Here is a 113,800-nt window from a genome sequence, read left to right on the forward strand (position 1 = left end):
GAGATCGAGCACCGCGTCAACACCCCGACCGACCCGCAAAGCGGCCAACCCTCCGGCCAGCGCGTGCACAAGCCCTTCACCTTCACCAGCGCGCTCAACAAGGCCACGCCCTTGATGTACCAGGCCCTGGCCGCCGGCGAAATGCTGCCCAAGGTGGAAGTGAAGTGGTACCGCACGTCCATCGACGGCAAGCAGGAACACTTCTTCACGACCGAACTCGAAGACGCCACGATCGTGGACATCACCAGCGTCCTGCCGCACGCGCAAGACCCCAGCAAGGCGGACTACACGCAGTTGATCAAGGTGGCCATGGCCTACCGCAAGATCACCTGGACGCACGCGATCGCGGGCACGGAAGCCTCGGACGACTGGCGCAAGCCGCTGGAAAGCTGAGCCGGCTCCGGCTTGGCCCGCGAGATCGACTTAAGCAAGGCAGTGGGGCCGCCCTGACCGGCGGCCTGTGCCTCTTCCTACTCGTCTGCAGCCGGAACGCTTCGTGTCGCGTTTCGGTTGTTGAGAACGCCAGAGGCGGATCCCGCATTCGCCACACAAAACTTAAATCCCATCCAGATGAGAGCCTCCACGATGACGACCGAATCGCATACGCCCCCATTGGAAGAGGAATACACCGAGGCCGAGTATGCGGAGGCCGAAGCCGAGAACGACGGCATCGAATGGAGCGACGAAGATCTCGACGGTCCGCAGGGTGTGGTCGCGCCGCTGAACACGATTGCGCCCGAAGATGTCGAGGCGGGCCAGAACGCGTTCGATCAATGGCTGCGCCGGAACAGCGACAACTGGATCACGCTGCCGCGCATCAAGGCGGCGGCCGAGGCTGTGCCGGTGCTTGGCAACATCATGGCGCTGGTCGATGCGATCGGCGACATCGTCACGCTGGTCGAGAGCGATCCCAGAAAATTCATGGACTGGGTGAGCCTGGGAATCAATCTGTTCGGGGTGGTACCGGTGCCGGGCACGGCGGCGGCTCGCATGAGTTTGCGGCCGGCCCTGTTCCTGGTGCAAAAGGAGGTCGCGCGCCAGGCTAAGGCGGGATTGGGCAACGCCATCATTATGGTGCTGGCTGCGCACTTGAGCGAGAACATCGCCGGAGACATCGAGGACTTCGCGCAGAAGGCGCAGGCCAGGCTTGAGCAGTTGCTTGATGACGCGGGCGCCAAGGCCGAAGAGATCATCACCGCCCTGGCCGGAGTGCTGATCAGCCTGACCGTGCCCGCGAACGCCGATGCGTCTTTCGAGAAGGCCGGTAACCAGCTTTCGGCTGCATGGGACACCAAATGGGACGATCCCCAGGCCGCGGGGAGAAACCTGTGGGACGGCCTGGTAAATGGCCTGAAAGGCAGCAAGCAGTCCGTGGGCAACGCCGCCAAGGACTTGCTGCCGACCCTGGCCAGGGATCTGATGCTGAAAAGCGCCAAGCGGTTGAACAGCATGGCACCAGACGTCAACCAGAGTATGCAGTCGCTGGGGAACGCGGACAATGTGCACAGCATCGCGTCGTTGTTGACACAGCTCTCGGTGGCAGTGGTCTTGTGGCGCCAGCGCAAAGGCCATGCCATCGGTGCGAACATACGCCCCGCGGTGGCGAACAAGGCGAGGCAGATCTCGCGCTCGATGCGGCTCGCTCGCATCCGCCGGCAACGCAAAGCCCGCCAGAATGCCAACAGAGACAAGAACTGTGCGTGCATGGCCACCGGCAACAGCATCAGTTTCGCGATGGGCACGGAGAGCTTCTCGCACACGGACTTCTCGCTGCCCGGGCCCTTCCCGCTGCACTGGTCACGCACTTACTGTTCCAACTTGGCGGCCTACGACAAAGGCGTCCTGGGCGCCCGTTGGATCAACGAATTCACGACCCGCTTCGATATCAAGAAGGCAGGGGCGGACCGCGAGGAACTGCGCTTTCACGCCGCCGACGGACGGACCCACGAGTATCCCTTGCCGCAGATCGGCAAGTTCCACTATGACCCGATTGAAAACCTGACGCTCGTGCGCGTCTCGGAGACCGAGCTGACCTTGGCCCAAGGCTACGAGCGGCGCGCGACCTATCAACGGGACGGAAGGCGTTTTCGCCTGGCCGACATCCGCTTGCGCGGCGGCGCGCGGGTGNTTGACGCTCGTGCGCGTCTCGGAGACCGAGCTGACCTTGGCCCAAGGCTACGAGCGGCGCGCGACCTATCAACGGGACGGAAGGCGTTTTCGCCTGGCCGACATCCGCTTGCGCGGCGGCGCGCGGGTGGCCTTGCACTATCAACATAGGGTGGGCGGGCGCAGCGTCTTGTCGGATCTGATCACCTATCAGGACGAGGACCTCCACACGCACGTGGGCACGCAGTTGGACGCCCACGGACGAATCGCCGCGCTCTGGCTGACCGCGGGCGATGAACTGCAACGCCAGTTGGCGCATTACCAATACGACGAGCTGGGAGACCAGGTGCAGGCCCAAGACGAACACCAGGGCCAGTGGAACTATCAATACCAGCACCATCTGATCACCCGCTACACCGATCGCACCGGCCGTGGCATGAACCTGGAGTGGAACGGCACCGGACCCATGGCGCGCGCCATCCGGGAATGGGCGGACGATGGCAGTTTCGATACCCGCTTGCGCTGGCACCCCGAGATTCGGCTGACCTACGTCACCGACGCCTTGGGGCAGGTCACCGAGCATTACTACGACATCCTGGGCTACACCTATCGCATCGTGCATCCCGACGGCTTGTCGGAATGGTTCTATCGGGACGACGCCAAGAATATCGTCACGCATATCCACACCGACGGCAACACCGACAGCTACGCCTCGCGCCCCGACGGCACGAGCGTGCACTACGCCTACGACGACCGCGATCAGCTCTTCAAGATCCGCGACGCCGAGGGCGGCCTGTGGCAACGCGACTACAACCCGCGCGGCTATCTGACCGAGACCATCGACCCGCTGGGCAACAAGACCGAATATGCCTACGACACCGCAGGCAACCCTGTCGCGATCCAGGATGCCCGGGGCGGCCAGAAGCAACTGGCCTACAACGCGGCGGGCCAGATCACGCAGTACACGGATTGCTCTGGCAAGACGAGCGTTTGGGCGTACGACGGGCTGGGGCAACTAGCCGAGTTCACCGACGCGGCGGGTAACACCACGCGCTACGCCTACGAGGCGGGGCAACTGGCCTGCATCACCCACCCCGATCAGACCGAGGAGCACTTCGAGCGCGACGCCGAAGGGCGGCTGCTGGCCCACACCGATGCGCTGGGGCGCCGCACGCAGTGGACCTATACCGCGGCGGGGCTGATCGCGCAACGCCAGGACGCCGCAGGCCGTACGTTGCACTATCAATGGGACAAGCTGGGTCAACTGACGGCGCTGGCCAACGAGAATGACCGGCAGGCGCGCTTTGTGTACGACCCGGTCGGCCGATTGCTGGAACAGCGCGGCTTTGACGATCAGGCCACGCGCTACCACTATGACCCGGCCAGCGGCACGCTGCNGCGCGCTTTGTGTACGACCCGGTCGGCCGATTGCTGGAACAGCGCGGCTTTGACGATCAGGCCACGCGCTACCACTATGACCCGGCCAGCGGCACGCTGATGTCCACGCAGGACGGCGACCGTGTCATCGAGCTGAAGTTCGATGCGATGGGACGCGTGGCGCAGCGTCATGCGCGACTCTATGCCCCCAGCGCGCGCGTGCCGGCCGGAGCGAGTGCGCCAACCGGCGCGGGTGCGTCTGCCGGAGCCGGTGCGCCTGGCAAAGCTGTTGTGCCTGCCAGCACGGAAGCGCCCGCCAACGCTGGTTCGCTGGCCGAAGCGGTCGGATCGCAGACCGAACGCTACGCCTACGACGGTAACGGCCGCCTGATCCTGGCGGGGAACCCGGCCAGCCGCCTGCAATGGTTCTACGATGCTGCCGGCAACCTGACGCGTGAGCATCAGCACTACTCAAGCCTGCCGTCACCGGTTACGGCCGTCTGGAAGCACGAGTACAACGAACTGAACCAGCGCATCGCCACGCTGCGCCCGGACGGCCATCGCGTGAGTTGGCTGACCTATGGCTCGGGCCACGTGCACGGCATGATGTTCGACGAACACGAACTCGCCAGCTTCGAACGCGACGACCTGCATCGGGAGGTCGAGCGCCATCAGGGCAATCGACTGGTGCAGACGCAATCGTGGGATGCGATGGGCCGGCTACGAGAACAGAGCGTGGGACGCATGCCGGGCAAGTTTGATAGTTCAGGCATGGACGGACTGCCGGGCACGCCAGGAATGGTGGCGGGTGTTGCCAATGCCGGACGCCCGCAACGCCTGCTGCAGCGGGGCTATCGCTACGACGCCGTCGGCCAGTTGGAAGCGATCCAGGACAGCCGGCGCGGGCCCTTGGCCTATCGCTACGATCCCGTGGGCCGATTGCTGGAAGCCACCAGCAGCCTTGGCCGCGAAACCTTCGCGTTCGACCCGGCCAGCAACCTGCTCGATCCCACGAGCGTCGACGCGACCGAGAGCACGTTGAGCATGGCAGGCCCTGTTTACACCTACCGTCACCGCTCGGCGCGCCTGGACAACCTGCTGCGCGAGTACGCGGGCACGCACTACCAATACGATGCGCGCGGCAACCTGATCGATAAGCTGCACAACGGCAAGCGCTCGCGCTTCGAGTGGGATCTGTTCAACCGCCTGACGGGCTATAGCAACGACGCGCTGCGTGTGAGCTATCAATACGACGCCCTGGGCCGCCGCCTGATGAAGCAATCGGAAGCCCACTGGCAGGAACGTCCCGGCATGACGCACGCGCAGCGCCAGGAAGAGGGGCCGCCGCCTGATGAAGCAATCGGAAGCCCACTGGCAGGAACGTCCCGGCATGACGCACGCGCAGCGCCAGGAAGAGAAAGCCCGCCTGAATCGCGCGCTCGGCTGCGGGGCAACGCTGTACGGCTGGGACGGCGACACCCTGGCCTGGGAAGGCCGCGACGACCAGACGACGCACTATCTTTATGAACCGGGAAGCTTTGTGCCCCTGGCACAGGCGATCAGCACGAAGCCAGTGCTGCTGCATCAGCAGCCGGTTTACGCGGGCGGTTATGACGTCGATCAGGACCCGCTATGGACGACGTCGCCCGAACCGGATGGCGTGGATGCGCTCGCGTGGTATCAGTGCGATCACCTGGGGACGCCGCAGGAACTGACCGACGCGGACGGTGAGATCGTCTGGAGCGCACAGTACAAGGCNCGTGGATGCGCTCGCGTGGTATCAGTGCGATCACCTGGGGACGCCGCAGGAACTGACCGACGCGGACGGTGAGATCGTCTGGAGCGCACAGTACAAGGCATGGGGCGTCGCGAAAGAGGCGATCTCAAGCGCGGCTCGGTCCGCGGGGATACGTAATCCGATCCGATTCCAGGGGCAATATCTGGACCATGAGACCGGACTGCATTACAACCGGCACCGGTACTATGATCCGGAGATCGGAAGATTTATTGCGAAGGATCCGATCGGGTTTGCGGGCGGGTTGAATGTTTATCAGTATGCGGATAACCCGGTGGGGTGGGTGGATCCGTTGGGGCTTAACAAGGCTTGTTGTTCGTGCCTCTATCGTGGGGTTAGTGCTAGACATCCAGCACTTGAGGATGCGAAACGAGGAACCGTCAAACCATCGAACCCGAACGCAACAATTTCGCCGGAGCAACATGCCGCGGGAGGCATGACAGGGGATAGCCAATACGTCTCATGGACTCCGGACAAGAATTTGGCGCTAAGCCATGCAAATAAGCAGGGGCCGGGAGGGGTTCTCCTGGAAGTGTCCACAGGTGCGGCGCCTGAGGGCGGATCCTGGCAGTGGGGATGGACGCATATTAATGATTGGGGAGAGCCAGAAATGCTGCAAACCGGTACTCGCACCGATGCTCGTGTTTCTAGAGAGGGGTGCAAATGACGTCAAATTTGGAATATCTTCGTTCTCTTACCATGCAAGCAATGGCCGACGAACCTGGAGACTGGCCGCGTCGCCTGCTTGCGGTGGTTGAATCATCAGACGTTGAGGAGCTACCAAACAATCCGCAGATTTACAAAGTGTCATTCGTAAGGGAGCGCGCCAAACAACGCCAAAAGACCTCATCAGACCTGGGGTTGAGTACTTTTGATATTCCAATGCTGCTAACCAAGATTAAATCTATGGCTGGAAATGAAGACATCAAACTATTTTCGATCAGAAATTCCTTATACGTCGGTACCTGCTTCGTCTACAAGAATCGACTAATTGGATGTGAATTCGTTATGCGCGGGAAGGCAGTCACCAAACCCGGTCTATGGTTGGATTTCGAAACCCCTAGTTAGAATCGAGTCTTGGGCTGAACTTCTGCATGCAAATGATTTTCTGTCCTTACCGTAGTGAGGATTCAGTGGGCATTAAATATGACGTGGTTGCCGCCTATGATGCTTGATTCGGCTACGGCGATGAGATGCATTTGCCCAAGCTGGATGATGCACGTCTCATTGGTTGTTTCTCGGAGTGCGATGCTTGCAAGGCGGATATGGCAGATGCATGTGTCGCTAAAAAACTCATCATGCCAAATGGTTGGGGGTGGAACGGAAAGGTAAAAATGGCGCGCATCAACCCTGGAGGAAAACAGGGTCCTAAAATTGAATAAATATCTGATCAGTTTCAAAAGAGATATGAAGATCAGCACGCCGATCGCGTCGTATTAATAGAAGAGCGGGCGCGGCCACTTCGTCCGGTGGTGATGGTCGATTCAATGCCTGCGACGCCACAACCGTCCGATGCATGCCCTACGAAAGCTATGCTCTTCTGCGCTACTGCGCCGGCCCATTCTTCGGAAAATGCGGCACCATGCGGTCCACGTGATGCCATGAAGGCGCGGAATCCGTCCACAGGCTGGCCTTGGCGTGGAACGCTTCCGGGTCGTCCAGGGACCCCGCGCGCACGACTTCATAGCCCATGCCTTCGGAGCCGCCGAACAGCGGCGTGCCACAGGCGACGCAGAAGCTGCGCATCACGGTGTGGCCGGAATCCCCCTTGTAGCGGTGTTCCTTGGCCTGCCCGCGCAGCAGCGTGACCGCGCCCGCCGGGAAGATCAGGGCGTGGGCGGGGGCGCCGCCGCTGGAATACTGGCAGTCCCGGCAATGACAGGTGGCGGCCGTGAGTGGTTCGTCGGTGACGGCGTAACGGATGGCGCCGCATTGGCAGCCGCCGGTCATGTGCACTTGCGCGTCGGCGTGGGACACGCGTTTGGGGGAAGCATCCTGCATACGACTCTGTCTCCGGGCAGTGGGTCTGCGCCGTGACGCCCGGGGGCGGCCGGCGCGAATAGGGGTTGGGAAACAGAGCCTAACCCGGCCCCTCGCGCCCGGCAAGACAGACTTATTTGCAGTAATCTATGCGCTTTGCAGGGGCCGCGTTCCGGCGCCGCCCTCGCGCAGTGTCCGATTTCGTTCTACTTCCCGCCCTGGCGCCTGCCCGCGGCGGGAATCTTCATTTTTGCCATAGGCCATTCCCGTGACTTCTGCTTTGCATGAATCCAGCATCAAGTCCTTGCCGCTGCTGGGCCGCGGTAAGGTGCGCGATATGTACGCGGTGGGCGACGACAAGTTGCTGATCGTCGCGTCGGATCGTATCTCCGCCTTCGACGTGATCCTTGACGACCCGATCCCCGGCAAGGGGCAGGTGCTGACCGAACTGACCGAATTCTGGTTGCAGAAGCTGGCCCACATCCTGCCGAACCACTCCACGGGCGTGAAGCCCGAAGACGTGGTGGCGCCGGACGAAGTGGACCAGGTGCGCGGCCGCGCTGTCGTGGTCAAGCGCCTGAAGCCCATCCTGGTGGAAGCGGTTGCCCGCGGCTACCTGATCGGTTCCGGCTGGAAGGACTACCAGGCCACCGGCGCCGTCTGCGGCATCCGGCTTCCCGCCGGGCTGCAGCAGGCCAGCCAGTTGCCCGAGCCCATCTTCACGCCCGCCGCCAAGGCCGAATTTGGCATGCACGACGAAAACGTGGACTTCGCGCACGTCGTCAAGGAAGTCGGCCAGGAAATGGCGGAGCGTATCCGCGACGTCACGCTCAAGCTGTACGCCGAGGCCGCCCGGTTCGCGGCCACCAAGGGCATCATCATCGCCGACACGAAGTTCGAATTCGGCCTGGACGATGCCGGCACGCTGCACCTCATGGACGAAGTGCTGACGCCGGACTCCTCGCGCTTCTGGCCCGCCGACGGCTACCGCGTGGGCATCAGCCCCCCATCGTTCGACAAGCAGTTCGTGCGGGACTGGCTGGAAACCCAGACCTGGGACAAGACCCCGCCCGCGCCCCGCCTGCCCCAGGATGTGCTGGACAAGACGGCTGCCAAATACCGCGAGGCGCTGGATCGCCTGATCGCCTGATCGCCTGATCGCCTTTCGCGCAAAAAAACCCGCTCATGCCGAGCGGGTTTTTTTTCGGCTGAGGATCCGTCCGAGAAACAAAAAGTCAGGGCTTTCGATAATAATTATTTCGGATTGTTACGTTATACTCGTCCGCTGCTTTATCCGGGACGCAAGTCGAGAGGAGATCCGCATGGTAATGATGTTGCCCTTCCTGACCGGAATGGTCGCAGTGTGGTTCGGGATGCTGGGAAGGCGCCGCCCCTGCGTGACCTTCTGGCTGCTCACCCTCGCGATATTCGCCGCCTGGTGCCAACATCACATGACCAGTCCGCTGGCCCTGTCGTTGTAAAGCGCGGCGATGATCTTCTCCCGCAACCCCGCGCGCGGTTCGCGCATCCTGAACGGCCTGGCCTTGCTGGGCGTCAGCATCGTCCTCTGCATGGCCTTCGTCTGGCAGTTCGCCTATGACGAACTGCCGTGCCCCTTGTGCCTGCTCCAGCGCGTCGCGTTCATCCTGGCCGGGGTGGGCTTTCTGCTGAACATGCGGCTGGGGCCGTCCCCGATGCACTATGCGATGAGCATCGCGGCCTCGCTGGGCGGCATGTTGGCGTCCGGCCGCCAGGTGCTGCTGCACATCGCGCCGGGCGATCCGGGCTACGGCGCGCCGCTGCTGGGCCTGCATTTCTATACCTGGGCGTTTATCGCCTTTTCGGCCATCATCGTGTTTTGCGTGTTGATGCTGTCGGTCGACCGCAAGTGGGGCGACAGCATGCTGAAAAAGCCGGTCTCGGCGCTGGGCGTCATGGTCATGGCCCTGTTTTTCATCGCCACGCTGGCCAATGTCGGCAGCACCACGCTGGAATGCGGTTTCGGGCCTTGCCCGGACGACCCCGAGAGCTATCTTTTGCTTGGCGCCCCGGCCGCGCCGTAGCCGGTCGCCCGCGCCGGGTAAAATACCGGGTTTCGCGGCCTGGTGCCGCGGTCCTTCGACATTGCCGCGGCCCTTGCGCCGTGGTCTCAACTCTTTGACACCGGTTATGACAGCCAAGACTTCCGCAGCGGCACAGGCCACCCCCGTGGTGGGCGTGATTATGGGTTCTTCCAGCGATTGGGAGGTCATGAAGCACGCGGTGGCCATGCTGGAAGACTTCGGCGTGGCGCATGAGGCGCTCGTGATCTCGGCGCACCGCATGCCGCAGGACATGGCCGAATACGGGGCGGCGGCGCACGGCCGCGGCCTGCGCGGCATCATCGCCGGCGCCGGCGGCGCGGCGCATCTGCCGGGCATGATGGCGGCCCTGACCGAAGTGCCGGTGTTCGGCGTGCCGGTCCCCTCCAAATACCTGCGCGGCGAAGACTCGCTGCTGTCCATCGTGCAGATGCCCAAGGGCGTGCCGGTGGCCACCTTCGCCATCGGCGAAGCGGGCGCGGCCAACGCCGCCCTGCACGTCATCGCCACCCTGGCGGGCACCGACGCCGGCCTGCACCAGAAGCTGGTGGCGTTTCGCGCGCGCCAGACGCAGGCCGCGCGCGACATGAAGGTTCCGCCCGAGGCCTGATCCGAATGACACAATCCACTGCTTTCACGATTGCTCCCGGCGGCTGGCTGGGTTTGTTGGGCGGCGGCCAGTTGGGCCGCATGTTCTGCCACGCGGCGCAAAGCCTGGGGTACAGGGTCGCGGTGCTGGATCCGGCCGCGGAGTGCCCGGCTGGCGTGGTCGCGGACCTGCACATCCAGGCCGCCTATGACGACGAGGCCGGCCTCGCCCGCCTGGCCCAGACCTGTCAGGCCGTCACCACCGAATTCGAAAACGTCCCCGCCGACAGCTTGCGTACGCTGGCGACCCGTTGCCGGGTCAGCCCCGCCGCGGACGCCGTGGCGATCGTGCAGGACCGCATCGCCGAAAAGACCTTCATCGCCTCGCAAGGCATTCCGGTCGCGCCGCACGCCGCCATCCGCAGCGAGGCCGATCTGCGCGCCGCGCCGGACGCGCTGTTCCCCGGCATCCTGAAAGTCGCCCGCCTGGGCTACGACGGCAAGGGCCAGGCCCGCATCGGCACGCGCGAAGAAGCGCTGGCCGCGTTCGCCGAGTTCGGCGGCGTGGCCTGCGTGCTCGAAGCCCTGATGCCGCTGGACTATGAAATCTCGGTGGTCATCGCGCGCGGCTTCGATGGCGCGACCGTGGTGTTCCCGGTGGCGCGCAACGTGCATCGCGACGGCATCCTGGCGGTGTCCACCGCCGCGCCCGTGCTGCAGGACGCGGCGCATGCCGAACGCCAGGCCCGCGCGACCGAGGCGGCGCAAGCCATTGCGCAGGGCCTGGGCTATCACGGCGTGCTGTGCGTGGAATTCTTCGTGCTGCAGGACGGCGGCCTGATCGTCAACGAGATCGCGCCGCGTCCGCACAACAGCGGCCACTACACGATGGACGCGTGCGTCACCAGCCAGTTCGAGCAGCAGGCGCGCGCCATGGCGGGCCTGCCCCTGGGCAGCGCGGACCTGCTGGCGCCCGCCGTCATGCTGAACATCCTGGGCGACATCTGGTACGCGTCCGATGCCGACACCACCCAGCGCGAGCCCGACTGGGCGGCCGCCCTGGCGGTGCCCACGGCCAAGCTGCATCTGTACGGCAAGCGTGAGGCGCGCCGTGGCCGCAAGATGGGCCACGTCACGATCGTGGCGTTTACCTTGCAGCAGGCCCGCGCCGATGCCGCCCGGGTGGCGGCGGCGCTGGGCATGCAGGCGCCCGAATAACCCGCGACGATCCGATGTCCCTGCCCCTGTCTGATTCCGCCAGCGCCGCGCAGATCGCCCGCGCTGCGCAGCGCATGCTGGATGGCGAACTGGCCGCGTTTCCCACCGAGACCGTCTACGGCCTGGGCGCGGACGCGGAAAACCCGCAAGCGGTGGCCAAGATCTATGCGGCCAAGGGCCGGCCTTCGAACCACCCGGTCATCGTGCACATCGCGCCGCAAGGCGACGTGTCGTACTGGGCGGCGCAAGTGCCGCCCGAGGCGCGCCTGCTGATCGACGCGTTCTGGCCCGGCCCGCTCACCTTGATCCTGAAGCGCGCGCCGCACATCGTCGATACGGTCAGCGGCGGCCAGGACAGCATCGGCATCCGCTGCCCCTCGCATCCGGTCGCGCAGGCGCTGCTGGCCGCGTTCGCGGCGGGCAAGCCGAACGGGCAGGGCGGCGTGGCCGCCCCGTCGGCCAACAAATTCGGCCAGGTGTCGCCCACGCGCGCCGAACATGTCCGCAGCGAGTTTCCCGACGAAGTCGCGGCCGGCATGCCGGTGCTGGAAGGCGGCGCCTCGGAAGTCGGCATCGAATCCACCATTCTGGACCTGTCGCGCCTGGACCGTGGCGCGGGGCCCGTGCTGCTGCGCCCAGGCCACATCAGCGCCGCGCAGATCGAGGCCGTGCTGGGCGTGCAGGTGTTTGCGCCCGACGCCGCCGCGCCGCGCGCCTCGGGCACGCTGAAGGCGCACTACGCGCCGCGCACGCCGCTCGAGCTTGCGTCCGACGCGCGCCTGCAAGACGTCGTGCAAGGGCGCAACCTGCCCGAGGGCAAGGTGGTGGTGGTGGCCTACGGTGTTCAGCCCGCCACGGCCGATGCCCGCGTGCAATGGCAGCCGGTGCCGGCGGATCCGGCGCGTTATGCGCAGGCCCTGTACGGCCTGCTGCGCGATCTGGACGGGCAGGGCTATGCGCGCATCATCGTGCAGGCGCCGCCCGCCACCGACGACTGGCACGCGGTCAACGACCGCATCGGCCGTGCCGCCGCGGCCTTCACGCTGGATACGACGGACCTGTAGCCTGGCCGTTCAGGCGGCCAGGAATTCCCCGATTCTTTCCACGGCCTGCCGCAAGGGCGGCAGGAATTCGTCCGTCAGGCGATTCAGGGGCACGCGCGCGGCCTTCACGCTGACGTTCACCGCGCCGCAGGCCTTGCCGCTGGCCGAGCGCACGGGCACGGAGATCGCGCGTACGTTCAATTCCAGTTCCTGGTCGACCACCGCGTAGTCCTGTTCGCGGATGCGGATCAGCTCCGCGCGCAGCTTCGCTTCGGTGGTCAGCGTGAATTCGGTGTAGGGCTGCAGGTCCGTGGCGGCGAAGTAGCGCGCCAGCGCGGGCTCGGGCAGTTGCGCCAGCAGCACGCGGCCGATCGACGTGCAGTACGCCGGCAGCCTGCTGCCCAGTCCCATCGAGGTGGCCAGCAGGCGGTTCACTTCCGAGCGCGCCAGGTACAGCATCTCGTGGCCTTCCATGATGGCCAGCGCGCAGGTCTCGTTCACCGTCGCGCTCAATTCTTCCAGCACGGGCTGCGCCAGGGAGACGAAGGGCGTGGAGGAAAAATACGCGTAACCCAGCCCCAGGATGCGCGGCGTCAGCACATAGAGACGGTCGTGCTGTTCGGCGATGCCCAGCAGGATCAGGGTATGCAGGCAGCGCTGCACGACGGCACGGGGCAGGCCCGCGCGCCGGCTCAGTTCCGCGGCGGTCTGCGGATGGCGGCGCGTGCCGAAGGCGCGGATCACGTGCAGGCCGCGCGCCAGTGTCAGCATGTAGTCCGGATCGCCGCGCAACTGATCGGGATGGTCTTCCGCCGCGAGCGGCGCGGCATAGCCGGGAGGAGGAAGATTGGGCGGCATCAGCCTGCGCGCAAGGGCGCGCCGGTGCGCGCCTGCAGTTCGTTCAGAGTCATGCCGTCGATCATATCCCGAACCACCAGCCCGTCCAGCGTGACGTCGATGACGGCCAGGTCGGTGTAGATGCGGTCCACGACGCCGGCGCCCGTGAGCGGATAGGTGCAGCGCTGGACGATCTTGGGATCGCCGTTCTTACTGTTGTGTTCCATCATGATGAACACGCTGCGCGCGCCCACCGCCAGGTCCATCGCGCCGCCCACGGCCGGCGCTTCGCCGGGTTTGTTGAGCGACCAGTTGGCCAGGTCGCCGTTGGCGGCGACCTGCATGCCGCCCATGACGCAGATGTCCAGGTGGCCGCCGCGCATCATCGCGAACGAATCGGCGTGATGGAAGTAGGAGCCGCCCTCCAGCAAGGTCACGGGCTGCTTGCCGGCGTTGATCAGGTCCAGGTTGATGTCGGCCTCGGCCGGCGGCGGGCCCATGCCGAGTATGCCGTTTTCGCTGTGCAGCACGATCTCGCGGCCAGCGGGCAGATGGGCCGCCACCAGCACGGGCATGCCGATGCCCAGGTTCACGTAGCTGCCGTCGGGAATGTCCAGGGCCAGGCGGCGCGCCATGGCCTCGCGGTTCAGGGGATGGAACATGCGGATTCCTTCAGCTTGAGAAGGCGGCGTTGGCCACCTCGGTGACGCGCTTGACGAAGATGCCGGGGGTGACGACGGCTTCGGGCGGCAGCTCGCCCAGCGCCACCTTGGCGCGCACCTGCACGATGGCGGTCTTGGCCGCCATGCACATGATGGGACCGAAGTTGCGCGCGCTCTTGTGGTAGGTGAGGTTGCCCCAGCGGTCTCCCTGATCCGCCTTGACCAGCGCGAAGTCGCCATGCAAGGGCGTTTCGAACACATGGCCGCGCCCCGCTATCATGCGGGTCTCCTTGCCCGCCGCGAGCTCGGTGCCGTAGGCCGTAGGGGTGTAAAAGCCGCCCAGGCCGGCGCCGGCCGCGCGCAGCCGCTCGGCGATGGTTCCCTGCGGCACGCATTCGAGTTCGATGCGGCCCTGGCGATAGAGGTCGTCGAAGACCCAGGAATGCGAGGCCTTGGGAAACGAGCAGATGACCTTGCGCACTCGCCCGGCCTTGATCAGCGCGGCAAGGCCGGTTTCCCGGTTGCCCGCGTTGTTGCTGACGACGGTCAGGTCGCGCGCGCCCTGGGCGATCAGCGCGTGGATCAGTTCGGTGGGCATGCCCGCGCCGCCGAATCCGCTGATGAGCACCGTGGCGCCGTCGTGGATGTCCGCGACGGCGGCCTCGGGGGTGTCTATGAATTTGTCGATCATGAAAGGCTCCGTTCGGCGCGGGCGCGCGCGGCGCCCGGCCGCGTTCAGTCCACGGTGATGCGTGCCTGCTTGATGATTTCGGCGTAGCGCGCCGAATCTTTCTTCATCAGGTCCGCGAACTGCGCGGGGGTGCCGCCGACGGGCAGGAAGCCCGCGTCCACGAACTTCTGCTTCACGTCCGGTTCCTTGACGATTTCACTGATCTCGCGCGCCATGCGTTCGATGATCGGCTTGGGCGTATTGGCCGGGGCCATCAGCCCGGCCCAGGAGCCGGTGACGAAACCGGGCAGGCCGGCTTCTTCCATGGTGGGAATGTTGGGTTCGGTCGGCCAGCGCTCTTTGCCGGTGAACGCCAGCGCCTTCAGGCGGTTCTGCTTCACGTACTGCATCGGCACCAGGATGGGATCGAACACCATGGACACGCGGTTGCCCAGCAGGTCGGTGAGGATGGGCGCGCTGCCCTTGTAGGCCACGTGCGTCATGGTGATCTTGCTTTGAAGCGCGAAGTCGGCGCCCGTCAGGTGCGCGCTGGACCCGTTGCCGCTGGAGGCGTAGGTGAGCTTGTCGGGATTCTTGCGGCCGTAGGCGACCAGGTCCGCCACCGTCTTGACCGGCAACTCTTCCGACACGAACAGGAACAGCGGCAGGTCCGCCATCTGGACCACCGGCGTCAGGTCGGCCGGCGTGTAGTTGAGCTTGTACAGATGGAAGTTGATGATGAAAGCGGGCAGCATCGACAGGAACGTATAGCCGTCGGGCTCGGCCTTCGCGGCCATGGCCGAGCCGACGCTGCTGTTGGCCCCCGGCCGGTTCTCCACGATGATGGTCTGCTTCAGGCGCGGCCCCAGCTTTTCCATCACGATGCGGGTGACGATGTCGGTGGAGCCGCCGGGCGTGTACGGCACGATGATCTTGATGGGCTTGCTGGGCCAGTCGTCCGCCGCGTGGGCGGGGCCTGCGGCCAGGCCCGCCGCCGCCAGGGCGGCGAACAACAGGGTCCTGCAGGCGTGGCGGCGATCGGTTGTTGCGGTGCGGCGGGGCTGCGACTTGCTTGCTTGTGCCATGGACTTGTCTCCTCCATGAATCGGCCGAATTTCGATGCGCGTCTGGTTTTTTATTGACGCGACCGGCTTTTTTAAAGGGCTGCGGCTTTGCTGGCTATCGGACAAAGGCGCAAAAAAAGTATGGCACGCACCGGCGGGGCCGGCGGGCTGCGACGGACTCGATAAAGTTCGATCACCGGACAAAGGGGGAAACCCCGTTCCAGGGCACCGTTCCTCGGGTTTTCACTAGGAAGCACTGCATGGTTCACGCTGTGGACATCGCTTAATCTGGCGGCCCGGGCCCCGTAAAGCAGAGCCTGTTTCCCGCCGTGGGACGGCCACAAGCCGCGCACGGACACCCATCTCAGGAGAGCCAAAATGAAGCGGACTATCATGGTTGCAGCCGGCGCGATCGCCCTGGCGTGCGCGTCCCAGGCGGCGCTGGCGGGCCCCACGCTGGATGCGGTGAAAAAGAAGGGTTTCGTGCAGTGCGGCCTGACCGACGGCGTGTCCGGTTTCTCCGCGACCAATAGCAAGGGCGAATGGGAAGGCATGGACGTGGACATCTGCCGCGCCGTCGCGGCGGCCGTGTTCGGCGACCCGACCAAATTCAAGGGCACGGCGCTTTCCACGCAGCAGCGCTTCACCGCGCTGCAATCGGGCGAGGTCGATGTGCTGCTGCGCACCGTCACCCTGACCCAGACGCGAGACACCTCGCTGGGCCTGGCGGCCGTGGCGGCCAGTTTCTACGACGGCCAGGGCATCCTGGTGAGCAAGAAGCTGGGCGTCAAGAGCGCCAAGGAACTCAACGGCGCCACGGTCTGCGTGCAGCCCGGCACCACCACCGAGCTGAACCTGGCCGACTGGTTCCGCGCGAACAACATCGAGTTCAAGCCCGTCGTGATCGACAAGGTCACGGAAGTCGTGCGGGCCTTCGAATCCGGCCGTTGCGACGCCTTCACGGATGACTCCTCGCAATTGGCCGCCGTGCGCGCGACGCAAGTGGCCAATCCGAACGACTACGAGATCCTGCCGGAACGCTTCTCCAAGGAACCGCTGGGGCCGATGGTCCGGCAGGGCGACGAGAACTGGCTGGGCATCGTGCGGTGGACCTTGTTCGCGCTGATGGAGGCCGAGGAATACGGCATCACGCAGAAGAACGTGGACGAGATGCTCAAGAGCAAGAACCCCAACATCCTGCGCATCCTGGGCGTCACGCCCGGCGCCGGCAAGAATATGGGCGTGGACGAGAAGTGGGCCTACAACGCCATCAAGGCCGTGGGCAACTACAGCGAAGTATTCGAGCGCAACGTCGGCAAGGACAGCAAGTTGGGCCTGCAGCGCGGCACGAATGCCCTGTGGAACCAGGGCGGCGCCATGTATCCGTGGCCGATCCGCTGACGCGGGCAGGCTGACGCAAGGCGGCCCGCGATGCGGGCCGCCTTCTTTCTGTCTTGCATACTGGTAATCGCAGAGCGATATATGTGAACCGTTCTGCGGTACGCTATGCGCTTTTCCTCAGCACCGTCAGGCGCCATGACCCAGACTCCAAATCCCGAGGACTCCCCGTTGTTCATCGCCGCGCTGGCGCGCGGCGTTTCCGTGTTGCGGGCGTTCAGCGAAGGGCAACCCGCGATGACCCTGCCCGAACTGGCCGAGGTCACGGGCCTGAGCAAGAGTTCGGTGCAGCGCTTTACCCATACCCTCTGGACGCTGGGCTATCTGCGCAAGGATCCGGCCAGCAAGAAATTCTCGCTGGCGCCCTGGTCGCTGGAACTGGGCATGAAGTATGTGCAGACCAGTCCGCTGGTGCTGGGCGGCAACCCCTTCCTGCACACCTTGAACCGCAACAGCCAGGAAACCTGCAGCCTGGCCGAACCCGACGGGCTGGACATGGTCTATGTGGCGCGCTTCGCCACGCACAAGGAAATGTTCGTGAACATGCCGGTAGGCATGCGCCTGCCCCTGTATTGCACGGCCGCCGGCCGGGCGGTGCTGGCCAAGCTGGACCCCGCCGTGGCGCGTGGCCTGCTGGAACGCTGCGACCGCAAGCCGTACACCGGCGACACCATCACGGATATCGACGCCTTGCTGGCCGAACTGGATTTCGCGCGCCGGCACGGCTATGCGCGCTCCAACGGCGAGTTCTACCCCGGCGACATCACGGTCAGCGCGGCGGTGCTGGATGCCGGTGGCACGCCGCTGGGCGCGGTGAACGTCTCGGTGCCGTCCAGCCGCTGGACCTTTGAACAGGCCCAGGCGGTGTTCGGCCCGCAGGTGGTGGAAACCGCGCATGCCATCAGCGCATCGCGCACGTTGGGGCGTTCGCATCCCTTCTACGACATGGAACCGCCCGGCGGCGCCTTGCGCGGCGCCATGCCCCTGGCCGGCGACGAGGCCTGATGCGCTTTTGCTGCATGCCGGTGCGCCGCCGGTGCACCGCGATGGCGCGCGCACGGCGGAATTCCATACTTAATTAGTCGGATATAAAAATCGCCTCTAGGGGGAACTCCCTAATTGGCTGCATGGCTGCTTGCTTGCTAATCTATTTATGACACGATCGTATCGCATAGCGATTTGACCAAATCTAAATTGAGGTTCCGGCGCAGCCCTTGCGCACGGAGCCTGACCCCAGGAGCCGCGTTGTGCCGCAGTCAGCCGAAGTCTGTTTCCATCCCGTAGCGGGATTCATGGGCCTGCCGTCGATCCGTGACGCAAGCGCGGGCCAAGCCCGCGCCTGCGTGGTGGGCATCCCGTTCGATTGCGGCACGCATCCGTTCCGCGTGGGATCGCGCCAGGGGCCGGACGCCATCCGCGAGCAATCCCGATTGCTGCGTCCCGTCGACATCTTCCGCCGCAACGGCATCGACAATCCGCCCGATTTTCTGCGTGCGATCGACGTGGGCAACGTTGCCTGCCATCCCGGCGATCCGGATGCGTCCTATCCGCTGATCGAGGCCGGCATCGGCGCCATCCTGGAAGCGGGCGCGATCCCGATCTCGATGGGCGGCGACGGCGCGGTAACGCTGCCGCAATTGCGCGCGGTGGCGCGGCGCCATCCGGATTTCGTGGTGCTGCATTTCGACTCGCACACCGACACCTATCCCATCCCCGGCTACAACACCGCCACAACCTTCACGCGCGCCGCGGAAGAAGGCCTGCTGGACGTGGCCTCCAGTTTCCACGTGGGAACGCGGGGCAGTTCCTTCATGCCGGGGGTGCTGGAATTCGGGCGCGAGGTCGGCTACACGATCGTGCCCTACGACGACTTCGACCGGGATCAGCAGGCCGCGCTCGCGGACATCAAGCGCCGCATCGGCGAGCGTCCTGTCTACCTGTGCTTTGACATGGACATCTTCGATCCGTCCTGCGCGCCGGGCGTATGCACGCCGGAATGGGGCGGGCTGTCGGCCAAGGAAGGGCTGGCGCTGCTGCGCCAGTTGGCCGGCCTGAACTTCGTGGCGTTCGACGTCAACACCGTGTCGCCGCCGCAAGACGTGCAGGGTGCGACCGCCTTTTTGGCCGCCACCGTCATGCAGGAGTTCTTCGCATTGGCGGCGGTGGCGGTGCAGCAGTACCCGCAAGGGCGTCCGGCCTGAGCCGCGGGTCCGGGGCGTACGCCACGGTCATTCATTCATCCAAGGGGAAAACGATGAAACTCAACTCCATCCTGATGGGCGTGGCCGTGGCCAGCCTGCTTATCCATTCCGGCGCGCATGCGCGCAAGCTGGACGAGGTGCGCGCCGATAAGAGCCTGGCCATCGTCACCACCGCGTCCGCGCCGCCGCACGGGTTCAAGAATCCGAAGTCGAACCGGTTGGAGGGCATCATGGTGGATGTGGCCGCGGGCGTGGCCAAGCATCTGCAGGTGTCCGACAAGCTTTCCGACGTGCCGTTTTCCGGCCTGATCCCCACGCTGACATCCGGCCGCGCCGATGTCATGTCTGCGCCGCTCTTCATCACCGAGGAACGCGCGAAGGCCATCGACTTTTCCGCGCCCGTCTACGAATGGGGCGAGGGCATCGTGGTCAGCGACAAGGCGACCCGCAAGTACGCCAAGTTCGAAGACATGCAGGGGCAGCGCGTCGGCGTGCTGGTGGACTCCGTCCAGTTCAACATGATCAAGGACATGCCCGGCACCAAGGTCACCACCTACCAGGACTACTCGACCTTGCTGGCGGACGTGCGCGCCGGCCGCATCGATCTGGGCATTGTGGATCCGCCCAGCATCATCTACCAGATCCAGACCAAGAACATTCCGGGCGTGAAGCTGGACACGGGCTATCAGCCGCAGCGCAAGTGGCAGGTGGGCATGGCCGTGCAGAAGGGCAACGCCGCGCTGCTGGAAGCCGTCAACGGCGCATTGGCCGAGATGAGAAAGAGCGGCGAAATGGCCGCCATCGGCCAGAAGTGGGGCGTGTCCGACCTCATCAGCAAGTAAAGCCGCACCGGCACGGATAAGGAGCACGACTTGGATTTCGCTACCCTGCGCATGTACCTGGCCCCTCTGGCCGAGGGCACGGTCTGGACCCTGGCCCTGTTTTTCTGTTCGGCATTCCTGGCGGTGGCGCTGGGCCTGGTCGTCTGCCTGTGCCGCCTGTCGCCCTCGCGGCTGCTGAGCCGCGGCGCGCGCTTCTACATCGAGGTGATACGGGGCACGCCGCTGCTCCTGCAACTGTTCTACATCTATTACGGCCTGCCCGAGATGGGCGTGGTGATCAACGGCTTCGTCGCTGGCGTGCTGGGCCTGACGCTGAACTTCGGCGCCTACCTTGCCGAGCTGTTCAGAAGCGGCATCCAGTCCGTGGACACCGGGCAGTACGAGGCCGCGCGCGCGCTGGGCCTGGGCAAGGTCCAGCGGCTGCGCCGCATCGTGCTGCCGCAGGCGTTGCGCACGGTGTTCCCGGCGCTGGGCAACTATGCGCTGGTGCTGATCAAGGAGACGTCGCTGGTCGCCGTCATCAGCGTGTACGAGCTGATGCGGGCGGGCGAGATGCTGGCGGGCGCCACCTTCCAGGCGCTGACCGTCTACACGATGGTGGGCGTCATCTATTTCGCCATGTGCAGCGTGCTGTCGTATGCGTTCCGGCGTTCCGAAAAACGCCTGACCGTGCCGGGCTACTGGAGCGGCGCCGGCGAAAACCATGACATTTCCAAGGCCTGAACGATGGACGCACTGAACGACTCCGCCCCGATCATCACCATGCAGGGCGTATCCAAGTGGTATGGCGAATTCCAGGTGCTGGACGATCTGGCGCTGGAGGTGTCGCCCGGGGAAAAGCTGATCCTCTGCGGTCCGTCCGGTTCGGGCAAGTCCACGACGATACGGTTGCTGAACCGGCTGGAGGAACACCAGAAGGGCCGTATCGTGGTCGACGGCATCGAACTCAATGAAGACGTGAAGAACATCGAGCGCATCCGTGCCGAGGTGGGCATGGTGTTCCAGCACTTCAACCTGTTCCCGCACCTGACCGTGCTGGAGAACTGCACGCTGGCGCCCATGCTGGTCAAGGGCGTGCCGCCCGGCGAAGCCCGGTCGCGCGCGATGGAATACCTGGAGCGCGTGCGGATCCCGCAGCATGCGGACAAGTATCCCGGCCAGTTGTCCGGCGGCCAGAAGCAGCGCGTGGCGATCGCGCGCGCGCTGTGCATGCAGCCCAAGATCATGCTGTTCGACGAACCCACCTCGGCACTGGACCCCGAGATGGTCAAGGAAGTGCTGGACACCATGGTCGCGCTGGCCAGGGACGGCATGACCATGGTCTGCGTGACGCATGAAATGGGCTTTGCGCGAGAGGTGGGCGACCGCGTCGTGTTCATGGACCAGGGGGCCATCGTCGAGGCCGACACGCCGGACAATTTCTTTTCGGCGCCCCGTTCGGAGCGCGCGCGGGCCTTTCTGGGGCAGATACTGGGCTGAGGCGCCCCGGGGCGGTTATGCTAATTCCGGTTGGCGGAACACTGTGGGAATGGTTCCATGCGCACAAGCTGAAATGGCTCTATGCCGTTGCTCCCGCGCTCCCTATCATGTCCGTCAGCCGGGCGCGGATGCGCCCCTCGATGCCATTGATAACGATTAGGGAAACACGATGAACGGCGCTGACAGCCTTTGCGATACCTTGCTTGCCAATGATGTGGATGTTTGCTTTGCAAACCCCGGCACCTCGGAAATGCACTTTGTCGCGGCACTGGATCGCAAGCCGAAGATGCGCTGCGTGCTGGGCCTGTTCGAAGGCGTGGTGACGGGCGCGGCCGACGGCTACGCGCGCATGGCCGACAAACCCGCGGCGACCCTGCTGCACCTGGGACCGGGCCTGGGCAACGGCCTGGCCAACCTGCACAACGCCAAGCGCGCGCGCACCCCGATGGTCAACATCGTCGGCGACCACGCCACCTATCATGTCCAGTACGACGCGCCGCTGACCAGCGACGTCGAAGGCGTGGCGCGGCCCATGTCGCACTGGGTCAAGCGCACCATGACGGCGGCGGGCCTGTCCGCGGACGCCGCCGAAGCCATCGGCGTGGCGCGCCGCGCGCCGGGCAATATCGCCACCCTGATCCTTCCCGCCGACACCGCCTGGACCGAACTGCCGGACAATTCCCCCGCGCCCGTGCAGGTCAAGGACGCGGCCCTGGCCCAGACCTCCGCAGAGGCCGTGCGCGCAGCGGCTGCCGCCATCCGCTCCGGCGAAACGACCGTACTGATGCTGGGCGGCGCCGCGCTACGCGAGCGCGCGCTGAACGCCGCCGGCCGCATTGCGCGCGCTACCGGCGTGCGCCTGGTCTCGGAAACGTCGAACCGCCGCATCGAACGCGGCGGCTCGCGCACGCCGGTCGACCGCCTGCCGTATCCGATCGACCTGGCCGTGGCCAAGCTGAAGGACGTGAAACACCTGGTGCTGGCCGGCGCCAAGTCGCCCGTCGGCTTTTTCGCCTATCCCGGCAAACCCAGCCTGCTGGCCCCGCCGGACAGCAATCAGGTGGTGTTGGGCACTGCCGAACAGGATCTGGCCCACGCGCTGGAATGGCTGGCCGACGAACTGGGCATCGCCGCCGACGCGCCGCGCCTGGCCGCGCCCGCCGCCAGTTACGAAGTGCCCCAGTCGGGCAAGCTGACGGGCGCCGCCGTGAACATCCTGGTCGCGCACACCTTGCCCGAACAGGCCATCGTGTGCGATGAGTCCATCACGCAAGGCCGCGAATTCCCGATCTACAGCGCCAGCAGCGCGCCGCACGACTGGCTCATGCTGACGGGGGGCGCCATCGGCATCGGCCTGCCGATGGCGACGGGCGCCGCCGTGGCCTGCCCGGACCGCAAGGTCATCACGCTGCAGGCCGACGGCAGCGGCATGTACACCTTGCAGGCGCTGTGGACGCAGGCGCGCGAGAATCTGAACTGCCTGACCGTGATCCTGGCAAACCGCTCCTACGCCACGCTGCACGGCGAGATGAAGAACGTGGGCGTGCAGGAACCGGGCCGCAACGCCCGCCGCATGCTGGACCTGGAAGAGCCCTATCTGGACTGGACGCACCTGGCCCGCGGCATGGGCGTGGAAGCGGTCAGCGTGGATACGGTGGAAGGCTTCGCGCGTGCCCTGGCCGACGGCCTGAAGCGCCGCGGCCCCTTCCTGATCGAAGCGGTTATCTAAGGCGCGCGGCGCTGCTATTGGCGTCCGCCCGCCCTACACCCCCAGATAGCGCGTCAGTTGCTCGGGTTGCCGGGCCAGCGACGCGCTGTCGCCGTCCTGCACGATCAGCCCCTTTTCCATGACCAGGCAGCGGTCGGTGTGTTCCAGCACCGCCCGGTAGTTGCGGTCCACGATCAGCGTGGACATGCCGGTGGCGCGGATCTGGCGGATGATCTTCCAGATTTCCGCGACGATCAGCGGCGCCAGGCCCTCGGTGGCTTCGTCCAGGATCAGCAGGTCGGGATTGGTCATCAGGGCACGGCCGATGGCCAGCATCTGCTGTTCGCCGCCGGACAGTTGCTGCCCGCCATGCGCCAGGCGTTCGCGCAGGCGCGGGAAGGTGTCCAGCACCCGCGAGTAGGTCCAGTCCTGGCCGGCGCGTTTGCCGGGGCGAGCGGCCACCTGCAGGTTTTCGCGCACGTTCAGGTTGGGGAAGATGCCGCGTCCCTCGGGCACGTAGGCCACGCCCATCCGCGCGATGGCGTGCGGCTGGGCGTGCGTGCAGTCGCTGCCTCGCACCCGCACATTGCCCTGCGCGCTTTTCACATGGCCCATCAGGCTGCGGATCAACGTGGTCTTGCCCATGCCGTTGCGGCCCACCAGGCCCACGGATTCACCCGGCGCGATGTGCATGTCCACGCCGCGCAGCACATGGCTGGCGCCGTAGTAGACGTGCAGGCCGCCCGCTTCGATCAGCGCGCTCATTGGCGGCCTCCGGGTTCGTCTTCGCCCAGGTAGGCCGTGCGGACCTCGGGATTCGCGCGGATGTCCGCGGGCGTGCCGCTGGCGATGGCGGCGCCGTTGACCATGACGGTGATGGTTTCGGCGATGCGGAAGACGGCGTCCATGTCGTGTTCGACCAGCAGGATCGCGTGGCCCGCCTTCAGCGACTGCAGCAGGTCCAGGATGCGGTCCGTTTCTTCCGCGCCCATGCCGGCGAGCGGTTCGTCGAGCAACAGCACCTGCGGTTCGCCCGCCAGGCACATGGCGATTTCAAGCTGGCGCTTGCGGCCGTGCGGCAGCAGGCCCGCCGCGCGCGCGGCATCGCCCGCCAGACCGGTGCGGTCCAGCGCGTCGCCGGCCAGTTCAGCGCTGCGGCGGCAGGCCGATGCGTCGCGCCACCAGTGCCAGAAGCGCTGACGGCCCGCCTGCGCGGCCAGGCGGCAGTTTTCGAATACGCTCAGTTCGGGAAAGATGGTGGACCGCTGATAGCTGCGGCCCAGCCCGGCGCGGGCCCGCTCGGGCTGGCGCCACGCGGTGATGTCGCGGCCGTCCAGCATGACCTGGCCGCTGCTGGGCGCAAGCTCGCCCGACAGGATGTTGATCAGCGTGGATTTCCCCGCGCCATTGGTGCCGATCACGGCGTGAACCTGTCCGCGGCGCAGTTGCAGCGACACGCCGTTGACCGCGGTCAGGCCGCCGAAGCGGCGGGTGACCGCGGTGGCGGCCAGCAAGAGATCAGACATGGGGTTCCCCCTGAATGGGCAGCCGCGCCGGCGTGCCCGCGCCATCCTTGCGGACCGGCGTGCTGGCATCGTTTCTTGTGGCCGCGGCTCGCGCCTCGCGGCGCGCGCGCCATTGGGCCGGCAGCCCGGCAAGCCCGTTGGGCAACAGCGCCACCAGCGCGATGATGGCGATGCCCAGGGGCAGATGCCAGTGGCGGGCATAGTCGCCAAACAATTCCTGCGACTGGAACAGCTCTTGCAGCAGCACCAGCGCCACGGTGCCCAGCACGGCGCCGCCCAGGCTGCCCATGCCGCCCAGGATCACCATCAGCAGCACCATGCCCGATTGTTCCCAGGCCAGCAGCTCCGGCGTGACGAAGCCGTCCTTCAGGGCGAACAGAAATCCCGCCAGGCTGGCCAGCGTGGCGCCGACGACGTAGGCGGCAAGCTTGTAGGGATAGGTTGAATAGCCCGCCGCCCGCATGCGCTGTTCGTTGATGCGGATGCCGGTGAGCGCCGCGCCGAATGGCGAGCGCCGCAGCAGCGCCAGGAAACCCCAGCTCAGCGCCAGGCAGGCCAGCACGAAGAAGTAGAACGTGGACGCGTTGCCCAGGTCGAAGGGCATCCAGCCGCCCAGGGACAGCTCGGGCCGGAAGTACAGGTAGATGCCGTCGCTGCCGCCGCCTATCTTGGTGTCATGGAATACGTAATAGGCCATCTGCGAAAACGCCAGTGTGACCATGATGAAGTACACGCCGCGCGTGCGCAGCGCCAGCGCGCCGGTCACGGCGGCATACGCGGCGGCGGCCAGCAGGGCCGCGGGCAGCAGCCACCACAGGCTGGCCGCTTCCGACTCGGGCGACAGCAAGGCCGCCACATACGCCCCGATGCCGAAGAAGGCGGCATGCCCCAGGCTGACCATCCCCGCGCCGCCCACCAGCAACTGCAGGCTGAGCGCGAAGATCGCGTAGATCATGATCTTGACCGCAAGGCCGGTGTAGTAGTCGCTGCCGCTCCAGGAAAAGGCGGCCAGCGCCAGCAGCGCCACGATGGGCAGGAATCGGTTCAACATCGCTAGCCCTGTTTGAACAGCCCTTCGGGCTTGCAAAGCAGAATGAAGGCCATCAGCAGGTACACCAGCACGCCCGCCGCGGAAGGAAACAGCACTTGGCCGAAGGTTTCGGCAAATCCCACCAGCATCGCGGCCAGAAAGGCGCCGCGGATCGACCCGATGCCGCCGATCACGACCACCACGAAGCAGATGATGAGCACGCCGTTGCCCATGCCGGGGTACACGGACGACACGGGCGCCGCGATGCTGCCGGCCAGCGCCGCCAGCGCCACGCCCGCCGCGAACACCAGCCGGTAGAGCTTGTTGATGTCGATGCCGAGCGAGCCGATCATTTCGCGATTGCTGGCGCCAGCGCGCAGCATCATGCCCAGCCGCGTGCGCGAGATGACCCAGTACAGCAGCAGGGCGACCGCGATGCCCACCGCCGAGATGAACAGCCGATAGACGGGGTACGTCATGATGCCGCCCAGCGGGATGCTGCCTTGCAGCCAGGCGGGCAAGGGCACACCATGCACGTCATTGCCCACCAGGATGCTGCGCAGTTCCTCGAACACCAGGATCAGGCCATAGGTCATCAGCACCTGCTGCAGGTGGTTGCGCTTGTACAGATAGCTGAAGAACGCGGCTTCCAGCAGATAGCCCAGCACGCCGGCCGCCAGCACGCAGACCGCCAGCGTCATCAGGAACCCGCCGCCCAGCCACCGGTCGACCAGCGGGCCCAGCGCGAACGCCATGTAGGCGCCGATCATGTAAAAACTGCCGTGGGCAAGATTGATGATGCCCATGATGCCGAAGATCAGCGTGAGTCCGCTGGCCACCAGGAACAGCAGCAAGCCATACTGGAAAGCGTTCAGGCTCTGGATGAGCAGGATGCCGATGTCCATGGGGCCTCCCGTGGTGGACGCGGTTAGGGGCGGGGCCTAGAGCTTGCAGCCGCGGGCGGGGTCGGCCAGCTTCTTCACGGCGACCTCGACGACCTTGTTCTCCAGGCCGTCCACCTGGCGCAGGTAGATGTCCTGCACCGGGTTGCCCGCCGCGGACAGCGTGAACGGTCCGCGCGGGCTGTCCACCGTGGTGCCGCGCATCGCGCGGCGGAAGTCTTCCTTCTTGGCGAAGTCGCCCTTCACGGCGGTCAGGCCCGACTGCATCAGTTGCGCGGCGTCGTAGCCCTGCACCGCGTACACGTCCGGCTGCGCCTTGTAGGCCTTGGCGTAATCGGCGCGGAAGGCGTTGTCGCGCGGGGTGTTCAGGCCGTCGGCATAGTGCAGCGTGGTCAGCAGGCCTTGCGCCGATGCGCCCTGGGCTTGCAGGGTGCCGTCGGTCAGGAAGCCGGAGCCGTACAGCGGTATCGTCTTGTCCAGCCCGGCCGCGTGGTAGTCCTGCACGAACTTCACCGCGCCGCCGCCGGCGAAGAACGTGAAGACCATGTCGGGCTTGAGCGCCGCGATCTCGGTCAGCAGCGATTGGAATTCCACATTGGGAAACGGCAGGCTCAATTCGCGCACGACCTTGCCGCCGGCCTTCTCGAAGCCTTCCTTGAAGCCGCCGATGGCCTCGTCGCCCGCCGCGTACTTCCAGGTGATGGTGACGGCCGTCTGATGGCCCTTGGCGCGCGCCACCGGGCCCATCGCGTACGCGGGCTGCCAGTTGGTGAACGACGTGCGGAAGATGCCGGGTCCGCACAGCGGACCGGTGATCGCGTTGGCGCCCGCATTGGTCACGATCAGAGTGGTGTCGGCATCCTTGGCGGCCTTGGCCAGCGCCATCGCCACGCCCGAATGCACCGTGCCGATCAGCACGTCGACCTGGTCGCGCTTGATCAGGCGATTGGCGTTTTCCGCGGCCTTGGCCGGATTGGACTCGTCGTCCACCTTGAAGTATTCGATCTCGCGGCCGCCCAGCTTGCCGCCCTGTTCGGCGACATACAGCTTGAAGCCATTCTCGATGGCGTTGCCTAGCGCCGCGAAGGTGCCGCTGTAAGGCAGCATGAAACCGACTTTGAGCTTGTCGGCGGCCTGTGCGCCACCGGCGGCGAGCGTCAGGGCTGCGGCCAGCGCAGCCCGGGTCAGGACGTGGTTCATGGTATGTCTCCGTACTTGTTATGGGCTTGGATCAGCCGGGTTTGCCCTGCGCGCCGACAAAGTTGGCGACGGCCTGGATAACGGTGGCGGATTGGTCCTTGTGCGGCGAATGGCCACAGTCCGGAATCTCCAGCAGTTCGGTTTGGGGCGCGCGCCGCCGGATGCCGCGCACCTGCTCCAGCGTGCCGTATTCATCGTCCACGCCCTGGATGGCAAGCACGGGGCAGGCGATGCGGGGCAGATATTCCTCGATGTTCCAGCGGCGGAATTCCGGCGTGAGCCAGATGTCGTTCCAGCCCCAGAAGGCCGAATCCGCGTCCTGGTGATGGCGGCTCAGCCTGGCGCGCAGGTCCGCTTCCAGATAGGCGCGCCGCGCCAGCGCGATGTTCGACACGGAGACATCCTCGACGAAGATATGGGGCGCGGCCACCACGATCCCGGCCACCGCGTCCGGATGCATCGCCGCGTAGAGCAGCGCGATGGAGCCGCCGTCGCTATGGCCGAATAGCACCGGCTTGTCCCTGGCGGGGTCGATGCCCAGCGCGGTGAACAACGCGGGCAGCACCTCGCGCGCCTCTTGGTGCATGAAATCCACGGGCCATTTTTCCTGCGGCGGGCGCGCCGTCGACTGCCCGTACCCATAACGGGAATACACCAGTCCGCGGCAGGCTGCCGCGTCGCATACGCGCCGGGGCCAGTCTTTCCACATGGACACCGATCCCAACCCTTCATGCAGGAACACCAGCAGCGGTGCCTGGCGCCGGCCGGGTTCGATCCACTGGCATTCCAGCCGCATGTCGCGTCCGCGCGCATGGATGCCGGCAAAGACGGTGTCGGCCACGGCGGTCGCGGTCATAGCGCCGTCTCTTCCAGTTGGCGCAGACGGAAGCGCTGTATCTTGCCCGTGGCGGTCTTGGGCAGCTCATCCAGAAAATTGATCTGGCGGGGATACTTGAACGGCGCCAGATGTTGTTTCACGTAGCGCTGCAAGTCCGCGCCGGTCTGGTCATCGGGTTCGAACCCCGCGCGCAGCACCACGTAGGCCTTGGTCTTGACCAGGCCATCGTGGTCCGGCACGCCGATCACGGCGGCCTCCAGCACGGCTTCGTGCTGGATCAGGATGTTCTCCACCTCGACCGGCGAGACATACTGGCCGCTGACCTTGATCATGTCGTCGCTGCGGCCGGCGTAGGTGTAGTAGCCGTCCTGGTCGCACACGTACTTGTCGCCGCTTTTGAGCCAGTCGCCCAGAAAGCACTGGCGCGTCTTGTCGCGGTTGTTCCAGTACATCAGCGCGGCGCTGGGACCCTTGATGTAGAGGTCGCCGATGGCGCCCGGCCCGACGGGCATGCCGTTATCGTCGCGAAGCTGCACTTCGTAGCCGGGCACGGGCTTGCCGGTGGTGCCGTAGCGCAGTTGCCCGGACTGGTTGGAAATGAAGATATGCAGCATCTCGGTCGAACCGATGCCGTCCAGGATTTCACAGCCGAAATGGCGCGTGAAGCGTTCGCCGATGTCGCGCGGCAAGGCTTCGCCGGCCGACGTGCAGACGCGCATCGACACCTGGTCCCGCGGCGGCAGGTCGGGCGAGGCCAGCATGCTGGCGTACAGCGTCGGCACGCCATAGAACACGGTGGGACGATGCCGCGTCAGCCGCTGGAACACGGCCTGCGGGGTGGGGCGTTCGGCCATCAGGACCACGGTGGCGCCCACCGCCAGCGGGAAGGTCAGGCCGTTGCCCAGGCCGTAGGCGAAGAACAGCTTCGCGGCGGAGAACACCACGTCGCTTTCCTGGATGCCCAGCACGGGCTTGGCATAGAGCTCGGCCGTGTGCCACAGGTTGCCATGGGTGTGGACCACGCCCTTGGGCTTGCCGGTGGAACCGGACGAATACAGCCAGAACGCGATCTCGTCGGACAGGGTGCGCGCGGCGGGGGCAAGGGCAGAGCCGGCCAGCAGGGACTCGAATTCGTGTGCCCCGTCGGGCAGGCTGGCGCCGGGTTGCGACACGACCAGGTGTTCGATGTCGGCCTGCGCTTGCGCCAGGGCCGACTGCGCGGCGGGCAGCAGGGCGCCTGACACGAAGACGGCGCGCACGCGGCTGTGCGCAATGATGTAGGCGTAGTCGTCCGCGGTCAGCAGGGTGTTCACGGCCACCGGCACCACGCCGGCATGCAGCGCACCCAGGAACACCACGGGCCAATCGGCCGTGTCCTGCATCAGCAGCAGGATCCGTTCTTCGCGGCGCAGGCCAAGCCCGCGCAAGGCGCCCGCCATGCGGGCCACGCGTTCCGCCAATTGCCCGTAGGTGATCTGGCGCGTGTCGTCGATATAGGCAAGTTTGGCCGCGCGGGGCGCGTTCAGTGCCGCCAGATGACTGGCGAAGTTCAGTTCGGCGGGGCAGGTATTCACGGTTGTCTCCTGATGTCCTGGCGGGCGATGCGTTGCCGATGCTTGTTTTTTTGACGGCAACGCGGGGCGGGCGTGGGCGCTAGCTGTCCGGGCGCGTGAATTCGATGGCGCCGCCGGGCAGCAGATACAGCACCAGGGCGCGGCCCCGCGTGACGGTGGGACTATGGCTGCTGCCCGGGCCGTAGACCAGCCAGCCGGCGCCATGGCCGTCGAAGCGGGCATCCTCGGTCAGGGGCATGATCATGTCGATCTCGCCATTGGGATGCGCGTGGTGGGGGCCGGCCAGATCGTCCATGTCGACGACGTCGACGGAACAGTCCTGCAGGTCGGCCGCCGGCCTGATGACGCGGCCATACCGGATGCCGCCGCCTTCGCGGCCGCACATCCAGCCGTCCGCCACACCCTGCCTGCAGGTGGCGAAGATGTCCTGGAACAGGGCGCTTTGGGGGCCGGCCTGGCGGTTCAGCCGCGCTTGCAGCGCGCCGTCCAGTGGCTGGCCGGCCATCAGGCGCGTCACGTCGCGCATCAGGGCATGGAACTGGTCTGGCGTGCTCACGGGGCTACTCCTTTACACTGTCGGCGCTTCAGAAGTCAGTGAATTCGACTGCTGTTTTTTTGCACCTGAACAGCTTTGAACTCGTTGGATGGAAAAATAGTGCTTCCTTTGATTTGGGTCAAGCACTATAGTGCATAAAAAAGCGGTAATCAGGGTATTTGCGGAGTCAGTCCAAACATGAATCAAGCGCTAGACGCGGCGCCAGCCGAACCCCGGCGGGAAGTCTTCCTGGTGGCATTGGGCGAGCGCGTGCGCCGCCTGCGCGCCATCCGGGGCATGACGCGCAAGGGGCTGGCGCAGGTGACCGGCGTGTCGGAACGCCATCTCGCCAATCTTGAACACGGCGTGGGCAACGCTTCGATTCTCGTGCTGCTGCAGATCGCCCGCGCGTTCAACTGCGCCCTGGCCGAACTTGTCGGCGACGTGACCACCGAATCGCCCGACTGGCTGCTGATCCGCGAATTGCTCAGCGGCCGCACGGAATCCGACCTGCAGCGCGCGCGCGAGGCGTTGAGCCAGCTCTTCGGCGTCGGGGCGGGCGCGCAACGCCCCAACCGCACCCAGCGCGTCGCGCTCATCGGCCTGCGCGGGGCGGGCAAATCCACGCTGGGCCAGATGCTGGCCGACGACCTGGGCTACCCCTTCGTGGAGCTGAACCGCGAGATCGAACGCGTGGCGGGCTGCGGCATCCTGGAAATCCACAACCTTTACGGCCCCAACGCCTACCGCCGCTACGAACGGCGCGCGCTGGAAGAGGCCGTGCAGATCTATCCGGAAATGGTGCTGGCCACGCCCGGCGGGCTGGTGTCGGAACCGGCCACCCTGAACCTGCTATTGACCCATTGCTATACGGTCTGGCTGCGCGCCACGCCGGAAGAGCACATGGGGCGCGTCATGGCGCAGGGGGACTTCCGGCCCATGTCGGGCAACAATGAAGCAATGGCCGACCTCAAGCGCATCCTGGCCGGGCGCGAAGCCTTCTACGCCAAGGCCGACCTGACCTGGGTCACCAGCAACCTGGAAGTCTCCGAAAGCTTCGCGGGCTTGCGCACGCAGGTGCGCAAGGCTTGCGGCCTGCCGTTGTAGACCCGCTTTCCCGCCGTCTCCGCAAGCCGCCCGTAGGGCGGCTTTTTTGCGTGTCCCTCTGGGCAAGCGTAGACCTGCACTTTTATGCATATCTTGCTTGACGCGGTATTTCGCCTGCATTAATCTGCACAATAATTCATGTGGTGCAATATTTTTCCTGTCACAGCAGGGCGTCAGAGGAGACACACTATGAGCAGCACCATCAGCCGGGTCGATTTCAGGACCGAGCCCGCCCAGTACCGCCACTGGCGCCTGTCGTTCGACGGTCCGGTCGCCACGCTGGCCATGGACGTGGCCGAGGATGGCGGCTTGCGCCCCGGCTACAAGCTGAAGCTGAACTCCTACGACCTGGGCGTGGACATCGAACTGCAAGACGCCTTGCAGCGCATCCGTTTCGAGCACCCGGAAGTGCGCAGCGTGGTCGTGACCAGCATGAAGGACCGCATCTTCTGTTCGGGCGCCAATATCTTCATGCTGGGGCTGTCCACCCACGCCTGGAAGGTCAACTTCTGCAAGTTCACCAATGAAACCCGCAACGGCATCGAAGACTCCAGCCGCCATGGCGGGCTGAAATTCATCGCCGCCCTGAATGGCGCCTGCGCGGGGGGCGGCTACGAACTGGCGCTGGCCTGCGACGAGATCATACTGATCGACGACCGGTCGTCGGCGGTGGCCTTGCCCGAGGTTCCCTTGCTGGGCGTGTTGCCGGGCACGGGGGGGCTGACCCGCGTGACCGACAAGCGCCGCGTGCGCCACGACCACGCCGACATCTTCTGCACCCTGGTCGAAGGGGTGCGCGGCCAACGGGCCAAGGACTGGCGGCTGGTGGACGACGTGGTCAAGCCCGCCCGCTTCGAGGCCGCGGTGCGCGAACGCGCGCTGGCGCTGGCGCAGGGCAGCGACCGCCCCGCGGGCGAGCCGGGCGTCGCCCTGACCCCGCTGGCGCGCACCGAAACCGCCGACCGCCTGTCCTACCAATATGTGGATATTCAACTTGACCGCGAAAAGCGCCAGGCCACCTGGACCGTGCGCGCGCCGCAGGGGCCGGTCGAGTCCGAGTTGAACGACATTCTTGCGGCGGGCGCCGGCTGGTGGCCCTTGCGGATGGCGCGCGAACTGGACGACGCCATCCTGACCATGCGCACGAACGAACTCGACATCGGCACCTGGGTCCTGAAGACGGAGGGCGATCCGCAGGCGGTGCTGGCGGCGGACGCCGCGTTGCAACGGCATGCGGACCATTGGTTCGTGCGCGAGACCGCCGGCATGCTGCGCCGCACGCTGGCGCGCCTGGACGTCACGTCGCGCAGTCTGTTCGCGCTGATCGAACCGGGCTCGTGCTTCGTCGGCACCCTGCTGGAACTGGCGCTGGCGGCCGATCGCAGCTACATGCTGGACAACGAGGACGCCGCCGCGCCCGCGCGCATCGTGGTCGGCGAACGCAATTTCGGCGCCTATCCGCTGGTCAACGGCCAAAGCCGTCTGCAACGCCGCTTCTATGAAGAGACAGAGCCGCTGGAAGCGGTGCGCGCGCGCGCCGGGCAGCCCCTTGCCGCAGCCGACGCGCTGGCGCTGGGACTGGTGACCTACGCGCCGGACAGCATCGATTGGGACGACGAGGTGCGGATGGTGCTGGAAGAGCGCCGCGCGCTGTCGCCCGACGCGCTGACGGGCCTGGAGGCCAATCTGCGCTTCGGCGGCCAGGAAACCATGGAGACCCGCATCTTCGGCCGGCTGACCGCCTGGCAGAACTGGATCTTCAATCGCCCCAACGCGGCGGGCGACAAGGGCGCGCTCAAGCTGTATGGCAAGGGCGAGCAGGCCACGTTCGACTGGAACCGCGTCTGAGCGGCCAGGCTTTCACCGATCAAGGCCACGGCGGGCGCAAGGCGGGCCCGTTCCACAGGCCCCACGACCATGCGCCGTGCCGTAAGCGGCCCCATCCCAGGAGCAGAGACAATGTCCGGCATCAACTACACCGACAAGATCCCCAATAACGTCAATCTGTCCGGCGACCGCGCCTTGCAGCGCGCGCTGGAGCATTGGCAGCCCAACTATCTGCAGTGGTGGCAGGACATGGGGCCGGACGGCTCTCACGGTTTCGACGTATACCTGCGCACGGCGGTCAGCGTGGAACCGGACGGCTGGGCGCATTTCAACCACGTCAAAATGCCCGATTACCGCTGGGGCATCTTTCTGGCGCCGCAGGACGGCCAGCGCAAGATCCACTTCGGCGAAAACATGGGGCGGGACGCGTGGCAGGACGTGCCCGGCGAACACCGCGCCAATCTGCGCCGCATCATCGTCACGCAGGGCGACACCGAACCCGCCTCGATCGAGCAGCAGCGCCATCTGGGCCTGACCGCGCCGTCCCAGTACGACCTGCGCAACCTGTTCCAGATCAACGTGGAAGAAGGCCGCCACCTGTGGGCCATGGTGTACCTGCTGCATCGCTATTTCGGCCGCGACGGCCGCGAGGAAGCCGACGCGCTGCTGCAGCGCAGCTCCGGCGATTCGGACAATCCGCGCATCCTGGGGGCCTTCAACGAAAAGACGCCCGACTGGCTGGCGTTCTACATGTTCACCTACTTCACCGACCGCGACGGCAAGTTCCAGCTTTGCGCGCTGGCCGAGTCCAGCTTCGATCCGTTGGCCCGCACCACCAAGTTCATGCTGACCGAAGAAGCCCACCACATGTTCGTGGGCGAATCCGGTATTTCGCGCACCATCCAGCGTACCTGCGAAGTGATGAACCAGCTCAAGACCGACGACCCCGAAAGCGTGCGCGCCGCCGGTGTGATCGACCTGCCCACCATCCAGCGTTACCTGAACTTCCACTACAGCGTCACCATCGACCTGTTCGGCGCGGACCAATCGTCCAACGCCGCCATCTTCTACGGCTCGGGCCTGAAGGGTCGTTACGAAGAAAGCAAGCGCACCGACGACCATCAGCTCAAGAACGACACGTATCGCGTGCTGAGCGTGAACAACGGCAAGCTGAACGAGATCGAGGTGCCGATGCTCAACGCCCTGAACGAAGTGCTGCGCGACGACTTCATCCGCGATTCCGTGGCCGGCATCGGCCGCTGGAACAAGGTCATCGAGAAGAGCGGCATCCCGTTCCGCCTTCAGGTGCCCCACAAGGCATTCAACCGGCAGATCGGCACGCTGGCCGGCATCCGCATGTCGCCCGAAGGCGAGATCCTGTCCGACTCGCAATGGCAGGCCAACCAGCACAAGTGGCTGCCCACGCCGGAAGACCGCGCCTTTGTCGCCTCGCTGATGGGGCGTGTGACAGAGCCCGGCAAGTTCGCCAACTGGATCGCGCCGCCCGTCATGGGCGTCAACCGCCAGCCGGTGAATTTCGACTACGTCCGTTTCAACTGAAAGCGGAAAGGGCGGCGCGCGCGTCCGCGCCCCGCCCGCGCATTGGGAAGACCGCGATGAATGCCCCTTTACCCGTAGATGTCCTGAAGCAGCATCTGATCGATCCCGAGATCTGCATCCGCTGCAACACCTGCGAAGAAACCTGCCCCGTCGACGCGATCACCCACGATTCCGCCAACTACGTGGTGGATCCGGATATCTGCAATGGGTGCATGGCCTGTGTGCCGCCGTGCCCGACGGGGTCCATCGACAATTGGCGGCTGGTGGTGCGGGCCGAGGCCTATTCCGTGCAGGAGCAACTGGGCTGGGAGGAACTGCCTGGGGAAAAGTCCCTGCCGGCGCAAGCCGCGCCGGAATCCACGCAAGCAGAATCCGCCGCCCCGGACCCGGCCGCGTTCGCCGAACCGCCAGCGGCGGCCATGCCTGCCGGGGCCTCCGTCCCGCCCTGGTCCGCGGCGCATCCCTACGTGAATTTGTACACGCACAAGACGCCCATGACGGCAACGGTGGTGGGCAACTACCGCGTCACGGGCACGGACACGGAAAGCGATATCCATCACATCGTGCTGGACTTCGGCGAGCTGCCGTTCCCGGTGCTGGAAGGGCAGTCCATCGGCATCCTGCCGCCTGGCGAGGACGCGCAGGGCAGGCCGCATCACGCCCGCCAGTACTCGCTGGCCAGCCCGCGCGACGGCGAGCGGGCGGGCTACAACAACCTGTCGCTGACCGTGAAGCGCGTTACCCAGGACTACGGCGGCGCCGCCGCCCACGGCGTCTGCTCGAACTATTTGTGCGACCTGGCCAAGAACGATACCGTGCGGGTGATCGGCCCCTTCGGCCACACCTTCCTGATGCCCAACCATCCGCGCGCCAATCTGATCATGATTTGCACGGGGACGGGATCCGCGCCCATGCGCGCCATGACCGAGCGCAGCCGGCGCCGGATCGGCACCGGTGAAGTCGGCAGGCTCATGCTGTTCTTCGGCGCCCGCACCGAACGCGAACTTCCTTATTTCGGCCCCTTGATGAAGCTGCCGCGCGACTTCATCGACATCAACCTGGCGCTATCGCGCGAGGCCGGCCAGCCCAAGCGCTATGTTCAGGACCTGATCCGCGAACGCGCGCCCGCTGTCCGCGAACTGCTTGCCGACCGGAACACCTGCATCTACGTCTGCGGCCTGAAAGGCATGGAAGTCGGCGTGCTGGACGCGTTGCGCGAGGTCATGGTGCAGGCGGGCGAGGATTGGTCTATCCTGCATGATGTGCTGCGCCGCGAAGGCCGGCTGCATTTCGAGACGTACTGAGTCCAACACAACAGATGCGTGACGATCGGCGCGCCTGGGCGCGCCGATTTCGTTTGCACGGGGAAAGCCAAACATGAAGTTCGCGGAATTCAAGGACGGCATGCTGATCAAGGCCGGGCCGATCAGCGTGACGGAAGCGGAGATCCTGGAGTTTGCCCGGAAGTTCGACCCCCAATGGTTTCACACCGATCCCCAGCGTGCCGCCGAGGGGCGCTGGGGCGGGCTGATCGCCAGCGGCTGGCACACCTGCGCGTTGGCCATGCGCATGGCGGTGGACGCCGCCCTGCATGACTCCGAATCCTTCGGCTCGCCCGGACTGGGCGAAGTGCGCTGGCGCACGCCGGTGCGGCCCGGCGACACCCTGCGCCTGGAAGCGCGCGTGCAAGGCGCGCGCACCTCGTCGTCGCGCCCGGACCTGGGCATCATCACCTGGGCCTGGACGGTCCTGAACCAGCACGACGAAGGCGTGCTGGAAATGGAAGCGACCAGTCTGTTCGACCTGTCGGGCAATAACTGAGGCGGCTACCGCTTGCCTGCCTGCTTCAGGATGGCGGCGGCTTCCGGCCCGGCCGCCGCCTTCCAGGCATTCACGGATTCCGCCGCGGCGTCCTTCAGCGCCTTGCGCACCGGCAATGGCACGGACGTGTTGATCGCCACGCCGTTCTTGCGCATGCTGGCGTAGTTCTGCTGCAAGCGGCCTTCAATGCGTTTCCACTGTTCGGCCTCGGTCTGCGCGGCCGCCTGGTCGATCGCCTTGCGCGTGCGCGCATCCAGCGCCTGATAGGCCTTCAGATTCATCGTGGCCACCGAGATCGGCATCGCGTAGTTGATCTCGGCGAAGTTGGGCAGGTGTTCCCACAGCTTGCGGCCCGCGCCGCCGTCGCCTGAAGACAGCACGGCGTTCATCTCGCCGGACGCGATGCGCGGCATGGCGTCCGCGAACGAAATGTTCTGCGCGCGGGCGCCCGCCCTCTGCATGACGTCCTGGGAGGTCGCGTCGTAGGTACGGATGTTCAGGCCCTTGAACGCGGCCATGCCGTCGATCTTTTCTTTGGACCAGATGCCCGAGGCCGGCCAGGGCGTGGTGTAGAGCAGCTTCTGGCCGTGCGCAGCCAACAGTTTCTCGTACGCCGGACGCGCCGCCTTGTTGAGGTTGCGGGCCTTGGACAGCGAGTCCGCCAGGAAGGGCAGGGAGGACACGCCGAACAAGGGGTACTTCGTGGCCAGCGCGCCGGCGAAGGCGTCTCCCGCATCCACCTTGCGCGCCTCGACCGCGTCTATCATGTCGCCCGATTTGATGCCCTTGGCCGCATCGAAACTGGCGTCGATGACCACATTGCCGGCCGTCTTGGCGCGCACAAGTTCCGCAAACGTGGACACGCCTTGCCCGGGCATGGAGGTGGCCGGATATTCGGTAGCCATGGTGAGCGTGGTGACGGCATAGGCGCCATGGCCAATGAAAGCCATGGCGATGCCCGCCATCAGGCGTAGGGATGGGATGCCTTGCATGCGCGACTCCTGGTCGGGGGGTAGCCGCAAAGCGTACGGCGTGTGCAAGCCCGCGCCTATACGGGCTTTCGGCAATGCGCCAAGGACGTAGCCTGGCGATCGGGCGCATGGCCCATTGCGCCGGCCCAGAAAAAAGCCGCCCCATCGGGGCGGCTTTGTCGGCTATGCCGGGCAGGCGATCAATAGAACGCCTGGATGCCCGTTTGCGCGCGGCCCAGGATCAGGGCGTGCACGTCGTGGGTGCCTTCGTAGGTGTTGACCACTTCCAGGTTGACCAGGTGGCGGGCCACGCCGAATTCATCGGAAATACCGTTGCCGCCCAGCATGTCGCGGGCCAGGCGGGCGATGTCCAGCGCCTTGCCGCAAGAGTTGCGCTTCATGATGGAGGTGATCTCGACGGCGGCGGTGCCTTCGTCCTTCATGCGGCCCAGGCGCAGGCAGCCGGCAAGCGCCAGCGTGATCTCGGTCTGCATGTCGGCCAGCTTCTTCTGGATGAGCTGGTTGGCGGCCAGGGGGCGGCCGAATTGCTTGCGGTCCAGCGTGTACTGGCGGGCGGTGTGCCAGCAGGCCTCGGCGGCGCCGATGGCGCCCCAGGCGATGCCGTAGCGGGCGGAGTTCAGGCAGGTGAACGGACCCTTCAGGCCGGACACGCCGGGCATCATCTGATCGGCCGACACTTCCACTTCGTCCATGACGATTTCGCCGGTGATCGACGCGCGCAGGCCGACCTTGCCGTGGATGGCGGGAGCCGACAGGCCCTTCATGCCCTTGTCCAGGATGAAGCCGCGGATCTTGCCGTCGAAGTCGCCGCCGACGCACTTGGCCCAGATCACGAACACGTCCGCGATAGGCGAGTTGGTGATCCACATCTTGTTGCCGGAAATCTTGTAGCCGTCGGACGTCTTGACGGCGCGCGTTTCCATGTTGCCGGGGTCGGAGCCGTGGTTGGGTTCGGTCAGGCCGAAGCAGCCGATCCATTCGCCGCGAGCCAGCTTGGGCAGGTATTTCTTCTTTTGCTCTTCGCTGCCGAATTCGTTGATCGGCACCATCACCAGCGACGACTGCACGCTCATCATCGAGCGGTAGCCGGAGTCGATGCGTTCGACTTCACGGGCGATCAGGCCGTAGCTGACGTAGTTCAGTTCCGCACCGCCGTATTCGGCGGGGATGGTGGCGCCCAGCAGACCGAGCTCGCCCATTTCGGAGAAGATCTCGGGGTCGGTCTTCTCGTTGCGGAAGGCGTTCAGGACGCGCGGAGCCAGCTTGTCTTGCGAATAGGCATAGGCGGCGTCGCGCACCATGCGTTCTTCTTCGGTCAGTTGCTGGTCCAGCAACAGGGGGTCTTGCCAATGGAAAGAGGGATTCGAGGACATGCTGGGTCTCCGTTATGGATTTCCGTAACCGGAATCTGGAAAGTAGTTTAAACCTAAAATAATTCGGGCGGCAAGTCGGGGTTTGCACGGCGCCGCGCCTGGGCGCGCCGCCGGGTCCGGTGCCGCCCGGGTATCAGTGCTGGGCCTTCAATGCCGCGTCGCGGATCTTTTCCAGGGTCGTGGACGGGGTGATGGTTTCCGGATCGATGAAGCAGTGCAGGATCGCCGGTTTGCCGCTGGCCAGTGCCCGTTCGAAGGCCGGACCGAACTGTTCGGTGGTCTCGACGCGTTCGCCGTGGCCGCCAAAGGCGCGCGCGTAGTCGGCGAAGTCCGGGTTCTTGAGTTCGGTCGCGGACACGCGGCCCGGGTAGTGCTTTTCCTGGTGCATGCGGATCGTGCCGTACATGCCGTTGTCCACCAGCACCACGATGATGGGCAGGTCGTACTGCACCGCCGTGGCGAATTCCTGGCCGTGCATCAGGAAGCAGCCGTCTCCCGCGAAGCAGACGACGGTCTTGTCGGGCCAGACGCGCTTGGCGCCTACGGCGGCGGGCAGGCCATAGCCCATGGAACCCGAGGTGGGCGCCAGTTGCGTGCCAAAACGGGTAAAGCGGTGGAAGCGGTGCAGCCACGTGGCGTAGTTGCCCGCGCCATTGGTCATGATGGCATCCGCCGGCAGGGTCTTTTCCAGATAGGCCATGACCTGGCCCATCTGCAGCGCGCCCGGCGTCGTGATGGATTCGGGGTCGCTCCACTTCAGGAACGACTCGCGCATGGCCTGGGTGCCTTCGGCCCAGACGGGCTTGGCGGGCGCCTTCAGGCCGGCCAGCGACGCGGCGAAGGCGGCGGGCGAGGTATTGATGGCGAGCGTGGGGCGGTACACCCGGCCCAGTTCGGCGGTGTCGGGATGCACGTGCACCAGCTTCTGCTTCGGGACCGGAATATCCAGCAGCGTGTAGGCCTGGCTGGGGTTCTCGGACATGCGGCCGCCGACCAGCAGGATCAGGTCCGCGTCGGCCACGCGCTTCTGCAGCGCGGGGTTGATGCCCAGGCCCACGTCGCCGATGAAGCATGGATGGTCGGCCGGGAACAGCATCTGGCGGCGGAACGACACCGCGGTAGGCAGGGCATGCCGCTGCGCGAAATCGGCGAATTGCTGCACGGCGCGGGCATCCCAGCGCGTGCCGCCCAGGATGGCGACCGGGTTCTTGGCGCCGGCCAGCAGTTTTTCCAGGTCGGCGAGCTGGCCGGCCGTGGGGGCGGAGTCGATCAGTTCGTAGCGCGGGGCGTCGGCCACCTTGGCGGCTTCGACGAGCATGTCTTCGGGCAGGGCGATCACGACCGGGCCGGGGCGGCCGGACGTGGCGATGTGGAATGCGCGCGAGATCAGTTCGGGAATGCGTTCGACCTGATCGATCTCGGTGACCCATTTGGCCTGCGTGCCGAACACGGCGCGGTAGTCCATTTCCTGGAAGGCTTCGCGTTCGCGCATGCCGCGTTCGATCTGGCCGACGAACAGGATCATGGGCGAGGAGTCCTGCTTGGAAATATGCACCCCGGCCAGCGCGTTGGACGCGCCCGGGCCACGGGTCACCATGCAGATGCCGGGCTCGCCGGTGAGTTTGCCGTGGGCGTCGGCCATCATGGCCGCGCCGCCTTCCTGGCGGCATACCGTAACCTTGATGTCCGCGTCGTGCAGGCCATCCAGCACCGCCAGATAGCTTTCGCCGGGAACGCAGAACACATGTTTGACGCCCTGGGCGACCAGTTGGTCGACCAGAATGTGACCGCCAAGGCGGGAATCTTGCTGAGGCATGGTGATGTCGTGGTTAGCCTAGGTTAGGACTCCCGAGCATATGTTCCCTGAGCGCACAACGCAATTGATAAAATTGCACAATCTATTGATCCTCCGGCACGTAGTGCCTGTTGCGCCGCCGCGTGCGGCGCGCCCGGCCCCGGCCGGTTCCTGGCGGTATCCGCTCCATGAGAAACGGCATTCCCAATCTGAGCGCCCTGCAGGCGTTCGAAGCATCGGCCCGCCTGGGCAGTTTTTCGCGCGCGGCCGAGGAACTGTCCCTGACGCATAGCGCCGTCTACCGGCAGGTGGCCAGCCTGGAGTCGCGCCTGGGCGTGCAGCTTTTCACGCGGGTGCGGCGCCGCATCGTGCTGACGGACCATGGGGCGGAATATGCGGGCCGCATCCGCCACCACCTGGACCAGATCGAAAAAGACACGTTCGGCCTGGTCAGCCGGACCGGCATGGGCCGCAGCATCCATATCGCCGTGGTGCCCACGCTGGCCACGACCTGGCTCATCCCGCGCCTGGCGGATTTTCAGCGCGAGCACGGCGACATCACCGTCAGCCTGTCCGTGCGCACGCTCCCGTTCCAGTTCAAGGACCAGCCCTTTGATGGCGCGCTCTATCACGGGGACGGGTTGTGGCCGGGCACCCAGGGCGTGCTGCTGTTCCCGGAACGCGAGCTGGTGCCCGTCTGCGCGCCGGAACTGGCGGCCCGCGCGGCGGAAACGGGCGCAAGCGCCTTGTCCGGCATGACCCATCTGCACCTGGCGTCCCGGCCGGACGCCTGGCGGCAGTGGTACGGCGCCAATGGCCACCTGTACGGTCCGCAGGCGGCGGGCGGGCCGCGATACGAACTTTTCACGATGGTGATGGCGGCGGTGCAGGCCGGACTGGGGGTTGGGCTGATGCCCCGCTTCCTGGCCCAACCGGCGCTGGATCAGGGGGCGTTGGCCATGCCGGTGCCGCAATCGCTTGCGGTCAGCCAGGGTTATTACTTCGGCTATCCGCAACGTAGCGAACGTTCCGAAGCTCTCAAACTGTTCGAGAACTGGTTGAAGTCGGCCGCCGCCGGCGTGGGCGAACGCTGAGCCGCCCCGCCCGGCCGTAGAATCGCGCCATGCCCATCGCCCGCCCGCCGCTCGCCTCCCAGGCCGATATCGACGCCTTCATTGACGCCGTCTGGCTGGAGGACGGCCTGTCCGCCAACACGCTGGCCGCCTACCGCCGAGACCTGACCGGCTTCGCGCGCTGGCTGGAGGACCCGGACGCCTACGCCCGCGAACTGGCCGACCGCCATGGCGATGCCGCCAGCGCCCACGTCATGCCCGCCGGCCCCGCCAAACCCCTGTGCGACGCGCACAAGGCCGACATCGAGGCCTGGTTCGCCTTCCGCCATGAGGAAACGCGAGCCACCACCGCCAACCGGCGGCTGGCCGCGCTGCGCCGTTTCTACGCCTGGGCGCTGCGCGAACACCGTTCCGAGCGCGATCCCTGCCTGACGCTGATCGCCGCCAAGCAGCCGCCCCGCATGCCCAAGACCTTGTCCGAGCAGCAGGTGGACGCCTTGCTGCGCGCGCCCGACCTGGGCCAGGCCAGGGGCCTGCGCGACCGCGCCATGCTGGAAACGCTGTACGCCACGGGCCTGCGCGTGTCCGAACTGGTCGGCGTGCGCGCCCTGGACGTGAGCCTGAACGAAGGCGTGGTGCGGGTGGTGCTGGGCAAGGGCGGCAAGGACCGGCTGGTGCCGCTGGGCGCCGAGGCCGCGCACTGGATCGACCAGTATCTGAAGACCGCCCGCCCTGAACTGGCGGCGGGACGCGTCAGCGATGCGCTCTTCATCACCGGCCGCGCCGAAGCGATGTCCAGGCAGGCGTTCTGGCAACTGGTCAAGAAATATGCCGTGCTTGCGGACGTGCATGCGCCCTTGTCGCCCCACGTATTGCGGCATGCCTTCGCCACGCACTTGCTGAACCACGGCGCGGACCTGCGCGTGGTGCAGATGCTGCTGGGCCACGCGGACATTTCCACCACGCAGATCTATACGCACGTGGCGCGCGAACGCCTGAAGGCGCTGCACGCGGCGCATCATCCGCGCGGCTAGCGGCCCGCATCCCCGTTGCACTATCCTTTTCGCACTATCCTTTTCGCACTATCCTTTTCGCACTTTCCCTTACGCATTTTCCATTCTCCCACCCGGCATTCCCATGAGCAAAGCCCGCCACGTTTCCGAAACGCCCACCACCCAGTTCCTCAAGCAGAACAAGGTGGCCTACACAGAGCACACCTACGACTACGTGGACCATGGCGGCGCGGGCGAGGCGGCGCGCCAGCTCGGCCTGGATCCGCATGCCGTGGTGAAGACGCTGGTGATGGAAGACGAATCGGCCAAGCCGCTGATCGTCGTCATGCACGGCGACCGCGAGGTCTCGACCAAGAATCTGGCGCGCCAGGCGGGCCTGAAGAAGGTCGAGCCCTGCAAGCCCGACGTCGCGCAGCGCCATTCGGGCTACCAGGTGGGCGGCACGTCGCCGTTCGGTACGCGCAAGAAGATGCCGGTGTGGGTCGAGGCCGAGGTGTTGACGTATCCGGTGGTCTACATCAACGGCGGGCGGCGCGGCTACCTGGTGGGGATAGATCCCCAGGTGCTGGTCAGCGTGCTGGGCGCAAAGCCGGTCTCCGTGGCACTGGAGTAAGACGGGCCAGCCGAGTCCCGGCCCCGATCGCGGGGCATCCGGCCGGCCCGTGGTATCCCGCTACCACCTTGTGCGGGCCTTGCGCAGGCACAATGGACCGAGAACATCAAGAACCGGAGCCCGGACCCCCCGGCGCGCAACCGGCGGCCATCCTCATCCAAGGAGACAATCATGAGCAAAAGACTGTTGATGCTGGTCGGCGACTACGCCGAAGACTACGAGACCATGGTGCCGTTCCAGACGCTGCTGACGGTGGGGCACACGGTGCACGCGGTCTGCCCGGACAAGAAGGCCGGCGACACCGTCGCAACCGCCATCCATGACTTCGAAGGCGCGCAGACCTATACCGAAAAACGCGGCCACAATTTTGCGCTGAACTACGATTTCGACCGCGTCGAGCCTTCTTCCTACGACGGGCTGGTGATACCGGGCGGACGCGCGCCCGAGTATCTGCGCCTGAACGAGAAAGTGCTGGATATCGTGCGTGCGTTCGACCAGGCCGGCAAGCCGATCGCGGCCGTGTGCCACGGCGCGCAATTGCTGGCGGCGGCGGGCATCCTGAAGGGCCGCACCTGCTCGGCCTATCCCGCGTGCGCGCCGGAAGTCCGGCTGGCGGGCGGCACCTTCGCCGAGATCGGGATCGACCAGGCCTATACCGACGGCAACCTGGTCACCGCGCCGGCGTGGCCCGCCCATCCGGCATGGATGTCGCAGTTCCTGGCCGTGCTGGGGACGAAGATCTCGCTGTGATCGCCGACGGCTGAATGAATAAGGCGCCTGGGGCGGCTTGCGCGGCCCCAGGCGCCTTTTCCTTGCCTGCCGGTATCAGGCGAAGTCGAGCACGATGCGGCCTTCGATCTGGCCCTTCTTCATGCGGTCAAATACGTCGTTGATGTTCTCCAGGCTTTCGGTGGCCACGGTGGCGTGCACCTTGCCTTCTTCGGCGAACTGCAGCGATTCCTGCAGATCCAGCCGCGACCCGACGATCGAGCCGCGCACGGTCACCCCATTGAGCACCATGTCGAAGATCGACAGCGGGAAGTCGCCGGGCGGCAGACCGTTCAGCGCCACCGTTCCGCCGCGGCGCACCATGCCCAGCGCCTGCTCGAAGGCCTTGGGCGACACGGCCGTGATCAGCGCGCCGTGCGCGCCGCCGATTTCGCGTTTCAGATAGGCGGCCGGATCCGTGGTCTTGGCGTTGACCGTGACTTCCGCGCCCAGGCGGCGGGCGAAGTCCAGCTTGGCGTCATCGATGTCGACGGCGGCCACGTTCAGGCCCATGGCCTTCGCGTATTGCACCGCCATATGGCCCAACCCGCCTATGCCCGAGATCACCACCCAGTTGCCCGGGCGGGTGTCGGTCATCTTCAGGCCTTTGTATACGGTGACGCCCGCGCACAGCACGGGGGCGATGTCGACGAAACCCACATTCTTGGGCAGCAGGCCCACGTAATCGGCCGCGGCCAGCGCGTACTCGGCAAAGCCGCCGTTGACGGAATAGCCGGCGTTCTGCTGCTGCTCGCACAGCGTTTCCCAGCCGCCCAGGCAGTGCTCGCAATGCCCGCAGGCGGAATACAGCCAGGGGATGCCGACGCGGTCGCCTTCCTTCACATGGGTGACGCCGGCGCCCACGGCCACGACGTGCCCGACGCCTTCGTGGCCCGGGATGAAGGGCGGGTTGGGCTTGACGGGCCAATCGCCTTCGACGGCGTGCAGGTCCGTGTGGCAGACGCCGCAGGCCTCGATCTTCACCAGCAGTTCGCCCGGACCCGGGCGCGGCACTGCGACTTCTTCGATCACCAGGGGCTTGCCGAACGCCCGCGCCACTGCGGCCTTCATGGTCTTGTCCATCATTACCTCCGAAGTCTGGTCAGTCTCAGTATCGTCGAACTTGCAGGCTTTGGGGACCATGATTTATGTCAACCTGCGCCGGATCCGCCTCGTGCTTCAGGACGGGGCCGCATGCCCGGCGGGTGATCTTGCCGGCGGAGCGCCGGACGTCGTACAGTCGATCGCAGGCGCACCCGCCCGGTGTCCCCAGGAGCACTCATGTGTGAAATTTTCATCCGCGCCAGCGAGCAATCGTATGCCCCCGAAACCCGTTCCCTGCGCCTGCACGGCGTGGCGACCAGCCTGCGGCTCGAGCGCCTGTTCTGGCAGGTCCTTGAAGAGATCGCCGGGCGCGACGGCATGCGGGTCACGCAACTGATCGAACGCCTGTACGACGAGCTGGTCGAGTATCGCGGCGAGGCCGCGAATTTCACCTCCTTCCTGCGGGTGTGCTGCCTGCGCTATCAGCTGCTGCAAGCCGACGGCCGGATTCCGCTGGATGCCGGCGTGCCTATCGGCTCCCTCGACCCGCGTGCCGTGCTGGAAGGATTGCCGCCTTCGCTGTACGACGCCCAGCCGCTGCCCCCGAAGCGGCGCGCCGCGTAGCGTTCCACGCGCGCATGAAAAAAGGGCCCGATTCGATCGGGCCCTCTGCATACGGCGCGGCGCGGCGTTCAAGTCCGCATCAGCCGCCCGGCTGGATGGACGCCAGCGCCACTTCGCTCTGCACGATGCGGCGGATGCGCACGGCGTCGCCGATGCGGGACAGCTTGCCCTGGGAATCCAGCAGCACGATGGCCAGATCGCGGCCGTTGATGCGGGCCAGCATCACCAGGCATTCGCCGGCTTCGTTGATGTAGCCGGTCTTGGACACCTTGATGTCCCAGTCGGGCTTGCGCACCAGCAGATTGGTGTTACGGAACGTCTGCGTGCGGTTGTTGATCTCGACCTCGTACTCCGTGTCGGTGGAATAGCGGTGGATCAGCGGACGCTGCGAGGCCGCGCGCAGCAAGCGCGCCAGGTCGTGCGGCGACGACACGTTGTTGCTGGACAGGCCGGTGGGCTCGATGAAGCGGGTGCTGCCCATGCCCAGCGCCTGCGCCTTGGCGTTCATGGCGGCCACGAAGGCCGGCAGGCCGCCCGGATAGTGGCGGCCCAGCGCGTTGGCGGCGCGGTTTTCGGAAGACATCAGCGCCAGATGCAGCATGTCGCCGCGCGACAGCTTGGTGCCCACGCGCAGGCGCGAGGTGGTGTGCTTGAGTTCGTCGACGTCGTCGTCGGTGATCTCAAGCATTTCATCCATGGGCAGGTTGGCGTCCACGACCACCACGGCGGTCATCAGCTTCGAAATGGAAGCGATGGGACGCACGACGTTTTCGTTCTTGGCGAAGATGACCGTGGAGGTTTCCAGGTCTTGCACATAGGCGGTGCTGGAGCGCAGCGCGGCCGCTTCGGCCCGCGCCGAGGCGGCGGGCGGGGGCATGGCGGCGCTGCTGGCGGCCGCCGCCACGCGACGGCCGCGTGCTGGCTTGTCCGCTTTGCCGCCCTTGCCGTTCTTGCCGGTGGCACCTGCCTTCTTGGGCGGAGTGCCCTTCGCGGCGACTTGCTTGCCGCCCTTGGGCGGCGCTTTCTTGGCGGAAGAGGATTTGGGGGCCGCCTGCTTGGCGGCGGCGTTCTTGCCGGACCCGGCCTTGGGCGCGGGGGCTTTCTTTGCTTGCTGCGCCTTGCAGGCCGCCGATTTGGCGTTGGTCTTGCAAGGGTCGGAATTCTTGGCGGCTTGTGCTGCGGAGGGCAGGATCGCGTACACCGCCAGCGCGGCAGTCGCTAGCGCGTTCGCAATTGCACGTTTCCAGGGAAAGGCCATGGTTTGAGCAGGCTTGTCGGTCTGTGAACAAATATTTCTTAAGCCGGCGTAATGTCGGTTCAGGAAAAGTCCAGATGAATTAGGGGCTTACGCGTCGAATTTAAACAGCAATTTCAAGTTGCACGCAAGGCGATTCGCTATCATCACCGAAAAAAATAAAAGTGACGGATTGACGCGGCAGCAATTCGTCACAAGACGCGTCACGAGAAGCTAACGGCACGGCGCGCGTGAGCGTAGCCCGGATTAACCCTCATCTGGCTGAACGTGCGGTATCGCGGGGGATGGTGCGGCGTCGAAAGCCGAGGCCGGGGGGTGGCCTCGCCGGGTGGAATCGAACCACCAATTGACCCTTAGGAGGGGCCGGTTATATCCATTTAACTACGGCGAGACGGGCAAAACAGAGTGTGTAGTGCCTTGATATTGCAGGAAAACGCTCGGCCGGGAGTGTATCACTAATCAAGCTGGCTACAGGCCGTGGACAGGGGGCAGTCTAGCAGGCCCGCCGAACACGCCCAAATCGGCCAACAGCCGGACCGGGCGCGTGGAAGCGGTCCGTCCGGGCAATCCAGTCAACTAAAAATAGTGGATTTAATCAACTACATATCCTATAGTCGGTTTCAAGGCCGGATGCGTCGGGCAGGCGCTGGTCCCGGGCCCTTATACCTAGAATATTCAGGAGCAGGCATGACCCCGACTTTTCACACGATCTTGCTGGATGTACAGGACCGTGTCGCCAAGGTGACGCTCAATCGTCCCGACAGCCGCAATGCGCTGAACTCGCTCATGTGCGCCGAACTGGTGCAGGCCATGACGGCGCTGGCCGCGGATCCTGCCGTGCACGTGGTGCTGATCACCGGCGCCGGGCCGGCCTTCTGCGCGGGCGCCGACCTGAAAGAGCGCAAGACCATGTCCACGCCCGAGATGACCGCGCGCCGCGTGCAGGGGTTCGCCGCTTACGGCGCGATCGAACGTATGCCGCAGCCGGTGATCGCGGTGGTGCATGGACCGGCGTTCGGATCGGGCTGCGAAATCGCGTCCGCCAGCGATTTCGTGCTGGCCTCGTCCGAGGCGGTTTTCTGCTATCCGGAGGTCGGCTGGGGAACGGTCGGCGCCACGCAGCGCCTGCCGCGCATTGCCGGCGCGCGCAAGGCCAAGGAATTGCTGTTCACCGGCCGTCGCTTCGGGGCGGCGGAAGCCCGCGAGATCGGCCTGGTGAATCATATCTACGAGCCGGGCGCTCTGGCTGATGAGGCGCTTGCGATGGCGCGCCAAATCGCCGGCGCGGCGCCCCTTACCGTCAGGCTGACCAAGCGCAGCATTGATCAGGGCCTGGCCACCACGCGCGAAGGCGCGATGGCGATCGAACTGCTGGCGATTGAAGAGAACCTGCGCGGTACGAACTGGCAGCAGGCGATAGCGGGCTTTGGCGTGGCGGACTCGGGAGAGCGCGCATGATCGCCGCGCCGACCACGCTATCCCGGGTCCTGGACCGCAGCGTCCAGGCACATCCGCAGGCCGAGGCGTTCGTGGCGCCGGGCGAGCGCCATGCGTGGCACGGCATGCGCGACGAGGCGCATCGCATTGCCCGCGCGTTGCATGCCGCGGGCGTGCGCCATGGCGATCATGTCGGCGTGCTCCTGGGCAATAGCGGCGTGTGGGTGCAGATCTTCTACGCGTGCGCCATGCTGGGCGCGGTCACCGTCCCGGTCAATACGCGCTTCAAGACAGAAGAGCTGGAGTTTTGCCTGAAGCAGGCGGATGTCTCCCTGCTGCTGACGGCCGATACGTTTCTGGGCATCGACTTTCTGGACTTGTTGACGCAAGTGGAGCCGGCGCTTGCCACCCGCCTGCCGGGCGAACGGCTGCCGGCCCTGCGTCAGGTGGTGGTGCTGGGCGAACGCTGTCCAGCGGGCGCGCAGGCATGGCAAGCCTTTCTGGAAGCGGGCAGCGCGGTGGACGATGCGGTGCTGCGGGCGCGCGAGCAGGCGGTGCAACCCGACGATGTGCTGCTGATCCAGTACACGTCGGGCACGACCTCGTTCCCCAAGGGCGTGATGCTGACGCATGCCAACATGCTGACCAATGCCTGGGCCGCTGCCCAGCGCATCGGCGTGCGGGCGGATGACCGCTACTTCAGTATCCGTCCGTACTTCCACGTGGCGGGCACGACATTGTCGATTCTGGTCAGCCTGGTGACGGGCTGCTGCCTGCTGACGCTGCCGAAGTTCGACGTCGCCGACGCCCTGCGCATGCTGGATACCGAACGCTGCACCCTGACTTCCGGCAACGACACGATCTTTCTGATGCTGATGGGCCATCCCGATTTTGACCGTGCACGCATCCATCTGCGGGGCGGCTGGGCGGCCGCGGGTCCGCAAGTGATGCAGAAAATCCGCGATGTCATGGGCGTGCCGGGCATCTGCAATGCCTACGGCCAATCCGAAGCCTCGCCCAACATCACGCTGTCCTCCCACGACGATCCCTTTGCCTTGCGCGCGGCGGGCTGGGCATTGCCGCATCCCGGCATGGAGGTCCGCGTGGTGGACCCGGCGACCGGTCTGCCGGTCGCCATCGGCGAGGCGGGTGAAATCCAGGCGCGCGGCTGGAGCGTCATGAAGGGCTACTACAACATGCCCGAGGCGACCGCCCGCGCGCTTGCCGCGGATGGCTGGCTCAGCACGGGAGACCTGGGGGAAATGGATGCCGATGGCCGTTTGCGCATGGTCGGCCGATTGAAGGACATGTTCCGCGTCGGCGGCGAAAACGTCGCGCCGGCCGAGGTAGAGGAGGTGCTGCACAGCCATCCCGCCGTGCGCATGGCCCAGGTCGTGGGCGTGCCCGACGCGCGTCTGGGCGAAGTGCCCGCCGCGTTCGTCCTGCTGAAAGATGGGCACGCCTGCGCGGCGGACACATTGACGGCATGGTGCAAGGCGCGCTGCGCCAACTACAAGGTGCCGCGCTATGTCGAGATCGTGGACAGCTTTGAGCACATCGGCATGACCGGCAGCTCCAAAGTACAAAAGAACAAATTGCGCGCGCACGCGATTGCGCTGTTCGGATTGGAGCAAACGGCATGAGCGCGCGCGATGTGGTGTTGTGCGAGTGTTTCGCCCGCGACGGCTTGCAGCACGAGCCCGATTTCATCGGCACCGCGGTCAAGGCGGACCTGATCGACCGCTTTGCCTCGCTGGGCTTCGAACGGGTGGAGGCCACGTCCTATTCCAATCCCAAGGTGGTGCCGCAGTTTGCCGACGCCAGCGAACTGCTGGCGATGCTGCCGCGCCGCGAGGGGGTCTGGTACAAGGCGACCTGCGCCAATGCCCGCGCGGTGCAGCGCGCCTTGGCGGATCTGGATGCCGGTATCGGTGCCAACGAAATCAGCCTGCTGGTGTCGGCCAGCAGTTCGCATTCGCTGCGCAATCTGAAGCGCGAACGCGCGGATCAATGGAACAACGTTGCGGACATGGCGCGGCTGGCCGCCGGCCGCTTGCGCATGGTCGGCACGATCTCGGTGGCCTTCGGATGCCCGTTCGAAGGGGCCGTGGATCCCGACTCGGTGATGGCCGACGTGCAGCGCTTTGCCGAACTGGGCGTGGGCATCGTGACGCTGGGCGACACCACGGGAATGGCCGCGCCCGCCGCGGTACGGGATCTGTATTCGCGCATGGCGCTTGAATTCCCGCAGCTCACGCCGGTGGCGCATTTTCACGACACACGGGGCACGGGCCTGGTGAACTATGTGGCGGCGCTGGATGCCGGCGTGCGCCATTTCGACTGCGCGTTCGGCGGCGTGGGCGGGCATCCCGCCAAGGTGCGCTACGGCGGCGGACACACGGGCAATGTGGCGACCGAAGATCTGGTCAGCCTGCTCGAGTCCATGGGACTGCGCACGGGCCTGGATCTGGATGCGCTGGATGCGGTGTCGCAGCTTTGCCAGCAGACGTTGGGACGGCAGTTGCACAGCCGTGTCGCGCAAAGCGGCCTGAATCCGCTGATTGCGGGCGCACGGCCAGCGCAGGACGCCTCATGACGGCGGTGCGCGGCATTTGTATATCATGCGGCCAAGTGGGCGCCTGGCGCGCCCGGCCGCATTTTTCCCTATTTATGTAGAGCCCAGTCATGGCATTCCCGACCGAACACAAGAACGTCCCCAAGCGCGCCAAACCGGCGGCTCTCAAGGAACTGTTCTCTTACCGGCTGAACCGGCTGGCCTACGTGTCCAGTCGCATCGCCGCGGGCTTGAACGAAAGCCGCTACGGCGTCGGGCCGCGCGAATGGCGGTTCATCGCGCTGCTTGGGGCGACGCCGGACATGTCGCTGAATGCGGTGGCGCGCGAGGCCAACATCGACAAAAGCCAGGCCAGCAGGACCGTGTCCGAGCTGATCGAGCGCGGGCTGATCTGCCGCAGCGCCGACAGCCAGGATGGCCGGGGCGTCAGCCTGGCCCTGACGCAAGCAGGACGCGCGCTGTATGAAGACATGTTCCCTGCCGCCGTGCAGCGCAACGACGCCATGCTGTCGGTGCTGTCCGACGCAGAGCGAGAGCAGATGGAACGCATGCTGGACAAGCTGACCGAGCATGCGCTGGACATGCTGAACGAGTTCAAGGCCGAAGTGCCCGTGCGCCGTGGCCGCGGCGTCCAGCCGCGCTAGGCGCCAGGCGCCTGTCTGGCGCCTTTTTTTGACCTAATTGTTGATTAAATCAATCAGTTGCCCCAACTTTTGAGAAGGACGCGTGCCATGTCGGAACTTATCGTTGAAAACCAGGGTGCCGTGCGCCTGCTGCGGCTGAATCGCCCGGAAAAGCACAACGCGCTCAACACTGCGCTGACCACCGGTTTGCTGGAAGCGCTGCAGCAGTCGGATCGCGACGCGTCGGTGCGCGCCGTGGTGTTGACCGGGAACGGCAAGTCATTCTGCGCGGGTGCGGACACGAGCGAATTTTCGGGGCTGACAATGGAGCAGCCCCAGGCCGTCCTGAGCCGTGCGGATCTGACCACTGATCTGCATCTGGTGTTCTCGCGCATGGCCAAGCCCGTCGTCGCGGCTGTGCATGGCAATGCGCTGGGCGGCGGCGCCGGGCTGGCGCTGGCTTGCGACCTGGCGGTCATGGCCGACGACGTGCGCTTCGGCTATCCCGAACTGCGGCATGGCATCGTGGCCGCGGTGGTCATGGCGAATCTGGTGCGGCAGGTGGGCCGAAAGCATGCCTTCGAGCTGGTGGCGATGGCCGAGCCGATCGATGGCGCCCGGGCGCTGGAACTGGGCATCGCCAATCGCACGCTGCCTGCCGGGCAGGTGCTGGACGCCGCCATGAGCATGGCCACGCGGCTGGCGGGCTGGGAGCCCGCCGCCATGGGGCTGACCAAGCGCGCCTTTCACCGTGCGGCGGATCTGGGCCTGGCCGAGGCGCTGGGCGTCGGCCGCGATGCCAATGTGATCATGCGGGGCTTTCGCCAGGGGGCTGCGCGATGAGGCCGCTGGATGGCGTGACCATTCTGGATTTGTCCCGTGTGCTGGCGTGCCCGTTCGCGTCGATGATCCTGGCCGAGCTGGGGGCGACAGTCATCAAGGTCGAGCAGCCTGGCACGGGCGATGAAACCCGCGGCTTCGAGCCGCGGGTACAAGGAGAGGGCGGCACGGAATCCGCCTACTACCTGGCGTTCAATCGCAGCAAGCAGTCGATCACCGTGAACTTCCGCCAGCCGGCCGGGCAGGCCTTGATCCGCCGGCTGGCCGAGAAGAGCGATGTCGTGGTGGAGAATTTTCCGGTCGGCACGTTGGCCAAGTACGGGCTGGACCGGGAGACGATCGCGCCCGGCAATCCCGGACTGATCTATTTTTCGTGCACGGGCTTTGGCATGACGGGGCCCTATGCGCCGCGCAAGGGTTATGACACGGTGTTCCAGGCGATGGGCGGCATCATGAGCCTGACCGGCGAGCGGGGCGGCGGCCCGGTCAAGCCAGGCCTGCCTATCGGTGACCTGACCTCGGGGCTCTGGGCTGCCATCGGCATCCTGTCGGCCCTGGTGGGGCGGGCGCGGTCGGGGCAGGGCTGCCACATCGATTTTTCGATGCTGGATGGGCAGGTCGGCTTGCTGTCGCTGGCGGCGGCCCGTTATTTCGCACTGGGCGAAGTGCCACCGCGTCTGGGGACCGAACACCCGGGACGGGTGCCGTCGGCCGCGTTCGAATGCAGCGACGGACGCTGGGTGCAGATCACCGGCAGCGACCAGCATTGGAAACCCCTGTGCGAGGCACTCGGCCTGCCGCAATGGGCGGCCGACCCGGATCTGGCGCGCAATGCCGTGCGGGTGGCGCGCCGCGACGAGGTCATGGCTGGCCTGGCCGCCGCGGCGGCCAGCTTGACGCGTGACGAACTATGCCGCCGCTGCGATGCCGCGGGCGTGCCGGCGGGTCCCATCCTGGATGTGGAAGAGATCCTGCACAACGAGCATGTGCTGGCGCGCGGCATGGTGTCCAGCTACGAGCATCCATCCATCGGCCGCTTCGGTGCGGTACCCGTGCCGTTCAAGTTCCAGGGGTATGAAGACCCGAGCCTGGAACGCCCCCCTTTGCTTGGAGAACACACCGACCAGGTGCTGACGTCACAGTTGGGCCTGACGGCAGCCGAGATCCAGGCATTGCGCGCCGAGGGCGCCATCTAGCAACACTTCACCCCCTCATACAAAAAACCAAGATTCAGGAGACAAGACTATGAAGATCATCAAGCGTCTGTACTGCGGCTTGGCCGTCGCTGCGCTAAGCACGGCGGCGGGTGCCGTCGAGCCCTATCCGTCCCAGCCGATCACGCTGGTCAATCCGTACGCCGCGGGCGGCCCCGCCGATGTGCTGGGACGCGCTTTGGCGCGCGAACTGGAAAAGCAATTGGGCAAGCCCGTGATCGTGGAGAACAAGGCGGGTGGCGGCGCGGCGATCGGCGCCAACGTCGTGGCGCGCGCCAAGCCCGATGGCTACACCTTGCTGCTCGGCACGTCGGCCGCGCACGTGGTGACGCCACTCATGCAGCGCACGCCCTACGACGGCATCAAGGATTTCGCCTTTGTGTCCATCGTCGCCAACCAGCCAAACATGCTGGTGGCGCGGCCCACGCTGAACGTCGGCAGCGTGAGCGACCTGATTGCGAAGGCGCGCAAGGAGCCCGGCAAGATCAACTACGCGTCCGCGGGACCGGGCAGCTCCCCGCATTTGGGCGGCGAGCTGTTCCGGCAGCGGGCGGGCGTGGAAATCGAGCACATCCCGTATGGCGGCGCGGCGCCGGCCATCAACGATCTGGTGGGCGGACAGGTGGATATTGCCGTGCTGAACCTGGCGGCGAGCCTGCAATTCATCCGCAGCGGACGGCTGAAGGCGCTGGCCTACGCCAACGACAAACGGTCGCCGCTGATGCCCGACGTGCCGACGCTGGCCGAGTCGGGGGTTACGGGCGCGGAGTCCGCGTCCTGGTACAGCCTGGCCGCGCCGAAAGGCACGCCCGCGGATGTGCTGCAGCGGCTGAACGAGGCCGTGGGCCGGGTCAATGGCGATCCGGAATACCGCAAGCTGATGCAGGCGCAGGGTGTGGACCTGTGGAGCATGACGTCGCAGCAAGCGACCGAGTTCGTGGAAAAGGATCAGGCGGCGATGCGCAAGCTGGTGGAATCGGCGGGTTTGACGAAGAAGTAGGGCGTGAAACAGATCACGCCCGCCCGCCAACAACAAGCCGCCCATCGGGCGGCTTGTTGTTGGCGGGCGGGGCGCCTCAGCCCGCCAGCGCGGCGGCGCGCGTCAGGGCCTCGCGGGTTTCGTCCACAAGCTGCTGCACCACCGCGCCGGCGGGTTGCAGGCTGTCGATCAGCCCGGCACTTTGGCCAGCCTCGACCTTGCCGCCTTCGATGTCGCCGTCCAGCGCGGCCTGCTTGAGCGAACTGCCCGCGAAGAGCGCGTCAAGCGCGGTATCGTCGACGGCGTGTTCCGCGGTCAGGTATTGGCGGGCAAATGTATTGCGCAGCATGCGCACGGGCGATCGGCCGCGGCCCACCAGGGTGGTGTCGGCCACGCCGGCTGCCAGCACGGCGGCCTTGTAAGCGGCGTGGACGCCCGCCTCGGGCGTCAGCAAAAAGCGCGTGCCCAGCTGCGCGCCGGCCGCGCCCAGGCACAGGGCGGCGGCGATGCCAGCGCCGTCGGCGATGCCGCCGGCCGCCACGACGGGCAGCGTCACACGGCGCACGGTGGCGCGCAGCAGCACTTGCAGGCCGATTTCGTCAGGGCCGGGGTGTCCGCCGGCTTCCAGGCCCACGGCGATCACGGCGTCCACGCCCGCCGCCTGCGCTTTTTCCGCGTGCACCGGACTGGCCACGACTTGCAGCCATTTGATGCCGGCGTCGCGCGCGCGGCCGATATGCTTTTGCGGGCCACCCTGGGAGGCGATGATCACTGGCACGCCCTCCGCGATGGCGATATCCATGTGTTCCTGGGCGCGCTTGTTGTAGAGGGGGATATTGACGGCGAAGGGCGCGTCGGTGCCGCGCCGCACTTCGCGCACCGCGGCGAGCAGGGCTTCCGGATACATGGGGCCCGCGGCGATCACACCCAGGCCGCCCGCGCGGGACACGGCCAGCGCCAGCGCTGCGTTGGACGATGCCCAGCTCATGCCACCTTGGATGATGGGATAGCGGGTACCCAGCAGCCGGGTCAGCGGAGTTTGCAGAGTCATGGCCTTGCCTGTCTTGGAAAACGCCATTTTCTATTAACTGGTTGATAATATCAACTATATTCGGGCGCCCCGAGCGGGCGGAATGGCCGTGACGGCATTACGGCGACGGACGGGACGAAAAGCGGTCGCGGCGGAGGCTCAAATAGCGATGCGCCAGCAGGGATACTCCGGATGCGACGACGCGCTTTGTATATGATGTCCGTGCCTGGCCACCGCGCCGGGCCGCCCCGAGGAGGGGGCGCAAACCCAAAAACAACGAGACACGGGTTTCATGTCCAGTCAAACCGATACGATTTCCGCACGCACCATAGTCTTGGGCACCCTGGTCGTGCTGCTTGCCATGGGCGTGCGCGCCACCTTTGGCCTGTTCATGCAGCCCATGGGCCTGGCGCACGGGTGGGGCCGCGAAGTGTTCTCCATGGCGTTCGCCTTGCAGAACCTGGTGTGGGGCGTGGCGTGCATCTTCATGGGCATCCTGGCCGACCGCTACGGATCGGGCCGCACGATCGCGTTGGGCGCGGTGCTGTACATGCTGGGCATGATCGGCACGCGTTTCGCCACCGACGAGGCCACGCTCTACCTGAGCGCCGGGGTGCTGGTCGGGCTGGGGCAGGCGGGCACCACGTTTCCCGTGATTCTGCCGGTCGTGGCGCGCGCCGTGCCGCCCGCCTACCGCAGCACGGCGATGGGCATCGCCAGCGCGGGCGGGTCGCTGGGCCAGTTCGCCGTCGTGCCTACCGGCCAGTTGCTGATCAGCGGGCTGGACTGGTCGGGCGCGCTGTGGGTGCTGTCGCTCTTCGTGGCTTGCGCGGCGCCGCTGGCGTATTTTCTGCGCGGCCGTCCGCAGGCGCATTCCGGGCCGCAGCAATCGCTGGCCTCGGCCGTCAAGCAGGCCGTGCGCCACCCCTCGTTCCACTTTTTGTTCTGGAGCTATTTTGTCTGTGGCTTCCATACGGCATTCATCACGCTGCACTTGCCGGCCTACGTGACCGACGGCGGTTTGACGGCCGGGCAGGGCGCCACCGCGATCGCGCTGATCGGCTTGTTCAACGTCGTGGGTTCGTTCTACGCGGGCAAGCTGGGCGGCAAGTACAGCAAGAAGCGCCTGCTGGCCGTGGTCTATTTCATGCGGGCGTTCGGCATCCTGCTGCTGCTGTCGATGCCGCTGTCACCATGGGTGCTGTATGCGTTCGCGGCATGGATGGGGCTGTTCTGGCTGGGCACCGTGCCGCTGACGCAGGGGCTCATCGGCCAGATCTACGGCTTGCGCTATGCCGCCACCTTGTCCGGCATCGTTTTCCTGGGCCACCAGTTGGGCAGCTTTATCGGCGTCTGGCTGGGCGGCTACGCCTACGCCAAGACGGGCAACTACGATCTGGTCTGGTGGCTGGGTGTGATATTGGCCGTCGTCGCGGCATTGCTGTGCCTGCCCGTGCGCGAACAGCCGGTGACTCCGGCCCAGCCGGCCGCGGCCTGAGCCCGGCCCGTGTTCACCAAGGAACCCGCCATGACGCCCGCGCCGCATCTCGCCCCGCCACCCGCCACCCGCCGCCATCGCGGCTGGCGCGCGGCTGGCGTGCTGGCGCTGGCGGCCGTGCTTGGCCTGGCGTTCTGGGGCTATACCACGCCCGAAATGCAGATCCACTGGGAAAACCTGGCTGCCCTCTGCGGTTTCTAGCCTTATTTCTCCGCACGGCTCGCGGTATCCTACGGCGGAGAAAATCTCCGCCTTTTTTTTTGCCGCTCAGGTGCCCATGCAGGACGAATCGTCTTCCTATTCCGATCTATCGCTGCCGGACATCGCCGGCCTGCCCGCCGCCGATACGCTGGTGCTGACGGTCAACAACCGCTTGTCGCGCCGGCTCACGCTTGAATTGGCCGGGCTGTTGCGCCAGGAGCGCCAGGTCAGCGAACTGCCGCGCATCCTGCCGCTGTCCGCCTGGCTCGCCGAATCCGCCAACGAACTTGCGTTCGAGGCGGACGACGACGTGCCCGCCTACCGCCTCGACAGTTTTGCCACGCAGCTGGTGTGGACGGAAGCGATCCGCGCCGAAGAGGCCGAACGCGTGCTGCTGGACGCCAGCCAGGCCGCGCGGCTGTCGATGGACGCCGACCTGCTGATGGACGAATGGGAACTGCAGGTGCCTTCGGGCGCGGATACCGACGAATATCGCGGTTTTGCAAAGTGGCGCGTGCGTTATCGCCAGACGCTGGCCGGTATCGATGCCGAAGACGCGAACCAAGGCTACGCGCGCGTACTCAGGGCGCTGGAAGGCGGCCGGCTGGCCACGCCCCGGCAACTGGTGCTGGCCGGATTCACGGACATCTCGCCGCGCTTTCAGCGCCTGCTGCGCGCATTCGAGGCACAGGGCACGGACGTGGCGCAATGGCGCGACGCCCAGCGCGTGGAAACCGTCGCCACACGCTATGAAGCCGCCGATCAGGGCGCGGAGTGGCGCGCCGCGGCCGCCTGGGCCGCCGGCCAGATGAAGGCGCATCCCGCTGGCCGCTACGCCATCGTATCGCCCCAACTGGAGGCGGAATCGCCCTTTGCGCGGCGCGTGCTCAGCCAGGCCCTGGCCGGACGCGACGGCGCGCCCGCCCTCGCGTTCAACGTCGCCGTGGGGCGGCCGCTGGATGAATGGCCGATGGCGCGCGCCGCGCTGGCATGGCTGCGCGCCTTGGCCGAATGCGCGCCGGGCAAGGGATGCGGCGTCGACGTGTTGGGCGCCGCCTTGCTGGCGGGGCATTGCGCCGGCGATGTGCGGCACCGGGCGGGACTGGCGGCGATCGATGCGCGCTGGCGCCGTCAGGCCAGGCTGCACGTGAGCGCCCAGGACTGGCGCAGACTGCTGGCCGATCTTCCCTCGCTGGCGCAGGCCTGGAACCAGGCCACCGAAATCTGGACGCAAGGCGGCCGCCAGGCCACGTGCGATGTCTGGATGCTGCGCATGAAGGCCGCGCTGATGGCGCTGGGCTTCCCCGGCGAAGCCGCGCTGGACAGCGTGGGCTATCAGGTGATGGGCGCGCTGGGCGACGCCCTGGGCAGCTTTTCGGCGCTGGCGCCGGCCGCCGGCCGTCTGGGCGGCGTGGCCGCCGTGAACCTGCTGGAAAGCGTGGCGCGTTCGTCCTCGTTCCAGCCGCAGCGCGATCCCCTGGCGCGCCTGGACGTGCTGGGCCTGCTGGAAGCCGAAGGCGGCTCCTGGGACGGCGTGTGGATGCTGGGCCTGACGGACGACGTGCTGCCCGCTTCGCCCAAGCCCAACCCGTTGCTGCCGCTGGTGGTGTTGCGCCAGGCCAGGGCGCCACGGGCCACGCCCGAACGCGAACGCGAATGGGCCGAAGGCATGTACGCGGCGCTGTGCCGATGCGCGCCCGAAATCATCGTCAGCCACTCCCACATGGATGGCGAACGCGAGTTGCGCCCGTCGCCCCTGATTGCCGCGACGGCCTTGTCGAACTGGACGCCGGCCCGAGCCGACGATCAGGCGAGCTTGCCGCAGGAAGCGCTGGACGACACCCGCGGGCCGCCGCTGGCCGCGGGCAACCGGGGCGGCGGCGGCCTGGACGTGCTGGACACGCAGGCGCGCAATCCGCTGTGGGCCTTCGTGCGCCACCGCCTGGGCGGACGCGAGCTGGCTCCCTACGCGGACGCGGCCACCGTGAACGTGCGCGGCCAGTTCCTGCACAAGGCGCTGGAACTGGTGTGGGGCATGATGCCCGACCAGGAAACGCTGCATGAGTTGCTCGCCACCGGCCGTCTGTCCGCCTTGCTGGAACAGGCCGTGGCGCAGGCCGCGGATGAAGAGCTCAAGGACTATTCGCCAGCCTTGCGCGCACTGGAATGCCAGCGCGCCCAGGCCGTGCTGTCGTCCTGGCTGGACATGGAAGCGCAGCGCCTGCCGTTCGCGGTGGCGCAAGTGGAAAAAAACCATCAATGGCAGCGGGGCGCGCTCAGCCTGAAGCTGCGGCTGGACCGTATCGACAGCCTGGCCGACGGCCGCAGCGTCATCGTCGACTACAAGACCGGCGTGGCCGCCGCCAAGCCCGAACCGGACTGGTCGCGCAGCCGGCCCGTGAATGTCCAGCTACCGTTCTACGCATCCGTGCTGGCCGATGCCGCCGGCGGCGAAGCCGCGGGCCTGGTGCTGGCGCAGATCCATGCGCGGCAGGTCGCCGCGCAAGGCCTGGCCGACGAAGACCTGGGCATGCCGGGCGTGACCCTGGCCAGTGAAAGCAAGTACTTCGACGGGCTGTCGTGGCCAGAGATCCGCCAGCGCTGGCGCGTGGCGATCGAGGCGCTTGCCGATGAATATGTCGCGGGGTATGCGGCCAATGTGGCCTACCGCCGGGATGACCTGAAATACTGCGATGCATTGCCGTTCCTGCGTCTGCATCTGGACGACGAGGACGCATAAGCCATGGCTGACACAGAACGCTTGCCGCAGGACCACGCCGCCCGCGCCGATGCGCTGGACCCGGCGCGCTCATTCCTGGTCCAGGCCCCCGCGGGTTCGGGCAAGACCGAGCTGCTGACCGACCGCATCCTGGCCTTGCTGGCCACGGTGAACCGTCCCGAAGAAATCGTCGCGATCACGTTCACGCGCAAGGCCGCCTCCGAGATGCATGCGCGCGTGCTCAGCAAACTGCGGCGCGGCCTGGATGCGCCGCCGCAGGCCCGGCACGAACGCCGAAGCTGGGAATTGGCCCGTGCGGCGCTGGCGCGCAATGCGGAGCTGGGCTGGCATCTGCTGGACCACCCGGCGCGCCTGGCCATCCGCACCATCGATTCCTTCTGCGCGGGGCTGGTGCGCAGCATGCCCTGGCTGTCGGAACTGGGCGGCATGCCGGACATCACCGACGATGCCCGCTCGCACTACGAGGCCGCCGCCCGCGCCACGCTGGACCTGGCCGACGATTACGAGGCCGTGCGCATTCTGCTCAAGCACCTGGACGTGGACGTGCAGGCGGCCAAGGACGCCATCGCGGACATGCTGGGACAGCGCGACCAATGGCTGCCGTTGCTGCGCCACGGTTCCGACCGCGAAGCGATGGAGGCCACGCTGGCCGAAGCCATCGGCGAAGACCTGGACGCGCTGAGCGCCGCCATGCCTTACGGGTGGGCCGAAGCGCTGTGCGGTCCGGCGCGCCTGGCGGCCGCCCATCTGCAGGACGGCGCCGACGACAACAAGCTGCTGGCGCTGCTGGACTGGACGGAAGAATTGCCGCCCGACGCCGAACTGCTGGACGCATGGCGCGCCGTGGCGCATCTGCTGCTGACCGGCACGGGCACCTTGCGCAAGACAGTCACCAAGACCCTCGGGTTTCCCGCCAAGTGCGCGCACAAAGAGCCATTCGTGGCCTGGCTGGAAGGCGCCGACGGACAGGCAGCCTGGGTGCGCAGGCTGCATTCGGTCCGCGATATCCCCGCGCCGCATTTCACGGATGCGCAATGGGAAGTGCTGGGCGCCCAACTGATGACCCTGGCGCTCGCCGTGGCGCAGTTGCGCCTGCGCTTCGCCGACAAGGGCGAGGTGGATTTCATCGAGATCTCGCAACGCGCCGCTTCCGCGCTGGGCAGCGCCGACGACCCGGGCGAACTGCTGCTCAAGCTGGATGCGTCCATCCGCCATCTGCTCATCGACGAATTCCAGGACACCAGCCAGACGCAACTGGACCTGCTGCGCACGCTGACTTCCGGCTGGCAGGCGGGCGACGGCCGCAGCCTGTTCCTGGTCGGGGATCCGATGCAGTCGATCTACCGCTTCCGCAAGGCGGAGGTGGGCCTGTTCCTTGAAGTGGCCGACATCGGCGTGGGGGAATTGCAGCCGAATTTCCTGAACCTGACGGACAACTTCCGTTCGCAGGCCGGCATCGTGGATTGGGTGAACCGCTCGTTCGTGGAATTGCTGCCCAAGCGCAGCGATGCCAGCGCGGGCGCGATCGCCTACAGCCCGTCCACCGCATTCCACCCGCTCCTGCCCGATCCGGCGGTGTGCTTCCATCCGGCCTGGTCGCGTGAAGGCGCGGTCTCGCCCGAGACGCAGGCCGAGGACATCGCGGTGGGACTGGTGCGCCAGGCGCTGACTGAATACAAGGGCGCGAAGCACCCCGTGGCGGTGCTGGTGCGCGCGCGCAGCCATCTTGGCAACCTGACCCGGCGGCTCGCGCAGGAAGGCATCCGCTGCCGCGCCGTGGATCTGGTGCCGCTGGCCTTGCGGCCCGTGGTCGCGGACCTGGTGCAGCTTGTGCGGGCGCTGTCGCACCCCGGCGACCGCCTGGCCTGGCTGTCGGTGCTGCGCGCGCCGTATTGCGGCCTGACGCTGACATCCCTGCAGCGCCTGTTCGGCGACGATCACGTCACGCCGGTGCCGGTCTTGCTGGAACGCGCGCTGCGCATTGTTCCGCGAGTCGCGGCGGTGACGGCGGACGCGGCGCCGCAGGGCTCGCTGTTCGACGCCGCGCCGGCGGAACCCGAATCGCCTTCCGCGCAGGCCTTGCTTGGCGCCGATGAGTTCGCGCGCTTGCGCCAGGTGGCGGCTGTCCTGCTCGACAAGCGCAACGCCTCCGGCGCGATGCCGTTCGCCGCGTGGGTCGAGTCGCTGTGGCGCCGCCTGGGCGGGCCGGGCCTGTATGCGGGCCTGTCCGTCGCCAACGACGCGGAAAGCCTGTTCCAGCTTGTCGAGCGGCTGGCGCCGCACGGCAGCATCGATGTCGCCGCGCTGGACGCGGGGATCTCTCGCCTGTTCGCCGCGCCGGATGCCGCGGACGAAGAGGACGGCGCGGTCGAGATCATGACCATGCACAAGTCCAAGGGCCTGCAGTTCGAAACGGTGATCCTGTATGGCCTGCACCGCGCGCCGCGCGGAGATCAGGCGCCGCTGGTGCGTTTCGAGCAGAGCGGGGGGCGCGTGCTGTTCGGCCCCGTCAAGCCGCGGGCGGAAACCGAGGCCGATCCGGTGTCGCGCTATCTGGGCGCGCGCGAGGCGCGGCGCGCCTCGTATGAAATCGACCGGTTGCTGTATGTGGCCGCGACGCGGGCGCGCAAGCGCCTGCACCTGGTGGGCCATGTGTCGGTGGACGAGGCCAGCGGCCAGCCCAAGACGCCGCCCTCCGCCAGCCTGTTGGGGCGCCTTTGGCCGTGCCTGTCCGTGCCGGTGCCGCCGTCGCTGAATGGGGAAACCCTGCCCGAAACCTCCGACGCGCCCGAATGGCAGGGCGAACCCTTGCGCCGCGTGGACGGCGCGGGCCTAGCGCAGCTGTCGCGCCTGGCCGACGTGACGGTCAGCCCCGGCTTCGGCACCGCGACCCGGGGAGCCTGGGGCGACAGCGGCGAGCATCCCGCCTGGCAATTGGAGGCGGGCTACGACGCCGCCATCGGCACGCTGGCCCACGCATGGCTGGCGCGCATCGGACACGACGGCGTGCACGCCTGGCCGGCCGATGCGCTGGCGCGGCGCCTGCCCGCCATGCGCCGCCAACTGACACGCGCCGGCATCCCGGCAAGCCAGGCGGACGCCGCATCGGAAGCAGTGCTTGAAACCCTGCAGGCAACCCTCGCGGACAAACAGGGCCTGTGGCTGCTATCGCAATCCGGCGCCCGCCGCGAGTGGCCCCTGATCGACGCCGCGGGCAAGGTGTCCGTGATCGACCTGGCCCTCAGCACCGAAGACGGCTGGCTGATCGTCGACTACAAAACGGGCCGCCCCCACCCCGGCGAATCCCCCACCGCCTTCGCAACCCGCATGCGCCAGCGCCACGGCGAGCAACTGCTGCGTTACTGCACGCAAGTCACGGCCCTGGACGGCCGCTCCGCCCGCGCAGCCCTCTACTTCCCCCGCGCCCGAGCCTGGATCGACCTGACAATGTAGATACCCGGCAAAAAAAGCAGTCCACCCAGCGAAGCGCGATAAACCGAAGCAAGCCCCCCGTACAACGCAGCGACGCCCCCGCAAGCCCCAAGCAGATCTAGCAAAAGCAAGGCAAAGCGAAGCGAGCCGCCCGGGCCAGCGAAGCGAAGCCCGCCTCCCTCCCCCTCGGGGGGAGGGCCGGGGAGGGGGCCCACATACCGCCCCTCGGGGCCCGCCAGCCGAGATTCGAGCAAGCGCGCGAAGCGCAGCTCTGCTAGAATCTCGGCTGGCGGGCCCCTTCGCATGGTTCGACGGTGAACCTGGTCAGGTCGGGAACGAAGCAGCCATAGTCGTTTAGGGTCAGTGCCGGAGTAAGGCTCGCCAACCGGATTCTTCAAAGCAAAGGCGTCATGATTAAACCCATGGCGCTTTGCTTTCAGGGGGGACGGGGTTATTTTCCAAGGATTCGTTCCACGGGAATAAGCCCGTCCCCTTTGCATTTCAGCCCGCCGGTCAACGGGTTCAACAATCAGGCTCTACAATCCAGCCATGACTTATCTGGTATTGGCCCGCAAGTGGCGGCCGCGATCGTTCGATACCCTCGTGGGGCAGGATCACGTGGTGCGCGCGCTTACCCACGCGCTCGACACGCAACGCCTGCATCACGCCTGGCTGTTCACCGGAACCCGCGGCGTGGGCAAGACCACGCTCTCGCGCATTCTGGCGAAATCGCTCAATTGCGAAACAGGCATCACGTCCAAGCCTTGCGGCGTCTGTCGCGCCTGCACCGAGATCGATGCGGGGCGCTTCGTCGACTACCTCGAGCTCGATGCGGCGTCGAACCGCGGCGTCGAAGAAATGACCCAGCTGCTGGAGCAGGCGGTGTACGCGCCGGGCGCCGGACGCTTCAAGGTCTACATGATCGACGAAGTCCACATGCTGACCGGGCACGCGTTCAATGCGATGCTCAAGACGCTCGAAGAGCCTCCGCCCCACGTCAAATTCATCCTGGCCACCACCGATCCTCAGAAGATTCCGGTGACGGTGTTGTCGCGCTGCCTGCAGTTCAACCTGAAGCAGATGCCCGCCGACTCCATCGTCGGCCATTTGCAAGCCGTGCTGGGGCAGGAAGACGTGGGATTCGAGGTGCCCGCGCTGCGCCTGATCGGGCAAGCGGCTTCGGGATCCATGCGCGACGCGCTGTCGCTGACAGACCAGGCCATTGCCTACAGCGCCGGCAATCTGACCGAGGACGCCGTGCGCGGCATGCTCGGCACCATCGACCAACGCCATCTTGTCCGCCTGCTGGACGCGCTGTCCACGGGCGACGCCAAGGGCGTGCTGGCGGTGGCGGATGAACTTGCGATCCGCGGCCTGTCCTATGCCGGCGCGCTGGCTGACCTGGCCGTGCTGCTCTCGCGCGTGGCCATCGAACAGCGCGTGACGGGCGTCACGCCTGCCGAAGACCCGCTGGCGGGCGATATCGCGCGTCTGGCGCAGGTTCTGCACCCGGACGCGGTGCAATTGTTCTATTCCGTGGCCGTGCACAGCCGCAGTGAGCTGACCCTGGCGCCCGACGAATACGCGGGCTTCATCATGGCTTGCCTGCGCATGCTGGCGCTCAATGGCGACGCCGGCCCGCAAACCGTGCTGGAAGCGCCTGCCGCGCCCGCTCGCCAAACGGCGGAACCGGCGCTGGCCACGGCGGCGCCCGCGGCCGCACCGGCCCCTGCCGCCTCGGCACCCGCCGCAACCGCCACCGTCGTTTCGGCGCCTGCGGCAACAGCCGCCGTCGCGCCGCCGCCTGCCTCAGCGCCTGCCGCAATGGCTCCCGCAGCCACGGTTCCTACGTCCACGGTTCCTGCGGCCACGACCGCCGCGGCCCCGGCCTCCGGTGCCGAAGCCGTCGCAGTCGCGCCTGTCCCGGCCACCCCGCCGGTTGCCGCCCAGCCATCCGCTGTCCCCGCCTCCGTCCCTGTAGAAGCGCTCGCGCCTTCGGGGACCGCTGTCGCGGCGTCGGCGCCTTCGGCTCCCGCTTCCGCGCCCGAGCCTGCGCAAGCGGCGGCGCCGGCCGAACCCATCCCTGCTCCCGTGATGGCGGCATCCGCCGCGCCGGTGGCACCCGAGCCCGCCGCAGCCCCTCCCGTGCCGCAAGCCGCCGATAGCGGCAGCGTGCCGCCCTGGGAAGATCTGCCGGCCAGCGCTTCCGCCGCGCCGGCGTCCGGCAAGCTGGCAGGCTCGGCTGCGCTGGCGGTGACGCCCGCCGTGGCTGCCGTGGCGGCGGCTCCGGCGGCGGACGATGCCGACGGCCCCCCGTCCTGGGTCGACGAAGAGATTCCCTTCGAAGCCGAAGGCGGCTTTGCGCCGGAAAGCGGCTTCACCTCCGACCCCGACGACGATTTCGAAACCCTGGCCACGACGCCATCCACCGCGCCGTCCGCGGCATCGCAGCCGGCCTCCGCACCCGCGCGGCGCGACGGCCCGGCGCCCGCGCGCAAGCGTTCGTCGCGCGCCCGCATGGCGGACATGACCTCGGCTTTGTGGCCGGAACTGGCAGGGCGGCTGCCCGTCACCGGCCTGGCCGCGGAACTGGCGCGCCAGAGCGAATGGGCCGGCGTGCAGGGCGATGCAATCATTCTGCGCGTGGCCGTCAAGACGCTTGCCGAAAGCGAAAGCCGTGTCCGTCTGCAAACCGTGCTGTGCGAACATTTCGGGCAGGGCATACGTCTGGACGTGGAAGTCGGCGTCACGGGCGACGCCACGGCGCATGCCGTGGCGCAGGCCGAGCGCGCGGCACGCCAACTGGCGGCCGAAGACGCGGTGGCCGTCGATCCTTTTGTTCAAGCGCTGGTGGCCGATTTTGGCGGCATGGTCGTGCCCGGCTCGATCCGCCACGTTGATCTCCCCGCCGCCTGATTGGGCGGCAATCTCTCATTCCCCTCGTTCAAGGAAGCATCCATCATGATGAAAGGACAACTGGCCGGCCTGATGCGCCAGGCGCAGCAAATGCAGGAAAACATGAAGAAGGCGCAAGACGCGCTGGCCGACATCCAGGTCGAAGGCGCCTCCGGCGGCGGCTTGGTGAAGGTCACCATGACCTGCCGCCACGACGTCAAGCGCGTCGTGATCGACCCGTCGCTGCTGGGCGACGACAAGGACATGCTGGAAGACCTGGTTGCCGCCGCGTTCAACGACGCGCTGCGCAAGGCCGAGGCGACTTCCCAGGAAAAGATGGCATCGGTGACCGCCGGCATGCCGCTGCCCCCGGGCATGAAGCTGCCGTTCTGATCGCCGCAGTCCTAGGCCGCCATGGATCCGTTACTGCCTGAACCCGAGCCGCTGGTATCGCTGATCGAGGCGCTGCGGCGGCTGCCCGGCGTGGGCGTGCGTTCGGCCCGGCGCATGGCCTATCACCTGTTGCAGCATGACCCGCAAGGCGCGGACATGCTGGGCCGGGCGCTGGCGGGCGCGGTGCGCGATCTGAAGCACTGCGCGCGCTGCAACAGCTTCGCGGAAGAAGAGGTCTGCGGCACCTGCTCCAATCCCAAGCGCGATCCCTCCTTGCTGTGCATCGTGGAAACGCCGGCCGACCAGAACATGATCGAGTCCAGCCACGGCTACCGTGGCCTGTACTACGTGCTGATGGGCCGGGTGGCGCCGCTGGAAGGCATCGGTCCGCGCGAACTCGATTTCGACCGCGTGATCAAGCGGGCCACCGACGGCGTGGTGCAAGAGGTCATCCTGGCGACCAACTTCACCGCGGAAGGCGAGACCACCGCCCACTTCCTGGGCGAAGCCCTGGGCGAGCGCGGCCTGCGGGTCACGCGCCTGGCGCGCGGCGTGCCGGCCGGCAGCGAACTGGAATACGTCGACGCGGGCACCATCGCCTGGGCGCTGATGGAGCGCAAGACCACCTGACGTCCGCGGTATCGGAACGTCTTGCCGGCAACGTACCGGCAAGGCAAGAGAACGAGAGGAAGACAAACCATGTCAGCGCTGACCGGACTGAAGGTCCTGGAACTCGGCACGCTCATCGCCGGCCCCTTCGCCGCGCGCATCTTCGGCGAATTCGGCGCCGACGTCATCAAGGTGGAAACGCCGCACGGGCCGGACGGCACCGGCGGCGGCGATCCCATCCGCAGTTGGCGCCATCTGCACGAGGGCAATTCCCTGTGGTGGACGGTGCAGGCCCGCAACAAGCAATCCATCGCGCTCAATCTGAAAGACCCGCGCGCGCAGGAGATCGCCCGCAAGCTGGCGCTGGACGCCGACGTCGTGGTCGAGAACTACCGCCCCGGCGTGCTCGAGAAGTGGGGCTTGGGCTATGAGGCGCTGCGCGCCGTCAATCCCGCGCTCATCATGGTGCGCCTGTCGGGCTATGGACAGACCGGTCCGATGAAGGACCAGCCCGGCTTCGGCGCCATCGGCGAATCCATGGGCGGGCTGCGCTACGTGTCGGGCCACCCCGACCGTCCGCCGCTGCGGGTCGGCATATCGATCGGCGATTCCATCGCGGCGCTGCACGGCGTGATGGGCGCCATGATGGCGCTGCGCCATCGCGACGCCACCGGCGGACGCTGGAATGGCAAGGCCGGCGAGGAATCCCGGGCGGGGCAGGGCCAGATGGTGGACGTGGCGCTCTACGAAGCCGTGTTCAACATGATGGAAAGCCTGGTCCCCGAGTACGACGTGGCCGGCGTGGTGCGCGAACGCACCGGCGGCGCGCTGCCCGGCATCGTGCCCTCCAACACCTACACCACCCGCGATGGGCAGAACATCGTGATCGCCGGCAACGGCGACGCGATCTTCCATCGCCTGATGCGCGCGATCGGCCGCGACGACCTCGCCGAAGATCCGGATCTGGTGCGCAACGATGGCCGCGCGCGCCGCGTCGACGAGATCGACGGCGCCATCCAGCAATGGTGCGCGGGGCGCGGTATTGAAGCGGCGCTGGACGTGCTCAAGAGCGCCGATGTGCCCGTGGGCAAGATCTACAGCGTGGCCGACATGTTCAGCGATCCGCAGTTCCTGGCGCGAGGCATGATCGAGCAGCATCGCCTGGCCGACGGCAGTCCGGTCAAGCTGCCCGCGGTGGTTCCCAAGCTGTCGGAAACCCCTGGCCAGACGCGCTGGGTGGGCCCGAAATTAGGGGAACATACCGAGGAAGTCCTGAAATCGCTAGGGTATGATTCAGCGGCTATCGACGAGCTGGCAAAGACCGGCGCTATCGGTAAACCCGACAACTAGGAGACAAACCAATGTCAGTCACCCGCCGTGAACTGCTCAAGATGGCCGGCGCCGCCGGCGTCATGGGCATGGCCCCCGCCATCGTGCGCGCGCAGAAGCTCGAAAAGACCAAGGTCCAGATCGCAGTCGGTGGCAAGCCGCTGATCTATTACCTTCCGCTCACCATCGCCGAAGCGCGCGGCTACTTCAAGGACGAAAAGCTGGAAGTCAGCATCGCCGACTTCGCGGGCGGCTCCAAGGCCCTGCAGGCCGTGGTGGGCGGAAGCGCCGACGTCGTGTCGGGCGCCTTCGAACACACGCTGTCCATGCAGTCCAAGGGCCAGGCCTATCGCGCCTTCGTGCTGCAGGGCCGCGCGCCGATGATCGGCGTGGGCGTGTCCAAGAAAAACATGCCCGACTACAAGGGCCCGGCCGACCTGAAGGGCAAGAAGATCGGCGTGACCGCGCCCGGTTCGTCCACCAACATGGTGGTCAGCTTCTTCCTGGCCAAGCATGGTCTTAAGGCGTCCGACGTCTCCTTCATCGGCGTGGGCGCGGGCGCCGGCGCGGTGACCGCGGTGCGCAGCGGCCAGATCGACGCCATTTCCAACACCGACCCCGTGGTGTCGATGCTGGAAATGCCTGGCGAGATTCAGATCATCGTCGACACGCGCACGCTCAAGGACACCCAGGAAATCTTCGGCGGCAACATGCCGGCCGGCTGCCTGTATGCGCCGCAAGCGTTCATCGACGCCAACCCCAACACCACCCAGGCGCTGACCAACGCACTGGTGCGCGCCAACAAGTGGATCCAGAAGGCCGGGCCCGACGAAATCGCCAAGGTCGTGCCGGAAGCCTATCTGCTGGGCGATCCGGCCGTGTACAAGGCCGCGCTTGCCAAGAGCATGGAAGGCCTGTCGCCCGACGGCATGATTCCGGAAGACGGCGCGGCCACCGCGCTGAAGGCCCTGGCCGCTTACCAGAAGGACTTTGACGGCGCGAAGATCGATCCGTCCAAAGTCTGGACCAACGATTTCGCGCGCCGCGCCAACGAGAAGTATGCCAATGGCTGAAGCCGCGCTGTCGCTGGAAAACATAAGTTGCACCTTTGTCTCGCGTGACGACCGTTCGCAGCGCTACACCGCCGTCAGCTACACGACCCTGGCCATCGCGCCAGGGGAGTTCGTGTCGGTGGTGGGCCCGACGGGCTGCGGCAAGTCCACCCTGCTCAACGTCGGCGCCGGATTGCTGGCGCCGTCGACGGGGCAGGTGAAGGTGTTCGGACAGCCTCTGTCCGGCATCAACGCCCGCGCAGGCTATATGTTCCAGGGCGAGGCCCTGCTGCCCTGGCGCAGCGCGCTCGACAACGTGGTGGCGGGCCTGGACTTCGCCGGCGTGCCCCGCGTGCAAGCGCTTGAGCAAGGCCGGGAATGGATGCGCCGCGTCGGCCTGGGCGGGTTCGAAGGCCGCTATCCGCACCAGATGTCGGGCGGCATGCGCAAGCGCGCCATGCTGGCCCAGACCCTGATCCGCGACCCCGACATCATCCTGATGGACGAGCCCTTTTCCGCGCTCGACATCCAGACGCGTCAGCTCATGGAAAACGAGGTCCTGGACCTGTGGATGGCCAAGCGCAAGGCCGTGCTGTTCATCACGCACGACCTGGACGAAGCCATCGCCATGAGCGACCGCGTCGTGGTGCTGTCGGCGGGACCGGGCACGCATCCCATCGGCGAATTCGCGATCGACCTGCCGCGTCCGCGCGACGTGGCCGAGGTCCGCACCGATCCGCGTTTTGTCGAGCTGCATGCCGCGATCTGGGGCGTGCTGCGCGAAGAAGTGCTTAAGGGCTATGCCCAACAGAAGCGAGCCTGACCCATGCCGAAATTGATCAAACCCGGCAACGCCAGCCTGCGCTTCTGGCAATTGCTGCTGCTTGTCGTCATTCTTGCCGTCTGGCACTTCGCCTCGCGCGATCCCAAAGTGGCATTCTTCTTCGGTGAACCCCTGAAGGTATGGGGGCGGATCTGGGCGTGGTTTGTCACCAACGCGGACATCTACAACCATCTGGTCGTCACCCTGACCGAGACCGTCCTTGCCTTCTTCATCGGCACCATCGCCGGACTGGCCTTCGGGCTGTGGCTGGGGCTGTCGCCGCGCGCAAGCTCGATCCTGGATCCCTACATCAAGGCGGCCAACTCGATGCCGCGCGTGATTCTGGCGCCCATCTTCGGCATGTGGTTCGGCCTGGGCATCTGGTCCAAGGTGGCGCTGGCCGTGACGCTGGTGTTCTTCATCGTGTTCTTCAACGTCTATCAGGGCGTGCGGGAAGTCAGCCCGACCTTGCTGGACAACGCCCGCATGCTGGGCGCGCGCCAGCGCCAACTGCTGCGCCACGTCTATCTGCCGTCGGCCACCAGTTGGGTATTCTCCAGTCTGCACACGTCGGTCGGCCTGGCCTTCGTCGGCGCGGTGGTGGGCGAATACCTGGGGTCCGCAAGCGGGGTGGGCTACTTGATCCTGCAGGCCGAAGGCACGTTCGACGTCAACACCGTGTTCGCGGGCATCATTGTCCTGACCGCCTTTGCGCTGGTCCTGGACATCATCGTCGGGGTCGGCGAAAAGCGCCTGATGAAGTGGCAACCCAAATCGGGCGAAACCGAAAAGCTGTAGCCAGCCCGGGGGCGCGCCGCGAGCATCAGGCCCGTAGCGCGTCCCGGCTGCGCAGCCAGGCGGTCAGGCTGTCGAAGGCGTCGAGCGCGCCTTGCAGGGCATGCGCCTCGCGGCCCTTCGCACCGGCCTCGCTGTCCAGGTGCAGCAAAAATTCCTTCCAGAGCGGCCCCACCTGTTCGCCATAGCCCCGCAAATAGCGCAAGGGCAGCGCGGGGGTGGCGTCCTGCAGCCGTTTGGCCAGAAAGCGGCCACCCAGTTGCGAGCCTTCCACCACGTAGGCCACGCCCAGCGCATAGGCGTCAGGGGATATCAACATGGGGATTTCCGCGCAGCGAGGCACGGGCGCGGTGTCGCGGGCGTCGGCCAGGTCCTCGCGCAGCCAGGCGCTCTTGCCGGCGCGCGCGGGGGCCTGCAGGCTGTCCGGCCAATCCAGCCGCCATAGCCGATGTTCCAGCGGTTCGAGCCAACCCAGCAGGGCGCGCAGATAGTTCAGGTAGCTGGCGCGGTCGATGTCGCCGCCGCTCAGTGCCAGGCCCTGGTCCAAGGTTTCGTGACGTTCCCGCGTGCCGTTGCGCAGCGCCTGATGAATCCGCGAGATCATGCGGGCAGCTCTCCAGAGGGCCGGGAATCGGGCAGGTGGAGCGACCAGCACTGGTCCTGCCGTTCCAGGCGCCAGCCCGCGGAGGCCGCAAGAAGCTCGATCTCCCGCGGTTCGAACACCGGCGCCGGCGCGTCGGCGGCAGCGGCGCCATCGGGGAAACGCGCGCGCCAGACGCCGGGTTCCGAGGTGTCCAGCACCAGCTCCGCGTCAGCGGGAAGCATGGGCAGCAGGCACAGCAGCCAGGCCAGCATCAGATAGCGCGAATCGAACCGAGGCAGTTCGGCGGGGGCGATATATTCCGGCCAGCGCACGCTGTGCCGCGACAGCAGCAGGTGCGAGAACATCAGCAGGCGGCACTCCTGAAACAGGTCGTCCGCCATGGCGGTGCCACCGCTATCGCTCATCCACTGGTCCAGGTCCCGGACGACGCCGACGCTGTCTTCCAGCATGCCGGTCAGGTCGCCGGCCAGCCGCTGGCAGCGTTGCTGCGCGGCGTCGGCGTCGGCGCCTTCGGGTGGCTGCCGCAGCATCGCGGCGGCCAGCGAGGCGTTGGACAGCGGACCCAGGATCTCGTGGCGCAGCACGGGAAAAATCTGCCCCAGAACCTTGAACTGCACGCCTTTTACCGCCAGTGCGATGAAGGGATCGGGAATCGTCATGGGCACGCGATCAGCCTGCCTGGCACAGGATGGCGACCAGCGCGTCGGGGTCGGCCGGCTTTTCGATCCAGCCGGTGAACATGCTGTCGGTGCCATCCCGCCGGTCGTGCCGCGCCAGCCCGCTCAAGGCGTAGATACGCGGCGGCATCGCGCAGTCGCGCAGGCGGGCCGCCAGTTCATAGCCATCCATGTCGGGCAGCAGGATGTCCAGCAGCACGGCATCGGGCGCGAAGGTCTTCGCCAGTTCCAGCGCCTGCCCGGCCGTGGCGGCGCAGCGTGTTTCCAGGCCGGAAAGCGACAGGAATTCCGCCAGCAGTTCCGATCCCATTTCGTTGTCGTCGACCAGCAGGACCCGACTCGCGCGCACGCCGATCAATTTATGTCTCCGGAGGTTCAAGAAGGCCGAGGCTCATGCATGCCGCGCGGCAGCGTCACCGTGAAGATGACAAGTCCATCGCGGCAGTCGACCGCGATCTGGCCGCCGTGGTCGCGCACGACCTGCTCGGCGATGTACAGGCCCAGTCCCAGGCCGTTGCGGTTACGCGGCTGCCCCATCGATTCCGGCTTGAAGGGCGAAAAAAGATGCGCCAGCAGGTCTTCGGCGATGGGCCCGCCGTGATTGACGACGCGCAGTTCGATGGTGTCGTCCGCCTGCGCGGCCCTGACGATGATAGGCTGGCGCGGCGCGCCATGCTGGCGCGCGTTGCTCATCAGGTTGGTGATGACTTGCGCCATGCGGTCGGTGTCGGCCATCAGGGTCAGGCCGGGGGGCACGTCGGGCTCGATGCGCAGGCCCGGATAGGCCTGGCGCTTTTCCTCGATCAGGCTGTTGATCAGCCCGGACAGGTCGCACAGCCGCTTTTCGATGCCCAGCCCGAGCCCCCCTTGCAGGCGGGACAGGTCCAGCACTTGCGAAATCAGCCGCTGCATCCGGCCGCTGGAGTAGCGGATGCGTTCGCCCATGCGGGCGCCCGAGTCTGTCTGGGACAGCAGGGTGGCGGCCATCGAGATGGACTGCAGCGGGTCGCGCAGATCGTGGCCCAGCATCGCCAGCAGGGCGGTGCGCGCCCGATCCACGTCGACGGCGCGGCTGGTGGCGATGTGGGACAGTTCGTCGCGCAGGTTGTCGGCGGCTTCCAGTTCGGCGGGCAGCCAAGGCGTGCAGATACCCCGCACGACTTCCTGCCAGGCCTCGAACGAACCCCGAGGCGTCAGCCGCGGCCCCAGGCTGCCCACGGCATACTGTTTTTCAGGCTTGCCGCCCCATACGACGGTTTCGATCTGCTCCTTGCGCAGCCAGATCAGCCAGCCGTTGTTCATGGGGTCGAACTTGCACGCCAGCAGGCCCGCGTACGGCACCAGATCGGTTTGCAGTTCTGGATAGTCGCGAGCGATGTTGGTGGTGTGGACCAGGCGCTGGCCGCTCTGGTCCAGGGCGCAAAGAATGCCGGCCAGTTCACCGCGCGGCGCGATGCCGCCGAACACCGTCACGCTGTTGCCCCAGAGGCAAAGCGCGGCATCGCTGGGGATCAGCGACGCAGGGGTCTCTTGTCCGAGGGACAGCGCCTGAGGCACGTTTTCCGAGGCGGACACGCGCTCGGCCAGCTGGCTGACCAGCCCGGCGCTCTGGCGGGCCTGTTCGGCGCGTTCGCTGCCTTCGATATTGGCCAGGGCGGCGGACAGCACCTGCGCCAGCGCCTCGCATGCCAGGCGGACGGGGTAGGGGATGGGCCGGGGCGTGTGGTGATGGCAGGCGATCATTCCCCAGAGCCGGCCGCCGATCACCAGCGACAGGCTCATCGATGCCCGCACGCCCATGTTCGCCATGTATTCCAGATGGATGGGCGATACGCTGCGCAGCACGCAGAAGCTCATGTCGAGCGGGTGCGGATCGGAGGACGGCGCGGCCAGCACCCGGACCGGCTGGTAGTTGGCGTCGGCGATCTGGCGCAGCGTGTTCACCGTATACAAGCGGCGCGCCTGCGCGGGAATGTCCCCGGCGGGATAGCGGCGGCCCACCCAGTCATCCAGCGAGTCCCGGTGCTGTTCGGCGACGATCTCGCCGCTGTCGTCGGGATGGAAGCGGTAGGCCATCACCCGGTCGAAGCCCGTGGCGCGCTGCACTTCGCGGACCATGCTGTCCAGCAGGCCCTGGATGTCGCGCTGCCTGCGGACCCGCTCTATGCTGCGATAGATGCGCTCGGGCTCCGCGATGCCGGTGCTGTCGGCGCGCTGTTCCAGCTCGATGATGGTCAGGCCGTTGGCGTTGCGGTGGCCGATCACGTCATAGGTGATGGCGCCCAGCGCCATGGTCAGCGGGTCGAAAATGGGGTCGGAGTTATCCAGCCAGGTGGAAAGGTAATCCGCCAGGACCGCGGGCAGCGCCCCGGGCAGGCAGGGCGCGCCGAGCGCAAGGGGGGCATTCAGCGCCTGGGCCGCATTTTCGCTGGCATACCGCAGCGTTCCGTCCGCGCCGAAGGCGAGCAGCACGCCCAGGGGCTGGATGGCGCCCGGCACGTGGATCGGTTCGCTATCGCAGTTCGCGAGCGTGACCGGCGGATGGGATTGGGTAGGCGCATTCATTCGTGTAGGTACCCGGCGGCGCGCAGTTGTGTTGTCATTATGTCAAAGATATTGTGCGAATGTGTGCGTTTGCAGCCTTTTCACCTTTCTGGAGTTCCCATGGCCCGTCTACCCTACGCTGATCTGACTCATCCCGATGCACGGCCCCTGGTCGACCGTATCGTCGCCGAACGCGGCAGCGTGCTGCACCTGTACCAGATGCTGCTCCACAGCCCGGCCGTGGCGGGGGGCTGGCTGAACTACCTGACGTCCATCCGCCAATTGAGCACGCTGCCGGGAGACCTGCGGGAATTGGTGATCATGCGGGTGGCCGCGATCAACGGCGCGCCCTACGAGGCCGATCAGCACGCCCCGATCGCCCTGAAAGAGGGCGTGTCGCAGGCCCAGCTGGACGCGCTGGACGCCTGGGAAGGCTCAAGCCTGTTCAACGAGCGCGAAAGGGCCGTGCTGGCCTATACCGATGCGATGACGCGCCACGTGCAGGTGCCCGAAGCCGTGTTCCAGGCGGCAAGGGCGGCCTTGGGGTCGGAAAAGCTGACCGTCGAACTGACCGCTACGGTCGCGGCCTACAACATGGTGTCGCGCTTCCTGGAAGCGCTGCAGGTGCATTCGCACGACCATCGTTGAGGCCGCGCGCGCCCCTGAGGCGCGCGCGGGCAATCCGGGGCGCCGCGCCTCAGGCGCGCTGGGCCTCGATCAGCGCGTCCAGCTTGACGGCGTCTGCCACGAACAGGCGGATGCCCTCGGACAGCTTTTCGCTGGTCATCGCATCGTCGTTGAGCAGCGTGCGGAACGTGACTTCGTCGGCGCCGATGCGGGCGATGCCGCCCGTTTCCGCACCTGCGCGCAGTTGCGCCGGCGCATCGCCCTCGGTGGCGGCCAGCTTGTTCAGCAAGTCCGGGCTGATCGTCAGCAGATCGCAGCCCGACAAGGCCAGGATCTGGCCCACATTGCGGAAGCTCGCGCCCATGATTTCGGTGGGGATGCCGAAATGCTTGTAGTAGCGGTAGATCCCGGTGACGGACAGCACGCCCGGGTCGCGGGCGCCGGTGTTGTCGGCTTCCACCCAGGAGGCCCCGGCCGATTTCTTGTGCCAGTCGTAGATGCGGCCGACAAAGGGCGAGATCAGTTGCACGTGCGCATCCGCGCAGGCCACGGCCTGGGGCAGCGAGAACAGCAGCGTCAGGTTGCAGCGTATGCCTTCGGACTGCAGCGCGCGGGCGGCCTGGATGCCCTCCCAGGTCGACGCGATCTTGACCAGCACGCGTTCGCGCGGAATTCCCGCGGCCTCGTACAGGGCGATCAGCCCTCGGGCGCGTTCGATGGTGGCGCGGGTGTCGAACGACAGGCGCGCGTCCACTTCGGTCGACACGCGGCCAGGCACGATATCCAGGATGGCGCGGCCAAAGGCCACAAGCAGGCGATCCACGAGTTCGGGGGTGGACGCGCCGCGGTGTTCGCGCGCGGTCTTTTCCAGCAGCGGCCGGTAAGCGTCCTGCTGGACGGCCTTCAGAATAAGGGACGGGTTTGTGGTGGCGTCCGTGGGACGCAGCGCCTTCATGGCTTCGAAATCCCCGGTATCGGCGACAACGGTGGTGTGATCACGCAGGGCGTCAAGTTGGCTGGACATGGGCGTATACGGCTCGCAGCTCGCTAGGGTGGAAGGTGTTCCTAGCGTATCACCGACCTCGCGTGCCCGCCGTCGGCCGGACGAGCGAGAGGGCTCGGGCGGGAGCCCGCCATGGCGGGGAGCCCGCCATGGCGCCGAAAAACGGCCGCAACCATCGATTTCGGCCTTATTTGGCGCGGTTCGCCGGGAAAAACGGCCGCTCAAGGTATAATCCGAAGGTTTGATTATCGATTCTAAAACCGGGGTTTACTGTGCTGCCGCAACTTTTTCCCGAGGGGATCAACCGCTTCCCTCCTGCAATTCTGGCTCTGGCGGACGGTACCATTTTTCGAGGCGTGTCGATCGGTGCGCCTGGCCATACCGTTGCCGAAGTGGTGTTCAACACCGCGATGACCGGGTACCAGGAAATTCTCACCGATCCCAGCTATAGCGGCCAGATCGTCACGCTGACCTATCCGCACATCGGCAATACCGGCATCAACGCCGAAGACGTGGAAGCCAATCGCGTCTATGCCGCTGGCCTGGTGGTCCGTGACTGTCCCGCCCGCGTGTCGAACTTCCGTTCCACGCAATCCTTGCCCGAGTATCTGTCCGAGCAGGGCATCGTTGCCATTTCCGGCATCGACACCCGCAAGCTCACGCGCATTCTGCGCGAGAAGGGCGCTCAGGGGGCATGCATCTTCGTGGGCACCGACGCCGAGCGCGCCGTCGAACTGGCCCGCGGCTTTCCCGGCATGACCGGCCAGGATCTCGCCAAGGTGGTGTCCACCAAGTCCAGCACCAACTGGACCCAAGGCACCTGGGACCTTGAAGAAGGCTATACGTCGCCCGAGCAGTCCAAGTTCCATGTGGTCGCCTACGACTACGGCGTGAAGAGCAACATCCTGCGCCTGCTGGCCGACCGCGGCTGCCGCATCACGCTGGTGCCGGCGCAGACCACCGCCGAAGACGTCTTCAAGCTCGACCCCGACGGCGTGTTCCTGTCCAACGGCCCGGGCGACCCCGAGCCCTGCGATTACGCCATCGACGCCACGCGCGCCTTCCTGGACAAGAAGCTGCCGGTGTTCGGTATCTGCCTGGGCCACCAGATCATGGGCCTGGCGGTGGGCGGCAAGACCGTCAAGATGAAGACCGGCCATCACGGCGCCAACCATCCCGTGCAGGACCTCCAGTCCAAGCGCGTGTTCATCACCAGCCAGAACCACGGCTTCGCGGTCGATGCGGCCAGCCTGCCCGCCAATACGCGCGTGACGCACGTCTCGCTGTTTGACGGCACGCTGCAGGGCTTCGAGCTCACCGACCGCCCGGCCTTCTGCTTCCAGGGTCACCCCGAAGCCAGCCCGGGTCCGCATGACATCCTGGAACTGTTCGACAAGTTCATCAGCCTGATGTCCGGCCAAAAGTAAAGATTGCATCATGCCAAAGCGTACAGACCTAAAAAGCATACTCATCATCGGCGCCGGCCCCATCATCATCGGGCAGGCCTGCGAATTCGACTACTCCGGCGCGCAGGCGTGCAAGGCCCTCAAGGCCGAGGGCTACCGCACCATCCTGGTGAACAGCAACCCGGCCACGATCATGACGGACCCGGAAACGGCCGACGTCACCTACATCGAGCCCATCACCTGGCAAGCCGTCGAAAAGATCATCGAGCGTGAAAAGCCCGATGCGCTGCTGCCCACCATGGGCGGCCAGACCGCGCTGAACTGCGCACTGGACCTGGCCCACCACGGCGTGCTGAAAAAGCACAACGTGGAACTGATCGGCGCCAACGAGCACGCCATCGAAAAGGCCGAAGACCGCCAGAAGTTCAAGCTGGCCATGACCGACATCGGCCTGGAATCGGCCAAGTCGGGCGTCGCCCACAGCATGGACGAAGCCTGGGAAGTGCAGCGCCGCATCGCCGCGGAAGTCGGCACGTCCGGTTTCCCCGCCGTGATCCGCCCCAGCTTCACGATGGGCGGCTCGGGCGGCGGTATCGCCTACAACGCCGAAGAATTCGAAACCATCTGCCGCCGCGGCCTGGAAGCCTCGCCCACCAGCGAACTCCTGATCGAAGAATCGCTGCTGGGCTGGAAGGAATTCGAGATGGAAGTGGTCCGCGACAAGGCGGACAACTGCATCATCGTCTGCTCCATCGAAAACCTGGATCCGATGGGAGTCCACACCGGCGACTCGATCACCGTGGCGCCGGCGCAAACGCTGACCGACAAGGAATACCAGATCATGCGTAACGCATCGATCGCGGTATTGCGCGAGATCGGCGTGGATACGGGCGGCTCGAACGTGCAGTTCGCCGTCAATCCCAAGAACGGCCGCATGATCGTCATCGAGATGAATCCGCGCGTGTCGCGTTCGTCGGCGCTGGCATCCAAGGCCACGGGCTTTCCCATCGCCAAGGTCGCCGCGCGCCTGGCCGTGGGCTACACGCTGGACGAGCTCAAGAACGAAATCACCGGCGGCGCCACGCCCGCCTCGTTCGAACCGTCGATCGACTACGTCGTCACCAAGGTGCCGCGTTTCGCCTTCGAAAAATTCCCCACCGCCGACGCGCGCCTGACCACCCAGATGAAGTCCGTCGGTGAAGTCATGGCCATCGGCCGCACCTTCCAGGAATCGTTCCAGAAGGCGCTGCGGGGCCTGGAAGTCGGCGTCGACGGCCTGAACCAGAAAACCACCGACCGCGAAAAGCTGCAGATCGAATTGGGCGAACCCGGTCCGGAACGTATCTGGTACGTGGGCGACGCCTTCGCGCAGGGCTTTACGCTGGACGAAGTGCACAACATCACGCACATCGACCCGTGGTTCCTGTCGCAGATCAAGGAAATCGTCGACATCGAACTGGCGCTGGAACAAAAGACGCTGGCCGACCTGGACTACGCGACCCTGTGGGAACTCAAGCGCCGCGGTTTCTCCGACCGCCGCCTGGCCTTCCTGCTGGACTCCTCGGAATCCGAAGTCCGCAAGCTGCGCCACCAGTTGAACGTGCGTCCGGTCTACAAGCGCGTCGACACGTGCGCCGCCGAATTCGCCACCCGCACCGCTTACATGTACTCCACGTACGAAGAAGAGTGCGAAGCCGCGCCCACCGATCGCAAGAAGATCGTGGTGCTGGGCGGCGGCCCGAACCGTATCGGCCAGGGCATCGAATTCGACTACTGCTGCGTGCATGCCGCGCTGGCGCTGCGCGAAGACGGGTACGAGACCATCATGGTCAACTGCAACCCGGAAACCGTGTCGACCGACTACGACACCTCGGACCGCCTGTATTTCGAGCCGCTGACCCTGGAAGACGTGCTGGAAATCGTCCACAAGGAAAACCCTGTCGGCATGATCGTCCAGTACGGCGGCCAGACGCCGCTGAAACTGGCGCGTGCCCTGGAAGCCAACGGCGTGCCCATCATCGGCACCAGCCCGGAATCCATCGACGTCGCCGAAGACCGCGAACGTTTCCAGAAGCTGTTGAACAAGCTCGGCCTGCGCCAGCCGCCCAACCGCACCGCGCGCACCGAAGGCGAGGCCCTGGCCCACGCCACCGAGATCGGCTATCCGCTGGTCGTGCGCCCCAGCTACGTGCTGGGCGGCCGCGCCATGGAAATCGTGCACGAGCAGCAAGACCTCGAGCGCTACATGCGCGAGGCCGTGAAGGTCAGCAATGACTCGCCCGTGCTGCTGGACCGCTTCCTGAACAACGCCACCGAAGTTGACGTCGACTGCCTGTCCGACGGCGAAACCGTCTTCATCGGCGGCGTCATGGAACACATCGAGCAGGCCGGCGTGCACTCGGGCGACTCGGCTTGCAGCCTGCCGCCTTACTCTCTGTCGGCAGAGGTCATCGCCGAGATCAAGCGCCAGACCACGATGATGGCCAAGGCGCTCAACGTCAGCGGCCTGATGAACGTGCAGTTCGCGATCCAGGGCGGCGACGTCTACGTGCTGGAAGTGAACCCGCGCGCCTCGCGCACGGTGCCTTACGTGTCCAAGGCCACCGGCCTGCAGCTGGCCAAGATCGCCGCGCGCGCCATGGCCGGCCAGAGCCTGGCCGCCCAGGGCGTCACCAAGGAAGTCGTGCCGCCTTACTTCTCGGTCAAGGAAGCCGTCTTCCCGTTCGTGAAGTTCCCGGGCGTTGACACCATCCTGGGTCCGGAAATGAAGTCGACCGGCGAAGTGATGGGCGTGGGCATGAGCTTCGGCGAAGCCTTCGTGAAGTCGCAGCTGGCTGCCAGCGTGCGCCTGCCGGAATCCGGCACGGTGTTCATCAGCGTGAAGAACCAGGACAAGCCCCGCGCCGTGGAAGTGGCGCGCGGCCTGCATGCACTGGGCTTCAAGCTGGTCGCCACGCGCGGCACCGCGGCCGAGATCGAGGCCGCCGGCATTCCGGTGCAGCTCGTGAACAAAGTCACCGAAGGCCGTCCGCATATCGTCGACATGGTGAAGAACGGCGAGATCTCGCTGGTCATCAACACCGTCGAAGAGCGCCGCAACGCCATCGCCGACTCGCGCACCATCCGCACCCAGGCGCTGGCCGCCCGCGTGACCTTCTTCACGACCATCGCCGGCGCCCGCGCCGCGGTCGAAGGCATGCAGTATCTGCGTCAAGGCCTGGGCCTGCAGGTGTACCCGCTGCAAGAGCTTCACGCTTCCCTGCAGAAGTAAGCCGGCAGTAAACGTTAGGGCACGCGAGAGCGTGCCCTAATTCTTTGCAACGCGACAACAGGCTTCAGACGACCATGGACAGAGTATTCATCACCGGCGCCAGCAGCGGGCTGGGCCGCGCGCTGGCACAGCGGTACGCCGCCTCGGGCGCCACCCTGGGCCTGCTCGGCCGCCGCGAAGACGCGCTGCGCGAACTGGCCGCCAGCCTGCCCGGAGAGCACCGCTGCTATGCCGTGGACGTGCGCGACCGCCCGGCCTTGCATGCCGCGGCGCAGGACTTCATCGCGTTCTGTCAGGGGCGGGTGGACGTCGTCATTGCCAGCGCCGGCATCAGCGCCGGCACGCTGACCGACCATGGCGAGGACTACGACGTCTTCAAGGCCATCGTCGACACCAATCTGCTGGCCACCGTTTCCACGTTCGAACCCTTCATCGCGCCGATGCGCGCGGCGGGCTCGGGGCGCCTGGTGGGCATCGCCAGCGTGGCGGGAGTCAGAGGGTTGCCGGGGGCGGGCGCCTACAGCGCGTCCAAGTCGGCGGTGGTGACCTACTGCGAAAGCCTGCGGCTGGAACTGGCCGCCCAAGGCATCCGGGTCGTGACGATTGCGCCGGGCTACATCAAAACCGCCATGACGGCCCACAATCCGTACTCGATGCCGTTCCTGATGGAAGCGGACGCCTTCGCGCTGCGCGCGCAGGCGGCAATCGGCCGGGGCACCAGCTATACGGTCATTCCGTGGCAAATGGGCGTGGTCGCCAAGCTGATGCGGCTGCTGCCCAACGCGGTCTATGACCGGCTCGCGCGCAACGCGCCACGCAAGCCTCGCAAGGCCGCCTGAGGCCAAGGGCGCCGCCCGGAGCAGCGCCCTGGACCCTATGCGTCAAGGCACCACGTCGTCGCCGACCTCGGCGGCCACGTGGCCCACGTCGCCCCAGTCCAGCACCTGCCATTCGCGGCCCTGCACCCCCACGCGGTTGATGCTGACATTGAGCAGCGCAGCGTCGCGCGGCGCGTTCAAGGGCACCCCCGAAGCGCGGCGCCAGATGATGTCCAGCACGCCCCCGTGCGTGAACATGAGGATGCGTTCGCCATCGTGGCGGCTGGCGACATCGTCCACCGTCGACACGACGCGGGACTGGAACTGGCCCAGCGTTTCGCCCCCATCCAGGGGTCGCAGCGGGTCGCGGCTTTTCCAGGCGGCCGCGGCCTCGGGCGCCTGCTCGTCGATGCGGTCGTGGTCCAGGCCTTCCAGCACGCCGAAGCCGCGTTCACGGATGCCAGGCTCGACGCGCACGCGCAGACCAAGCTGCTCGGACACGGGCACGGCGGTGGCGTGCGCGCGCTGCAGGTCGCTGCTGTAGATCGCGTGTATGGGCGTGTGCTTGGATTCTTCGCGCAGGCGCGCGGCCAACAGGCTGGCCTGGTTGATGCCGAATTCGTTCAGGGGGATGTCTTGCCAGCCTTGCAGGCGCCGCTGGCGGTTCCAGTCGGTTTCGCCATGGCGGATGAACCAGATTTCAGTCATTGCAATCTTGATGCGGGAATTGAGGCTTCGAGCTGGGCGGGCGCGATGGGAACGCGCGGTTTCCAGATGGTTTGAATGATCGAGCTTAACGCGACCAGCGCGGGCTCGCTAGCACGCTCGTACGGCAGGATGAAACCCAGCACGGCGTCGACGCGCGCCTGGCCCCATACGATGAAGTCGTTGGACGCCGCGCCCGCCAGTGCGGTCTCCTCGCGCAGCAGCGCGCAGCCGGCGCCCGCGCGCACCAGCGCGTCCAGGTTGGCCTGGTCGTCGTGTTGCATCACGATGCGCGGTGACAGGCCGTGCCGCTCGAACATGTCGCGCAGCAGCAGGTGGGTGTGGCTGCCGGCGGGGCCGTCCAGCCACGGCAATTGCGCGACCTCGCGCCAGCCGCCGCGCTTGAGCACCGCCGCATGCTCCTTGGGCAGGGCGATCCGGTAGCGCACGCTGCGCAACGGCAGCCACAGCACGCCGCGCGGCGCGTTGGCGGCGATGGTCAGGGCGGCCGGCAGGCGGCCGGTGCTGACCTGCTCGGCCAGCGCCGCGGCGGGTTGGGTCTGGGTCTTGAGTTCCACCAGCGGCAAGCGCTGCGTGACGGCCGCCGCGAGCTCTCCGAGGCGCAGAAAATCGGGCTTTTCGCTGGGCACGCCCAGTTCGACCACCCCGTGCAGGCTGCCCTGCAACTGCTGGGCCTCGGATTTGAATTGCGCGCCCAGCACCAGCAGCGATTCCGCGGTCGGCAGCAGCACTTCGCCGGCCTTGGCCAAGGCCAGCCGGCCGCCGCTGCGGTCGAACAGCGCCACGCCCAGGCTCTGCTCGAGCGCCTTGATCTGCGCCGTCACGGCGGGCTGGGTCAGCGACAGCGCGTCGGCCGCCTTCGTCAGATTGCCCAGGCGGGCGACCGTGACGAAGGCGCGGATCTGATAGATTTCCATGGCGGCGAGTGTAGGCCCTATGCCGCCAGCAGACGCACTTGCGTAGGCTCCAGTCCAACCGACACCGGGGCCCCCACCGGGAACGGCGACAGTCCGGCCAGGTGCGACTGGTCCGCCGTCAGCCGCTGTTCGCCCACCTGCACCTGATAGCGCGTGAACTCGCCCAGGAATTCGCTGCTTTCCACGATGCCCGGCAGCCAGACATAGCGCGCATCGCCCAGGCCGTCCGCCATTTCGATCAGCACGGTGTGGGGGCGGAAGCTCGCGGCCAGCCGCGAGGCGGCCGGCGCTTCGCCGGTCAGGGGCAGGCGCAGGTCGCCCACGCCGTCCACGGCCAGCACCACGCTGCTGCTGGTGCGTTCGCGCACGTTGCCTTCCAGCACGTTCATCGTCCCCACGAAGTTCGCGACAAACCGGTTCACGGGGTAGTCGAACAGCGTGCTGGGCGCGCCGATCTGCTGGACCATGCCGTGGTCCAGCACCGCCATCCGGTCGGCCGTGGTCATGGCCTCTTCCTGGTCGTGCGTGACGAAGATGGTCGTGATGCCCAGGCGGCGCTGCAGGCTCAGCAGGTCCTGGCGCATCTGCACGCGCAGCTTCTTGTCCAGGTTGGACAGCGGCTCGTCCAGCAGCAGCACCTGCGGCTCGATCACGATGGTGCGGGCCAGCGCCACACGTTGCTGCTGCCCGCCCGAGAGCTGGTTGGGGCGGCGCTTGGCATACTGGGACAGGCCCACCAGGTCGAGCGCGGCCTCAACCTTGGCGCGGATCTCGGCGCGCGGCAGCTTGCGCTCGACCAGTCCGAAGGCGACGTTGTCCCACACCGTCATGTGGGGCCACAGCGCATAGTTCTGGAACACCATGCCGATGTTGCGGTTCCAGGGCGGCGTGCCGCTGATGTCCTTGCCATCGACCAGCAGTTGCCCCGCGCTGTGCCGGTTGAATCCGGCGATCAGCCGCAACAGCGTGGACTTGCCCGATCCGGAAGGGCCGAGCAGGGCGAAGAATTCGCCGGGCTCGATGCTGATGTTGACGTCCTTGAGCACCTCGGTCTTGCCATAAGACAGCCGGATGTTGCGGCATTCGACGCTGACCTTTTTCATGCGGATTCCCCTTCGTTGCGAGCCGGCTGCTGGCGCGTCGACGCGCGCTCCACCAGCAGGTGCGATACATACGTGCCGATGGCCACGGCGACAACCGCCAGGACGCCAAGCGCCGCGCCCGGGCCTCGGCCCGCGGCGCTCTGCATGTACAGATAAATGCCGTAGCTCATGGGCGCCTGGCTGTCCTTGGTGACCAGCATGATGGTGGCGGACAGCTCGACCGCGGCCGTCACGAAACTGGTCACGAACCCGGCCAGCATGCCTCCCGCCATCAGCGGCACCACGACCCGGCGTATCGTGGAGAGACGGGTGGCGCCCAGCGATTGGGCCGCTTCCTCCAGCGATACGTGGATCTGCTGCAGCGCCGCCACGCACGACCGCAGCGCATACGGCAGCCTGCGCACCGAGTACGCCAGCATGATGATGATCCACGACGAGGTCAGCAGGGTGCCGGTGCCAGGCAGCTCGATGCCCCGGAAGGTGCGCAGGAACCCGATGGCCAGCACGATGCCCGGAATCGCCAGCGCCGCCGATGCCAGGAAGTCCAGCCATTGCCGCGCCGGCAGCCGGGTGCGCAGCATCAGGTAGGCAATGGCCGTGCCCAGTATCACGTCGATCCCCGCGGCCAGGCCGCAATAGAGCAGGGTGTTGGCGATCATGCCCTGCGACTCGGAAAACACCGCGGCGTAGTGCGCCAGCGTGTAGCCGTCGGGCAGCGGCGCGTAGCTCCATACGCTGGCCAGGGACAGCAGCAGCACGCCGATGTGCGGCGACAGCACCAGCAACAGCACCAGGATGATCCAGCCGTAGGCCAGCACGCTCTCGGTGGGACGCAGCTTGCGCTTCTGGATGGAATTGCCGCCCTTCTGCAGGGTGGAATAGTCGCGCCCCTTCAGCACGCGCGCGGACAGCCACAGCGCCAGGATCGAAAAGACCACCATGATCACGCTGATCACGTAGCCCAGCGGATCCTCCAGGCCCACCTGCGTGATGCGCAGGTAGGCCTGCGGCGCCAGCATGTTGGTCGTGCCCAGCACCAGCGGCGTGCCCAGGTCGTCGAAGACCTTCACGAACACCAGCGAGGCGCCGGCCACATAACCGGGCAGCGCCAGCGGGAAGATCACCCGGCGGAACAGCCGGATCCCGCGCGACCCCAGATTGAAGGCGGCTTCCTCCATGGCGCCGTCTATGTTGCGCAGCGCCACGACCAGGTTCATCAGAATGAATGGGAAATAGTGGATCGTCTCCACGAAGATCACGCCGTTCAATCCTTCCATGAAGGGGATCGTGAAGCCGAACCAGTCGTTGAGCAGCAGGTTGACGCTGCCCGAGCGGCCGAAGATGAGCTGCATGGCCACCGCGCCCACGAAGGGCGGCATGATCAGCGGCAGGACGCCAAGCGTCTGGATCAGGAGCGCGCCGCGAAAGTCGAAGCGCACCGTGAAGTACGCCAGCGGCACCGCGATCACCGAGGCCAGCAGCGCCGACCAGCCCGCGACATACAGGCTGTTGAAGAACGCCTCGCGCATCAGCGGCTGGTTGAAGAAAGCGCCGAAGTGGCCCATCGTGAAACTGCCGTCCGCATTGACGAAGGCGGTGTGGAACACGGTGCCGACCGGCACGGCCAGAAAGAGCAGCAGAAAGCCGAACACCAGAAGCGCCGTCAATACGGGTCCGGCGGGCAGGCGTGAATGGCCCGAATAATTCATCGAGATTCCCGAAATCGTTGCCAGGAGACAGGCGGGGACGGCGGCGGGCGGGGCTTGCCGCCCGCCGCCGTCCGCGAGTCTTGCCGTTTAGAGCGCCGAGGCCTGTTTGGCCAGCTTTACAGCTTCTTCGTAGTTGGCGCGGGCGCGGCCATTCCACTCGCCCTCGAGCTGAGTGATCTGCTGGTTCACGGCGGCGTCCTTCTTGTTGCCGGCGAAGATCGCCAGGAAGGCCGGGTCCGCCGCCTTCTTGCCGTCGACCAGCGGAGCCCAGGCCAGCGTGCGGGCACGGTCCAGCAGTTCCGCGGCGGGACCGCTCTTGGCCTTGTCGCCCAGCTTGGCTTCGGCGTCGTAGATGGCCTTGGTGGCGGCCTGCAGTTCCTTCAGGCGGAACGTGACGGTCTGGTCATACAGCGACTGCACGACGTAATAGCGCGTCTGGGACAGGTCGGCGTCGAACTGGACCTTGCTGCGCTTGGCGATTTCGGCCGGGTCGGGATAGCCGGGCGGGATCTTCCCGGCCAGGGCAGAGTAGGGTAGTACCGGCAGACGCGAGATCTTGGGTTCCAGCAGCAGTTCCTGGCCTGCCTGGCTCAGCGTGAAGGCGATGAACTTCTTGCCTTCCTCGGTGTTCTTCGCGCCTTCGATCAGCGCGATGTTGGCCGGCACGATGGCGGTTTCGGACGGGTAGACAAATTCGACCGGGAACTTGGAGTACTTGCTGGACAGGCCGAAGAAGTCGATGACCGGACCGGCGCCGAACTGCCCGTTGTTCACGCCGTCCGGCACGCCGAAGGAGCGTTCGGTGACGGCGCTGCTGTTGCCCGACATGCGCAGCAGCGTGCGCCAGCCTTCGTCCCAGCCTTCGCCCTGCAGGATGGTCTCGACCGTCAGGTGCATCGTGCCCGAACGCGACGGCGAGGTGATGCCCACGTGGCCGAACCACTTGGGCGACAGCAGATCCTTCCATTCCACCGGCGCGGGAATCTTGTGCGCCGCGATGTAGCGCGTGTTGTAGATGATGCCGTAGCCGGCGAGCGCCTGGCCCAGGTACATGCCGCCGGGATCGTTGATGGGGTAGTTGCCGATCTTGTCGGGCACGTTCTTGTTCGCCACGTCGGACGACTTGGCCAGCAGCTTGTCGCGGCCCAGCACCTCGAAGGCGTCGGGCGCGCTGGCCCAGAACACTTCGGGTCGCTGGCCCGCCGGCGTCTCGCGCACGAAGGCAATGCCGGACACCGTGTTCTTGTTCAGGATCTCCAGCGTGATGCCGGGGTTGGCCTTTTCAAACGCGGTCTTGTAAGCCTGGGTCAGGTCCTTGGGGAACGACGTGATCACCGTGACGGTGCCGGCCAGGGCGGGCGCCGTGCAGACGGCCAGCAGCGCCCCGGCAAGGGCTGTGCGCATTGCGTGCATGGTTTGTCTCCGTGGTATTAGATTTGTCTGGAGACAGTACCGGGTGGTCCGCTAGGCGTCCAATCAGAAATTTTGATGCGCGCCATCAGCGCGGACGCCGCGAACGGGGCGTCCGTGCGCGCGGTTTACGCGGTGGCGGACACGCCGCCCTGCGCCGCGCGGGCCTGCTGCGCCAACACCTGCGCGATCTGCCCCTGGATCTGCACCGCCTGGGCATTGAGCGCCATCACTTGCTGCGCCTTCATTTCGGCCGACATGCCGCTGGCCTTGACCTTGGCGATCTGGTCCATGATCCGCTTGAGCTGCTTCTGCAATTCCTTGATCTGGCGGGTGTATTCGTCGTCGTTGTCCGACGCTTCGGGGGCTTCGGCGCTGGCGACTTTCATGCCGGCCGGATTGTTGATGCGGACTTTGCCGTCGGCGGACACCGAGACCGCCTCCTGGCCCGAGGCATTCCGGGCTTCCTTGTTGGCTTGGATCTTCTCTGCCCAGAGGTCGGCAAGGCTGCCGATCCGGGAGGTGCCGCTGATGGAATTGATCGCCATGGGATGCTCCTGGGTCCTCGGTGGATTTCGGGGTTTCCACTAATACGGCAGGTTCATCGGGAAACTTAAACATTGCCGCCTGTTCATGGCCCCCTTTACACTGGCGCCCGCTCGCAGTCTGAAACCTCCGTTCGTATCACATTCCCCGGGGAATCCATGTCCAATTCCTATTTTCCGCGCTGGCGCCTGGCGGACGACGCCGAGCCTGGCGTCATCATCGCGCCCGACGAAAGGCTGTCCTGGCCCAAGAACGTGGCCATGGGCGCCCAGCATGTGGTGGCAATGTTCGGCTCGACCGTCCTGGCCCCGCTGCTGATGGGCTTCGACCCGAATGTCGCCATCCTGATGTCAGGCATCGGCACGCTGATCTTCTTTCTGTTCGTGGGCGGGCGGGTGCCCAGTTATCTGGGATCCAGCTTCGCTTTCATCGGCGGGGTGATCGCGGTGACCGGCTATGCGGGCGCGGGCGCCAATGCCAATATCGGCGTGGCGCTGGGCGCCATCATTGCCTGCGGCCTGGCTTACACCCTGATCGGCGCGATCGTCTGGATCGTCAACGCGCGCGCCGGCGGCGGCGCAAACTGGATCGATGCCCTGATGCCGCCCGTCGTGACGGGCGCGGTGGTCGCAGTGATCGGCCTGAATCTGGCGCCCATCGCGGCCAAGGGCGCAATGGGCGCCTCGGGCTTCGACAGCGTCATGGCCATGGTCACCATCGTGTGCGTGGGCGGCATCGCCGTGTACACCCGCGGGATGGTGCAGCGCCTGCTGATCCTGGTGGGGCTGATCCTGGCCTGCGTGGTGTACGCGGTGCTGGCCAACGGCATGGGCCTCGGTAAACCCATCGATTTCTCGGCCGTCTCGGCGGCCGCCTGGATCGGCCTGCCGCAATTCGCCGCCCCCGTCTTCAAGGCGGAAGCCATGGGCCTGATCGTTCCGGTCGCCATCATCCTGGTGGCCGAAAACCTGGGCCACGTGAAGGCCGTCAGCGCCATGACCGGCCAGGATCTGGACCGCTACCTGGGCCGCGCCTTCGTGGGCGACGGGGTCGCCACAATGGTGTCCGGCGCCGTGGGCGGCACGGGCGTTACGACCTATGCCGAAAACATCGGCGTGATGGCGGTCACCCGCATTTACTCGACGCTGGTTTTTGTCGTGGCCGCGCTGATCGCAATCGTCCTGGGCTTTTCGCCCAAGTTCGGCGCGCTGATTCAGACGATTCCCGCGCCTGTGCTGGGCGGCATGTCGGTGGTGGTGTTTGGATTGATCGCCATCGCCGGGGCCCGCATCTGGGTGGTCAACCAGGTGGATTTCAGCGACAACCGCAATCTCATCGTGGCCGCCGTCACCCTGGTGCTGGGGGCGGGCGACTTCACCGTCAAGCTCGGCAACTTCCAACTGGGCGGCATCGGCACCGCCACGTTCGGGGCCATCATCCTGTATGCCTTGCTGCGCCGCAGAAAATAAGGGCGCAATCCGGCCGGGGCGCGCGGCACGCCTTGGCCGGACCCGGCGGAAATCCATGATGCCGCCGCGCACATAACGTCAAATGACCGGTTTTAGCGGGTTACAGAGGCGAAATGCGCCGAAAACGACGTTTTCTCCGGTGGCTTGCAATTCCCGTCGACTTTGACCACAATATGACCTTGATTGCCCCGGTTCCGACCCGAGCCGGGGTTTTGTTTTGGTCGTCCGCGCCGCCCGTCGCCTGCAAGCATCCGACGGCAAGCGCGCCAGTGCTGCGACCTTCACCGAGAACGCTCCTTCGGGGCGTTTTTCTACTTTTGTTTGGGAAACGACATGTCTGCCATTCCTTTGACCGTGCGCGGGGCCGAGCGCTTGCAAGAAGAGCTCCAGCGGCTGAAAACCGTGGAACGTCCTGCCGTGATTAACGCCATCGCTGAGGCGCGCGCGCAGGGTGATCTGTCGGAAAACGCCGAATACGACGCTGCTCGCGAGCGCCAAGGCTTTATCGAGGGCCGGATTGCCGAACTTGAAGGCACGCTTTCCAATGCCCACCTGATCGACCCTTCCTCCCTGGAAGCCGAAGGCCGCGCCGTGTTTGGCGCCACCGTCGACATCGAGGACCTGGATTCGGGCGATCGCGTCACTTATCAAATCGTCGGCGACGTCGAAGCCGACATCAAGTCGAATCTGATCTCCGTGTCCAGCCCCGTGGCGCGCGCATTGATCGGCAAGAGCGAAGGCGATGTCGTCGAGGTCAAGGCCCCGGCTGGCGTTCGCGAATATGAAGTCCTGGGCGTGCGTTACATCTGACGCAAACGTCTCAAGCGGTAAAACTATCAAAACACCATAGCCCGAACCCTGCGTTCGTCTGAATTCCGCGGTACATTGCGGATCGCTATGGTGGGCCGGGCGCGTAAGGCGCCCGTTTTTGTGCCTGGCCTTACCTTTTCGACGACTTGCGGCTGGTGCCGCTGCGTGCTCCGGCCCGCAAGCTGAGCGCACTGCCCGCGCGGCGGGGAATGCCATGGCCGCCCGAGGTTGCGCGCTTGTTGCTGGGACGCATGGGCTTGCCGTTCTTGTTGAGCTCGTCCTGGGGCACGTAGCGCGTCTTTGCCGGCTTGGGCTCTTCGGATTCGCTGCGGCGCGGACGCTTCGACAGCGACTTGCCTTCGGCGGCCAGCTTTTTGGGCGTGTAGGGCTCCGAGGTGCGGCGCTTTGCGGGGCGCTCGGGCTCTATGGCGGCCAGTGCGGCGGGCTTGATGTTGCCGGCCAGCGGGCGGAAAAGAATCAGGGTCTTGCCCAGGTGGTGGACGGGCGCGCAGGATAGCGTGTCGCAGATGCTGGACAGCATGGCATCGCGGGCTTCGCGGTCGTCGCCGCCGGCACGGACCTTGATGAGGCCGTGCGAAGACAGTGCAAGGTCGATTTCCTTGAGCACGGCTTCAGTGAGGCCATTGTCGCCAATCAGGACGACGGGGCGCAGAGGGTGAGCGGCGGACCGAAGGTCGCTGCGCTCACGAGAGGTAAGTTCTAATATAGGCATGCGTGGAATTGTACGGTAATGGCCAAGAATAAATTCTCTAAAGACTGGATTCACCAGCACATCAACGATCCCTATGTGAAGCTGGCGCAACAGAAGGGCTATCGCGCCCGCGCCGCTTTCAAGCTGATCGAGATCCTGGACACCGAAAAGCTGATGCGCCGGGGAGACCTGGTCATTGACCTGGGTTCGGCGCCCGGCAGTTGGTCCCAAGTGGCGCGCGAGCGCCTGGCCGGGCCTGGCGGGGTCGTGGATGGACGCATTATCGCGCTGGACCTGCTTCCAATGGAACCCGTCGCGGGCGTCGAGTTCATCCAGGGCGACTTCCGCGACGATGATGTTCTGCAACAATTGGAAGACATGGTCGGCGAGCGCGCGGTGGACCTTGTTATTTCCGACATGGCCCCCAACTTGTCAGGCGTGGGTATTGCCGATTCCGCGCGCATCCAGCATGTGTGCGAGCTGGCAATGGAATTTTCCTGCGCCCATCTGAAGCCCAACGGGGCGCTGATCGTCAAGGCCTTCCACGGCAGCGGTTTCTCGCAGATCGTGCAGTCCTTCAAACAGCGCTTCAAGCGGGTGGTCGAGCGCAAGCCAAAGGCATCCAGGGATAAATCCTCTGAAACCTTTCTGGTGGCGCGCGATCTGAAGTAACCCTGGCCCAGGGCATGTTGCCCGGGGCCCGGAAAAACCATCGCCTGCCGAGACAACGACCAGAAAACTAAAGAATCAAATGTAATTAAATGGGCCCCACGGCTGCCAGGACGCAAACGGTCCGACAGGGTAGAATGGGCTATTGACATACTTGTGACTGTGCCATACGCGGGTGCGCAGTCGCCGGTCGGAATCGAAAGCAGGAGATCGACCTTGAATAATTCATTTTCCAAAGTCGCTGTCTGGATGGTGATAGCCCTTGTGCTGTTCACCGTTTTCAAACAGTTCGACGGACGCGCTCAAACCCAGGACGGCGTGACCTACACGCAGTTCATGGACGACGCCAAGGCGGGACGTATCCGCAAGGTCGACGTTCAAGGTGACGTGCTGTACGTCACCCCTGACGCGGGCCGCGCCTATACGCTGACTTCTCCCGGCGACCTCTGGATGGTTTCCGATCTGCTGAAGTTCGGCGTGCAGGTGTCGGGCAAGCCGCGCGAAGAGCAGTCGCTGCTGATGAGCATCTTCGTGTCGTGGTTCCCCATGCTGCTGCTGATCGGCGTCTGGGTGTTCTTCATGCGCCAGATGCAGGGCGGGGGCAAAGGCGGCGCGTTCAGCTTCGGCAAATCGCGCGCCCGGATGCTCGACGAAAACACCAACCAGATCACGTTCGCCGATGTTGCCGGCTGCGACGAAGCCAAGGAAGACGTCCAGGAACTGGTCGATTTCCTGCGCGACCCCAGCAAGTTCCAGAAGCTGGGCGGCCGTATCCCGCGCGGCGTGCTGATGGTCGGCTCGCCCGGTACCGGCAAGACGCTGCTGGCCAAGGCAATCGCCGGCGAAGCCAAGGTGCCGTTCTTCAGCATCTCGGGTTCGGACTTCGTTGAAATGTTCGTCGGCGTGGGCGCGGCCCGTGTCCGCGACATGTTCGAAAACGCCAAAAAGCACGCTCCCTGCATCATCTTCATCGACGAAATCGATGCGGTGGGCCGCCAGCGCGGCGCCGGCCTGGGCGGCGGTAACGACGAACGCGAACAGACCCTGAACCAGATGCTGGTGGAAATGGACGGCTTCGAATCCGGCCAGGGCGTGATCGTCATCGCCGCGACCAACCGTCCCGACGTGCTGGATCCGGCGCTGCTGCGTCCGGGCCGTTTCGACCGGCAGGTCGTTGTGCCGCTGCCCGATATCCGCGGCCGCGAGCAGATCCTGAAGGTCCACATGCGCAAGGTTCCGCTGTCGCCCAACGTCGACGCGACCATTCTTGCGCGTGGCTGCCCCGGCTTTTCGGGCGCCGACCTGGCCAACCTGGTCAACGAAGCCGCGCTGTTCGCCGCCCGCCGCAATGGCCGCACCGTGGATATGTCCGACTTTGAAAAGGCCAAGGACAAGATCATCATGGGCGCCGAGCGCCGTTCCATCGTGATGCCCGAAGAGGAACGCAAGAACACCGCGTACCACGAATCCGGCCACGCGATCGTTGCCCGCCTGCTGCCCAAGACCGACCCTGTCCACAAGGTCACCATCATCCCGCGCGGCCGTGCGCTGGGCGTGACGATGCAGCTTCCCGAAACCGACCGCTACAGCATGGACAAGGGCCGTCTGCTGTCCACCATCGCCGTGCTGTTTGGCGGCCGCATCGCCGAAGAACTGTTCATGGACCAGATGACGACGGGCGCCTCGAATGACTTCGAACGCGCCACCGCCATCGCCCGTGACATCGTCACCCGCTACGGCATGACCGACGAGCTGGGCCCCATGGTTTACGCCGAAAACGAAGGCGAGGTCTTCCTGGGCCGCAGCGTCACCAAGACGACGCACATGTCCGAAGCCACCATGCAGAAGGTGGACACCGAGATCCGCCGCATCATCGACGAGCAGTACGGCGTTGCGCGCAAGATCCTGGAAGACAACCGCGACAAGGTCGAAGTCATGACCGCCGCGCTGCTGGAATGGGAAACCATCGACGCCGACCAGATCAACGACATCATCGAGGGCCGCCCCCCGCGTCCCCCGAAGACGCCTCAAGGCCCGTCGGATACGTCCGATACGCCGCCGACCGGCCTGGCCACGGGTGGCAGCACGGCAGCCGCGGTCTGAGGTTCTTCGTTCTGGTTTATGGCAAATAACTTTCTTTGCGGGCGCTTCGAGTTTGATCTCGAGCGCCCGCTTGTCATGGGCATCGTCAATGTCACGCCGGATTCCTTTTCCGACGGCGGCCTGCACGGCGATACCGATTCCGCGGTGGCGCATGCGCGCCAATTGATCCAGGAAGGGGCCAAGATCCTGGATCTGGGCGGCGAGTCCACGCGCCCGGGGGCCGACCCCGTATCCGTGGCGGACGAACTTGCCCGGCTGTTGCCCGTGGTGGAGGCGTTGCGCGATTGCGGCGTGCCGCTGTCCATCGATACCTTCAAGCCGGAAGTCATGCGCGCCACGCTGGACGCCGGCGCCGACATGATCAACGATGTCTACGGCTTCAGGCAGCCGGGCGCGATCGAGGCCGTAGCCCAATCGCGTTGCGGCCTGTGTGTCATGCATATGAAGGGCGAGCCCCGCACCATGCAGGCTGCACCACCCGAATACACCGACCTGATCGGTGAAATCGGACTATTCCTGGGGGCGCGCGCGCAGAAGCTGCGCGCGGCCTGGATCGATCCTCGCCGTATCGTGCTTGACCCGGGCTTTGGCTTTGGCAAGACCGGCGACCAGAACTTTCAATTGCTGCGCCGGCTGTCCAGCCTGCGCAGCACCGGTTATCCATTGCTGATCGGCTTGTCGCGCAAAAACATGATCGGTCAGGCCACCGGCCGGCCCGTCGGCGACAGGCTGCCCGGCAGCATTGCCGCCGCCCTTGCCTGCGTAGCGCGTGGCGCCTCCATCGTGCGAGTGCACGATGTTGCCGCCACGGTGGATGCGCTTAAGGTATGGCAGGCGGCTGAACAAGGAGTTATCAGTTCATGATTCGACGCAAGTATTTCGGTACCGATGGGGTGCGTGGTGAAGTAGGCGGTCCGGTGATCAACGCCGAATTCGCCTTGCGCCTGGGTTATGCGGCGGGCCGCGTGCTGGCGCGCGAGCACGCCGTGCGCGGCGCAAGCCGTCCGCAGGTGGTGATCGGCAAAGACACCCGGATCTCGGGCTATATGCTGGAGTCCGCCTTGGAAGCCGGCCTGTCGGCCGCGGGCATCGACGTGCTGCTGGCCGGCCCGATTCCCACGCCGGCCGTGGCCTACCTGACCCGTGCCCTGCGCCTGGTGGCCGGCATCGTGATCAGCGCGTCGCACAATCCCTACCAGGACAACGGCATCAAGTTCTTCTCGGCGCAGGGCATGAAGCTGCCTGACGACATCGAGGCCGACATCGAAGCCGCGCTGGACGAGCCGCTGGGTTGCGTCAGCTCGGAAGGGCTGGGCCGCGCGCGCCGCATGAGCGATGCCCAGGGCCGTTATATCGAATTCTGCAAAAGTACGTTCCCCAACGATCTGGACCTGAACGGCATGAAGATCGTGGTGGACGCTGCTCACGGCGCCGCCTACAACATCGCGCCGCATGTGTTCCGCGAGCTGGGCGCCGAGGTCCACGCGATCGGCGTGCACCCGGACGGCTTCAACATCAACAAGGGCGTGGGTGCGCTGCATCCCGAACTGCTGGCCAAGGAAGTGAAGGCCCGCGGCGCGCAGTTGGGCGTGGCGCTGGACGGCGACGCCGACCGCCTGCAGATGGTGGACGGGGACGGCCGTATCTACAACGGCGACGAACTCATGTACGCCATCGTGCGCGAACGCATGCAGCGCGGCAAGGTCAATGGCGTGGTGGGCACGCTGATGACCAATTTCGGCTTCGAGCGCGAAATGAAGCGTCTGGGCGTGGGGTTCGAGCGCGCCAACGTGGGCGACCGCTATGTGCTGGAGCAGATGCAGTCGCGCGGCTGGCTGTACGGCGGCGAGAGCTCCGGCCATCTGCTCTGCCTGGACTGCCATTCGACCGGAGACGGCATCGTGGCGGCCTTGCAGGTCTTGACCGCGCTACGCCGCAATTCGGTGCCGCTGGCCGATTGGGTAAGCGACCTGCGCATGTATCCGCAGACGATGATCAATGTGCCGCTGACGCCCGGCCAGGACTGGAAGACGCACGCCGGGCTGACCGCCGCGCGCCAGGCGGTCGAGGCCGAACTGGACGGCCGCGGCCGGATTCTCATCCGGGCCTCCGGCACCGAACCCAAGCTGCGGCTGATGGTTGAGGCCGAAGATGAGGCCCTGGCGACAAGTTCTGCTGAAAAGCTTGCGGCAAGCCTGGGGTAAACCCTGGGTTTTCGATTTAATATGAAGGCCACGCGTCGGGTATCGATGCGTGGCCTTCGTTTTGCATGGATGGTATTGGTCTGTAAGGTTTTGTCGATATTGGCGGAAAGTGAATCGATCCGCCCCGATCTAAACTTCATAGTCACGTAACATATTGGTCAAGTCTTTGACATACAGGGCGTCCACACTGGCTGGACTCTCTAGGAGCTTCGCGCAATGCTGGAACTAGCACGCATCAACCCGAGCCGTACTCCCACAGAACCTTGGACGGGCGCTGCCCCGAAGGTGCTGGCGGTAGGCCTGGCGCGCACGGCCGAAGAAATCGAGCAGATCCAACGCCTCCGTTACGACGTCTTCACGGAAGACATGGGCGTGGTCTTTCCCGACGCCCAGGACGGCGTCGACCACGATCGCTTCGACCCGTTCTGCGAACACCTCATGGTCCGCGAGATCGACACGGACCGCGTGGTCGGAACCTACCGGATCCTGACCCCGGAGAAAGCGCGGGAGGCGGGCGGGTACTACTCGCAGTCCGAATTCGACCTGTCCGGCCTGGGCGCCATCCGCGACGAACTCGTGGAAGTCGGCCGCTCCTGCACGCACGCCGACTACCGCGGCGGCGCCGTCATCATGCTGCTGTGGTCCGGCCTGGCCGAGTATCTGCGCCGGGGCGGCTATGAATATGTGCTGGGTTGCGCCAGCGTGAGCCTGCGCGACGACGGTGTCACCGCCGCCGAAGTGTGGCGCACCATCTCGAAGCAATTGCCCCGGGCCGGTGAGCCCCACGTTGCGCCGCTGCACCGCTATCCGGTCGAAAAGCTCAACAGCGCCTTGCCGGCGCGGGTTCCGCCGCTGATCAAGGGCTATCTGAAGCTGGGCGCGAAAGTCTGTGGCGAACCCGCATGGGACCCTGATTTCAACGCCGCCGATTTCCCGGTGCTGCTCAAGATGGACCGCATGGATGAGCGCTATCGCCGCCATTTCGGCCTGGATCAGCCCGCCGCCGTCACCGGCCAGCGCTGAACATCATGCGCCGCCTGTTCCGCCGGATGACAATCAGACTGATACGGCGGGCTACAAGGCCTTTGCGCATGGAGCTCAGGCAGCTCGAGCGCGAAACCGATCTGTCGCCGTTTTAATTCGCAGGCAGGCAAGGGGCAAGCCCTTTGCCTGCCTTGTTTCGTCAGAACTCCAGCAGTTCGAACGAAAAGCCCACCTTGTTCCATTCCGCTTCTTCGGCGCGCAGCGTGAAGTCGCTCAGGGGGTGCTCGGCCAGCCATTCGCGGTTGACGCGCACCACGATGGAGTTCTCGCGCACCGAGGCGGTCAGCGGCAGCGGTTCGATTTCGCCGCGGCGGCGGAACAGCAGCACGGCCAGGCGCAGGCTCAAAATGGCTTTCCATTGCGCACGGCTGCGGGTCAAGGGTTCCAGCTTGCTCAGCTTGCCCTGATGCCCCAGCGCCAGCAGCGCCAGCAATTGCTGATCCGCGCGCGAAAAACCCGGCATGTCGGCGTTTTCCAGCACGTAGGCAGTGTGCTTGTGATACGCGTTGTGGGCGATGGACAGGCCCACTTCGTGCAGATCGGCTGCCCAGCCCACTGCGGGCCGAAGTTCGGCGCGTTCCGGACCGTCCGCGATCATGGCGTCGAACAGACTCAGCGCGGCGTGGCGCACGCGGCGGGCCTGGTTGGGATCGACGTGGTAACGCTTCATGAACTGGCGCACGGATTCGTCGCGCTTGTCATGTTCGTCGTCGCGGCCAAGCAGGTCATACAGCACGCCCAGGCGCAGGGCGCCGTCGCCGGTGTGCATGACGTCGATGCCCAGCTCGTCGAAGAGCGCGCTCATGATGGCCAGGCCGCCAGGCAGCACGTCGGAACGTTCGACCTTGATGCCGGGCAGCTCGGACGGAATGACGCGGCCGGAGCGCACGATGCGGTCTTTCAGCTTGGACAGGCCCGCGCGTGTGATGCCCCGGTCGGAATAGCCGCCCTCGGTCAGGATGGCGAACAGCGCCTTGGCGGTGCCGGAAGATCCGTAGGCTTCTTTCCAGCCCATCTTGCGGTACTGCTTGGCAATGACTTCGATTTCGCGGCGGGCGGCCAGTTCGGCCTGCTTCATCTGGTGGGCATCCACCACGCCGTCCGAGAAGAACTGGCGGCTGTAGCTGACGCAACCCATGTAAAGCGATGACATCAGGCCAGGTTCATGGCCCTTGCCGATGATGACCTCGGTGGACCCGCCGCCAATGTCGATCACCAGCCGCTTGTTGGGAGACGGGGGCAGGGTGTGGACCACGCCCGAGAAAATCAGACGGGCTTCTTCGCGGCCGGCGATGACTTCGATGGGAAAGCCCAGCGCGGCTTCGGCCCGGGGCAGGAAGTCGCGGGTGTTGCGGGCAACGCGGAACGTATTGGTTGCGACCGCCCGGACCCGGTTGGGATGGAAGCTGCGCAGGCGGTCGCCGAATCGCTCCAGCACCGCGATGGCCCGGTCGATGGCGTCATCGCCAAGCCGTTTTTCTGCGTCCAGGCCGGCGGCGAGCCGGACGGTTTCCTTGAGGCGGTCGATCTGATAGATCTGTGGCGTACCGTCCTGTTGAACGATGCGTCCGATGGAGAGGCGGAAGCTGTTGGACCCGAGGTCCACCGCGGCCAGAAGTTGATCCATGCGGCTCGTGATATTGGCTGAGAGGTGCCCTGATTATAGATACCCCATATGACAACGCCCCAGACTTCGGGTTTTCGCTTATGGAACAGGGGCTTGGGCGAATCACGGCGATATGCTGCATGTCCCTTCTTTGGCGTACGCTACGGTTTTGGCGTTGTCATAGAACCGTCACTATTTTGCAGTAAAACTCCACGCTCTCCCTTCGTATGGAATCCGGTATGACCACACGCCCGCCTGGCGAGCCCTTGCTCCTGAATCGCGAGTTGTCGCTGCTCAAATTCAACGAACGCGTGCTGGCGATGGCGGAGAATCCGAAGACGCCCTTGCTGGAGCGTTTACGCTATGTGTGCATTGTCAGTTCCAATCTGGACGAATTCTTCGAGATCCGGATATCCAGCCTGAAAGAGCAGCAGCGCCAGTCGCCCAACCTGGTCGGGCCCGATGGCCTGACGCCGGACCAGGCGTTTGAAAGCGTCCAGCAGGCCGTGCATGAGCTGGTCGGACGCCAGTACAACCTGCTCAATGACGAAATCCTGCCGGCCATGCACGCCGAAGGCATCACGCTGCATCACGCGTCCGAATGGAACCCACAGCAGCAGGAGTGGGCGCGCGACGTGTTCCACCGCGATGTGATGCCGCTGCTGACCCCGATCGGGCTGGATCCGGCGCACCCGTTCCCCCGCGTCTACAACAAAAGCCTGAACTTCATCGTCTCGCTGTCGGGGGCCGACGCGTTCGGCCGCCAGGCGTCCATCGCCATCGTGCAGGCCCCCCGGGCCTTGCCGCGCCTGATCAAGATGCCGTCGGAGCTCTCCGGCCAGCCGGAAGGCTACATCCTGCTGACGTCCTTGCTGCGCGCCTTCGTGGGCGAGCTGTTCCCGGGCCTGGAGATGCTGGGCTGCTACCAGTGGCGGGTGACGCGCAACAGCGACCTGTTCGTGGACGAGGAAGAAGTCACCAACCTGCGCCACGCGCTGCAAGGCGAACTGTCTCAGCGCAATTTCGGCGCCGCCGTGCGCCTCGAGATCGACAAGCTGACACCCGTCGAACTGGAAACCTTCCTGCAGCGCGAGTTCTCGCTCAAGCCGGACGACACCTACCGGGTGCCCGGGCCGGTCAATCTGTCGCGCCTGATGCAGCTATGCGATTCGGCCGCGCGCCCGGACCTGCTGTTCTCCAACTACCGCGCGCCCGTGCCGGCGCCGTTCGACCGCGTCGGAGACAAGCCGGCCGACCTGTTCGAGGCCGTCGCCGAACAGGACCGCCTGCTGCACCACCCTTATCAGTCGTTCCAGCCGGTCATCGACTTCCTGACCGCCGCGGCGCTCGATCCCGACGTGATGGCCATCAAGCAGACCATCTACCGCACCGGCGAGGACTCCGAGCTGATGAAGATCCTGCTGGCCGCCGCGCGCGCCGGCAAGGAAGTGACGGTGGTGGTGGAACTGATGGCGCGCTTCGACGAGCAGACCAACATCAACTGGGCCTCCAAGCTCGAGGAAGTGGGCGCGCACGTCGTCTACGGGGTGGTGGCGCACAAGACGCACGCCAAGATGGCGGTGGTATTGCGCCGCGAAAAAGGGCGCTTGCGCCGTTACGCCCACCTTGGCACGGGCAATTACCATCCGCGCACGGCGCGTCTCTACACGGATTTCGGGCTTCTGACGGCGGATCCGAAGCTGTGCGAGGACATGGACAAGGTGTTCGCGCAACTGACCGGGCTGGGCGCTCGCCGTTCCCTCAAGGCCTTGATGCAGTCTCCGTTCACCATGCACGACGGCATGGTGGCGCTGATCCGCGCCGAAGCGCGCGCCGCCAAGGCGGGCAAGCGTTCGCGCATCATGGCCAAGATGAACTCCCTGCTGGAAGAGCAGATCATCGAAGAGCTGTACAAGGCCGGGCAGGCGGGGGTGAAGATCGACCTTATCGTGCGAGGCGTCTGCGCGCTCCGCGCGGGAGTTCCCGGCCTGTCCGAGAACATCCGCGTGCGCTCCATCGTCGGCCGCTTCCTGGAGCATTCCCGGGTCTTCTATTTCTATGCGGATGGCGAAGAGACGGTTTATTTGTCGTCCGCCGACTGGATGGACCGCAATTTCTTCCGCCGCGTGGAAATCTCCTTCCCCATCTACGACAAGACGCTCAAGAAGCGCGTCATAGACGAGGCCTTCACCTACGCGTTGCGCGACAACCAACTGGCCTGGCAACAGCAGCAGGACGGCGACTACGCCCGAGTAAAAAGCCGCCGCGAGCCCTTCAACCTGCACCAGTTCCTGATGCAAAAGCTGGGCGTGTAACCCCACAAGCCACGGCCGCACCGATCTGTCCCCCCGACCCGCCACCGACGCCATTCGAGGCGTTCATCCCCAGGCGGGTCGCAGATCCGTCCCCCGACCCGCCACTAACGCATTCGGGACATCCCCTCCCCAACGAGGGCCGCACGGACTTATCCCCCACCCCACCACCAACGCCATTCGAGGCACCCCCTCCCAATCCAGGCCGCGCGGATCCGGCTCCGCCGGTCCGCCACCGGCGCCCCCTGGGGGGGAAGCGCGTAGCGCTTCGGGGGGGGAATATGACTGTCACTATCCTGTCACGTTGGGCTTCTAAGATGCGAGGGTCGCTGAAAGACAGGCAGTAACCAAAGCCTGCCAAGACTCCTCTTAACGAGCACAGAAGGAACCCAGATGTTCAAACGTGTCTTCAAGCAAGTTTCCGTGGGCGTCGCGCTGAGCGCCGCCGTGTTTGCCGTCCAGGCCGCCAATGTCACCGGCGCCGGCGCATCGTTCCCGTACCCCATCTACGCCAAGTGGGCATCCGACTACAAGGCCGCCACCAACAACGCGGTCAACTACCAGTCCATCGGTTCGGGCGGCGGCCAACAGCAGATCATTGCCAAGACCGTCGACTTTGGCGCCTCGGATGATCCGATGAAGGCAGCCGACCTGGAAAAGCACGGCCTGCTGCAGTTCCCCGCCGTGATCGGCGGCACCGTGGCCGTCGTGAACATCGACGGCGTCGAGCCGGGCAAGCTGAAGCTCTCGGGCAAGGTCCTGGGCGACATCTTCCTGGGCAAGATCAAGAAGTGGGACGACGCCGCCATCAAGGCGCTGAACCCCGACGTCAAGCTGCCCTCGGCCGACATCATCGTCGTGCACCGTTCGGACGGCTCGGGCACCACCTTCGGCTGGACCAACTACCTGTCCAAGGTCTCGCCTGACTGGAAGTCGCAAGTTGGCGAAGGCAAGGCCGTCAAGTGGCCCACCGGCCAAGGCGGCAAGGGCAACGAAGGCGTCGCCGCCTACGTCGGCCAGTTGAAGAACTCGATCGGCTACGTCGAATACGCCTACGCCAAGCAGAACAAGCTGGCCTGGACGCAGTTGCAGAACAAGGACGGCAAGTTCGTCCAGCCCGAGCAGAAGGCATTCGCCGCCGCGGCCGCCAACGCCGACTGGAAGAGCGCGCCTGGCATGGGCGTGGTCCTGACCGACGAACCGGGCGCCGACTCCTGGCCCGTCACCGCCGCCACCTTCATCCTGGTCCACAAGTCGCAAGACAAGCCGGATCAAGGCAAGGCAGTTCTGGACTTCTTCGACTGGACGTTCAAGAACGGCGCCAAGTCGGCCGAAGCCCTGGACTACGTGCCGCTGCCGGAAGCCGTGACCAAGGAGATCCGTGCTGCCTGGGGTGAAGTGAAGTCCGCGGACGGCAAGGCCGTCTGGAAGTAAGGCGGGCATGGCGCGCTGGCGTAGGCATCGCCGACCGCCCAGCGCGCAACCCATAAGACTGGCTGCCCCCGACGCCCGATCTCAGGCTGACGGGGCCGCCTGCAACATGATCCTCCTGTCTTCCCCCCAGATTTCCTAAGGAAAGTCCATCCATGAGCGCGGTAATGGATAATAGTGTGCCGCTTCCGTCCAGCGGGGCGGATTCCGTGACTACCGGCACGCCTTCGCCTATGAAGCAAAACAAAAACGCGCTGATGGATGCGCTGTTCAAGAATCTGACCCGCCTGTTCGCCTTCCTGGTGTTCATTTTGCTGGCGGCGATCCTTATCTCCCTGATCTACGGCAGCCGCGAATCGCTGGCCAAATATGGCCTGTCGTTCCTGTGGCTCAACGATTGGGACCCCGTCAATTCGAATTACGGCGCCGTCGTGCCGATCATCGGCACGCTGCTGACGTCGGCGATCGCGCTGATCATCGCCGTGCCGGTGTCGTTCGGCATCGCCATATTCCTGACCGAGCTGTCGCCGACCTGGCTGCGCCGCCCGCTGGGCACCGCGATCGAAATGCTGGCGGCCATCCCGTCCATCATCTACGGCATGTGGGGCCTGTTCGTCTTCGTTCCCGTGTTCCAGCAATACGTGCAGCCTTTCCTGATCGCCACGCTGGGCAACGTGCCCATCATCGGCGGGCTCTTCGCGGGGCCGCCGTTCGGCATCGGCATCTTCACCGCCGGCCTGATCCTGTCGATCATGATCATCCCGTTCATCGCGGCCGTCATGCGCGATGTGTTCGAACTGGTGCCGGCGATGCTGAAGGAATCGGCCTACGGCCTGGGCAGCACGACCTGGGAAGTGATGTGGCGCGTGGTGCTGCCCTTCACCAAGTCGGGCGTCATCGGCGGCATCATGCTCGGCCTGGGGCGCGCCCTGGGCGAAACCATGGCCGTGACCTTCGTGATCGGCAATGCGTTCAAGTGGTCCGGCTCGCTGTTCTCGCCGGGCAACTCGATCGCCTCGGCGCTCGCCAACGAATTCAATGAGGCAGGCGGCATACAGAAGGCGGCGTTGCTGGAGCTGGGCCTGATCCTGTTCCTGATCACGACGATCGTGCTGGCCCTGGCCAAGACACTACTGGTTCGCCTGTCCGCCGGCGAAGGCAAGAAAACCTGACGCGCCCGGAGCACAAGGAAATAACCATGGCTGAATCCGTCCTCAACATGCAGAACGGCATCTATCGCCGGCGCCGCGCGGTCAACCGCGTCATGCTCGCCGTGTCGATGGGAACGCTGGTGTTCGGCCTGTTCTGGCTGTTCTGGATCATCCTCACGCTGTTGCTGAGGGGCGCGCCCGCGCTGTCGTACACGCTTTTCACCGAAATCACCCCGCCGCCGGGGCAGGGCGGAGGCCTGATCAACGCCATCATCGGCAGCGTGATGATGGCGGGCGTGGGCACGCTGATCGGCACGCCGGTCGGCATCCTGGCCGGCACCTACCTGGCCGAATACGGCCACCGGGGATGGCTGGCGCCCGCCACGCGCTTCCTGAACGATGTGCTGCTGTCGGCCCCCTCCATCATCATCGGCCTCTTCATCTACGCCGTGTACGTGGCGCAGGTGGGGCATTACTCGGGCTGGGCGGGCGCCATCGCGCTGTCCATCCTGGTGATCCCGGTGGTGGTGCGCACGACCGACAACATGCTGCTGCTGGTGCCCAACAGCCTGCGCGAAGCCACGGCGGCGCTGGGATGCCCCAAGTGGCGCATGATCACCCTGGTGTGCTATCGCGCCGCCAAGTCCGGCATCATCACCGGCGTGCTGCTGGCCATCGCCCGGATCTCCGGTGAAACCGCGCCGCTGCTGTTCACCGCACTGTCCAACCAGTTCATGTCGTGGAACATGAATGGCCCGATGGCCAACCTGCCGGTCGTGATCTACCAATACGCCGCCAGCCCGTTCAAGGACTGGAACAACCTGGCCTGGGCCGGTGCCACGCTGATTACGCTGCTTGTGCTGGGCATCAACATCATTGCCCGCAACATGTTCCGCAAGTAAAGATCGCTTTGCCGGCGCGCTGGGCGCGCCGGAGCCAAGGGAAACCAAATGGAAAATACCGCTACCGCCGTCAAGAACAAGATCGAGGTCAAGAACCTGAACTTCTACTACGGCAAGTTCCATGCGATCCGCAATGTGAACATGTCGATCCAGGAGAAGAAGGTCACCGCCTTCATCGGCCCGTCGGGCTGCGGCAAGTCGACGCTGCTGCGCACGTTCAACCGCATGTTCGAGCTGTATCCCGGCCAACGCGCCGAGGGCGAGATCATCCTGGACGGCGAGAACCTGTTGACGGCCAAGACCGACATATCGCTGATCCGCGCCAAGGTCGGCATGGTGTTCCAGAAGCCCACGCCGTTCCCCATGAGCATCTACGACAACATCGCCTTCGGCGTGCGCCTGTTCGAACGCCTGTCCAAGGGCGAGATGGACGAGCGCGTGGAATGGGCGCTGAGCAAGGCGGCGCTCTGGAACGAAGTGAAGGACAAACTGCACCAGAGCGGCAACAGCCTGTCGGGCGGGCAGCAACAGCGCCTGTGCATCGCGCGCGGCGTGGCCATCAAGCCGGAAGTGCTGCTGCTGGACGAGCCCTGCTCGGCGCTGGACCCGATTTCCACCGCCAAGATCGAAGAACTGATCGCCGAACTGAAGAACGACTACACCGTCGTGATCGTGACGCACAACATGCAACAGGCCGCGCGCTGCTCGGACTACACCGCCTACATGTACCTGGGCGAACTCATGGAATTCGGCCAGACCGACCAGATCTTCGTGAAGCCCTCGCGCAAGGAAACCGAAGACTACATCACCGGCCGCTTCGGCTGACCGCAGCCTGATTTTTCGCGGATTTCAAGAACGGCGCGCCTCGATGGCGCGCCGTTTTTTCGTCAGGACCGCTGCAGGGCGGGTTTGGCGTCAGGCTCGCGCGCCGTCCGCGGATTGCCCGCGTAGCGGCCCGGGATCAGCATGACAAAGACCGCCGCCAGCAGCGCCGCGCACGAAAACGCAATGAAGTTCCACGCCAGCGGCAGTTTCAGGCTGGCCAGGTAACCGCCGACGATGGGGCCGCTCATCGCGCCGATACGGGCGAACGACAGCGCCCAGCCGGCCGCGGCGCCGCGCGCATGCGCCGGGTAATAGCCGGTCAGGTAGCCCGTGAGTATCAGCGACGTCGAGATGCTGCCCACGCCGGCCAGCGCCACCCAAAGATAGTTCACCGCCAGCGGGTTATTGAAGGTCAGGCAATAGATACCCGCTCCGCCCGCCAGGAAGAACACCGCCACGATCCTGCGCGGCTCGGTCTTGTCGGCGAACCGGCCCAACACCAGTCCGCCGATGGCGGATGCCAGGCTGAACACCAGCAGGAAGGAAAGGCTTGAGCCCAGGTCATGGCCATTTTTGCGCATGATCTGCGGCAGCCAGGTGCTCAGGCCATACACCAGCATCAGGCCCAGGAACAGCGCGCCCCAGAAGCACAGGGTGGCGCGCAGGTGGCGGGGCGCGAACACCGCCGTCATCACGTCGCGCCAGGTCGCTTTTTCTCCGGCAACCTCGCGCGGCCGGAAGGACTCCAGCGAGGCGATGCCCAGGCGCTGAGCCTGCGCCCGCGCGCCGGCCTCGTCGCCCTTGGACAGCAGGTACTCCAGCGACTCGGGCAGCAACCGCGCCAGCAACGGCACCAGCAGCAAGGGCAGCGCGCCCACCGCGATCACCGAGCGCCACCCCAGTTGGCTGAGCAGAACCATGGCCACGGCCGCGGAGCACAGGATGCCCAACGAATAGCCCGAGTACATCACGCCGTAGTTGAAGCCGCGCTTGGCCGGCGGAGAATATTCGATGGTCAACGCCGCCGCCACGGGAATCAGCCCGCCCAGTCCCAGGCCGCCGATGAAGCGGAACGCGCCGAACCAGGCGGGCGTGGGCGCCCACGCCGCGCCGATCATCGTGACCGAAAACAGGGTCACGCAGCCCAGCAGCATGCGCCGCCGCCCGAACAGGTCGCTCAATGTGCCCACGACGAAGGAGCCCACGAACATGCCCCCCAGCGCGTAGCTGCCCAGCACGCCAAGTTCTATCGACGACAGGTTCCAGTTCTTGTCGTCGGCCAGCGCCGGCAGGACGGCGCCCATGACGCCGACGTCATAGCCTTCGAAGAGGATGGCCAGCCAGCAGACGAACAGCACGGTATAGGTGGTGCGCGCGGGCGTGGCCCAGGCGGACGGAGAGGAGGCGTTTGCCATGTTTTTCCCGATGAGTGTTGTTTACAGGCAAACGGGCAAGGCCGTCGGCCCTCCAGCGGCTATTCATCACTGCGCAAAAACCGTATTTAATTTAGGCTTGAACTATATAGGTGTCAACAAATTGATTGGGAATACCGGACGGCGTGACGCTTCGCCCATTCGGGAGCGGGCCGGGCGGGCGGGATTCTGGTATAGTTGCCACCCTTCGGGGCGTAGCGCAGCCTGGTAGCGCATCTGCTTTGGGAGCAGAGGGTCGTGAGTTCGAATCCCACCGCCCCGACCAATAAAATCAAAGGGTTAGCTCATTAATGAGCTAACCCTTTTGTTTTTGGCGGCAGCAGAGAGAACTGGCCCGGAATACTTGAGTGCGGCGGTGGAGGCGTCCAGGTCGGACCCGCCTCGTTGGCCGGAAGCTCAATAGCAGGGGGGCAGGGGGTAATACCCACAGCGTGGGCGCGCATAGTAGGGCGCCGCGGCGTGCGCAGCCCCTGCGTACCATGCGCTGCGGTAGGCCGTGCGCCGGGCCGCCCCGGCAAACGATAAAGGCGTAAACGGCATGCCGATGATGTCGATGAAGATCGACGCGGGGCCGTCCGCGCCTGTCAGGTCGCCTTCCAGCACGTCCACCGCAAAAACGAGGTTATCGCCTTCGAGCTTGGGCGACTTCAACGTGACGACCGCATCGAGCACCGCCGACCCGTTCTTGCTCAGGACGGAAACGGTAGCGTTGGGCGGGTCAATGGCGAAGCTGTTCGCTCCGTCAGCCCATTCTTCGAGCAAGTGCGCTGTCAGTACATGGCCGGCCGCTCGCACGGGTCTGTCCGCGAACATGATGGAATTCGCCGAAACGCCCGAGAGTACGAGTTTTCCGTCTGCCAATTGGGCGCCGCGTGAGTTGAGCACGATGAGTGCGGGTTCGATCCGGGGCTTGCCGACGCCGATCTGCTTGGCAACTGGCGATGTCATGGCGTTCTGGGCGAAGCTCGCTCCCGCGGCCGACAGGCCGACGCCGCACAGCACCATCGCCGACACCAACAGCTTTTTGATACGCATGGTGTTCATCCTTTGTTCAGGGAAACCGGGAAGTTCGATCAAAGATGTCAGCGATAAGCCCAGCGGCTCGACTGCCAAGGCAAGCGTAGCGAGAGGCCTGGCGGCGGCGCCACTCATTTCACGCCAGATCCCGTTGGGGAAAACGTCAACACCTCTCGGGCCGAACCCGTCGGGCCATCGGACGTGCAGATCTGATCCACTTGCGCCGCCCGGTCCCAGTCGTGATTTCCACCGTCATGGCGCAAAATGAGTGGCGGCGCGTTTCAGTCGTCATTAGTCTCTTCTCCAAGCGATTGCACCTCGGCCCGCATCGCGATGCGTGGCGCCGACATGAACCCAGAAGAACGGGCGGGACAGCTCGTGCGAAGCGCTTTGGCTTCGCATCGAATGGGTGGTGGATCGATCGATTCGAATCAGTAGCTTGGCAATACTCCCTGACGCTTCTCCAAATTGGCTTTACCACCTTAATTGTCGGAGCATTCGAATGAAGCTATCACGTCGAAAGTTCAACACCGCGGGGGTCGCTTTACTGACGGTGGGCTCGCTGCCCGCTTCGGCACGTGCCGACGGTCTCGTGACGGATTTTCCCGAGGCAGGTGACCAGTACACGACCGCGATCGATGCCTACGTCTACGCCTACCCTCTTGTCACGATGGAGATGACCAGGAGGGTCATCACCAACGTCGAGGCGCCGAAAGGCACCCGGGCGCCCATGGGAACTCTGATCAAATTGCGGCACTATCCGGACGCCAAATTCCGCGACGTGACCGCGCCGAACGCCGACACCCTGTACACCACCGCGTTCTTCGACGTGGGCGACGAGCCGTGGGTGGTGAGCCTGCCGGACATGCAGGACCGCTATGCGCTGTTTCCGATGCTGGACGGGTGGACCACGGTGTTCGACGTGCCCGGCAAGCGCACCACCGGCACGGGCGCGCAGACCTTCGTCGTGACCGGTCCGCGTTGGGAAGGCACGGTTCCGCAGGGCATGGTGCAGTACAGATCACCGACCAGCATCGTCTGGCTGCTGGGCCGTATCTACTGCGCGGGCACGCCGGAAGATTACGCCAAGGTCCACAAGCTTCAGGATGAAGTAAAGCTCTGCCCGCTTAGCGCTTGGGGCAAGGACTGGCAGCCGCCCAAGGGCAAAGTGGACCCCGCAATCGACATGAAGGCGTCCGTGCGCGAGCAGGTCAACCGGATGGACGCGGTTGAGTACTTCACGCTGTTTTCCGAGTTGCTCAAGCGCAATCCGCCGCCGGCTGCGGATGCGCCCATGCTGGAGCGGCTTGCGTCGATCGGCATCGTGCCTGGCAGGGACTTCGACAGGCGCAAATTCGACCCCGACCTTGCCAGGCGCGTGCCGCCGGCCGCGTTCGGGCGGATCATGGGCCATTTCAAGGATAGCAACGGCGATATCCAGGAAATCGACGGCTGGGGCTTCACTACCAAGACGGGAATCTACGGCACCAACTACATCCAGCGCGCCCTGGTCACCGCTATCGGGCTGGGCGCCAACCGCCCGCAGGACGCGATCTACCCGACCTCGCTCAGGTCCGACAACGGGCCGGTCAAGCGCGCGTACGACGGTTCTGAGAAATACGTGCTGACGTTCCGCAAGGGGCTGACGCCGCCCGTTTCCGGATTCTGGTCGCTGACGATGTATGACGGGGATTATTTCTTTGTCGACAACCCGCTGAACCGCTACTCCATCAGCCCCCGCCAGCCGCTGAAGGCGAAGGCGGACGGGTCGATCGACCTGCTCATACAGAACGAGTCGCCGGGCCCTGACCTGGAGTCGAACTGGCTGCCGGCGCCCAAGGGCAAGTTCGTCCTGATGATGCGGCTGTACTGGCCCAACGAGAGCGATCCGTCGATCATCAATGGCTCATGGCTCATCCCGCCGGTCAGACGTATCTCCTGATTCAAACGACGGACTGCCGCGAAGGCCGCCGGCTTGTATCCTGCGGACACGGCGCATGACGCCCGCCATGCCTGCGTATCGGACGAGTGCACATGAAAAAGAAGATCGTGAGCTGCCTGATCTGCGGGCTGGCTTATGCGATGCCCGGCGTGGCGGCCGAAGGGGATGGGGCCGTGGCAGGCGCCATCTCCGGCGGGCCGGCGTTGGCCGCGTCCGCGCCCGTGCAGGACGAATGGGCGTTCTCGGTAACGCCGTATTTCTGGGCGGCGGGACTGTCCGGCAAGGTCTCGCAGCCTCGTTTGCCGGCCATCGACATCCACGCGGACTTCGACAAGCTGTTCGATAATCTGGACTTCGGCGCCATGCTGATTGGCGACGCGCGCAAGGGGCGCTATAGCATCTTCGGGGACCTGATCTACACGAAGATCGGCTCGCAGGGCGACACCCCGCGGGACATCCTTGCCACCAGCGCGGACGTGAAGACGTCCACCTTCGCGGGGCTGCTGGGCGTGGGCTACTCCGTGCTGGAGAATTCGCCGCACCAGTTGGACGTCGTGGCGGGATTGCGGGTCTGGTCGGTGGATACGGACGTGACGCTGAAGGGCGGGTTCCTGGAAGGCCGCAAGCGCAGCGATAGCGCGACGTGGGTCGATGCGCTGGTGGGCGTGCGCGGCAACTACAACCTGAGCCAGAAGGTCTACCTTACCGGCTGGGGGCTGGTCGGCGCCGGCGGGGCCGAGGCGGACTGGGACGTCGGGCTAGGCCTGGGCTACAACTTCAGCAAAAGCATCTCCGCGGCAATCGGGTATCGCGCGGTGGGCGTGGACTACGACCGTGGGGGTTTCAAGTTCGACGCGGTGCTGCAAGGGCCCATGGCCGGCCTGACGATACGCTTCTAGTGATCCGGACCGGCCCGGGGCCGAAGCGGCCACGCCGGCAAGCTTACTTTTCAAGCAGTTTTTGCCGGTATTCATTCGGGGCCAGCCCGCAGGCCTTTCTGAACGCACGCGCAAAATTGGCGGGCGATGAATAGCCGAAATCCGTGGCGATCTGCGTGATGGAAACGCTGGTTCCGCGCAGCAGTTCTTCGGCCCGTCTTAACCGGACCGCGTTCGCAAGCTCACGAAAATCGACGCCGTTGTCGCGTCGCAGCACTCGCTGCAGCGTGCGCACGCTGGTGCCCATGGCCCTGGCGGTGCTGTCGATGGACACGACCCCGGCCTCGACCTGGGAGCGGATATACGAGGCGACGACGCCCAGGTAGCTGCCCATGCCCAGCGGGTCGGCCTGCGCCCGAGCGACGTCTTCGATCGTGATGAGCGTGGGCCGGGCGGGAGCGCGGACCGCACGCTTCAGCAGGCCAGCTTCGATGCATACCGATACGGCTGGCGCGTCGAAGACGACGGGGCAGAGAAACGCGTCCTCGAATGGCGTGCCGGTAGGCGGACGGGGAACGTCTATTTCAATCCGGAAGGGAAGAAAGCCGGCGCCCAGGTATGCGCGCAAGACGCTGAGCACGACGGCCACCGTGCCGGTGGCGACGTGCAAATAGCCTCGCCGGCCCCGCGTGGCATGGATGAAGCTGATTTTCGCGACGTGCCCGTCGAGCGTCATCTGCATGCTGTCGCCTGTGCTGTGGTAGCTCAGGGACGACGCGGCTCGGGCAAGCGCCTCGCCCAGGCTGTCAGCGGCGAGGACATACTTGCCCCAACGGCCATAGTTCGCCAGTGAAAGATGAGGGGCGGCCAGCAAACCCAGATTGGCGTCCTTTGCGCGCCTTTCGATTTCCCAAAGATAGTCGGTCACGACGAGCTGGGGGATGAAGCACTCCCGGTGCTCGATCATTTCGATGTCCAGCATCACCGCCTGCTTGGCCTGCCGCAGGATTCTGTCCCCAAAAGCATCCCGCACCATTCCGGACACCCCGGCCAACACCATGACCGATTTCACCGGCGGACCCTGCACGCCGAAATTTCTTTCCGCCCGTCCCGGCAATGGCGTCATATGAGTGGTGGCCGTGTTCACTTGTGTCTATTCTGCGCCTGTAGTTGCGAGAATCTGCTGGCGCTGGCGCCCGGCAGAGTGAGATATGACGTGCCTTGGGATATTACACAGGCCTGAACGGGGCGAGGTCTCGTCCTTTCGGGCTACAACCTGGCGGAGAACGGACATGAGGCTACACAAAATTGCATTGGTGCTGTGCGCGGTGCTGGCGGTCTCGGGGTGTGTGACAAAGCAGACCTACGATAAAGAGGCACAGCTGGAGGCTGAATATGCCGCCCTCAATAAAAAGCTCTCGGCTGAACTGAGCGGCGACCGTGCGCAGATCACGCAACTCCAGAACGAATTGAAAGTGACGATGGTGAACGAGATCCTGTTCCCCGAGGGCGGGTGGAGGCTCAGTCCGAAAGGCGAGCAGACGCTGGCCAAGATCGCTCCCACGCTTTCGAATCTGCCGGGCAAGCAGGTCGTCGTCCAAGGGTTTACCGACAATGAGCCCATCGGACCGGCGTTGAGGGCGCAATTCCCCTCCAATCTCGAGCTGTCATCGGCCCGGGCGGACGATGTGGCGCGCTACCTGACTGCCAAGGGCGTGCCGGCCAATTCGATCTCGGCGCAGGGGTTTGGCGAGGCCCGACCCGTGGCCAACAATTCGACCCCCGAGGGCAGGGCGAAGAACCGGCGCGTGGAAATCGTGATCACGGCGGCGGGACGTCCCTAGTCCACCCGTGGGGCGTATCAAAAACTGACATTTCAATACATTGGTAACATTGGGGTATTCCGCAATTATTCTCCGATACCAATGCAGGCGCTCCGTCCACCCC

General features: G+C 65.8%; 102 protein-coding genes, 2 tRNA genes, 1 other RNA gene and 1 pseudogene. 70 read left to right on the top strand and 36 right to left on the bottom strand.

All coding sequences use genetic code 11. The features are described 5' to 3' along the window. From ASE30_RS06235 to ASE30_RS28875, 8 genes and pseudogenes are all read left to right on the top strand, one after another. Positions 1-393 (top strand): Hcp family type VI secretion system effector (locus tag ASE30_RS06235; RefSeq protein WP_057283438.1); only part of this gene is annotated, 393 nt, incomplete at its 5' end. 192 nt (positions 394-585) lie between these two features. Beyond that, on the top strand, positions 586-2,127 hold a 1,542-nt coding region (locus tag ASE30_RS29380; RefSeq protein ID WP_235515192.1), incomplete at its 3' end, for a DUF6531 domain-containing protein. Between the two features lie 445 nt (positions 2,128-2,572). Next, positions 2,573-3,503 (top strand): annotated as a pseudogene (locus ASE30_RS29385) (RHS repeat protein); the annotation flags it as partial. 148 nt (positions 3,504-3,651) lie between these two features. Further along, complete coding sequence (locus tag ASE30_RS29220) at positions 3,652-5,010, top strand: hypothetical protein (protein ID WP_235515199.1); 1,359 nt, start codon at positions 3,652-3,654, stop codon at positions 5,008-5,010. 133 nt (positions 5,011-5,143) lie between these two features. Further along, positions 5,144-5,241 (top strand): RHS domain-containing protein (locus ASE30_RS29390; RefSeq protein WP_235515200.1); only part of this gene is annotated, 98 nt, incomplete at its 3' end. A 2-nt stretch (positions 5,242-5,243) separates the two neighbouring features. Then, a complete protein-coding gene (locus ASE30_RS29875) occupies positions 5,244-5,945 on the top strand; it encodes an RHS repeat domain-containing protein (protein WP_369819302.1) in 702 nt (233 codons plus the stop codon). Next, complete coding sequence (locus tag ASE30_RS28870) at positions 5,942-6,346, top strand: hypothetical protein (RefSeq protein WP_156407560.1); 405 nt, start codon at positions 5,942-5,944, stop codon at positions 6,344-6,346. The genes ASE30_RS29875 and ASE30_RS28870 overlap by 4 nt, the downstream gene beginning before the upstream one ends. Positions 6,347-6,471: 125 nt before the next feature. Beyond that, positions 6,472-6,660, top strand: a complete 189-nt coding sequence (locus tag ASE30_RS28875; RefSeq protein WP_156407561.1) for a hypothetical protein — start codon at positions 6,472-6,474, stop codon at positions 6,658-6,660. A 163-nt stretch (positions 6,661-6,823) separates the two neighbouring features. Here ASE30_RS28875 and ASE30_RS06255 read toward each other — a convergent pair whose 3' ends face one another. Beyond that, on the bottom strand, positions 6,824-7,279 hold the full coding sequence (locus ASE30_RS06255; RefSeq protein WP_057283442.1) for a GFA family protein: 456 nt from the start codon (positions 7,277-7,279) through the stop codon (positions 6,824-6,826). 247 nt (positions 7,280-7,526) lie between these two features. On the opposite strand from ASE30_RS06255, the gene ASE30_RS06260 reads away from it, so the two are divergent. From ASE30_RS06260 to ASE30_RS06280, 6 genes are all read left to right on the top strand, one after another. Next, positions 7,527-8,408 carry a phosphoribosylaminoimidazolesuccinocarboxamide synthase gene (locus ASE30_RS06260; protein ID WP_057283443.1) on the top strand — a complete coding sequence of 294 codons (882 nt, stop codon included), beginning with the start codon at positions 7,527-7,529 and terminating at the stop codon, positions 8,406-8,408. A 172-nt stretch (positions 8,409-8,580) separates the two neighbouring features. Continuing rightward, the gene (locus ASE30_RS29235; protein ID WP_200964400.1) at positions 8,581-8,739 is read left to right on the top strand and encodes a DUF5993 family protein; all 159 of its coding nucleotides are present in this window, start codon (positions 8,581-8,583) and stop codon (positions 8,737-8,739) included. Between the two features lie 9 nt (positions 8,740-8,748). Continuing rightward, a complete protein-coding gene (locus ASE30_RS06265) occupies positions 8,749-9,321 on the top strand; it encodes a disulfide bond formation protein B (RefSeq protein ID WP_057283444.1) in 573 nt (190 codons plus the stop codon). Between the two features lie 106 nt (positions 9,322-9,427). Continuing rightward, positions 9,428-9,949: a 5-(carboxyamino)imidazole ribonucleotide mutase gene (gene purE / locus ASE30_RS06270; RefSeq protein ID WP_057283445.1), complete on the top strand. Its 522-nt coding sequence runs from the start codon at positions 9,428-9,430 to the stop codon at positions 9,947-9,949. A 5-nt stretch (positions 9,950-9,954) separates the two neighbouring features. Further along, positions 9,955-11,145, top strand: coding sequence for a 5-(carboxyamino)imidazole ribonucleotide synthase (locus ASE30_RS06275; protein ID WP_057283446.1), 1,191 nt, complete (start codon positions 9,955-9,957; stop codon positions 11,143-11,145). A gap of 14 nt (positions 11,146-11,159) precedes the next feature. After that, positions 11,160-12,209 carry an L-threonylcarbamoyladenylate synthase gene (locus ASE30_RS06280; RefSeq protein ID WP_057283447.1) on the top strand — a complete coding sequence of 350 codons (1,050 nt, stop codon included), beginning with the start codon at positions 11,160-11,162 and terminating at the stop codon, positions 12,207-12,209. 9 nt (positions 12,210-12,218) lie between these two features. Here ASE30_RS06280 and ASE30_RS06285 read toward each other — a convergent pair whose 3' ends face one another. The 4 genes from ASE30_RS06285 to ASE30_RS06300 are packed head-to-tail and all read right to left on the bottom strand — an operon-like array spanning position 12,219 to position 15,442. Further along, a complete protein-coding gene (locus ASE30_RS06285) occupies positions 12,219-13,046 on the bottom strand; it encodes an IclR family transcriptional regulator C-terminal domain-containing protein (RefSeq protein WP_057283448.1) in 828 nt (275 codons plus the stop codon). Next, on the bottom strand, positions 13,046-13,687 hold the full coding sequence (locus ASE30_RS06290; protein WP_057283449.1) for a 3-oxoacid CoA-transferase subunit B: 642 nt from the start codon (positions 13,685-13,687) through the stop codon (positions 13,046-13,048). Before ASE30_RS06290 ends, ASE30_RS06285 begins: the two co-directional genes overlap by 1 nt. A 10-nt stretch (positions 13,688-13,697) precedes the next feature. Further along, positions 13,698-14,378, bottom strand: a complete 681-nt coding sequence (locus ASE30_RS06295) for a 3-oxoacid CoA-transferase subunit A (protein ID WP_057283450.1) — start codon at positions 14,376-14,378, stop codon at positions 13,698-13,700. A gap of 44 nt (positions 14,379-14,422) precedes the next feature. Further along, a complete protein-coding gene (locus ASE30_RS06300; RefSeq protein WP_057283451.1) occupies positions 14,423-15,442 on the bottom strand; it encodes a tripartite tricarboxylate transporter substrate binding protein in 1,020 nt (339 codons plus the stop codon). A gap of 357 nt (positions 15,443-15,799) precedes the next feature. On the opposite strand from ASE30_RS06300, the gene ASE30_RS06305 reads away from it, so the two are divergent. The 7 genes from ASE30_RS06305 to ASE30_RS06335 all read left to right on the top strand — a co-directional run bounded on the left by ASE30_RS06305 (position 15,800) and on the right by ASE30_RS06335 (position 23,070). Then, entirely contained in the window at positions 15,800-16,822 is a 1,023-nt protein-coding gene (locus ASE30_RS06305) for an amino acid ABC transporter substrate-binding protein (protein ID WP_057283452.1), read from the top strand. Between the two features lie 135 nt (positions 16,823-16,957). Next, positions 16,958-17,824 (top strand): IclR family transcriptional regulator, encoded by an 867-nt coding sequence (locus ASE30_RS06310; RefSeq protein ID WP_057283453.1) that lies wholly within the window; start codon positions 16,958-16,960, stop codon positions 17,822-17,824. Between the two features lie 287 nt (positions 17,825-18,111). Continuing rightward, the gene (locus tag ASE30_RS06315) at positions 18,112-19,020 is read left to right on the top strand and encodes an arginase family protein (protein ID WP_057283579.1); all 909 of its coding nucleotides are present in this window, start codon (positions 18,112-18,114) and stop codon (positions 19,018-19,020) included. Between the two features lie 53 nt (positions 19,021-19,073). Then, positions 19,074-19,862, top strand: coding sequence for an ABC transporter substrate-binding protein (locus tag ASE30_RS06320; protein WP_057283454.1), 789 nt, complete (start codon positions 19,074-19,076; stop codon positions 19,860-19,862). A gap of 30 nt (positions 19,863-19,892) precedes the next feature. Next, complete coding sequence (locus tag ASE30_RS06325; protein ID WP_057283455.1) at positions 19,893-20,585, top strand: amino acid ABC transporter permease; 693 nt, start codon at positions 19,893-19,895, stop codon at positions 20,583-20,585. A gap of 3 nt (positions 20,586-20,588) precedes the next feature. Continuing rightward, on the top strand, positions 20,589-21,341 hold the full coding sequence (locus ASE30_RS06330; RefSeq protein WP_057283456.1) for an amino acid ABC transporter ATP-binding protein: 753 nt from the start codon (positions 20,589-20,591) through the stop codon (positions 21,339-21,341). 169 nt (positions 21,342-21,510) lie between these two features. Then, positions 21,511-23,070 carry an acetolactate synthase large subunit gene (locus ASE30_RS06335; protein ID WP_057283457.1) on the top strand — a complete coding sequence of 520 codons (1,560 nt, stop codon included), beginning with the start codon at positions 21,511-21,513 and terminating at the stop codon, positions 23,068-23,070. 33 nt (positions 23,071-23,103) lie between these two features. On the opposite strand, the gene ASE30_RS06340 is transcribed toward ASE30_RS06335, so the two are convergent. From ASE30_RS06340 to ASE30_RS06375, 8 genes are all read right to left on the bottom strand, one after another. Then, positions 23,104-23,814 carry an ABC transporter ATP-binding protein gene (locus ASE30_RS06340; protein WP_057283458.1) on the bottom strand — a complete coding sequence of 237 codons (711 nt, stop codon included), beginning with the start codon at positions 23,812-23,814 and terminating at the stop codon, positions 23,104-23,106. Further along, on the bottom strand, positions 23,811-24,575 hold the full coding sequence (locus ASE30_RS06345) for an ABC transporter ATP-binding protein (protein WP_057283459.1): 765 nt from the start codon (positions 24,573-24,575) through the stop codon (positions 23,811-23,813). The genes ASE30_RS06340 and ASE30_RS06345 overlap by 4 nt, the downstream gene beginning before the upstream one ends. Next, the gene (locus ASE30_RS06350) at positions 24,568-25,626 is read right to left on the bottom strand and encodes a branched-chain amino acid ABC transporter permease (RefSeq protein ID WP_057283460.1); all 1,059 of its coding nucleotides are present in this window, start codon (positions 25,624-25,626) and stop codon (positions 24,568-24,570) included. The genes ASE30_RS06345 and ASE30_RS06350 overlap by 8 nt, the downstream gene beginning before the upstream one ends. 2 nt (positions 25,627-25,628) lie before the next feature. Further along, positions 25,629-26,510 (bottom strand): branched-chain amino acid ABC transporter permease, encoded by an 882-nt coding sequence (locus ASE30_RS06355; protein WP_057283461.1) that lies wholly within the window; start codon positions 26,508-26,510, stop codon positions 25,629-25,631. 36 nt (positions 26,511-26,546) lie between these two features. Next, positions 26,547-27,707 carry an ABC transporter substrate-binding protein gene (locus ASE30_RS06360; protein ID WP_057283462.1) on the bottom strand — a complete coding sequence of 387 codons (1,161 nt, stop codon included), beginning with the start codon at positions 27,705-27,707 and terminating at the stop codon, positions 26,547-26,549. A 31-nt stretch (positions 27,708-27,738) separates the two neighbouring features. Continuing rightward, entirely contained in the window at positions 27,739-28,563 is an 825-nt protein-coding gene (locus ASE30_RS06365; protein ID WP_057283463.1) for an alpha/beta fold hydrolase, read from the bottom strand. Further along, on the bottom strand, positions 28,560-30,119 hold the full coding sequence (locus ASE30_RS06370; protein ID WP_057283464.1) for a benzoate-CoA ligase family protein: 1,560 nt from the start codon (positions 30,117-30,119) through the stop codon (positions 28,560-28,562). The genes ASE30_RS06365 and ASE30_RS06370 overlap by 4 nt, the downstream gene beginning before the upstream one ends. 79 nt (positions 30,120-30,198) lie before the next feature. Beyond that, positions 30,199-30,675: a DUF4863 family protein gene (locus ASE30_RS06375; RefSeq protein WP_057283465.1), complete on the bottom strand. Its 477-nt coding sequence runs from the start codon at positions 30,673-30,675 to the stop codon at positions 30,199-30,201. 177 nt (positions 30,676-30,852) lie between these two features. On the opposite strand from ASE30_RS06375, the gene ASE30_RS06380 reads away from it, so the two are divergent. The 5 genes from ASE30_RS06380 to ASE30_RS06400 all read left to right on the top strand — a co-directional run bounded on the left by ASE30_RS06380 (position 30,853) and on the right by ASE30_RS06400 (position 36,969). Next, entirely contained in the window at positions 30,853-31,761 is a 909-nt protein-coding gene (locus tag ASE30_RS06380) for a helix-turn-helix transcriptional regulator (protein WP_057283466.1), read from the top strand. 189 nt (positions 31,762-31,950) lie between these two features. Beyond that, positions 31,951-33,609 (top strand): 2,3-epoxybenzoyl-CoA dihydrolase, encoded by a 1,659-nt coding sequence (gene boxC, locus ASE30_RS06385; RefSeq protein ID WP_057283467.1) that lies wholly within the window; start codon positions 31,951-31,953, stop codon positions 33,607-33,609. A gap of 111 nt (positions 33,610-33,720) precedes the next feature. Next, positions 33,721-35,148, top strand: coding sequence for a benzoyl-CoA 2,3-epoxidase subunit BoxB (boxB, locus tag ASE30_RS06390; RefSeq protein WP_057283468.1), 1,428 nt, complete (start codon positions 33,721-33,723; stop codon positions 35,146-35,148). Positions 35,149-35,204: 56 nt separating this feature from the next. Next, a complete protein-coding gene (gene boxA / locus ASE30_RS06395; protein WP_057283469.1) occupies positions 35,205-36,452 on the top strand; it encodes a benzoyl-CoA 2,3-epoxidase subunit BoxA in 1,248 nt (415 codons plus the stop codon). Positions 36,453-36,525: 73 nt separating this feature from the next. After that, complete coding sequence (locus ASE30_RS06400; RefSeq protein ID WP_057283470.1) at positions 36,526-36,969, top strand: MaoC family dehydratase; 444 nt, start codon at positions 36,526-36,528, stop codon at positions 36,967-36,969. Positions 36,970-36,974: 5 nt separating this feature from the next. On the opposite strand, the gene ASE30_RS06405 is transcribed toward ASE30_RS06400, so the two are convergent. From ASE30_RS06405 to ASE30_RS06415, 3 genes are all read right to left on the bottom strand, one after another. Further along, complete coding sequence (locus tag ASE30_RS06405) at positions 36,975-37,961, bottom strand: TRAP transporter substrate-binding protein (protein ID WP_057283471.1); 987 nt, start codon at positions 37,959-37,961, stop codon at positions 36,975-36,977. Positions 37,962-38,140: 179 nt separating this feature from the next. Then, positions 38,141-39,334, bottom strand: coding sequence for an acyl-CoA dehydrogenase (locus ASE30_RS06410; protein ID WP_057283472.1), 1,194 nt, complete (start codon positions 39,332-39,334; stop codon positions 38,141-38,143). 133 nt (positions 39,335-39,467) lie between these two features. Further along, entirely contained in the window at positions 39,468-41,150 is a 1,683-nt protein-coding gene (locus ASE30_RS06415) for a thiamine pyrophosphate-binding protein (RefSeq protein WP_057283473.1), read from the bottom strand. Between the two features lie 167 nt (positions 41,151-41,317). Between ASE30_RS06415 and ASE30_RS06420 the strand changes: the two genes are divergently transcribed. The 4 genes from ASE30_RS06420 to ASE30_RS06435 all read left to right on the top strand — a co-directional run bounded on the left by ASE30_RS06420 (position 41,318) and on the right by ASE30_RS06435 (position 44,578). Next, positions 41,318-42,223 carry a LysR substrate-binding domain-containing protein gene (locus ASE30_RS06420; protein WP_057283474.1) on the top strand — a complete coding sequence of 302 codons (906 nt, stop codon included), beginning with the start codon at positions 41,318-41,320 and terminating at the stop codon, positions 42,221-42,223. A gap of 29 nt (positions 42,224-42,252) precedes the next feature. After that, complete coding sequence (gene xerD / locus ASE30_RS06425; RefSeq protein WP_057283475.1) at positions 42,253-43,236, top strand: site-specific tyrosine recombinase XerD; 984 nt, start codon at positions 42,253-42,255, stop codon at positions 43,234-43,236. A 103-nt stretch (positions 43,237-43,339) separates the two neighbouring features. After that, a complete protein-coding gene (ybaK, locus tag ASE30_RS06430) occupies positions 43,340-43,828 on the top strand; it encodes a Cys-tRNA(Pro) deacylase (RefSeq protein ID WP_057283476.1) in 489 nt (162 codons plus the stop codon). 171 nt (positions 43,829-43,999) lie between these two features. Then, positions 44,000-44,578, top strand: coding sequence for a DJ-1/PfpI family protein (locus ASE30_RS06435; protein WP_057283477.1), 579 nt, complete (start codon positions 44,000-44,002; stop codon positions 44,576-44,578). A gap of 75 nt (positions 44,579-44,653) precedes the next feature. Here the strand turns inward: ASE30_RS06435 and adhP are convergent, their stop codons facing one another. Beyond that, the gene (adhP, locus tag ASE30_RS06440; protein ID WP_057283580.1) at positions 44,654-45,679 is read right to left on the bottom strand and encodes an alcohol dehydrogenase AdhP; all 1,026 of its coding nucleotides are present in this window, start codon (positions 45,677-45,679) and stop codon (positions 44,654-44,656) included. Between the two features lie 198 nt (positions 45,680-45,877). On the opposite strand from adhP, the gene ASE30_RS06445 reads away from it, so the two are divergent. After that, a complete protein-coding gene (locus ASE30_RS06445) occupies positions 45,878-46,264 on the top strand; it encodes a ribbon-helix-helix domain-containing protein (protein ID WP_057283478.1) in 387 nt (128 codons plus the stop codon). 79 nt (positions 46,265-46,343) lie between these two features. On the opposite strand, the gene pbpG is transcribed toward ASE30_RS06445, so the two are convergent. Together pbpG and ASE30_RS06455 are read right to left on the bottom strand one after the other, a co-directional pair. Next, positions 46,344-47,522, bottom strand: a complete 1,179-nt coding sequence (gene pbpG, locus ASE30_RS06450) for a D-alanyl-D-alanine endopeptidase (RefSeq protein WP_057283479.1) — start codon at positions 47,520-47,522, stop codon at positions 46,344-46,346. A 313-nt stretch (positions 47,523-47,835) separates the two neighbouring features. Further along, a tRNA-Arg gene (locus ASE30_RS06455) sits at positions 47,836-47,910 on the bottom strand. A 296-nt stretch (positions 47,911-48,206) separates the two neighbouring features. On the opposite strand from ASE30_RS06455, the gene ASE30_RS06460 reads away from it, so the two are divergent. From ASE30_RS06460 to ASE30_RS06490, 7 genes are all read left to right on the top strand, one after another. Then, positions 48,207-48,977, top strand: coding sequence for an enoyl-CoA hydratase/isomerase family protein (locus tag ASE30_RS06460; protein WP_057283480.1), 771 nt, complete (start codon positions 48,207-48,209; stop codon positions 48,975-48,977). After that, a complete protein-coding gene (locus ASE30_RS06465; RefSeq protein WP_057283481.1) occupies positions 48,974-50,599 on the top strand; it encodes an AMP-binding protein in 1,626 nt (541 codons plus the stop codon). The genes ASE30_RS06460 and ASE30_RS06465 overlap by 4 nt, the downstream gene beginning before the upstream one ends. Next, complete coding sequence (locus ASE30_RS06470) at positions 50,596-51,552, top strand: hydroxymethylglutaryl-CoA lyase (RefSeq protein ID WP_057283482.1); 957 nt, start codon at positions 50,596-50,598, stop codon at positions 51,550-51,552. Before ASE30_RS06465 ends, ASE30_RS06470 begins: the two co-directional genes overlap by 4 nt. Positions 51,553-51,641: 89 nt before the next feature. After that, positions 51,642-52,175, top strand: a complete 534-nt coding sequence (locus ASE30_RS06475) for a MarR family winged helix-turn-helix transcriptional regulator (RefSeq protein WP_057283483.1) — start codon at positions 51,642-51,644, stop codon at positions 52,173-52,175. Between the two features lie 87 nt (positions 52,176-52,262). Next, complete coding sequence (locus tag ASE30_RS06480; RefSeq protein ID WP_057283484.1) at positions 52,263-52,997, top strand: enoyl-CoA hydratase/isomerase family protein; 735 nt, start codon at positions 52,263-52,265, stop codon at positions 52,995-52,997. Further along, positions 52,994-54,190, top strand: a complete 1,197-nt coding sequence (locus tag ASE30_RS06485) for a CaiB/BaiF CoA-transferase family protein (RefSeq protein ID WP_057283485.1) — start codon at positions 52,994-52,996, stop codon at positions 54,188-54,190. The genes ASE30_RS06480 and ASE30_RS06485 overlap by 4 nt, the downstream gene beginning before the upstream one ends. 49 nt (positions 54,191-54,239) lie before the next feature. Continuing rightward, entirely contained in the window at positions 54,240-55,208 is a 969-nt protein-coding gene (locus tag ASE30_RS06490) for a tripartite tricarboxylate transporter substrate binding protein (RefSeq protein WP_057283486.1), read from the top strand. Positions 55,209-55,284: 76 nt separating this feature from the next. Here ASE30_RS06490 and ASE30_RS06495 read toward each other — a convergent pair whose 3' ends face one another. Next, positions 55,285-56,238, bottom strand: coding sequence for a nitronate monooxygenase family protein (locus ASE30_RS06495; protein ID WP_057283581.1), 954 nt, complete (start codon positions 56,236-56,238; stop codon positions 55,285-55,287). A 271-nt stretch (positions 56,239-56,509) separates the two neighbouring features. On the opposite strand from ASE30_RS06495, the gene ASE30_RS06500 reads away from it, so the two are divergent. The 12 genes from ASE30_RS06500 (at position 56,510) to ASE30_RS06550 (ending at position 71,987) form a co-directional block, all read left to right on the top strand. After that, entirely contained in the window at positions 56,510-57,715 is a 1,206-nt protein-coding gene (locus ASE30_RS06500) for an MFS transporter (RefSeq protein ID WP_057283487.1), read from the top strand. A gap of 9 nt (positions 57,716-57,724) precedes the next feature. Next, on the top strand, positions 57,725-57,916 hold the full coding sequence (locus tag ASE30_RS06505; protein ID WP_057283488.1) for a hypothetical protein: 192 nt from the start codon (positions 57,725-57,727) through the stop codon (positions 57,914-57,916). A 76-nt stretch (positions 57,917-57,992) separates the two neighbouring features. Further along, on the top strand, positions 57,993-60,656 hold the full coding sequence (locus tag ASE30_RS06510; RefSeq protein WP_057283489.1) for a PD-(D/E)XK nuclease family protein: 2,664 nt from the start codon (positions 57,993-57,995) through the stop codon (positions 60,654-60,656). Between the two features lie 3 nt (positions 60,657-60,659). Then, positions 60,660-64,109, top strand: a complete 3,450-nt coding sequence (locus ASE30_RS06515; protein ID WP_057283490.1) for an exodeoxyribonuclease V subunit beta — start codon at positions 60,660-60,662, stop codon at positions 64,107-64,109. A gap of 267 nt (positions 64,110-64,376) precedes the next feature. Beyond that, an RNA gene (ffs, locus tag ASE30_RS28385) (signal recognition particle sRNA small type) lies at positions 64,377-64,474 on the top strand. A 163-nt stretch (positions 64,475-64,637) separates the two neighbouring features. Next, positions 64,638-67,004 (top strand): DNA polymerase III subunit gamma/tau, encoded by a 2,367-nt coding sequence (dnaX, locus tag ASE30_RS06520; RefSeq protein WP_057283491.1) that lies wholly within the window; start codon positions 64,638-64,640, stop codon positions 67,002-67,004. Between the two features lie 45 nt (positions 67,005-67,049). Further along, a complete protein-coding gene (locus ASE30_RS06525; RefSeq protein ID WP_057283582.1) occupies positions 67,050-67,376 on the top strand; it encodes a YbaB/EbfC family nucleoid-associated protein in 327 nt (108 codons plus the stop codon). A 21-nt stretch (positions 67,377-67,397) separates the two neighbouring features. Next, positions 67,398-68,006, top strand: coding sequence for a recombination mediator RecR (gene recR, locus ASE30_RS06530; protein ID WP_057283492.1), 609 nt, complete (start codon positions 67,398-67,400; stop codon positions 68,004-68,006). 69 nt (positions 68,007-68,075) lie between these two features. Then, positions 68,076-69,335, top strand: a complete 1,260-nt coding sequence (locus ASE30_RS06535) for a CaiB/BaiF CoA-transferase family protein (RefSeq protein ID WP_057283493.1) — start codon at positions 68,076-68,078, stop codon at positions 69,333-69,335. A gap of 11 nt (positions 69,336-69,346) precedes the next feature. Further along, the gene (locus ASE30_RS06540; RefSeq protein WP_057283494.1) at positions 69,347-70,387 is read left to right on the top strand and encodes an ABC transporter substrate-binding protein; all 1,041 of its coding nucleotides are present in this window, start codon (positions 69,347-69,349) and stop codon (positions 70,385-70,387) included. Then, positions 70,380-71,189: an ABC transporter ATP-binding protein gene (locus ASE30_RS06545; RefSeq protein ID WP_057283495.1), complete on the top strand. Its 810-nt coding sequence runs from the start codon at positions 70,380-70,382 to the stop codon at positions 71,187-71,189. The genes ASE30_RS06540 and ASE30_RS06545 overlap by 8 nt, the downstream gene beginning before the upstream one ends. 3 nt (positions 71,190-71,192) lie before the next feature. Beyond that, positions 71,193-71,987 carry an ABC transporter permease gene (locus ASE30_RS06550; protein ID WP_057283496.1) on the top strand — a complete coding sequence of 265 codons (795 nt, stop codon included), beginning with the start codon at positions 71,193-71,195 and terminating at the stop codon, positions 71,985-71,987. Between the two features lie 25 nt (positions 71,988-72,012). Here ASE30_RS06550 and ASE30_RS06555 read toward each other — a convergent pair whose 3' ends face one another. From ASE30_RS06555 to ASE30_RS06570, 4 genes are read right to left on the bottom strand one after another with little or no spacing between them, the layout of a single operon-like run. After that, positions 72,013-72,588 carry a biliverdin-producing heme oxygenase gene (locus ASE30_RS06555; RefSeq protein ID WP_057283497.1) on the bottom strand — a complete coding sequence of 192 codons (576 nt, stop codon included), beginning with the start codon at positions 72,586-72,588 and terminating at the stop codon, positions 72,013-72,015. Continuing rightward, the gene (locus tag ASE30_RS06560; RefSeq protein WP_057283498.1) at positions 72,585-73,247 is read right to left on the bottom strand and encodes a hypothetical protein; all 663 of its coding nucleotides are present in this window, start codon (positions 73,245-73,247) and stop codon (positions 72,585-72,587) included. Before ASE30_RS06560 ends, ASE30_RS06555 begins: the two co-directional genes overlap by 4 nt. A gap of 10 nt (positions 73,248-73,257) precedes the next feature. Further along, positions 73,258-73,614, bottom strand: a complete 357-nt coding sequence (locus ASE30_RS06565; RefSeq protein WP_235515202.1) for a response regulator — start codon at positions 73,612-73,614, stop codon at positions 73,258-73,260. A gap of 26 nt (positions 73,615-73,640) precedes the next feature. Beyond that, on the bottom strand, positions 73,641-75,830 hold the full coding sequence (locus tag ASE30_RS06570; protein ID WP_057283499.1) for an ATP-binding protein: 2,190 nt from the start codon (positions 75,828-75,830) through the stop codon (positions 73,641-73,643). Positions 75,831-75,929: 99 nt separating this feature from the next. Here ASE30_RS06570 and ASE30_RS06575 point away from each other — a divergent pair, with 99 nt between their 5' ends. Further along, the gene (locus ASE30_RS06575; RefSeq protein WP_057283500.1) at positions 75,930-76,457 is read left to right on the top strand and encodes a carboxymuconolactone decarboxylase family protein; all 528 of its coding nucleotides are present in this window, start codon (positions 75,930-75,932) and stop codon (positions 76,455-76,457) included. A gap of 49 nt (positions 76,458-76,506) precedes the next feature. Here the strand turns inward: ASE30_RS06575 and tal are convergent, their stop codons facing one another. Next, on the bottom strand, positions 76,507-77,460 hold the full coding sequence (gene tal / locus ASE30_RS06580; RefSeq protein ID WP_057283501.1) for a transaldolase: 954 nt from the start codon (positions 77,458-77,460) through the stop codon (positions 76,507-76,509). A gap of 251 nt (positions 77,461-77,711) precedes the next feature. On the opposite strand from tal, the gene carA reads away from it, so the two are divergent. The 3 genes from carA (at position 77,712) to ASE30_RS06595 (ending at position 82,955) form a co-directional block, all read left to right on the top strand. Further along, on the top strand, positions 77,712-78,866 hold the full coding sequence (gene carA, locus ASE30_RS06585; protein ID WP_057283502.1) for a glutamine-hydrolyzing carbamoyl-phosphate synthase small subunit: 1,155 nt from the start codon (positions 77,712-77,714) through the stop codon (positions 78,864-78,866). Positions 78,867-78,876: 10 nt separating this feature from the next. Then, on the top strand, positions 78,877-82,116 hold the full coding sequence (gene carB / locus ASE30_RS06590; protein ID WP_057283503.1) for a carbamoyl-phosphate synthase large subunit: 3,240 nt from the start codon (positions 78,877-78,879) through the stop codon (positions 82,114-82,116). A 74-nt stretch (positions 82,117-82,190) separates the two neighbouring features. Then, on the top strand, positions 82,191-82,955 hold the full coding sequence (locus ASE30_RS06595; protein WP_057283504.1) for an SDR family oxidoreductase: 765 nt from the start codon (positions 82,191-82,193) through the stop codon (positions 82,953-82,955). Positions 82,956-82,997: 42 nt separating this feature from the next. Here the strand turns inward: ASE30_RS06595 and ASE30_RS06600 are convergent, their stop codons facing one another. The 6 genes from ASE30_RS06600 to ASE30_RS06625 all read right to left on the bottom strand — a co-directional run bounded on the left by ASE30_RS06600 (position 82,998) and on the right by ASE30_RS06625 (position 89,347). After that, entirely contained in the window at positions 82,998-83,642 is a 645-nt protein-coding gene (locus ASE30_RS06600) for a histidine phosphatase family protein (RefSeq protein WP_057283505.1), read from the bottom strand. Then, positions 83,639-84,577 carry a LysR family transcriptional regulator gene (locus ASE30_RS06605; RefSeq protein ID WP_057283506.1) on the bottom strand — a complete coding sequence of 313 codons (939 nt, stop codon included), beginning with the start codon at positions 84,575-84,577 and terminating at the stop codon, positions 83,639-83,641. The genes ASE30_RS06600 and ASE30_RS06605 overlap by 4 nt, the downstream gene beginning before the upstream one ends. A gap of 17 nt (positions 84,578-84,594) precedes the next feature. After that, positions 84,595-85,680, bottom strand: coding sequence for an ABC transporter ATP-binding protein (locus ASE30_RS06610; protein WP_057283507.1), 1,086 nt, complete (start codon positions 85,678-85,680; stop codon positions 84,595-84,597). Further along, positions 85,677-87,389 (bottom strand): iron ABC transporter permease, encoded by a 1,713-nt coding sequence (locus tag ASE30_RS06615; protein ID WP_057283508.1) that lies wholly within the window; start codon positions 87,387-87,389, stop codon positions 85,677-85,679. Before ASE30_RS06615 ends, ASE30_RS06610 begins: the two co-directional genes overlap by 4 nt. Before the next feature lie 87 nt (positions 87,390-87,476). Next, the gene (locus tag ASE30_RS06620) at positions 87,477-88,802 is read right to left on the bottom strand and encodes an ABC transporter substrate-binding protein (protein WP_057283509.1); all 1,326 of its coding nucleotides are present in this window, start codon (positions 88,800-88,802) and stop codon (positions 87,477-87,479) included. Positions 88,803-88,927: 125 nt separating this feature from the next. After that, positions 88,928-89,347 carry a FlxA-like family protein gene (locus ASE30_RS06625; RefSeq protein WP_057283510.1) on the bottom strand — a complete coding sequence of 140 codons (420 nt, stop codon included), beginning with the start codon at positions 89,345-89,347 and terminating at the stop codon, positions 88,928-88,930. Between the two features lie 156 nt (positions 89,348-89,503). Between ASE30_RS06625 and ASE30_RS06630 the strand changes: the two genes are divergently transcribed. Continuing rightward, complete coding sequence (locus ASE30_RS06630; RefSeq protein ID WP_057283511.1) at positions 89,504-90,814, top strand: solute carrier family 23 protein; 1,311 nt, start codon at positions 89,504-89,506, stop codon at positions 90,812-90,814. A 333-nt stretch (positions 90,815-91,147) separates the two neighbouring features. Next, positions 91,148-91,624, top strand: coding sequence for a transcription elongation factor GreA (greA, locus tag ASE30_RS06635; protein ID WP_025139566.1), 477 nt, complete (start codon positions 91,148-91,150; stop codon positions 91,622-91,624). Positions 91,625-91,754: 130 nt separating this feature from the next. On the opposite strand, the gene ASE30_RS06640 is transcribed toward greA, so the two are convergent. Beyond that, positions 91,755-92,357 carry a YhbY family RNA-binding protein gene (locus ASE30_RS06640; protein ID WP_057283512.1) on the bottom strand — a complete coding sequence of 201 codons (603 nt, stop codon included), beginning with the start codon at positions 92,355-92,357 and terminating at the stop codon, positions 91,755-91,757. Between the two features lie 18 nt (positions 92,358-92,375). Between ASE30_RS06640 and ASE30_RS06645 the strand changes: the two genes are divergently transcribed. The 5 genes from ASE30_RS06645 (at position 92,376) to ASE30_RS06665 (ending at position 98,335) form a co-directional block, all read left to right on the top strand. Further along, positions 92,376-93,008, top strand: a complete 633-nt coding sequence (locus ASE30_RS06645; protein ID WP_057283513.1) for an RlmE family RNA methyltransferase — start codon at positions 92,376-92,378, stop codon at positions 93,006-93,008. 213 nt (positions 93,009-93,221) lie between these two features. Then, positions 93,222-95,108, top strand: a complete 1,887-nt coding sequence (gene ftsH / locus ASE30_RS06650; protein ID WP_057283514.1) for an ATP-dependent zinc metalloprotease FtsH — start codon at positions 93,222-93,224, stop codon at positions 95,106-95,108. Positions 95,109-95,126: 18 nt separating this feature from the next. Next, the gene (folP, locus tag ASE30_RS06655) at positions 95,127-95,972 is read left to right on the top strand and encodes a dihydropteroate synthase (RefSeq protein ID WP_057283515.1); all 846 of its coding nucleotides are present in this window, start codon (positions 95,127-95,129) and stop codon (positions 95,970-95,972) included. Beyond that, positions 95,969-97,312, top strand: a complete 1,344-nt coding sequence (gene glmM, locus ASE30_RS06660) for a phosphoglucosamine mutase (RefSeq protein WP_057283516.1) — start codon at positions 95,969-95,971, stop codon at positions 97,310-97,312. The genes folP and glmM overlap by 4 nt, the downstream gene beginning before the upstream one ends. Positions 97,313-97,528: 216 nt before the next feature. Next, positions 97,529-98,335: a GNAT family N-acetyltransferase gene (locus ASE30_RS06665; protein WP_057283517.1), complete on the top strand. Its 807-nt coding sequence runs from the start codon at positions 97,529-97,531 to the stop codon at positions 98,333-98,335. A gap of 160 nt (positions 98,336-98,495) precedes the next feature. Here ASE30_RS06665 and ppx read toward each other — a convergent pair whose 3' ends face one another. Next, complete coding sequence (gene ppx, locus ASE30_RS06670; RefSeq protein ID WP_057283518.1) at positions 98,496-99,983, bottom strand: exopolyphosphatase; 1,488 nt, start codon at positions 99,981-99,983, stop codon at positions 98,496-98,498. Between the two features lie 218 nt (positions 99,984-100,201). Here ppx and ppk1 point away from each other — a divergent pair, with 218 nt between their 5' ends. The 5 genes from ppk1 to pstB all read left to right on the top strand — a co-directional run bounded on the left by ppk1 (position 100,202) and on the right by pstB (position 106,583). Further along, entirely contained in the window at positions 100,202-102,277 is a 2,076-nt protein-coding gene (ppk1, locus tag ASE30_RS06675) for a polyphosphate kinase 1 (RefSeq protein WP_057283519.1), read from the top strand. A 390-nt stretch (positions 102,278-102,667) separates the two neighbouring features. Continuing rightward, complete coding sequence (pstS, locus tag ASE30_RS06680; RefSeq protein WP_057283520.1) at positions 102,668-103,708, top strand: phosphate ABC transporter substrate-binding protein PstS; 1,041 nt, start codon at positions 102,668-102,670, stop codon at positions 103,706-103,708. A gap of 152 nt (positions 103,709-103,860) precedes the next feature. Further along, positions 103,861-104,877, top strand: coding sequence for a phosphate ABC transporter permease subunit PstC (gene pstC / locus ASE30_RS06685; RefSeq protein WP_057283521.1), 1,017 nt, complete (start codon positions 103,861-103,863; stop codon positions 104,875-104,877). Between the two features lie 26 nt (positions 104,878-104,903). Then, the gene (gene pstA / locus ASE30_RS06690) at positions 104,904-105,758 is read left to right on the top strand and encodes a phosphate ABC transporter permease PstA (protein ID WP_082601474.1); all 855 of its coding nucleotides are present in this window, start codon (positions 104,904-104,906) and stop codon (positions 105,756-105,758) included. Positions 105,759-105,806: 48 nt separating this feature from the next. Next, positions 105,807-106,583 (top strand): phosphate ABC transporter ATP-binding protein PstB, encoded by a 777-nt coding sequence (pstB, locus tag ASE30_RS06695; protein ID WP_006221056.1) that lies wholly within the window; start codon positions 105,807-105,809, stop codon positions 106,581-106,583. A gap of 62 nt (positions 106,584-106,645) precedes the next feature. On the opposite strand, the gene ASE30_RS06700 is transcribed toward pstB, so the two are convergent. Continuing rightward, complete coding sequence (locus tag ASE30_RS06700; protein WP_057283522.1) at positions 106,646-107,998, bottom strand: aromatic acid/H+ symport family MFS transporter; 1,353 nt, start codon at positions 107,996-107,998, stop codon at positions 106,646-106,648. 206 nt (positions 107,999-108,204) lie between these two features. On the opposite strand from ASE30_RS06700, the gene ASE30_RS06705 reads away from it, so the two are divergent. Continuing rightward, a tRNA-Pro gene (locus tag ASE30_RS06705) sits at positions 108,205-108,281 on the top strand. 131 nt (positions 108,282-108,412) lie between these two features. On the opposite strand, the gene ASE30_RS06710 is transcribed toward ASE30_RS06705, so the two are convergent. Further along, on the bottom strand, positions 108,413-109,051 hold the full coding sequence (locus tag ASE30_RS06710) for a hypothetical protein (protein WP_200964401.1): 639 nt from the start codon (positions 109,049-109,051) through the stop codon (positions 108,413-108,415). 484 nt (positions 109,052-109,535) lie between these two features. On the opposite strand from ASE30_RS06710, the gene ASE30_RS06715 reads away from it, so the two are divergent. Both ASE30_RS06715 and ASE30_RS06720 read left to right on the top strand, forming a co-directional pair. Further along, positions 109,536-110,975 carry a DUF1254 domain-containing protein gene (locus ASE30_RS06715; RefSeq protein WP_057283523.1) on the top strand — a complete coding sequence of 480 codons (1,440 nt, stop codon included), beginning with the start codon at positions 109,536-109,538 and terminating at the stop codon, positions 110,973-110,975. Positions 110,976-111,067: 92 nt separating this feature from the next. Continuing rightward, a complete protein-coding gene (locus tag ASE30_RS06720) occupies positions 111,068-111,874 on the top strand; it encodes a DUF481 domain-containing protein (protein ID WP_057283524.1) in 807 nt (268 codons plus the stop codon). A 43-nt stretch (positions 111,875-111,917) separates the two neighbouring features. Here the strand turns inward: ASE30_RS06720 and ASE30_RS06725 are convergent, their stop codons facing one another. Further along, a complete protein-coding gene (locus ASE30_RS06725) occupies positions 111,918-112,940 on the bottom strand; it encodes an AraC family transcriptional regulator (protein ID WP_162259907.1) in 1,023 nt (340 codons plus the stop codon). Between the two features lie 205 nt (positions 112,941-113,145). On the opposite strand from ASE30_RS06725, the gene ASE30_RS06730 reads away from it, so the two are divergent. Further along, entirely contained in the window at positions 113,146-113,697 is a 552-nt protein-coding gene (locus tag ASE30_RS06730; protein WP_057283526.1) for an OmpA family protein, read from the top strand. Positions 113,698-113,800 lie beyond the last annotated feature (103 nt).

Source organism: Achromobacter sp. Root83, assembly GCF_001428845.1.
Classification (GTDB): Bacteria; Pseudomonadota; Gammaproteobacteria; order Burkholderiales; family Burkholderiaceae_B; genus Achromobacter.

Coding starts and splice junctions, on each gene's coding strand:
- ASE30_RS06485 (WP_057283485.1), top strand. CDS start 52,994: ATGAGGCCGCTGGATGGCGTGACCATTCTGGATTTGTCCCGTGTGCTG.
- ASE30_RS06335 (WP_057283457.1), top strand. CDS start 21,511: ATGAACGGCGCTGACAGCCTTTGCGATACCTTGCTTGCCAATGATGTG.
- ASE30_RS06525 (WP_057283582.1), top strand. CDS start 67,050: ATGATGAAAGGACAACTGGCCGGCCTGATGCGCCAGGCGCAGCAAATG.
- ASE30_RS06560 (WP_057283498.1), bottom strand. CDS start 73,247: ATGACGATTCCCGATCCCTTCATCGCACTGGCGGTAAAAGGCGTGCAG.
- ASE30_RS06610 (WP_057283507.1), bottom strand. CDS start 85,680: ATGAAAAAGGTCAGCGTCGAATGCCGCAACATCCGGCTGTCTTATGGC.
- purE (WP_057283445.1), top strand. CDS start 9,428: ATGACAGCCAAGACTTCCGCAGCGGCACAGGCCACCCCCGTGGTGGGC.
- ASE30_RS06265 (WP_057283444.1), top strand. CDS start 8,749: ATGATCTTCTCCCGCAACCCCGCGCGCGGTTCGCGCATCCTGAACGGC.
- ASE30_RS06295 (WP_057283450.1), bottom strand. CDS start 14,378: ATGATCGACAAATTCATAGACACCCCCGAGGCCGCCGTCGCGGACATC.
- ASE30_RS06320 (WP_057283454.1), top strand. CDS start 19,074: ATGAAACTCAACTCCATCCTGATGGGCGTGGCCGTGGCCAGCCTGCTT.
- ASE30_RS28875 (WP_156407561.1), top strand. CDS start 6,472: ATGCATTTGCCCAAGCTGGATGATGCACGTCTCATTGGTTGTTTCTCG.
- ppk1 (WP_057283519.1), top strand. CDS start 100,202: ATGACCACACGCCCGCCTGGCGAGCCCTTGCTCCTGAATCGCGAGTTG.
- ASE30_RS06545 (WP_057283495.1), top strand. CDS start 70,380: ATGGCTGAAGCCGCGCTGTCGCTGGAAAACATAAGTTGCACCTTTGTC.
- ASE30_RS06480 (WP_057283484.1), top strand. CDS start 52,263: ATGTCGGAACTTATCGTTGAAAACCAGGGTGCCGTGCGCCTGCTGCGG.
- ASE30_RS06355 (WP_057283461.1), bottom strand. CDS start 26,510: ATGGACATCGGCATCCTGCTCATCCAGAGCCTGAACGCTTTCCAGTAT.
- ASE30_RS06285 (WP_057283448.1), bottom strand. CDS start 13,046: ATGCCGCCCAATCTTCCTCCTCCCGGCTATGCCGCGCCGCTCGCGGCG.
- ASE30_RS06300 (WP_057283451.1), bottom strand. CDS start 15,442: ATGGCACAAGCAAGCAAGTCGCAGCCCCGCCGCACCGCAACAACCGAT.
- ASE30_RS06625 (WP_057283510.1), bottom strand. CDS start 89,347: ATGGCGATCAATTCCATCAGCGGCACCTCCCGGATCGGCAGCCTTGCC.
- ASE30_RS06645 (WP_057283513.1), top strand. CDS start 92,376: ATGGCCAAGAATAAATTCTCTAAAGACTGGATTCACCAGCACATCAAC.
- pstA (WP_082601474.1), top strand. CDS start 104,904: ATGGCTGAATCCGTCCTCAACATGCAGAACGGCATCTATCGCCGGCGC.
- ASE30_RS06290 (WP_057283449.1), bottom strand. CDS start 13,687: ATGTTCCATCCCCTGAACCGCGAGGCCATGGCGCGCCGCCTGGCCCTG.
- ASE30_RS06475 (WP_057283483.1), top strand. CDS start 51,642: ATGGCATTCCCGACCGAACACAAGAACGTCCCCAAGCGCGCCAAACCG.
- ASE30_RS06710 (WP_200964401.1), bottom strand. CDS start 109,051: ATGCGTATCAAAAAGCTGTTGGTGTCGGCGATGGTGCTGTGCGGCGTC.
- tal (WP_057283501.1), bottom strand. CDS start 77,460: ATGTCCAGCCAACTTGACGCCCTGCGTGATCACACCACCGTTGTCGCC.
- ASE30_RS06535 (WP_057283493.1), top strand. CDS start 68,076: ATGTCAGCGCTGACCGGACTGAAGGTCCTGGAACTCGGCACGCTCATC.
- ybaK (WP_057283476.1), top strand. CDS start 43,340: ATGAGCAAAGCCCGCCACGTTTCCGAAACGCCCACCACCCAGTTCCTC.
- carB (WP_057283503.1), top strand. CDS start 78,877: ATGCCAAAGCGTACAGACCTAAAAAGCATACTCATCATCGGCGCCGGC.
- ASE30_RS06255 (WP_057283442.1), bottom strand. CDS start 7,279: ATGCAGGATGCTTCCCCCAAACGCGTGTCCCACGCCGACGCGCAAGTG.
- dnaX (WP_057283491.1), top strand. CDS start 64,638: ATGACTTATCTGGTATTGGCCCGCAAGTGGCGGCCGCGATCGTTCGAT.
- ASE30_RS06495 (WP_057283581.1), bottom strand. CDS start 56,238: ATGACTCTGCAAACTCCGCTGACCCGGCTGCTGGGTACCCGCTATCCC.
- ASE30_RS06330 (WP_057283456.1), top strand. CDS start 20,589: ATGGACGCACTGAACGACTCCGCCCCGATCATCACCATGCAGGGCGTA.
- ASE30_RS06415 (WP_057283473.1), bottom strand. CDS start 41,150: ATGCCTCAGCAAGATTCCCGCCTTGGCGGTCACATTCTGGTCGACCAA.
- folP (WP_057283515.1), top strand. CDS start 95,127: ATGGCAAATAACTTTCTTTGCGGGCGCTTCGAGTTTGATCTCGAGCGC.
- ASE30_RS06640 (WP_057283512.1), bottom strand. CDS start 92,357: ATGCCTATATTAGAACTTACCTCTCGTGAGCGCAGCGACCTTCGGTCC.
- ASE30_RS06465 (WP_057283481.1), top strand. CDS start 48,974: ATGATCGCCGCGCCGACCACGCTATCCCGGGTCCTGGACCGCAGCGTC.
- ASE30_RS06595 (WP_057283504.1), top strand. CDS start 82,191: ATGGACAGAGTATTCATCACCGGCGCCAGCAGCGGGCTGGGCCGCGCG.
- pstS (WP_057283520.1), top strand. CDS start 102,668: ATGTTCAAACGTGTCTTCAAGCAAGTTTCCGTGGGCGTCGCGCTGAGC.
- ppx (WP_057283518.1), bottom strand. CDS start 99,983: ATGGATCAACTTCTGGCCGCGGTGGACCTCGGGTCCAACAGCTTCCGC.
- ASE30_RS06540 (WP_057283494.1), top strand. CDS start 69,347: ATGTCAGTCACCCGCCGTGAACTGCTCAAGATGGCCGGCGCCGCCGGC.
- ASE30_RS06445 (WP_057283478.1), top strand. CDS start 45,878: ATGTGTGAAATTTTCATCCGCGCCAGCGAGCAATCGTATGCCCCCGAA.
- recR (WP_057283492.1), top strand. CDS start 67,398: ATGGATCCGTTACTGCCTGAACCCGAGCCGCTGGTATCGCTGATCGAG.
- ASE30_RS06605 (WP_057283506.1), bottom strand. CDS start 84,577: ATGGAAATCTATCAGATCCGCGCCTTCGTCACGGTCGCCCGCCTGGGC.
- ASE30_RS06305 (WP_057283452.1), top strand. CDS start 15,800: ATGAAGCGGACTATCATGGTTGCAGCCGGCGCGATCGCCCTGGCGTGC.
- ASE30_RS06405 (WP_057283471.1), bottom strand. CDS start 37,961: ATGCAAGGCATCCCATCCCTACGCCTGATGGCGGGCATCGCCATGGCT.
- ASE30_RS06715 (WP_057283523.1), top strand. CDS start 109,536: ATGAAGCTATCACGTCGAAAGTTCAACACCGCGGGGGTCGCTTTACTG.
- ASE30_RS06275 (WP_057283446.1), top strand. CDS start 9,955: ATGACACAATCCACTGCTTTCACGATTGCTCCCGGCGGCTGGCTGGGT.
- ASE30_RS06310 (WP_057283453.1), top strand. CDS start 16,958: ATGACCCAGACTCCAAATCCCGAGGACTCCCCGTTGTTCATCGCCGCG.
- ASE30_RS06510 (WP_057283489.1), top strand. CDS start 57,993: ATGCAGGACGAATCGTCTTCCTATTCCGATCTATCGCTGCCGGACATC.
- ASE30_RS06435 (WP_057283477.1), top strand. CDS start 44,000: ATGAGCAAAAGACTGTTGATGCTGGTCGGCGACTACGCCGAAGACTAC.
- ASE30_RS06630 (WP_057283511.1), top strand. CDS start 89,504: ATGTCCAATTCCTATTTTCCGCGCTGGCGCCTGGCGGACGACGCCGAG.
- ASE30_RS06575 (WP_057283500.1), top strand. CDS start 75,930: ATGGCCCGTCTACCCTACGCTGATCTGACTCATCCCGATGCACGGCCC.
- ASE30_RS06720 (WP_057283524.1), top strand. CDS start 111,068: ATGAAAAAGAAGATCGTGAGCTGCCTGATCTGCGGGCTGGCTTATGCG.
- ASE30_RS29220 (WP_235515199.1), top strand. CDS start 3,652: ATGGGACGCGTGGCGCAGCGTCATGCGCGACTCTATGCCCCCAGCGCG.
- ASE30_RS06490 (WP_057283486.1), top strand. CDS start 54,240: ATGAAGATCATCAAGCGTCTGTACTGCGGCTTGGCCGTCGCTGCGCTA.
- ASE30_RS29235 (WP_200964400.1), top strand. CDS start 8,581: ATGGTAATGATGTTGCCCTTCCTGACCGGAATGGTCGCAGTGTGGTTC.
- boxC (WP_057283467.1), top strand. CDS start 31,951: ATGAGCAGCACCATCAGCCGGGTCGATTTCAGGACCGAGCCCGCCCAG.
- boxA (WP_057283469.1), top strand. CDS start 35,205: ATGAATGCCCCTTTACCCGTAGATGTCCTGAAGCAGCATCTGATCGAT.
- ASE30_RS06345 (WP_057283459.1), bottom strand. CDS start 24,575: ATGTCTGATCTCTTGCTGGCCGCCACCGCGGTCACCCGCCGCTTCGGC.
- ASE30_RS06280 (WP_057283447.1), top strand. CDS start 11,160: ATGTCCCTGCCCCTGTCTGATTCCGCCAGCGCCGCGCAGATCGCCCGC.
- ASE30_RS06555 (WP_057283497.1), bottom strand. CDS start 72,588: ATGATCTCGCGGATTCATCAGGCGCTGCGCAACGGCACGCGGGAACGT.
- xerD (WP_057283475.1), top strand. CDS start 42,253: ATGCCCATCGCCCGCCCGCCGCTCGCCTCCCAGGCCGATATCGACGCC.
- ASE30_RS06615 (WP_057283508.1), bottom strand. CDS start 87,389: ATGAATTATTCGGGCCATTCACGCCTGCCCGCCGGACCCGTATTGACG.
- ASE30_RS06380 (WP_057283466.1), top strand. CDS start 30,853: ATGAATCAAGCGCTAGACGCGGCGCCAGCCGAACCCCGGCGGGAAGTC.
- ASE30_RS06420 (WP_057283474.1), top strand. CDS start 41,318: ATGAGAAACGGCATTCCCAATCTGAGCGCCCTGCAGGCGTTCGAAGCA.
- ASE30_RS06550 (WP_057283496.1), top strand. CDS start 71,193: ATGCCGAAATTGATCAAACCCGGCAACGCCAGCCTGCGCTTCTGGCAA.
- ASE30_RS06410 (WP_057283472.1), bottom strand. CDS start 39,334: ATGTCCTCGAATCCCTCTTTCCATTGGCAAGACCCCCTGTTGCTGGAC.
- greA (WP_025139566.1), top strand. CDS start 91,148: ATGTCTGCCATTCCTTTGACCGTGCGCGGGGCCGAGCGCTTGCAAGAA.
- ASE30_RS06400 (WP_057283470.1), top strand. CDS start 36,526: ATGAAGTTCGCGGAATTCAAGGACGGCATGCTGATCAAGGCCGGGCCG.
- ASE30_RS06340 (WP_057283458.1), bottom strand. CDS start 23,814: ATGAGCGCGCTGATCGAAGCGGGCGGCCTGCACGTCTACTACGGCGCC.
- ASE30_RS06515 (WP_057283490.1), top strand. CDS start 60,660: ATGGCTGACACAGAACGCTTGCCGCAGGACCACGCCGCCCGCGCCGAT.
- ASE30_RS06665 (WP_057283517.1), top strand. CDS start 97,529: ATGCTGGAACTAGCACGCATCAACCCGAGCCGTACTCCCACAGAACCT.
- ASE30_RS06315 (WP_057283579.1), top strand. CDS start 18,112: ATGGGCCTGCCGTCGATCCGTGACGCAAGCGCGGGCCAAGCCCGCGCC.
- boxB (WP_057283468.1), top strand. CDS start 33,721: ATGTCCGGCATCAACTACACCGACAAGATCCCCAATAACGTCAATCTG.
- pbpG (WP_057283479.1), bottom strand. CDS start 47,522: ATGGCCTTTCCCTGGAAACGTGCAATTGCGAACGCGCTAGCGACTGCC.
- ASE30_RS06350 (WP_057283460.1), bottom strand. CDS start 25,626: ATGTTGAACCGATTCCTGCCCATCGTGGCGCTGCTGGCGCTGGCCGCC.
- pstC (WP_057283521.1), top strand. CDS start 103,861: ATGAGCGCGGTAATGGATAATAGTGTGCCGCTTCCGTCCAGCGGGGCG.
- ASE30_RS06600 (WP_057283505.1), bottom strand. CDS start 83,642: ATGACTGAAATCTGGTTCATCCGCCATGGCGAAACCGACTGGAACCGC.
- ASE30_RS06700 (WP_057283522.1), bottom strand. CDS start 107,998: ATGGCAAACGCCTCCTCTCCGTCCGCCTGGGCCACGCCCGCGCGCACC.
- pstB (WP_006221056.1), top strand. CDS start 105,807: ATGGAAAATACCGCTACCGCCGTCAAGAACAAGATCGAGGTCAAGAAC.
- glmM (WP_057283516.1), top strand. CDS start 95,969: ATGATTCGACGCAAGTATTTCGGTACCGATGGGGTGCGTGGTGAAGTA.
- ASE30_RS06460 (WP_057283480.1), top strand. CDS start 48,207: ATGACCCCGACTTTTCACACGATCTTGCTGGATGTACAGGACCGTGTC.
- adhP (WP_057283580.1), bottom strand. CDS start 45,679: ATGGACAAGACCATGAAGGCCGCAGTGGCGCGGGCGTTCGGCAAGCCC.
- ASE30_RS06365 (WP_057283463.1), bottom strand. CDS start 28,563: ATGACCGCGACCGCCGTGGCCGACACCGTCTTTGCCGGCATCCATGCG.
- ASE30_RS06730 (WP_057283526.1), top strand. CDS start 113,146: ATGAGGCTACACAAAATTGCATTGGTGCTGTGCGCGGTGCTGGCGGTC.
- ASE30_RS06470 (WP_057283482.1), top strand. CDS start 50,596: ATGAGCGCGCGCGATGTGGTGTTGTGCGAGTGTTTCGCCCGCGACGGC.
- ASE30_RS06360 (WP_057283462.1), bottom strand. CDS start 27,707: ATGAACCACGTCCTGACCCGGGCTGCGCTGGCCGCAGCCCTGACGCTC.
- ASE30_RS06570 (WP_057283499.1), bottom strand. CDS start 75,830: ATGAATGCGCCTACCCAATCCCATCCGCCGGTCACGCTCGCGAACTGC.
- ASE30_RS06620 (WP_057283509.1), bottom strand. CDS start 88,802: ATGCACGCAATGCGCACAGCCCTTGCCGGGGCGCTGCTGGCCGTCTGC.
- ASE30_RS28870 (WP_156407560.1), top strand. CDS start 5,942: ATGACGTCAAATTTGGAATATCTTCGTTCTCTTACCATGCAAGCAATG.
- ASE30_RS06500 (WP_057283487.1), top strand. CDS start 56,510: ATGTCCAGTCAAACCGATACGATTTCCGCACGCACCATAGTCTTGGGC.